Source organism: Nostoc sp. (genome assembly GCF_036917355.1).
In the GTDB taxonomy this organism is placed as follows: Bacteria; Cyanobacteriota; Cyanobacteriia; order Cyanobacteriales; family Nostocaceae; genus Nostoc.
The window spans coordinates 1-87,364 of record NZ_JBALDP010000039.1; the positions used below are offsets into that span (position 1 = coordinate 1).

At 41.6% G+C, this 87,364-nt stretch carries 61 protein-coding genes and 8 pseudogenes; 47 read left to right on the top strand and 22 right to left on the bottom strand.

Going from position 1 to position 87,364, the window contains the following annotated elements; translation table 11 throughout:
- The 16 genes and pseudogenes from V7K53_RS11385 to V7K53_RS11460 all read left to right on the top strand — a co-directional run.
- Positions 1 to 76, top strand: a pseudogene (locus V7K53_RS11385) (photosystem II protein D1); the annotation flags it as partial.
- 285 nt (positions 77 to 361) lie between these two features.
- Positions 362 to 1,450 (top strand): chorismate synthase, encoded by a 1,089-nt coding sequence (aroC, locus tag V7K53_RS11390; protein WP_335197619.1) that lies wholly within the window; start codon positions 362 to 364, stop codon positions 1,448 to 1,450.
- Positions 1,451 to 1,578: 128 nt separating this feature from the next.
- Positions 1,579 to 3,441, top strand: a complete 1,863-nt coding sequence (locus V7K53_RS11395) for a hypothetical protein (RefSeq protein WP_335197620.1) — start codon at positions 1,579 to 1,581, stop codon at positions 3,439 to 3,441.
- Positions 3,442 to 3,555: 114 nt separating this feature from the next.
- Positions 3,556 to 3,810, top strand: a complete 255-nt coding sequence (locus tag V7K53_RS11400; protein WP_104905670.1) for a SemiSWEET transporter — start codon at positions 3,556 to 3,558, stop codon at positions 3,808 to 3,810.
- Positions 3,811 to 3,831: 21 nt separating this feature from the next.
- Entirely contained in the window at positions 3,832 to 5,478 is a 1,647-nt protein-coding gene (locus V7K53_RS11405) for a B12-binding domain-containing radical SAM protein (RefSeq protein ID WP_335197621.1), read from the top strand.
- An 11-nt stretch (positions 5,479 to 5,489) separates the two neighbouring features.
- A complete protein-coding gene (locus V7K53_RS11410) occupies positions 5,490 to 5,678 on the top strand; it encodes a CPXCG motif-containing cysteine-rich protein (RefSeq protein WP_012411100.1) in 189 nt (62 codons plus the stop codon).
- 19 nt (positions 5,679 to 5,697) lie between these two features.
- On the top strand, positions 5,698 to 6,141 hold the full coding sequence (locus V7K53_RS11415; protein WP_335197622.1) for an SRPBCC family protein: 444 nt from the start codon (positions 5,698 to 5,700) through the stop codon (positions 6,139 to 6,141).
- 822 nt (positions 6,142 to 6,963) lie between these two features.
- On the top strand, positions 6,964 to 7,725 hold the full coding sequence (gene crtW, locus V7K53_RS11420; protein ID WP_335197623.1) for a beta-carotene ketolase CrtW: 762 nt from the start codon (positions 6,964 to 6,966) through the stop codon (positions 7,723 to 7,725).
- Between the two features lie 113 nt (positions 7,726 to 7,838).
- Positions 7,839 to 8,822: a 7,8-didemethyl-8-hydroxy-5-deazariboflavin synthase subunit CofG gene (cofG, locus tag V7K53_RS11425; protein ID WP_335197624.1), complete on the top strand. Its 984-nt coding sequence runs from the start codon at positions 7,839 to 7,841 to the stop codon at positions 8,820 to 8,822.
- 191 nt (positions 8,823 to 9,013) lie between these two features.
- Positions 9,014 to 9,322, top strand: a complete 309-nt coding sequence (locus tag V7K53_RS11430) for a hypothetical protein (RefSeq protein ID WP_335197625.1) — start codon at positions 9,014 to 9,016, stop codon at positions 9,320 to 9,322.
- Positions 9,323 to 9,371: 49 nt separating this feature from the next.
- A complete protein-coding gene (locus V7K53_RS11435; RefSeq protein ID WP_335197626.1) occupies positions 9,372 to 10,700 on the top strand; it encodes an ATP-binding protein in 1,329 nt (442 codons plus the stop codon).
- Positions 10,697 to 12,463 carry a tetratricopeptide repeat protein gene (locus tag V7K53_RS11440; protein ID WP_335197627.1) on the top strand — a complete coding sequence of 589 codons (1,767 nt, stop codon included), beginning with the start codon at positions 10,697 to 10,699 and terminating at the stop codon, positions 12,461 to 12,463. Before V7K53_RS11435 ends, V7K53_RS11440 begins: the two co-directional genes overlap by 4 nt.
- Before the next feature lie 113 nt (positions 12,464 to 12,576).
- Positions 12,577 to 12,798 (top strand): hypothetical protein, encoded by a 222-nt coding sequence (locus V7K53_RS11445; RefSeq protein WP_335197629.1) that lies wholly within the window; start codon positions 12,577 to 12,579, stop codon positions 12,796 to 12,798.
- Positions 12,776 to 13,105 carry a type II toxin-antitoxin system PemK/MazF family toxin gene (locus tag V7K53_RS11450; RefSeq protein WP_335197630.1) on the top strand — a complete coding sequence of 110 codons (330 nt, stop codon included), beginning with the start codon at positions 12,776 to 12,778 and terminating at the stop codon, positions 13,103 to 13,105. Before V7K53_RS11445 ends, V7K53_RS11450 begins: the two co-directional genes overlap by 23 nt.
- Positions 13,106 to 13,264: 159 nt before the next feature.
- A complete protein-coding gene (gene hflX / locus V7K53_RS11455) occupies positions 13,265 to 15,010 on the top strand; it encodes a GTPase HflX (RefSeq protein ID WP_335197677.1) in 1,746 nt (581 codons plus the stop codon).
- A gap of 434 nt (positions 15,011 to 15,444) precedes the next feature.
- On the top strand, positions 15,445 to 16,326 hold the full coding sequence (locus V7K53_RS11460; protein ID WP_335197631.1) for a 2OG-Fe(II) oxygenase: 882 nt from the start codon (positions 15,445 to 15,447) through the stop codon (positions 16,324 to 16,326).
- 503 nt (positions 16,327 to 16,829) lie between these two features.
- Here the strand turns inward: V7K53_RS11460 and V7K53_RS11465 are convergent.
- Complete coding sequence (locus tag V7K53_RS11465; RefSeq protein ID WP_335197683.1) at positions 16,830 to 17,024, bottom strand: hypothetical protein; 195 nt, start codon at positions 17,022 to 17,024, stop codon at positions 16,830 to 16,832.
- Positions 17,025 to 17,038: 14 nt separating this feature from the next.
- On the opposite strand from V7K53_RS11465, the pseudogene V7K53_RS11470 reads away from it, so the two are divergent.
- Positions 17,039 to 17,548 (top strand): annotated as a pseudogene (locus V7K53_RS11470) (XDD4 family exosortase-dependent surface protein); the annotation flags it as partial.
- A gap of 61 nt (positions 17,549 to 17,609) precedes the next feature.
- On the opposite strand, the gene V7K53_RS11475 reads toward V7K53_RS11470, so the two are convergent.
- Positions 17,610 to 18,122, bottom strand: a complete 513-nt coding sequence (locus V7K53_RS11475) for a hypothetical protein (RefSeq protein WP_335197684.1) — start codon at positions 18,120 to 18,122, stop codon at positions 17,610 to 17,612.
- Positions 18,123 to 18,127: 5 nt separating this feature from the next.
- On the opposite strand from V7K53_RS11475, the pseudogene V7K53_RS34035 reads away from it, so the two are divergent.
- The 3 genes and pseudogenes from V7K53_RS34035 to gshB all read left to right on the top strand — a co-directional run.
- Positions 18,128 to 18,190 (top strand): annotated as a pseudogene (locus tag V7K53_RS34035) (hypothetical protein); the annotation flags it as partial.
- Positions 18,191 to 18,706: 516 nt separating this feature from the next.
- Positions 18,707 to 18,979: a glutaredoxin 3 gene (gene grxC / locus V7K53_RS11485; protein ID WP_190893995.1), complete on the top strand. Its 273-nt coding sequence runs from the start codon at positions 18,707 to 18,709 to the stop codon at positions 18,977 to 18,979.
- 240 nt (positions 18,980 to 19,219) lie between these two features.
- Entirely contained in the window at positions 19,220 to 20,194 is a 975-nt protein-coding gene (gene gshB / locus V7K53_RS11490; RefSeq protein WP_335197632.1) for a glutathione synthase, read from the top strand.
- 502 nt (positions 20,195 to 20,696) lie between these two features.
- Here the strand turns inward: gshB and ftsZ are convergent.
- The 3 genes from ftsZ to V7K53_RS11505 form a co-directional block, all read right to left on the bottom strand.
- Entirely contained in the window at positions 20,697 to 22,013 is a 1,317-nt protein-coding gene (ftsZ, locus tag V7K53_RS11495; RefSeq protein WP_099101867.1) for a cell division protein FtsZ, read from the bottom strand.
- 60 nt (positions 22,014 to 22,073) lie between these two features.
- Positions 22,074 to 22,361: a hypothetical protein gene (locus V7K53_RS11500; RefSeq protein WP_335197633.1), complete on the bottom strand. Its 288-nt coding sequence runs from the start codon at positions 22,359 to 22,361 to the stop codon at positions 22,074 to 22,076.
- 730 nt (positions 22,362 to 23,091) lie between these two features.
- On the bottom strand, positions 23,092 to 23,925 hold the full coding sequence (locus tag V7K53_RS11505) for a cell division protein FtsQ/DivIB (protein ID WP_335197634.1): 834 nt from the start codon (positions 23,923 to 23,925) through the stop codon (positions 23,092 to 23,094).
- 886 nt (positions 23,926 to 24,811) lie between these two features.
- Between V7K53_RS11505 and V7K53_RS11510 the strand changes: the two genes are divergently transcribed.
- Both V7K53_RS11510 and V7K53_RS11515 read left to right on the top strand, forming a co-directional pair.
- A complete protein-coding gene (locus V7K53_RS11510) occupies positions 24,812 to 26,143 on the top strand; it encodes a P-loop NTPase fold protein (protein ID WP_335197635.1) in 1,332 nt (443 codons plus the stop codon).
- A gap of 63 nt (positions 26,144 to 26,206) precedes the next feature.
- Complete coding sequence (locus V7K53_RS11515) at positions 26,207 to 31,276, top strand: nSTAND1 domain-containing NTPase (RefSeq protein WP_442940481.1); 5,070 nt, start codon at positions 26,207 to 26,209, stop codon at positions 31,274 to 31,276.
- 110 nt (positions 31,277 to 31,386) lie between these two features.
- Here the strand turns inward: V7K53_RS11515 and V7K53_RS11520 are convergent, their stop codons facing one another.
- A complete protein-coding gene (locus V7K53_RS11520; RefSeq protein ID WP_335197636.1) occupies positions 31,387 to 31,734 on the bottom strand; it encodes a hypothetical protein in 348 nt (115 codons plus the stop codon).
- 787 nt (positions 31,735 to 32,521) lie between these two features.
- Here V7K53_RS11520 and V7K53_RS11525 point away from each other — a divergent pair.
- The 4 genes from V7K53_RS11525 (at position 32,522) to V7K53_RS11540 (ending at position 36,169) form a co-directional block, all read left to right on the top strand.
- A complete protein-coding gene (locus V7K53_RS11525) occupies positions 32,522 to 33,358 on the top strand; it encodes a photosystem II manganese-stabilizing polypeptide (protein ID WP_335197637.1) in 837 nt (278 codons plus the stop codon).
- A 766-nt stretch (positions 33,359 to 34,124) separates the two neighbouring features.
- Complete coding sequence (locus tag V7K53_RS11530) at positions 34,125 to 34,901, top strand: RNA polymerase sigma factor SigF (protein ID WP_322713663.1); 777 nt, start codon at positions 34,125 to 34,127, stop codon at positions 34,899 to 34,901.
- A 162-nt stretch (positions 34,902 to 35,063) separates the two neighbouring features.
- Positions 35,064 to 35,915 (top strand): hypothetical protein, encoded by an 852-nt coding sequence (locus tag V7K53_RS11535; protein WP_335197638.1) that lies wholly within the window; start codon positions 35,064 to 35,066, stop codon positions 35,913 to 35,915.
- Positions 35,916 to 35,917: 2 nt separating this feature from the next.
- Positions 35,918 to 36,169, top strand: coding sequence for a hypothetical protein (locus V7K53_RS11540; protein WP_335197640.1), 252 nt, complete (start codon positions 35,918 to 35,920; stop codon positions 36,167 to 36,169).
- A gap of 75 nt (positions 36,170 to 36,244) precedes the next feature.
- On the opposite strand, the gene V7K53_RS11545 is transcribed toward V7K53_RS11540, so the two are convergent.
- The gene (locus tag V7K53_RS11545; protein ID WP_335197641.1) at positions 36,245 to 36,421 is read right to left on the bottom strand and encodes a hypothetical protein; all 177 of its coding nucleotides are present in this window, start codon (positions 36,419 to 36,421) and stop codon (positions 36,245 to 36,247) included.
- Positions 36,422 to 36,556: 135 nt separating this feature from the next.
- On the opposite strand from V7K53_RS11545, the gene glyA reads away from it, so the two are divergent.
- Together glyA and V7K53_RS11555 are read left to right on the top strand one after the other, a co-directional pair.
- A complete protein-coding gene (gene glyA / locus V7K53_RS11550; protein ID WP_335197642.1) occupies positions 36,557 to 37,840 on the top strand; it encodes a serine hydroxymethyltransferase in 1,284 nt (427 codons plus the stop codon).
- A gap of 168 nt (positions 37,841 to 38,008) precedes the next feature.
- Positions 38,009 to 39,259, top strand: coding sequence for a competence/damage-inducible protein A (locus tag V7K53_RS11555; protein ID WP_335197643.1), 1,251 nt, complete (start codon positions 38,009 to 38,011; stop codon positions 39,257 to 39,259).
- 32 nt (positions 39,260 to 39,291) lie between these two features.
- Here the strand turns inward: V7K53_RS11555 and V7K53_RS11560 are convergent, their stop codons facing one another.
- Positions 39,292 to 39,441, bottom strand: coding sequence for a hypothetical protein (locus tag V7K53_RS11560; protein ID WP_335197644.1), 150 nt, complete (start codon positions 39,439 to 39,441; stop codon positions 39,292 to 39,294).
- Positions 39,442 to 39,704: 263 nt separating this feature from the next.
- On the opposite strand from V7K53_RS11560, the gene V7K53_RS11565 reads away from it, so the two are divergent.
- From V7K53_RS11565 to V7K53_RS11610, 10 genes and pseudogenes are all read left to right on the top strand, one after another.
- A complete protein-coding gene (locus V7K53_RS11565) occupies positions 39,705 to 40,151 on the top strand; it encodes a hypothetical protein (protein WP_335197646.1) in 447 nt (148 codons plus the stop codon).
- 848 nt (positions 40,152 to 40,999) lie between these two features.
- Positions 41,000 to 42,907: a 1-deoxy-D-xylulose-5-phosphate synthase gene (dxs, locus tag V7K53_RS11570; RefSeq protein ID WP_335197647.1), complete on the top strand. Its 1,908-nt coding sequence runs from the start codon at positions 41,000 to 41,002 to the stop codon at positions 42,905 to 42,907.
- 413 nt (positions 42,908 to 43,320) lie between these two features.
- Positions 43,321 to 45,768: pseudogene (locus V7K53_RS11575) on the top strand (phospholipase D-like domain-containing protein); the annotation flags it as partial.
- A gap of 807 nt (positions 45,769 to 46,575) precedes the next feature.
- Entirely contained in the window at positions 46,576 to 47,247 is a 672-nt protein-coding gene (locus tag V7K53_RS11580; protein ID WP_335197650.1) for a hypothetical protein, read from the top strand.
- 499 nt (positions 47,248 to 47,746) lie between these two features.
- On the top strand, positions 47,747 to 48,283 hold the full coding sequence (locus V7K53_RS11585; protein ID WP_335197651.1) for a GAF domain-containing protein: 537 nt from the start codon (positions 47,747 to 47,749) through the stop codon (positions 48,281 to 48,283).
- A gap of 148 nt (positions 48,284 to 48,431) precedes the next feature.
- Positions 48,432 to 48,821 carry a VOC family protein gene (locus tag V7K53_RS11590; RefSeq protein ID WP_335197652.1) on the top strand — a complete coding sequence of 130 codons (390 nt, stop codon included), beginning with the start codon at positions 48,432 to 48,434 and terminating at the stop codon, positions 48,819 to 48,821.
- Between the two features lie 398 nt (positions 48,822 to 49,219).
- Positions 49,220 to 50,017 (top strand): OST-HTH/LOTUS domain-containing protein, encoded by a 798-nt coding sequence (locus V7K53_RS11595; RefSeq protein WP_335197653.1) that lies wholly within the window; start codon positions 49,220 to 49,222, stop codon positions 50,015 to 50,017.
- A gap of 359 nt (positions 50,018 to 50,376) precedes the next feature.
- Complete coding sequence (locus V7K53_RS11600) at positions 50,377 to 52,116, top strand: Dyp-type peroxidase (RefSeq protein ID WP_335197655.1); 1,740 nt, start codon at positions 50,377 to 50,379, stop codon at positions 52,114 to 52,116.
- 218 nt (positions 52,117 to 52,334) lie between these two features.
- Positions 52,335 to 53,513 (top strand): class I SAM-dependent methyltransferase, encoded by a 1,179-nt coding sequence (locus tag V7K53_RS11605; RefSeq protein ID WP_335197657.1) that lies wholly within the window; start codon positions 52,335 to 52,337, stop codon positions 53,511 to 53,513.
- 424 nt (positions 53,514 to 53,937) lie between these two features.
- Positions 53,938 to 54,816 (top strand): NAD(P)-dependent oxidoreductase, encoded by an 879-nt coding sequence (locus V7K53_RS11610; protein ID WP_335197658.1) that lies wholly within the window; start codon positions 53,938 to 53,940, stop codon positions 54,814 to 54,816.
- A 295-nt stretch (positions 54,817 to 55,111) separates the two neighbouring features.
- On the opposite strand, the gene V7K53_RS11615 is transcribed toward V7K53_RS11610, so the two are convergent.
- Positions 55,112 to 57,172: a chromosome segregation ATPase gene (locus V7K53_RS11615; protein ID WP_335197659.1), complete on the bottom strand. Its 2,061-nt coding sequence runs from the start codon at positions 57,170 to 57,172 to the stop codon at positions 55,112 to 55,114.
- Between the two features lie 160 nt (positions 57,173 to 57,332).
- A complete protein-coding gene (gene hslO / locus V7K53_RS11620) occupies positions 57,333 to 58,232 on the bottom strand; it encodes an Hsp33 family molecular chaperone HslO (protein ID WP_335197660.1) in 900 nt (299 codons plus the stop codon).
- 213 nt (positions 58,233 to 58,445) lie between these two features.
- On the opposite strand from hslO, the gene V7K53_RS11625 reads away from it, so the two are divergent.
- Positions 58,446 to 58,841 carry a hypothetical protein gene (locus tag V7K53_RS11625; RefSeq protein ID WP_335197679.1) on the top strand — a complete coding sequence of 132 codons (396 nt, stop codon included), beginning with the start codon at positions 58,446 to 58,448 and terminating at the stop codon, positions 58,839 to 58,841.
- Between the two features lie 367 nt (positions 58,842 to 59,208).
- On the opposite strand, the gene V7K53_RS11630 is transcribed toward V7K53_RS11625, so the two are convergent.
- Together V7K53_RS11630 and hisD are read right to left on the bottom strand one after the other, a co-directional pair.
- Positions 59,209 to 59,634, bottom strand: coding sequence for a universal stress protein (locus V7K53_RS11630; RefSeq protein ID WP_335197661.1), 426 nt, complete (start codon positions 59,632 to 59,634; stop codon positions 59,209 to 59,211).
- A gap of 360 nt (positions 59,635 to 59,994) precedes the next feature.
- Entirely contained in the window at positions 59,995 to 61,293 is a 1,299-nt protein-coding gene (gene hisD, locus V7K53_RS11635; protein ID WP_335197662.1) for a histidinol dehydrogenase, read from the bottom strand.
- 745 nt (positions 61,294 to 62,038) lie between these two features.
- Between hisD and rpsT the strand changes: the two genes are divergently transcribed.
- The 5 genes from rpsT (at position 62,039) to V7K53_RS11660 (ending at position 73,615) form a co-directional block, all read left to right on the top strand.
- Positions 62,039 to 62,335: a 30S ribosomal protein S20 gene (rpsT, locus tag V7K53_RS11640; protein ID WP_335054742.1), complete on the top strand. Its 297-nt coding sequence runs from the start codon at positions 62,039 to 62,041 to the stop codon at positions 62,333 to 62,335.
- 77 nt (positions 62,336 to 62,412) lie between these two features.
- Positions 62,413 to 63,210: a TatD family hydrolase gene (locus tag V7K53_RS11645; RefSeq protein WP_335197663.1), complete on the top strand. Its 798-nt coding sequence runs from the start codon at positions 62,413 to 62,415 to the stop codon at positions 63,208 to 63,210.
- Between the two features lie 892 nt (positions 63,211 to 64,102).
- The gene (gene rpoB, locus V7K53_RS11650) at positions 64,103 to 67,402 is read left to right on the top strand and encodes a DNA-directed RNA polymerase subunit beta (protein WP_334769387.1); all 3,300 of its coding nucleotides are present in this window, start codon (positions 64,103 to 64,105) and stop codon (positions 67,400 to 67,402) included.
- Between the two features lie 131 nt (positions 67,403 to 67,533).
- On the top strand, positions 67,534 to 69,411 hold the full coding sequence (locus V7K53_RS11655; protein ID WP_335197664.1) for a DNA-directed RNA polymerase subunit gamma: 1,878 nt from the start codon (positions 67,534 to 67,536) through the stop codon (positions 69,409 to 69,411).
- A gap of 157 nt (positions 69,412 to 69,568) precedes the next feature.
- Positions 69,569 to 73,615: a DNA-directed RNA polymerase subunit beta'' gene (locus V7K53_RS11660; RefSeq protein ID WP_335197665.1), complete on the top strand. Its 4,047-nt coding sequence runs from the start codon at positions 69,569 to 69,571 to the stop codon at positions 73,613 to 73,615.
- Between the two features lie 180 nt (positions 73,616 to 73,795).
- On the opposite strand, the pseudogene V7K53_RS11665 reads toward V7K53_RS11660, so the two are convergent.
- Positions 73,796 to 73,980: pseudogene (locus V7K53_RS11665) on the bottom strand (IS982 family transposase); the annotation flags it as partial.
- 193 nt (positions 73,981 to 74,173) lie between these two features.
- Here V7K53_RS11665 and V7K53_RS34040 point away from each other — a divergent pair.
- A pseudogene (locus V7K53_RS34040) lies at positions 74,174 to 74,936 on the top strand (IS982 family transposase); the annotation flags it as partial.
- A gap of 115 nt (positions 74,937 to 75,051) precedes the next feature.
- Here the strand turns inward: V7K53_RS34040 and V7K53_RS11680 are convergent.
- Both V7K53_RS11680 and V7K53_RS11685 read right to left on the bottom strand, forming a co-directional pair.
- Positions 75,052 to 75,435: pseudogene (locus tag V7K53_RS11680) on the bottom strand (hypothetical protein); the annotation flags it as partial.
- A gap of 76 nt (positions 75,436 to 75,511) precedes the next feature.
- Positions 75,512 to 75,697: pseudogene (locus tag V7K53_RS11685) on the bottom strand (transposase); the annotation flags it as partial.
- A 475-nt stretch (positions 75,698 to 76,172) separates the two neighbouring features.
- Here V7K53_RS11685 and V7K53_RS11690 point away from each other — a divergent pair.
- Positions 76,173 to 78,602: a LuxR C-terminal-related transcriptional regulator gene (locus V7K53_RS11690; RefSeq protein ID WP_335197669.1), complete on the top strand. Its 2,430-nt coding sequence runs from the start codon at positions 76,173 to 76,175 to the stop codon at positions 78,600 to 78,602.
- Between the two features lie 333 nt (positions 78,603 to 78,935).
- Here the strand turns inward: V7K53_RS11690 and V7K53_RS11695 are convergent, their stop codons facing one another.
- The gene (locus tag V7K53_RS11695) at positions 78,936 to 79,616 is read right to left on the bottom strand and encodes a uracil-DNA glycosylase (protein ID WP_335197670.1); all 681 of its coding nucleotides are present in this window, start codon (positions 79,614 to 79,616) and stop codon (positions 78,936 to 78,938) included.
- A 191-nt stretch (positions 79,617 to 79,807) separates the two neighbouring features.
- On the opposite strand from V7K53_RS11695, the gene V7K53_RS11700 reads away from it, so the two are divergent.
- The gene (locus tag V7K53_RS11700; RefSeq protein ID WP_335197671.1) at positions 79,808 to 80,506 is read left to right on the top strand and encodes a phosphoribosyltransferase; all 699 of its coding nucleotides are present in this window, start codon (positions 79,808 to 79,810) and stop codon (positions 80,504 to 80,506) included.
- 27 nt (positions 80,507 to 80,533) lie between these two features.
- Here the strand turns inward: V7K53_RS11700 and V7K53_RS11705 are convergent, their stop codons facing one another.
- The 6 genes from V7K53_RS11705 to glyQ all read right to left on the bottom strand — a co-directional run bounded on the left by V7K53_RS11705 (position 80,534) and on the right by glyQ (position 87,188).
- Positions 80,534 to 81,559, bottom strand: a complete 1,026-nt coding sequence (locus tag V7K53_RS11705) for a tetratricopeptide repeat protein (RefSeq protein WP_442940482.1) — start codon at positions 81,557 to 81,559, stop codon at positions 80,534 to 80,536.
- Positions 81,560 to 81,906: 347 nt separating this feature from the next.
- Entirely contained in the window at positions 81,907 to 82,377 is a 471-nt protein-coding gene (locus tag V7K53_RS11710; protein WP_335197672.1) for an NADAR family protein, read from the bottom strand.
- A 46-nt stretch (positions 82,378 to 82,423) separates the two neighbouring features.
- The gene (locus tag V7K53_RS11715; protein ID WP_335197673.1) at positions 82,424 to 84,778 is read right to left on the bottom strand and encodes a ComEC/Rec2 family competence protein; all 2,355 of its coding nucleotides are present in this window, start codon (positions 84,776 to 84,778) and stop codon (positions 82,424 to 82,426) included.
- A gap of 146 nt (positions 84,779 to 84,924) precedes the next feature.
- Entirely contained in the window at positions 84,925 to 85,413 is a 489-nt protein-coding gene (locus V7K53_RS11720) for a transposase (RefSeq protein WP_335197682.1), read from the bottom strand.
- A 61-nt stretch (positions 85,414 to 85,474) separates the two neighbouring features.
- Positions 85,475 to 85,840, bottom strand: coding sequence for a helix-turn-helix domain-containing protein (locus tag V7K53_RS11725; protein ID WP_335197674.1), 366 nt, complete (start codon positions 85,838 to 85,840; stop codon positions 85,475 to 85,477).
- 448 nt (positions 85,841 to 86,288) lie between these two features.
- A complete protein-coding gene (gene glyQ, locus V7K53_RS11730; protein WP_335197676.1) occupies positions 86,289 to 87,188 on the bottom strand; it encodes a glycine--tRNA ligase subunit alpha in 900 nt (299 codons plus the stop codon).
- Positions 87,189 to 87,364: the final 176 nt, after the last annotated feature.

The following is an 87,364-nucleotide window of genomic DNA, read 5'->3' on the forward strand; positions in this document are numbered from 1 at the left end:
TCACAACTTCCCTCTCGATTTGGCTGCTGGCGATTCTGCTCCTGTAGCTCTAACTGCTCCTGCTATCAACGGTTAATTCTGAAGTTTAGCTAAATAAGAAAGCGCCCTCTGGTAACGGAGGGCGCTTTCTTATTTGTATAGGTAAAAGATAGGTTAGATAGTAATCCTAAATGAGTTGTGAAAAATAGTTTTCTAATCGAACCACAGAGGCGCAGAGAACACGGAGAGATAAGAAATAGAGGTTTTAACAAATAATTTAGGAATGCTATACGTCAAAAATTCTCAGTGCTAAAGCATAAAAATTAACTTTTGCACAAACTCTAGGTAAAATACATAAGCCTCATCCTTTTTCTTTAAGATCATGGGCAACACTTTTGGTCATCTATTTCGCATAACTACTTTTGGTGAATCTCACGGCGGCGGTGTGGGGGTTGTGATTGATGGTTGTCCTCCACAATTAGAAATTTCGGCAGAAGAAATTCAAGTGGAATTAGATAGAAGGCGTCCAGGACAAAGTAAAATTACGACACCTCGCAAAGAAGCGGATACCTGCGAGATTTTATCGGGTGTATTTGAAGGCAAAACACTAGGAACGCCTATAGGAATTTTGGTACGGAACAAAGATGCTCGTTCGCAAGACTATGACGAGATGGCCGAGAAGTATCGCCCTTCTCATGCAGATGCAACTTATGACGCGAAATATGGCATTCGCAACTGGCAAGGCGGGGGTAGATCGTCAGCACGTGAGACAATTGGCAGAGTAGCAGCAGGTGCGATCGCTAAAAAAATTCTCCGTCAAGTTGCCAATGTTGAAGTTATCGCTTACGTCAAGCGCATCAAGGACTTGGAAGGTGTAGTCGATCCAAATACAGTCACCTTAGAACAAGTGGAAAGCAACATCGTTCGCTGTCCCGATGCTGAATGTAGCGATCGCATGATTGAATTAATTGAACAAGTTGGTAGACAAGGTGATTCTATCGGCGGTGTCGTAGAATGTGTAGCGCGTAATGTGCCGAAAGGTTTGGGCGAACCAGTATTTGACAAATTGGAAGCTGATATTGCTAAGGGTGTGATGTCTCTCCCTGCTAGCAAAGGCTTTGAAATTGGTTCCGGTTTTGGCGGAACGCTGTTAACCGGAATTGAGCATAACGACGAATATTATATTGATGAAAATGGTGAAATTCGCACTGTAACTAACCGTTCTGGTGGTATTCAGGGGGGAATTTCCAACGGAGAAAATATCATTTTACGAGTTGCATTTAAGCCGACGGCGACAATTAGAAAAGAGCAAAAGACAGTAACTCGTGAAGGTGAAGAAACCTTATTAGCAGCGAAAGGACGGCACGATCCTTGTGTGTTACCGCGTGCAGTTCCAATGGTGGAGGCAATGGTGGCACTGGTGTTGTGTGACCATTTGTTACGGCATCATGGACAGTGTAAGGTGTTGTAGGGATTGTACGTGGACTTTCATAAAATATTTATGCTTCGAGGGTGAGTGTCTGACTCGCCCTTTTTTATCTGTATTGCTATAGTAGCGGATAACACATTTAACTACGTGCGATCGCATCTGTTAGCAATATGGGTAAAGAGTCTCAAAATCGCTTAGAACACTTTGCTGCTTTAAAGTCCAAATACCAAGTAACTCAATATGGAGATTCATTACCCGCTAGTTTGCTGTATCTCATACTACGAAAACTTGACTTAGGAATTGAACTCCTTGACTTAGAATCTAATTGGTTGGGAGAGTCTCGGCTTGAGGAGACTTTAGAAGCTATCAAGCAAGAGCAGAAATATAAAGTACAAGAATTCGGAAATTTAGAATTTGAATTCTCCAAATTGAAATCTAAGTACAAAGCTACAAGTTATAACGGTTCCTGGGAATCTAGTCATCTCTATTTCATTCTTTTGAAACTGGAGTCAGGAAATTTCCTTACTGATTTAGAGGTTAAATGGCTAAGAGCAAATGGTTTATATGAAACCAATAAAATTGCTCAAGAGGTAAAACTATTTAGTCAACTTAAATCTAAATATAAAGCTACTCAATATCAAGACTCATATCCTGATAGTCTACTTTATCAAATACTTAAAAAATTAGAGTTAACAGAAAGTTTAAGTAATTCTGAATATAATTGGCTGATCAATAACGAACTCTTTGAAACAGCAGAATTTTTTCAACAACAAGAGTCCGTAAAAGAAGCTGACTTTGCTCAGTTAAGAGATAAATACCAAGCGAATCGAAACTCTGATTTATCATTATCCAGTCCACTGTATCTAATACTACAAAATATTGATGCAAACAAAAATCTGGGTGAGTCAGAAATTAAATGGTTGGAACAGCAAGGACTTAGCGAAACTATTTTTATTGCTCAAGAACTGAAAGAAACACGAGAGTTTGCTGCCTTGAGAGTTAAGTATAAAGTAACTCATTATGAAGATGTATCCCCTAAAAATCACCTGTATAAAGTTCTCAAAAGACTTGATTTATCCAATCAGTTAGGTGAACAGGATATTAACTTCTTGAAAAAACGTAAGCTGAGTAAGACAATAGAAATTGCTAACAATAAATATGCTAATAGTCTCAAGTTGAATATAGAATCAGGAGAAAATCTAAACGAAATAGAAATTGAGTGGCTAAAAAATAATGGGCGAGAAGATATAATTGCTCTTGCACAACAAAAGCATTTTGCAGCTTTGAAATCAAAATATGATGTTTTACACTATCAAGATAAATCACACACCAGTCTTTTATACACAATTTTGCAAAAGCTGGAGTTAAAAGAGCGACTTGAAGCAACAGATGTTGCTTGGCTTCAAGAGACTAAAATTGAAGAGCCTCAAGCAACATATAGTTATTATAGATGGCAACAAGAGCCTCAGTACCAAGGTAATAAATTATTCTCTGGTAAGATTCGGATTACTTACCACACAATTGAAGCAAATTTTTATCAGCAGGAGTTTCAGCGCACTGATAACAAATGGAACTTAGCAAATGCCAGCAGTCATTGGCGCAAAGCAGATGAACCAAAACAGGCATTGCAACTGACAAATAATTTACAATTCGACAAAATTAAAGAAAATAAACTCAAATCAGCGTTGCTAACTACCAGAGGCGGGGCTTTTCGAGATGTTGGGAAATTAGATGAAGCAGAAAATTGCGCCCGTAAAGCTATTGAGTATCAACCAAAAAGCCATCACCCTTACACTTTGATGGGAGCCATTTGTTTTGAACGACATCAATATTCAGATGGTGAATATTGGTTTCAAGAAGCAATCAAACGTGGTGCTAATCCTAGAGATATGGATTCTGAAATCAAGCGAGTAGTGAAAAATACCAAGGATGAAAATAAGCGTCGACAAGTGATAAACTACTTACTAAATAAAGATCCACAGCGGTATGCTTGGGCGAAGTCTTATATCAAAAATTCAAATAATAAAATCTGAATCAGAAAATAAAATTACATCAAAAAAGCAAAAGATAAACTAAGTAAAATTTAATGTAATCTGCAAGTGTTAGTCTAGCGTTAAACTACAAATGAATTGATCTGGTTGCATCGCATGGATTTTATAACAATTTTAGGATTAGCTGCCGCCACAATAACCACAATCTCTTTTTTGCCGCAGATGTTTAAAACTTGGCAAACAAAATCAGCCAAAGATGTTTCTTTAGTTACCCTGATTACATTTATAAGTGGTGTTTTTTTGTGGCTAATCTATGGAATTTATTTACAATCCTTGCCAATTATTCTTGCTAACGCCATAACATTGATTTTTAACTTAATTATTCTATGGCTTAAAATTAAATATAGATAAACTTGCCTCTAACAAACACCTGTGACATCATCTGTATTTGACTCTGAACGCCTTCTCTTTATACCTACCACCCCAGACACCAACGCTATCCCCATAATTTTCGCCTTTCCCAACGAGTACAGCGTAGGTATCACTAGCCTTGGCTATCAGGTGGTGTGGGCAACTTTGGCAATGCGTGATGATGTGCAGGTGAGTCGCCTGTTTACAGATACTCACGAACAACTCCCCAGAACACCGGAAATTGTGGGATTTTCTATTTCGTGGGAACTGGATTATGTAAATATTTTAAATTTGCTGGAATCTTTAGAAATTCCCATTCGAGGAACCTCTCGTGATGATTCTCATCCGATAATTTTTGGTGGTGGCCCAGTTCTCACTGCTAACCCCGAACCTTTTGCAGATTTTTTTGATGTCGTTTTACTGGGAGATGGCGAAACCCTGTTAGGGAATTTTATTGAGGCTTACAAAGAAGTAAGAAATGCCTCAAGACAAACTCAACTAAAAAGACTTGCACAAATACCAGGAATTTATGTACCCAGTTTGTATGAGGTTGAATATCATACAAGTGATGGTGAAGTAAAGTCAATTCAACCAATTTCTCCGGAAATTCCCGCAGTGGTGCAAAAGCAAACTTACCGGGGAAATACTTTATCGGCATCCACTGTAGTCACTGAAAAAGCGGCATGGGAAAATATCTACATGGTGGAAGTGGTGAGAAGTTGTCCAGAAATGTGCCGCTTTTGTTTGGCGAGTTATCTCACACTGCCTTTTAGAACAGCCAGTCTGGAAGATTCGTTAATTCCAGCGATCGCCAAAGGTTTAGAAGTCACAAATCGGCTAGGATTATTAGGGGCTTCAGTTACTCAACATCCAGAATTTGAGGCTTTGCTAGATTATATTAGTCAACCAAAGTATGATGATGTCCGTCTCAGTATTGCCTCAGTGCGAACCAATACTGTAACAGTCCAGTTAGCAGAAACTTTGACGAAACGAGACACGCGATCGCTTACCATTGCAGTAGAGAGTGGTTCTGAGAAAATCCGCCAAATCGTCAACAAAAAGCTGCATAACGATGAAATTATTCAAGCAGCCATAAATGCCAAAACTGGCGGATTAAAAAGCTTGAAACTCTACGGAATGGCAGGAATTCCTGGTGAAGAAGCAGAAGATTTAGAGCAAACCGTGGCGATGATGCGTAATATCAAAAAAGCTGCACCGGGATTGCGCTTAACATACGGTTGCAGCACCTTTGTACCCAAAGCACACACACCGTTTCAATGGTTTGGGGTGAATCGGCAAGCAGAAAAGCGGTTACAGTTTTTGCAAAAACAGCTAAAACCACAGGGCATAGAATTTCGCCCAGAAAGCTATAATTGGTCGATTATACAGGCTTTATTGTCGAGAGGCGATCGCAGACTCTCCCAACTTCTCGAACTTACTCGTGACTTTGGCGATTCCTTGGGTAGCTACAAACGTGCTTTTAAGCAACTCAAAGGACAAATCCCCGATTTAGATTTCTACGTCCACGCCGAATGGTCGACAGAACAAGTATTACCCTGGAGCCACTTGCAAGGGCCTCTGCCACAGTCTACACTACTAAAGCATTTGGCTGATGCTAAAAGTTATATCAATCCATCCCCAAAAGAATTACAGCCATTGACTTCATAGCTGAAAACTTGATGCAAAACACAGCTGAGTATTACTGCGCCTATTGTGGCGAACCGAACTTAACTTTTATTGATTTGAGTGCTGGAGGACAGCAATCTTACGTTGAAGATTGTCAAGTTTGTTGTAACCCAAATATTTTGTATGTGCGGGTTGATGAAGATACCCTAGATATCGAAATTGATACCGAATCCGAAAGTTGAATTTTAGGTTTTTCTTTCCATGCTGCACTTTAAACATTCCTCAATCATTAATGCCTCACCAGAAGTAGTTTGGAAATTTCACGAAAGGCCAGATATTTTGCAACTGTTGAATCCACCTTGGCAGCCAGTTCAAGTGGTTCGTCGTGAAGGAGGGCTGAACGTGAACGCTATCACCGAATTTCGCTTGTTTCTCGGTCCATTACCCTTAACTTGGTTAGCCCGTCATACTGAATGTGAAAAATATCGCCTGTTTACTGATGAACAGATATCTGGACCCTTTGAATCTTGGGTACATCGACATGAATTTGAACCGGAAAATGGCAAAACCAGATTAACTGACGCTATTTCCTTTTCTATGCCTGGTGGAGGAGGTGTTGAATTTCTCAGTGGTTGGCTAGTGCAAGCGCAATTGGAAGCAATGTTTCGCTACCGCCACTATGTGACAAAACGAGAATGCGAATAATTTTAAGCTATTCGTGGTGTAGTTTTCTAGGATGATTCTCTTGTAGTGAATGGCTCCAAATTTCTAGCATACTAGGAGCCACACTTATCATTTTATCTTTCTTAATTTTGACGATGAAAATCAGTAAATTTTTTAATTTAGATTAGATTTATTTGAAATTATAAATACTATTTTGCTAACTTTAGAATGTTTTCTGAAAATATTGAAAACCTCCTACTTTAGACTTATTCGCATTTTAGTACTAAAGACAGATAGCCCTAATTCATGGGTTAAATATGATTAAGTAATGTAATTTAATTCTTCAGTAAAATATGCAATGAAAAATTACCAAAGCAATGTAGTAAAAAATACATACAATAGCATAGGCCGTAATGCTTGAGAGTTGAGATTTAATCCTCAGTCTGAACTTTAGAGCGATCGCTTTCTAGCTTACATTAGTTTAGGATATCAACGGCTAGAGCGTTTGCACCAATGACTCCACTGCATTCTCTACTCTTGCCACTAAATTATGTTACTGTCTTTTCCGAGGTTTCGGCTGTTTAGAAAGTACCATATTAAAAACATTAGTTTCTATAACTACTAAATATAGCAGTACTATTACTTATACGATCCAACCTCTAAATCAAAAACAGTTTTTGATATAGCGGTTGTATGTGTAATACTAGTTAAAGTATCTTAATATTTCTAAACATCTTAAAGTGCTGGCACTATCCAATGCAAACACTTATCACTAATAGAGTTTTCTGGCTCGTGGTTAGTGCTTTTTGTGTTGACTATATTTATTTTAGGAATTTTCACCTGAATACTAGGCGGAGTAAAAGCATGATTCAATTAGAACAACCACCCAGTCATCAAATAAAATTGACTTCATTAGTGAAAAGTAAATCTCAATTTAAAGCACTTTTCATTGCTATTGTAATTGTTAGTGTATGGGTCATTAGTCTGAGTTTATTACTTACCCTTGATATTTCCAAGTTAAAACTTTGGATTTTATTGCCAAGCATAGCTTGGCAAACATTTTTATATACAGGATTATTTATTACATCTCATGATGCTATGCATGGGGTAGTATTTCCCCAAAACAACAAAATTAATCATCTTATTGGGGCATTAACACTATCTCTTTATGGTCTTTTACCATATAAACAATTATTAAAAAAGCATTGGTTACACCACCAAAATCCAGCAACTCAAATAGACCCAGATTTCCATAATGGTAAACACAAAAACTTCTTTGCTTGGTATTTCCATTTTATGAAGGGTTACTGGAGTTGGAGGCAAGTTATTGCCCTAACTTTTATTTATCAATTTGCTAATCACATCTTTCATATACCTCATGCTAATCTAATAGGGTTTTGGGTGCTTCCTTCGCTTTTAAGTTCATTTCAATTATTTTATTTTGGTACTTTCCTCCCACATAGTGAACCAAGCGAAGGCTATATTCAGCCTCATTGTGCCCAAACGATTAGCCGTCCAATTTGGTGGTCATTTATCACGTGCTATCATTTCGGCTACCACGAAGAACACCACGAGTATCCTCATGTTCCTTGGTGGCAGTTACCAGAAATTTACAAAGCAAAATAGTTCTTATTTTTCTAATAAATAAGTGGGCGTGAATAATTAAAGGTTTGTAGTCAGCGTCTCTAGCCCTTAAAATAAGTCTGGGGCTGCTTACTAAGAGCAAATTTATTCTGCTTATGCCAATTAATAATAATTATCGTCTTGTAACCTATAGCCCTGCTTATACAATCGTTCCCACTTACGAGTGCTTTAATCGGTGTAGCTACTGCAACTTTCGCAGCGAACCGGGTAAAAGTCCTTGGATGAGTCTTTCAGATGCAGATAGTATTTTAAAACCACTTCAAAGCGAAAAAATCTGCGAAATCCTTATACTGAGTGGTGAAGTACATCCCCATTCACCAAAGCGTCAGGCATGGTTTAGGCGGATTTATGATTTGTGTGAATTAGCGCTTTCAATGGGGTTTTTACCTCACACTAATGCGGGGCCACTGAGTTTTGAAGAAATGCAAAAGCTCAAGCGTGTGAATGTTTCGATGGGGCTGATGTTGGAACAGTTAACGCCAACATTGTTAAATAGTGTACATCGGCACGCACCGAGTAAATTACCAGAAGTCCGTTTACAACAATTGCAATGGGCGGGAGAGTTGCAGATTCCCTTTACAACTGGGTTACTGTTGGGAATTGGGGAAACTGTAGATGATTGCTGGGAAACGTTAACAGCTATATCTCAACTGCATCAACGTTATCACCATATTCAAGAAGTTATCCTGCAACCTCATAGTCCAGGATATCAGCAAACTTTTGATGCACCACCTTTTGACCCTCATCAATTACCAGAAGTAATTGCTAAAGCACGTCAGATTTTACCGTCAGATATTACTATTCAAATTCCGCCGAATTTAGTTAAAGATGACCGATGGTTACTCGCTTGTATCGAAGCTGGTGCGCGAGATTTAGGTGGAATAGGGCCAAAAGATGAGGTGAATCCCGATTATCCTCATGTTCAGGAACAGGCATTGAGAGAAATTTTACAGCCTGCGGGGTGGGAATTGGTAGCCCGTTTGCCAGTTTATCCGCAATTTGATAGTTGGTTGTCGAGAGAATTACAAACAGTGGTGAAATGCTGGCGCAAGACTCTAACTCCAGTTTCTCTTTTGTAAGAATAGGGAAGTAGAGATTTTCCCATCTCGTAGTAGTTTTATTTGCTGACGAGTGTTTGAGGTGCGTTCATCCATCTTTGAACCCCGTTAAGGAGTATTTGAACTGGATAAATCCACCTCTGAACTCCGTTAAGGAGTATTTGAACTGGATAAATCCACCTCTGAACTCTGTTAAGGAGTATTTGAACTGGATGAATCCATCTCTGAACTCCGTTAACGAGTATTTGAACTGGATGAATCCACCTTTTATCTCCGTTGACGAGTGTTTGAACTGGATGAATCCACCTTTTATCTCCGTTAACGAGTATTTGAACTGGATGAATCCATCTCTGAACTCCGTTAACGAGTATTTGAACTGGATGAATCCACCTTTTATCTCCGTTAACGAGTATTTGAACTGGATGAATCCACCTTTTATCTCCGTTAACGAGTATTTGAACTGGATGAATCCATCTCTGAACTCCGTTGACGAGTCTTTGAACTGGATTCATCTACCTTAATTCTCTATAATCTCGATTATTATGAGCATCATTGCTATATTTTTTACCTATGCTTAATAGTACTGACTTACTCGCAAACCTCTACAACGCGTTTAACCCCTTTGAACCCTTACCCGCAGGCGATCCAAAATATGTAGATTGTCAGGATGTGCGGGGAGATGCCGATATTTTGCAAGAGTTGGGAAATCGGATGCAATTGGCAAATACAAATACTTGCCAATTGTATTCTGGTCATCGGGGTGCAGGGAAGTCTACAGAATTACTCAGGTTAAAGAAGTATTTAGAAAATCGGAAATTTTATGTGGTCTATTTTGCGGCTGATGAAGAGGATATCGATTCTGAAGATGCCCAATATACAGATATACTCCTTGCCTGTACCCGCCGTTTGCTCAAAGATTTAAAAGAAATTGCCAGTCCTCGCCCCATACTCAACTGGTTAAAAAGTCGTTGGGTAGATTTAAAAGATTTGGCGCTGACTCCCCTAGAGTTTGAGAGTCTGGAAGTAGAAGCCCAAGTTGCTCAATTCGCCAAGTTGACCGCAAATTTAAGAGCTGTTCCTGAATTACGCCAGAAGATTCGCCAAAAAATTGATCCTTACACTGTCACTTTAATTGAGGTGTTAAATGAGTTTCTAGCGGATGCAAAAAAGAACTTACCTACGGGTAAAAGTCAACTGGCGGTAATTATCGATAATTTAGACCGGATGGTGTTAGTCAAAGACGGCGATGGCCGCACCAACTATGAAGAAGTCTTTTTAGACCGCAGCGAACAACTCCAAGCTTTAGATTGCCATTTGATTTACACTGTCCCCATTTCAATGGTGTATTCTACCAGGGCAACAGACCTCAGAGATATCTACGGCGACCCCCAAATTTTGCCGATGATTATGGTAAATACTCTCAAGGGTGAAGTTTACCAGCCAGGACTTAACAAAGTTAAAGAAGTAATTAACAAGCGAGTTCGGCAAATTGCACCCGAACTATCACTAGAGAAGGAAATTTTTGACGGTTCCCAAACCTTAGACAGACTTTGTTTAATGAGTGGAGGTCATGTGAGGAATTTGCTATTGTTAACTCAAGACGCTATTGGACGCACTGAAGAATTACCTGTTTCAGAAAAGGCGGTGCGACGAGCAATTACTCAAGCCAGAGATACTTATCGCCGCGCTGTGGAAAATCATCAATGGTGTCTGTTAGCAGAAGTGTCTTGTTCTAAGCGCATTATTAATGATGACTTGTATCGCAGTTTGATGTATAACCGTTGTCTTTTAGAATACCGCTATTTAGATGATGAGGGAGAGATGCAGCGTTGGTATGATATTCATCCATTGATTCAAGGAATTCCAGAATTTAAGGAAGCTGTAGGGAAACTTTCATGAACCCAAATTTAAGTGATTGGGATGATGATTTACCCCCAGAACCAGAAGAAGTTTATCAAGATTTGCTTCGCGCACTGAAGCGAAAGTCAGGATTTGGTTTGTTTTTTGTGCAATGTACACCTGGCGAAGCAGACAAGTTCATTGTCAAACTTCCCCATGAGATTCCGCAGAAAAAGATTGCAGTTTTGCGGTTGGTTGAGGCAATAGATAATTTATATCAACCAGTAGCAGAGTTTGTTAAAGACAAGCAAATTGATGTTTTATTGATTAAAGGTCTGGAATATTCTTTATATAAATATGAAAAAAGAAGTTTTGGGGAAATTACAGAAGGACAATTTAGCAATTTAACCAGTGTTCCGCATATTTTAAATCACTTAAACCAACAGCGAGAACGCTTTAGAGATGATTTCCCCATTAGCTTTGTTTTTCTTTTGCGTTCATTTTCGATAAACTATTTTATTCATCGCGCCCCAGATTTTTTTGATTGGCGTTCTGGTGTATTTGAATTACCAACTACACCAGAAGTAGTAGATGAAGAATCATCTCGCCTACTGGACGAAGCAGATTATGAAGCATATTTAAAACTTAGCCATGAAAAAAAAATAGAAAAACTTCTGGAAATTAAAGATGTGCTAGCAGAAAAATTCCAGACAGAAAGCCGGAAGCCGAGTTTACTATGTGAGTTGGGAAAGTTATTAGTTACTGCTAACGAAAATGAACTGGCAATCGCATCGTATGATGAGGCGTTGGAAATTCAACCTGATGATCGCGAGGCTTGGTACAATCGGGGCATTGCACTAGGAAATTTAGGATGTTATGAACCAGCAATTTCATCCTACGATGAGGCGGTGAAAATTAAGCCTAACTATGACTATGCCTGGTATAATCGGGGGATTATGCTAGTGAATCTAGGACGTTATGAAGAAGCAATTGCATCTTACGAAGAGGCCCTAAAGTTTAAACATGATTATCATGAGGCTTGGAATAATAAAGGCAATTTACTATTAAATTTAGGTCATTATCAAGCAGCGATCGCATCTTATGATGAGGCACTAAAATTTAAACCCGATTACTACTTAATTTGGAATAATCGAGGCATTGCACTAGTAAAGCTGGGACGTTATAAAGCAGCGATCGCATCGTATGAAGAAGCACTGAAACTTAAATCTGATTATCATTTAGCTTGGTACGGTAAAGGTAATGCATTAGCTAATTCTGGAGATAGTGAAGCAGCGATTGCTTTTTATCAAGAGGCAGTGAAAATTCAACCTGATTACCACTTAGCTTGGTATAGTCAGGGAAATGCACTAGAGAGTTTGGGACGCTATGAAGAAGCGATTGGATGCTACGAAGAGGCGCTGACAATTAAACCAGATGACTATTTAGCTTGGTATGATCGAGGTATTGTACTAGAAAATTTAGGAAACTACGAGATAGCAATTACTTCCTACGACAAAGCATTAAGCATTAAACCAGATGACTATTTATCTTGGTACGCTAAGGGTTATGCTTCTAAGAATTTAGAACGTTACGAAGCAGCAATTATATCCTTTGATCAAGCACTGCAATTCCAACCAGATAATCATGAAGCTTGGTACAACAAAGCGTGTTGTTATGCTCTCAAAGGTAATATTGATCAGGCACTAGAAAACTTACAAAAAGCAATTAATCTGCATGGTGATGAATATCGTGTAATAGCAAAAACTGACTCTTGTTTTGATGCTATCCGGAAAGGTGAGTGTTTTCAATATTTAATTCAATAACCGCTATAAAGACTAAACTAATCTAGCGATAGCCTTTACACTTACACTGAAATTAAAAGCGATCGCCCCTAAATGGAATTACACTAAAATTCTGAAAATTCTAACTAACAGTTATGCAAAATGAGTTGACTACTCTGACTTATGAAATTGAACTAAAACCAGGGGAAAAATTGAATCTACCTGAATCAATACTAGAAAATATAACTACAGGACGCTGGGTAATCACCATCCAACAAAAAGCGGAAGAAACTGAAAGCACCCGCAGCCATGATGCTTTTTTGAACGGCTACGCACCAGAAGACGAAGGACTTTATGACAACTATCCAAGCAGGTGAGTTTTGGGTAGCAGATATTCCATTCACTAGCGGTGGCGGTTCCAAAAAGCGCCCCTTACTTGTATTGTGGATAGATGCAAATGATGTTGTAGTAGCAGTAGTTACATCTGCCAAACCACGTACACAAACTGATGTATCTCTAAACGATTGGGCTGCAAGTGGCTTGCGTGTTGCTTCAACCGTGCGTCTGTCTCGATTGGATAGCCTAGAACAGTTTTTATTGCTGGCTAAAATAGGGCAAATTTCCGAATCAGACGCAAAGCGTTTAAAAGAAGTATGGGATTTGCATATCAAACCTCAATTTTAAGCAACTTGAATCAAAAGCGATCGCGCATACGTTTAAATAAATACTCACCGCGAACTAATTCACAATGCATCCCTCAAAGGAGATATATAGGAGCCTAAACCCTGTTGTAAAATAGACATATAAGGATTCGGGGGGCCATTTAACTGGTCATAAACGCCTATAGAAACTATTTTTGGAAATCTCCAAGGTCTGAAGTCCAGCCAGCTGAAGCAACTACAGCGGCTGTATCACCAGCGCATACCAGGCGATCGCATCACCACGCCTGAGTTTTCCCAGCGTCTGGCAGCAATTAGCACAGAAGTCAATCAGCCTGTGTGCGCCTACATCAACCGTCGCGGACAAGTGATTCGCGTCGGGGTAGGCACACCGCGCCAAACGCAAATACCACCGATGGAATTGCCCCGTTACGGTGCAGAACGACTCAGTGGTATTCGTTGTATTGCCACCCATCTCAAGCCAGAACCGCCAAATGAAGCGGCGCTCACGGCTATGGCACTGCAACGCTTAGATGCCCTAGTTGTCCTAAATATTACCGGAACCGGATTTACACGGCGGGGAGGCGGTGCGACTGGGTATGTCAAAGAAGCTTATCTAGCTCATCTGACACCCCAAGAGTCTCGCACCCTGATTACTAGTCCTGCTGCTCCCAAGATAGGGGAAAGCCAAATCCAAACCCCAAGTTGGAATATATCGCCACCTCTGGACTTGGACGATCTGGCAGACCAGGATTTAGTAGACTTGGTAGAAAATCTCGAAGCGGAATTCCAGCGCGAATTTATCGCCCAGGAAGTTGATGCTGACCACGATCGCGTTCTGATTGTGGGGCTGATGACCAGTGAGATGACTCCCCTACAATTCCAAGACACCCTAGTGGAATTGGCACGTTTAGTTGATACTGCTGGGGGAGATGTATTACAGACAATACAACAAAAGCGATCGCGCGTTCATCCCCAAACCGTAGTTGGCGAAGGTAAGGTGCAAGAAATTGCTCTAACTGCCCAAACACTAGGAGTAAACCTCGTTGTCTTCGACCGCGACCTCTCACCCTCCCAAGTCCGCAACTTAGAAATGCAAATTGGCATCCGGGTGGTTGACCGCACCGAAGTAATTTTAGATATCTTTGCCCAACGCGCTCAATCTCGTGCCGGTAAGTTGCAAGTAGAACTAGCACAGTTAGAATACATGCAACCGCGACTGGCTGGTAGAGGTCGCACCATGTCCCGATTAGGTGGTGGTATTGGGACTCGTGGGCCTGGTGAAACGAAACTGGAAACTGAACGCCGTGCCATTGGGCAGCGCATTTCCCGACTGCAAAAAGAAGTAACTCAGTTGCAAGCGCATCGTTCGCGGTTACGGCAGCGACGGCAGCATCGAGAAGTTCCTTCAGTTGCTTTAGTTGGATATACCAATGCTGGCAAGTCCACTTTGCTGAATGCTCTCACTAATGCAGAAGTTTATACAGCCGACCAGTTATTTGCCACTCTCGATCCGACTACCCGCCGTTTGGCGATTCCTTATGGCGAAACCAGTGAACATCAGGAAATTCTGATTACAGATACAGTAGGGTTTATACACGAACTGCCTGCATCGTTAATGGATGCCTTCCGCGCCACCTTGGAGGAAGTCACAGAAGCCGATGCCCTATTACACTTGGTGGACTTATCTCATCCTGCTTGGTTGCGTCATATTCGCTCAGTCAGAGAAATTTTGGCACAAATGCCAATAACTCCTGGCCCGGCGCTAGTGATTTTTAACAAGATCGATCAAGCCAATAGTGAGACGCTAGCTCTAGCTAGAGAAGAATTCCCCCTCGCAGTATTTATTTCTGCAAGCCAGCGCTTGGGGTTAGAAACCCTACGTCAGCGGCTTGCCAAGCTGATTGAATACGCAGTTGATTCCCAGTAAATACTGAAATAAATTTTTAATTTCTAGTTGAAAATGCCGTAGTTAATAGTAACTATGGCATTTTTTATTGAAAATAATAGATACTTCTACTTTACTAAAGCTTTATCGGGTTATGTGGAATTTGCTGAATGACAATATTAGAAAAGACGTGCTAGAACAATTGATTAATGGTATTTTTCTGTTTCTAGGTGATACAGTAATTGAATTTATTCACTAAATAAATTCAATTACGTATAAGATTTAAGCCTTGAACTTGTTCTTAATTAATTTTATACAGCAAAATTTAGAATTTAGGAGTAAAACACGCTTTATATCTGGGTAATAGATTTGGCTTGTGTACCTCCCAACTTTAAATCTGCTGTAAGTACTCTATTAACCTTTCAGTATGACTTTTAGAGTTATCTCATTTATCAACATTATAGAAAGAAAAGTATATGCAATTAGCTTCACAGCAATTTGAGTCAAAAGATGTCAAAGTACAGCTTCTTTTAACTGGAGGACATCAATACACCGTTTATTTAAAATCAGATGCAACTTTACTGCATAGCCTTTTAACAACAGTTGTGGCTAGCGCCTACAAACAAGAATCTGAGTTACAGAATTTATTCCAAATTCCCATCAATGAAGGTCGCTCGGTTTTGTGTTTTCCTAGCGAACATCTTATAGGTGTGGTTACAGAACCCCCAATCTTTGTACAGCAATCAGAGAAAGTAGAATTGCAAGATGATTATATTTTGGCTTCTGATTATATCCAAATAGATAATTTTCTGAAACCAGAAGAACACAAAAACTTAGTCAAATATGTCCTGGAGAAAGAGTCAGATTTTTTGCCAAGCAATACTTCTACCAACGATATTAACTATCGCCAATCAATGGTTGTCTACTCATTTCCTGAATTTTCCGAACTGATATTAAAGAGAATTCAAGCAATGATTCCTGATATCTTAAGCAAATTAAACTTACCATCATTTTCTATATCACAAATTGAAAGCCAACTAACTGCACACAATGATGGTAACTATTACAAACTTCATAATGATAATGGCAGTCCAGATACTGCTACCAGAGAACTAACATACGTTTATTACTTTTATCAAGAACCAAAATCATTTTCTGGCGGTGAGTTGCTGATATACGACAGCAAAATTGAAAATAACGTATATGTAAATACTGAGACATTCAAAACAGTTGAACCTCGCAACAACAGCATTGTATTCTTCCCCAGCCGTTATATGCACGAAGTACTGCCTGTGAAATGTCCCTCTCAAGCTTTTGGAGATAGTCGATTTACTATCAATGGCTGGGTGCGTAGATAAGCGAATTCAGTATAATCACTGTACACTAACACAATGAATATTTAACTTTAGGGAAGGCGATGCCTTCCCTAATTTATTGCAAACTTATAGCCAATAGACTTTCTGAGTAATATCTTTCAATTGCATTCTAAATAGTCTATCAATATTACTTAAGTAATTTAGTTAGTAAGTTAAAAATAAAGTTTAATTCGCAAATCAAAATTAAATTTTACGTAATTAAATAAAAATATATTGTAGTACAAACACTTAAATGTCGTAACTTAATTGCGTAAACATTCATTTATTTATGCTCTATTAAATTTTAGATGAAGCTTGAAAAAAACAGTAGTAGATATTATTTTTTTGTGCCATTTTGGATCAGTGAATGATATCAATGACGCTCGTATAAGCATCATTATTAAGAAGCTTTTCCATATCTTGTTTAAGACAAAGAGGTTTGATTTTCATGTCTCAAGCATATTCAAAAAAAGTAGTTGGTTATATCACCTGTGGTCTATTCTCTTTCACCTTAGCTTTAGGATCACAAATTCCTCAAGCACAGGCGAAGAAGTCAGATCCACCAGTATCAGCACCTGCACCAGCGCCAGCGCCAGCACCTGCACCTGCACCTGCGCCTGCACCTGCGCCAGCGCCAGCACCTGCACCAGCGCCAGCACCAGCGCCAGCACCAGTACCAGCACCAGTACCTGCGCCAGCACCTGCACCTAAGAGTTTGGGGTCTATAAGTTTTTCAGCTACAGGAACTAATACCTACGACAAATCTAATGATCCTCTGGCAGCGTCAGTCCTCTTTAATTACCTAGACAATGGTTTATTGTCACTGACCCTGACTAACAAATCTTCTGTAGGAATCTCAAATCCTTCTGATGTTCTGACCTCAGTCTTCTGGGACTATGCTGGTTCTCCTCTAAAGAACTTATCGCTGGTTTCGGCTCTAGCTCCAACAGTAACCTCAAGTGGAGGTTCCACCACTAAAAATAATGTTGATCTTCTAGCTCTAAATGAATGGAAATTGCCAAACACTAGTAATACTGGAGGACTTCCTGGCATTGACCAACACTACGGTCTGGGTACAGCTGGCTTAGGCATTTTCCAAGGTGGCGGTGGACAGCAATTCAATTACGGCATCATCAGTGGTTACGCTAATGATGCAAATCCAGCCGTGAGTTCAGGGACTTTTATTCAAGGTTCAGCTACTTTTCTGCTATCAGGGCTAGCATCCGACTTTGACATCACTAAGATTGGCAATATCCGTTTTCAGTACGGTACATCACTAGACGAAACTAGTATAAAACCTGCCACTGCGCCAGCGCCAGCACCTGCGCCAGCGCCAGCACCTGCACCAGCACCAGCACCTGCGCCAGCACCTGCGCCAGCACCTGCACCAGCACCAGCGCCAGCGCCAGCACCAGCACCTGCGCCAGCACCTGCACCTGCACCTGCACCAGCGCCAGCGCCAGCACCAGCACCAGCGCCAGCACCAGCACCAGCGCCAGCACCAGCACCAGCGCCAGCACCAGCACCTGCACCTGCGCCAGCGCCAGCACCAGCACCTGCGCCTGCGCCAGCACCAGCACCAGCACCTGCACCAGCACCTGCACCTGCGCCAGCGCCAGCACCTGCGCCAGCACCAGCACCTGCACCAGCACCTGCGCCAGCGCCAGCACCTGCGCCAGCACCAGCGCCTGCGCCAGCACCTGCGCCAGCACCTGCACCTGCGCCATCATTACCGCCTTACTATCAACCCCCTGCACCTCAACCGAAAAAAGTACCTGAACCCAGTACAACCGCAGCATTAGGATTATTTGCCTTGGGTGTTTTCGGTCTCAAGAAGAAAAACAAAAAAAATATTTCCCAAAATTAAATCACACTGCTGAGTTTTAGTAAGAGGGAGCTTAAAAATGGGTTTAGAAAAGCATAAGCATTTCTAAACCCATTTTTGTTAGGGTAAGAAACGCTAAACTAGAACTTACCTCAATAATTCCTGCTTTTTAACTAGCGCTTAGTAGCGAAAAAATTTAAGCGACAGAAACAATCTAAATATAATTACTGCTATTGCTAGCATTTAAACTGAAATATTATTAGCTTGTTAGGTCAGATGCAAAATAAAAATAATCTACATAATATTTGGCTGGCTTAACCTTGGAGTCTAAATAAAGCTGCGTAAATAATTAAAAGTTTGTAGACGCTACGCGTAGCTTGCTTTTCTAAAGTGGTACACTACAAACTAATATCAATATTTTTACATTATTTAACATTACTTTTATTTTTGCCTACTTACATCAGCGCCTTCTGTAAATTAGGTTATGAAGGGATAAAGCAGCCACAGTCAGTGGCAAAGCTCTAAAATTAAAAAGTATTAAATCAAGTTGAGGACATCATGGCTGCAAAAGTAGAAATTTACACTTGGAGGACTTGCCCGTTTTGCATTCGTGCCAAAAGTTTGTTGAAGAACAAAGGTGTTGAATTTATCGAATACAGTATTGATGGAGATGAAGCAGCCAGAAATAAAATGGCTCAAAGAGCAAATGGACGCCGTTCTTTACCGCAAATTTTCATCAATGACGATCATATTGGTGGTTGTGATGATATCCACGCGTTAGATAGTCAGGGCAAGCTGGATGAGCTACTAACTTCTAGCAATAGCGTATAGATTTAGAAGGTATTGCCCTAGCGACAAACAAGCCGCTGCAAATTACACGGCAGTCGCTACAACTCTAGAAAACAAAATGCTACCTTGTCTACGGGCTTTTTCCTTACAAAACTGATATCTGTCCACAAGACTTTACCCTCCAGGTTCCACTCAGCAGTACATATGTACGTCAATTGGTGAGAGCATCAAGAGATAATAATTGAATAACCATTTAATTTCTTGGTGATTGAGGTATAAAGGGTGAAACTGGCTTTTATCATTGATTCCATCCATCTACTTGACCCGTGTCATGATACCAGTGTTGCCCTAATTGAAGCAGCACAAATTATGGGACATGAAGTTTGGGTGACTCAGGCAAATCTGCTGAGTGTGGTGGAGGGCAAAGCTTGGGCTGTCCTACAGCAAGTCGAACTTGTCCCAGTGCAGTTGGTGGAGGGACGCTGGGTAGCGCTAAATCCTTGGTATAAGTTGAGCGATTCCTCCTTAACTTCTTTAGAGACAATGGACGCCGTATTTATGCGGACAGATCCACCTGTCAATGATTCCTACCTATATGCCACATACATTCTTGATTACATTGACCAAAATAAAACCTTGGTGATTAACAGTCCCAGTGGCATCCGAGGGGCAAATGAAAAAATGTACGCCCTTCAGTTTACCAAGGCAATTCCTGAAACGATTGTCAGTGCTGATAAGCAATTTATCCAGCAATTTGTGGAAGCAAAGGGGGCAGCAGTTCTCAAACCGTTGGGTAACAAAGCTGGCGAAGGAATTTTGTTTTTGCAATCAGGCGATCGCAATTTTAACTCTATTGTTGAACTCAGTACCCTCCAAGGTAAAGTGCCAGTAATGGTGCAAACCTATTTACCGGAGGCAAAAGAAGGAGATAAACGAATCATCTTGCTCAATGGTGAACCAATTGGTGCGCTCAATCGCCTCTCTAGTGGAACTGATTTTCGCAACAATATGGCAACTGGTGGTACAGTCGCTCAAACCGAAATTACCCCAAGAGAGTATGAAATTTGTAGCCAAGTAGCCGAACGCTTACGCCAAGACGGCTTAATTTTTGTGGGTATTGACGTTATCGGTGGCTACCTAACTGAAGTCAACGTCACTAGTCCTACCGGCATTCGTGAGATTGATCGCCTAGATGGTACTCGCCTTGGTCATCAGGTTATTCAATGGATTGAACAAACACTAAAAATCAAAAAATAATTTACATTTTTTGTTTGATGTTCTATTCCTCAACAAACAGACTTATTTCGCACACTTGCGTGGGCTGGTTTCCTACGCTACTTTTTTAAGTAAATATATTTACTTATACGGAATATGAGTTTACTAGATCGCGAGGGGTAGATGCATTGTCTATGATTGGCTGTAACGCTCGATGACTCGCTAACGCCCTCGCCCTTGGTGTCTGCCTCTGGGAGAAGACTCGTTAATACTGCACTATTGGTGATGCATCCATAGTTGGGCAGGTATTCCTATTGTTTTGTTCTGAAAGCATAGCTGGACATGCAAGCCAGTAGACCCCTGCCCAAATTAATTCTATAAAGTAGCGTTGACAAGTTTTTTTACCAATTGGCAAAATTGGGGATGGCAAAAAATTGCTTATCCCTGCCCCTGGTAAAACCCTGGTGGAAGTAGCAGATTTTATACAGCCTTTAGCCTGACCTGAGACTGCTAAGTTAATCTAAAATCCCAAGCTCCAAATCTTTTAATTCCTTGGTGTACGTCGGTTTCTCAGAAAATCAGGGATATCTAATCCAGGTTTTTCCTTTGGTTCTGGAATTGGAGTTGGGGTTGGAGTTGAACTTGGAGTTGAGGTTGGGGGATTAACTGCGGGTTGCTGTGTTGTTGGACGCTTCGAGGTATTCGGTGCGACTCTAACATTAGCCACGCTTTGTTGTACCGCAGCTTGCACTTCACCTGTAAATCCGGTGGCAATTACAGTAATTCTTACCTCACCTTGGAGCCTATCATCAATTACAGCCCCAAAAATAATATTGGCGTTGGGATCGACTACCTCATAGATTGCTTCTGCGGCTGCATTCACTTCATGCAAAGTCAGGTCAGTACCACCTGTAATATTAAAGACAACCCCTCTAGCGCCTTCAATAGAACACTCTAGTAATGGTGAAGAAATAGCTGCGATCGCAGCTTCTCTAGCTCTGGATTTTCCAGAGCTAACGCCTATTCCCATCAAAGCCGAACCTGCATCTGCCATCACAGCTCGGACATCAGCAAAGTCAACGTTTACTAAACCGGGGATCGTGATGATATCAGAAATACCTTGCACCCCTTGACGCAGTACATCATCTGCATAGCGAAAAGCTTCTTGCACAGGCGTTTGTTCGGGGATCACTTCCAGCAGTTTATTGTTGGGGATAATGATCAGTGTATCTACTCTACTTTTTAGTCCTTCAATACCTTGTTCCGCTTGGCTGGTGCGGCGGCGTCCCTCAAAAACAAATGGACGTGTTACTACACCAACAGTTAGAGCGCCCATTTCTTTGGCCACTTCTGCCACGATTGGTGCTGCACCTGTCCCAGTACCACCCCCCATACCAGCAGTGATAAATACTAAATCTGCACCCTCTAAAGCCGTAGCAATTTCATCCCGTGATTCCTCAGCTGCCTTTTGACCGATCGCAGGATTACCACCTGCTCCTAAACCCCTCGTTAGCTTCTGCCCAATTTGCAATCGACTTGGAGCGCCAGCTAAGGTAAGAGCTTGGGCATCAGTGTTAATTGACCAAAACTCTACCCCGGAGACATCAGACTCGATCATGCGGTTAACAGCATTGCCACCACCACCACCGACACCAATCACTTTGATGTTGGCGACCCGACCAGGAACAATCTCGCCAATTCGGCTATTTTCCGGAGAAATTTTCTTATTATCGTGATTTTGCCCGAAGTTCAGCCCAGAATTATTAAAAGGATTGGTCGAGTTAACTGCCAGAGAGAACCCCGGCTGTCCCGTAGATTGGGAATTTTTATAGTTAAGTCCTTGGTTATTATCAAGTGTCATTGGATTTGTGAAAGGGTAGATAAACGACTTTTTCAGGTGTTATTCACCTAAGAGTCAACTTTAGTTTGACAATGCCACAATATTATGGCGTTGTTCTTTATTGTTTTCACTACTGCCAAGCCTAACAGAATTGGCAGTGCGAAAATTTGCTATGGGATAAGCTTTTAACACAGCCGATCGCACAGCCAATTCTAGAGAAGTATACCTATATTTATCTAAAACTGACCTGTATAACTTCAACCAGACATTGATCTCTTCATTATTCTCAGCAGCGGGCATAACTTGTGAAGACACACTACAGCGTATCTTCTCTGCCTCAATAATAATATTGTTAATAGGTTTCACCATTGGGAATGATTGCAACTTTAGACACAAAATTTACCTTCTACTTACTTATTCTTAAGGTTAAACTAAGCAAGAATTTACTTGTCAGACTATACCTGATTAATTTGTTGTTTGGGTGGTCTCAATGGACACTTTGTTGGAGCAATAGTCTATCCTACAAGAACCCTCACTAGTGCAGCCAACAAATCAAGATTTCCTAAGAGATTTCGTTACCTAATAGGAATTACAGCACAGAACAGTCCAAACTTATTGCCCAGAAGCAGTGCTTACACAACTTTGGCTGGGATTTTTCGTTACAGATTGAAACTTCGGTAAACTGTCTTTGGAAGTGTCCTCAACAGACCAAAGCCAGAGCCTTTTTGCCTCTGCACTTAGATGGCGGCATAAACCGTTCTCATCAGTGACCTCTGTTCGGGAGTCTGAATCTGAATAAAAAGCTCAAGCAACTTTCTCTTTTTTGCACTGGGTTTAGTCAAAGAATGTATGGGCAGAAGGCGTTTTGTACGCTATAGACCATCATTAGACTGTCTGACATCTTGCACCCTACTATTAGATGTTAGGGTAACAATTGAGAGTCTGTTACTCGCAATAGAGATTTTATGATTGATCTTCTCATTTTAATTAGAAGTTAATGCCGATTTTCAGGCGATTTGCGGGAAAACTGAAAATAATAAATATATTTATCAGCATAAAGCTTCTTAATTTACTAGGAGCTATCAAAATAATAAACACGCTAGATGTTTTTAGGGATTTTGGGAGTTAATTTTTGGTCTTTTTGGTTCATTTGTACCAATGGAAATTCGGGATTTTTCAGATCAATATACTCTATTTGACCAGAATTAAATTTTGTTGCTAAATGACGCATTTGGGCGAGTACCTTAATTTGTTCAGATAACTGGGAACCTGGAACACCAAGATGCACATTTCCTAATTCTGTTTTCAAAATTAAATTTGTTGGATTTTGGCAATCAATTTCCATCACTTTTACAGGACTTTGACTCACAGCTTCATGGAGTTGAGTCCAGTAGAGGCAGTATTGATTTGGCGAACCAATTACTCTGAGATTGGGTAATTTTCTAGTGGGATTCAGTGATGTATATTTTTCTAAAGGCATCCAGGCCCCACTTGCATCTAGCAAGCCGATTATTACTTTTTTGTTGCGACGTGTTTGAGTTACCGCGACAGGTACTCGTTCTTGGATTTCAATGATTAATCCAGGAGGAAATAGGCGGCGTCTGACGATCGCTTGGGCAATAGTTGGTTGTTTCTTCAAAGAGTTAGCGATCGCTGACGGTTCAATCCGCCACAAAGACTGAGGGTAAGACAGCACCAACAATGATTGAGTTGTTTGAGCCGACAGCAATTGATTGCCTGATTTCATCACTATTTGTTTGGGAGCCTTTAGCATCCACACCGGTTGGACTGCCACCCACAACAATCCACCCGCCAAACCAGTAATGGCAAAGGTTCGCCAAATAGCTTGAATAATTCTCATCTGCCGCTGCCGACGCAATTTCTGACGACGCTGGGCTAGATGCGTGCGGGAAACTGATATTATGCCAGCCATTCACACCCCTTTGTGATTGCAATCTAAATTCCTTGACAAACTCGTATCATTATTAATTTCAGTAAACACTGTTGGCATCTTTGAGCCGCTCTCCTCAAGACTTTTTTTATTTTTAGTAACACTTTACAGTAACTACACAATGATAATGGCGTTAGTCATTATTCCTATTAAAGTTTCCGGTGTCCATTTTTAACTGACTGTAGTCTTTTTGACAAGTTATTTTTGAAGATTTTTCCTTAAAGATTACAAAATATTAATTGAGATGTGTGGGATTTTGCTTTCTTGACAAATAGAATGTGAAATGATACACAAGTATTCCTGGATCTCTGTATACCTTGCTATAATTCATACCAGTTAGACTCATCAGCTATCTAAACGAAGAACAATGAAAAATTGTAGCTTTTTTTACTTACTCCCTCAGCCATATGATTTTGTGGCAGGTCAAACAGAAGGGATAGATTGTCAAAACCTCAATAGCAAGTGTAAAAAGGACAGATATGCTTAATATCTGACGGGTCGAATGGCACGAATAAAAGATGAAACCCTTGCCAGGTAGGGATATAGGGGATAGGGTGTAGGTTCGGAAAAAATCAAGAAAAGTAAAAATAAGTGCGAACATAAATAAAGTTATTCGTCACTATACCCCACACCCTACACCCCACACCCAAAAGCTTTGTAGATAATGGGTTTGCATTATCTTAGTGCCATTCGCTATTAGGATCAATTAAATCTCTACCATACTACTGACAGTAATCTGGCGACAAGTACTGTCTTTTGCAAGACACTACCACCTTGCGAGTCAATCCTGTATCTACATCCTAGATAGATAGGGATTAATTGTATAAAGAATTCAAATTAAACTGCATCTACATAAACCTCTACATACATGAAAACGACATTAAATTTGTCACGTTTTTATAAAGCATGTAACCCTAGCTACACGCTAAATATAAGTAACGTACTAGATCGGCAGTATTACATAGATTTTGCTGATGTACGTGGTTGCAAGATTGTCGAAGAATTGCAACGAACTATCATTCGGATTTCTCCTGATGAGCCAACCTGTCAGTTATTTACGGGTCATATTGGCTGCGGTAAGTCAACGGAATTGCAGCGCCTCAAGACAGAATTAGAATTGGCAGGATTTCATGTGGTTTATTTTGAGTCCAGCCAAGACTTAGACATGGCGGATATTGATATCAGCGATATTTTGCTGAGTGTAGCCCGTCAAGTCAGTGCCAGTTTAGAAAGTATTAGCATCAAACTCAAACCTGGTTACTTTACTAATTTGTTTAAAGAAGTAGGCGATTTTTTGCAAAGCCCCATAGAGCTTTCTGGGCAAGCAGAGTTGTCCTTGGGGATTGCCAAAATTACCGCCAAAACAAAAGATAGTACCCAGATGCGGAATCAACTAAGACAATATCTGGAACCGCGAACCAATAGCATTTTGCAAGCGATTAATGAAGAGATTTTAGAAAAGGCCGTTGAACAGCTAAAGCTAAGGGGTCAAAAAGGACTGGTAGTGATTGTAGATAATTTGGATCGAGTGGATATGCGTCCCTTAGCATCCGGGCGATCGCAACCAGAATATCTCTTCATTGACCGAGGCGAACAGTTACGCCGACTTAAATGCCACCTAGTTTACACAATTCCCCTAACATTAATTTTCTCCAATGAATATGAGACACTGAAAAATCGTCTGGGGGGAGGGATTGCACCAAAAGTACTGCCGATGGTATTAGTGAGGCAAAGAGATGGCAGTGACTACGAACCAGGAATGTCACTAGTACGCCAGTTAGTTCTAGCTAGAGCTTTTCCAGAAGTTCCTTTGAATAGCAGACTTTTATTAATTACAGAATTATTCGATCACTTCCAAACTTTGGATCGTCTATGTCGAGTTAGTGGTGGTCACATTCGTAACTTACTAGGCTTACTTTATAGCTGCCTGCAACGACAAGATCCGCCTTTTTCTAGGGACTGCTTAGAAGCCGTGATTAAGGACTACCGTGACGATCTGCTATTAGCTATTGATGAGTCACAGTGGGAATTATTGTTTGAAGTAGTACAGCAGCAGAGAGTTAAAGGTGAGTCTGACTATCAGAGCTTACTAAGAAGTATGTATTTGTTTGAATATCGCGATCCTGTGGGGCGCTGGTTTGGCATCAGTCCAGCCTTGGCAGAAACAGAAAAAGTTTTGGCTTGGCAACAAAACAAGTAATAGTCAATTGTCATTTGTCATTGGTCATTTGTTAGTGAACTAATGATTAATGCCCCATATTCAATGCCTAATACCCCATATCCAATGAGTAATGACAAACAGCTACGTGTCTACACTAAAGAAAATCAGCATACTTTGCAAAGACTAATTAGAGCGATCGCACTTTCAGAAGGTCAATTTGCTCTGATTTTAGTTCGATGTAACTATAGGCGATTACGCGAGCAAATGTTAGAGAATATTCGCTCGAACACCAAAGAAATTAATATCAGAGAAATCATTCTCAATCCATCAACTACTTCTTTACACAGCACAATAATCTCAGAACTATCTTTAGATAATCCTGCCGTCCTTACAGACTCTTTACCGTCTGCTGTAATGATTTTCGGTATTGAGTCAACTACCAACCTAGAAAACTTACTTACAGGTATCAACCAAGCACGAGATATCTATGCTGCTACTTTTCCATTTCCAGTGGTGTTGTGGCTACAGGATGAAGTAGCATCATTGCTTTCAAGATTAGCGCCTGATTTCAAAAGCTGGGCTGCAACCACTATTAAATTTGAAATGGCCAAGGCAGATTTAATTGCTTTGATCTCTCAAGAGGAAGAATCTCTATTTGCCAAAGTTTTAGAAGCAGGTGCTGAAACATTTTTATCTAACGCCTTTCTAGATTTAGATCCTAAGTCGCAACACCGCCACGAAATAGAATCAGCGCGTAATGATTTACTACGCCTGTATAGCGTTAAACTAACACCAGGATTAGAAGCTAGTTTAGAGTTTGTATTGGGGCGAGATAAATACGCCAACGATCAAATTAATGGTGCTTTAGCTAATTATCAAAGAAGCCTAGCATTATGGCAGCAGGAAGCAAGGAGAGTAGCAGAGTGGGAGAGTAATTCTTCTTTGCCTCTTTCATGTCCTCAACCTATGTCCCCCTCATCTTTACTCAAGCAAGCAATAGTACTATTCCACCTGGGGCTTTGTTATCACCGAATGGCAGACTTATACCAGAATACTAGTAGCTATTGCGAACATGCTCTGTCGTGGTTTAAACAATGCTTGGAGCTATTGGAGGAGGTACAAAGAGAAGACTTAGTTGCTAAATTCATTTTGCCTGCTTGTGAAATGCTGCAACGCTTACAAGCCTGGGATGACTTAAAAGAATTAGCTCAAAAGTCATTACACCTACATAAAACTTATGGAACTCCCGCACAAGTTGCTCAAAATTATGGTTTTTTGGCAAATGTGGCGGCTTCAGAATCGAATTGGGTACTGGCTCATGAATTAGCAAATACAGCGCTTTCTATCTCCGAAGAAGTAACACAAGTTTCTTTGCGAGACGCTTTGCGAAGACGACGACAAGAAAGTTGGTATCTTCTCTTGCTAGCACGCACACAACGGCATTTGGGTGAGTGCGAGGAAGCTATCAATAACTTGGAATGGGCGAGGGTAGTTTGTGAGCTACAACATCAGCCATTACTGTACTTAGAGATTTTAGAGGAACTGCGATCGCTTTACTTTTTTGAGTGTCATAACTATACAGAAGCCTTTAAGCTGAAACAAGAAAAAATTAAAATAGAACATCAGTATGGCTTTCGTGCCTTTATTGGAGCAAGTCAATTACAGCCACAACGCCCCAGAATTAACCCAGTACTAGAACCTCACAAAATACCGTTTATTCCTGAAGAAATTGCTCAAGAAATCTCTGCTTCTGGACGGCAACAAGATGTCAATCGCTTAATTGAAAGAATTGCCCGCGCTGACTACAAACTCACAGTTATTTATGGGCCATCTGGTGTAGGTAAAAGCTCAATTCTCAAAGCTGGTTTAGTCCCAGCACTCAAGGGGAAAGTTATCGGTGAACGTATTCCTATACCGATTTTTTTGTCTGTTTATACTGATTGGATAACAATCTTAAGCAGCAGTATTAATCAAGCACTAGCATACACAGGAATATCCGTTAATATTGACTCTACACCCACCATAATACTAGAAAGAATTCGATTGGCATGTGAGCGCAATTATACAATAGTTATCATATTAGACCAGTTTGAAGAATTTTTCTTTGTTAGTAACCCTCCTACACAAAGAATAGAATTTTATAAATTTTTTAGCGAATGTTTAAATATTTCTTATGTAAAAATTATTCTTTCGTTACGAGAAGATTACTTACATCATTTATTAGAGTTTGAACGTTTGAGTCAGAAAAATAGTACTGGCTTTTATGATTTAGGAGTAATTAATAAAAATATTCTTGATAAGGACATTCGCTACTATTTGGGAAAATTCTCTAGCCGAGATGCCAAAGCCATAATTCACAGTCTTACTCAACGTTCACATTATGAACTAAGTGAGGAATTAATTAACCGATTAGTCCAGGATTTGACAGGAGAACTAGACGAAGTACATCCAATTGAATTACAAATAGTCGGTGCTCAACTACAAATAGAAAACATTACGACACTTGCAGAATATAAGCTTTGTGGTGGCTCGGCCAAATTGGTGGAACGCTGGTTAGGGCAAGTTATCAAAGACTGCGGTCAAGAGAATGAAGAGTTAAGTTGGAAATTATTATTTGAGTTAACAGATGAAAAGGGGACGCGACCTTTAAAAACTAAAGCCGATTTAGCGGCTGCATTAGTTAATAATTATGATATAGATACAATATCAAGCTTTGACAAAGTTGGAGAACTGATCTTAGAAATCTTGGTGGGTTCAGGCTTAGTATTGCGAGTCAGAGAAGAGTTAGGCGATCGCTACCAGTTGGTTCACGATTATTTAGTTGAACCAATTCGCCAAAAGAACAACTATGGTATGCTCGCCGAATTAGAAAAAATCAAACTTGAAAAAACTAGAGCCGAAGCAGCCCAACAACTTAGTCAAAAGCAACTAAATTTAGTATTGCAACGACGACTGCGAGAAGCACGGATAGCAGGTGCAATCCTAGCAATTATGGGGGGAACAATAGCAGCGTTATGGTGGCAAGCCGACTTACAAAAAAGAGCAGCAGTCCGTCAAACTCTACGAGCTGAACGTAGTGAAACCAACTTGCAAATTAGTGCGATCGCTGCTGCTAGTGAAGCTCTGTTTGCATCTAATAAAGAATTTGATGCCCTCTTAGAAAGTTTGCGGGCTTGGAGAGGACTTAAACAAGCAGATGGAGTTCAGCCAGATACCCGAATGCGGGTGGTAACAGCCTTGCAACAAGCAGTTTATGGGGTAACTGAGGTTAACCGCCTGGAAGGGCACACTGATATCGTCTGGGGAGTGACTTTCAGCCCAGATGGTCAGTTGATAGCATCAGGTAGCCGAGATCAGACAGTGAAACTTTGGCATCCTGACGGTACTTTACTCCAAACCCTCAAAGGTCACACTGATGCTGTTACCTGTGTAAGTTTCAGCTCTGATGGTCAAACCCTAGCCTCCGCTAGCCTCGACAAAACAGTGAGAATCTGGCGCAAAAACTCGGTTACAGGTAAATTTGACCCCAAACCATATAAAACTCTCAAAGGACATAAAGATTGGGTTTACAGCGTTAACTTTAGTCCTGATGGCGAGTTATTAGTTACTGGCAGTAAAGATAAAACCATACAACTCTGGCGCCAAGACGGTAGCTTAGTAAAAATACTGAGAGGACATCAAGGGTGGGTTAATTGGGTAAACTTCAGTCCTGATGGTCAATTCATCGCCTCAGCTAGCGACGACAAAACAGTAAAAATCTGGCGGCGGGACGGTAGCCTGGTTACAACTTTGCAGGGACATAAGCAAGGTGTGATTGTGTCTATTTTCAGCCCAGACAGTAAATTCCTGGCATCAGCAGGTCGAGATAAGACAGTGAAACTTTGGCGGCGGGAGAGTGGCAACACTAAAGACGGTTTTGACTTTTTTCCTTACAAAACTTTACGGCAGCATAACGGTACGGTGTGGAGTTTGAGCTTTAGTTCGGATAGTAAAAAGTTAGCTTCCGCAGGCGAAGACAATACCATAAACCTCTGGAGTATCACTGGTAATTTACTCAAAACCTTCAAAGGTCACAGTGATGCTGTCGTTAGCATCGCTTTCAGTCCAAAAAACAAACTGTTAGCTTCAGGAAGTTTCGACAAAAGCGTGAAACTATGGAGTTTAGATGCTCCAAGACCGTCTATTCTTCAAGGGCATCGAGATCGGGTTTTGAGCGTTGCTTGGAGTCCCGACGGTCAGATGCTAGCTTCTGGTAGTAGCGATCGCACTGTCAAACTTTGGCGACGATACACCAGTAATGGCGAGATCAAAACTCGACTTTACAAAACTTTAGTGGGACACACAAATAAAGTTCCCAGTGTCAGTTTTGATCCAAAAGGTCAAATGCTGGCTTCAGGAAGTTATGACAAAACTGTGAAACTTTGGCGGCTTGACGGTACTTTAATCATGACTCTCCACGGACATAGCGATAGTGTCATGAGCGTCAATTTCAGCCCTGATGGTCAGTTTTTAGCATCAGCTAGTAAAGATAAAACAGTGAAACTTTGGAACCGTGAGGGCAAGTTGCTCAAAACCTTAGTGGGACATCAGGGTTGGGTAAATAGCGTCAATTTCAGCCCTGATGGTCAGGTTTTAGCCTCTGCTAGTGACGATCAAACTGTGAAACTTTGGCGGCGGGATGGTACTTTGCTCAAAACTTTCTCGCCTCATGATAGCTGGGTATTAGGTGTCAGCTTTAGTCCTACTGACGAGTTGCTGGCTTCTGCTAGCTGGGATAACACCGTGAAACTGTGGCGACGGGATGGGACGTTGTTAAAAACTTTATTAAAGGGGTACAGTGATAGCGTCAATGCCGTGACTTTCAGCCCCAATGGTGAATTACTCGCCGCCGCCAGTTGGGACAGTACAGTGAAACTCTGGAGCCGTGATGGCAAATTAATTAAAAGTCTCAATGGGCATCGTGCTCCGGTATTAAGTGTCAGTTTTAGCCCAGATGGTCAAACACTAGCATCAGCTAGTGATGACAACACGATAATTTTGTGGAATTTACATCTTGAGGATCTGCTTGTTCGTGGTTGCGATTGGCTAGGTGATTACCTTAAGCACAACCACAATCTTGAAGAGCGCGATCGCCTTCTTTGTGATGGGATAACCCGTACAAACCCTTTTTAATTACGAATTATAAATTAGGTTGAAGTCTCAATGAGCAACCGCTCTTGGTTTAGCGGTTGATGAGGCGATCGGAGTTATTAATTCAGAGCTAGAAATAAATTTCGAGCTAATCAGCCAAAAGAGCGATCGCTCTCCAAAAGTTCATGGCTATTTTCTTCAGGAGCCTCTTGTGGCAAATTTGCTAAAAAGGCTTGTAGCCTCATACGCTCAATATAGGGCCAGCCTCCCTCAGACTCAATATCTTTCAGCAGTGAGTAAAGTTGGCGACGGTTAACAGGCAAACTCTCTTGAAAGACCCCATCCCGGATCTCTCGGTGTAACTGCTCTAATTGCCGGAGCAAAGCCAAAAGAGCTACAGTATCGCCTTCACAAGCTGTAGCGGCATCATACACTACAGTTGCGATCGCTTGCAGTTTAGCAGACAACTTCTCTGATTCAATATTTTTGAGATCGTTCATGCCACCTTTTCCGTATAAATGAGGTCAACTCAAATTTACCGGAGATTTTTAATTTTCCCTAGTTTGTCAGTTATCTCCCTGTCACCGCATCTCCTCACTTGCCCTAGTTAGCGGTGAATATAACTAGATTTGTATCTTTATCAAAAGCAATTGCGATCGCTCCAAAAAGAGCGTAGTAACCTTTAGCATAGGCTTTACAAAAGCTAGATGCGATCGGTACGAGACTTTCTTGGATTTTGAGAACTTTGATTTTGAGTTAAAAAAAATCGTATGATCTGGCTGATTTACCCATCCAACAATGGGCTGTATGTAGTGGCGTCACATACATGATACAAAAAGACTTGGGCGACGCCGCTTTTGCGATCAGCAAAAGCAAAGTGCGAAGTAGACATCCCTGTTCGCACTTTTCAAGGCACAAGCATTTATGCTTCTCTGTGTGAGGCTTACTCATACACTCGCCCAACTCTAAACAAATGCCACCAACAGTAAAACTGCTGGTTTTTTGCTCCCCTAGTGACACACATCCAAAATGGATGCAGTGTGCTACTTAGTCTGGGGTCTACACCCCAAGCTCAAGATAGCGACACGTTTAACTACGTTTAGCAGAGAAAAGTTTGAGCAGCGTCTGACAACTAGACACCCGAACACTTGCTTCAACTCTCTTAATCAGAGCAAAGCCGTGTCCGAACAAAGGTAGCTTTTTGCAGAGTAGCGGCTTCTCATCAGAGATCAAAGCTTCGATGCAGTTTTACAACTTAGATATTAATTTTTGAGATTGAGGTTGACCATGAGGTATCGCGCTTTAATTGTTGCATTCTTGGCTTTGTGCCTGGGGCTAATAACCGCTTGTAGTGATGCTCCTACTACCAGTAGTGGTAGAGATGTACTCACTTACGATCAAATTCGCGGCACTGGCTTGGCGAACAAATGCCCCCAACTAGCAGAAACAAGCCGTGGTTCCATTCCCATTGATTCTAGCCAGTCTTATACCATCAAAGAACTTTGCTTGGAACCAACTAGCTTCTTCATCAAAGAAGAACCTGCTAATAAACGCCAAGAAGCAGAATTTGTTGCTGGCAAATTGTTGACCAGATACACTTCCACCATTGACCAGGTGCAAGGTAATCTAAAAGTTAACGCAGATAATAGCCTGACTTTTACGGAAACTGATGGTCTTGACTTTCAAGCCATCACTGTGCAACTTCCTGGTGGTGAGCGAGTACCTTTCCTCTTCACCATCAAAAATTTGGTTGCTCAAAGCCAACCCAGCTTGACCAGTATTAACACCTCTACGGACTTTGAAGGCAGCTTTAAAGTTCCTTCCTATCGTGGTGCTGCCTTCCTAGATCCCAAAGGTCGTGGTGTCGTCAGTGGCTATGATAATGCCGTAGCTCTACCTGCCCAAGCAGATGATGAAGAACTTACCCGCACTAACGTCAAGCGTGCTGAAAATCTCAATGGCAAGATTTCTCTGCAAATCGCCAAAATAGACAGTTCTAGCGGTGAAATTGCTGGCACTTTCGAGAGCGAACAGCCATCTGATACAGATTTAGGTGCTGGCGAACCTAAAGAAGTCAAGATTCGTGGTCTATTTTATGGACGGGTTGAATCGGCTCGTGGCTAAATCCTTGAAAGTAAGGCAACTGACTAGCACTCAAAACGACAATTCTGTAAGTATCAGACTTGATCGCAAAAGTTAAACTATCCACCCTCTTTAAAAAAGAGGGTGGATAGATTTTTTGCAAAAATGGGGAAAAGTTAAATGTGAGTAAAATTGGGGCAAAATAGCCCTGACAATTGGGAAAATTATTATCCCTCAGTCTTATGGGTGACTTGATTCATCTCTTTAACTTTTTACCTTTCACTAAAACACTATAGACTTAAGTACAAAAAAGGGTGAGACGCCCTTTTTTTATTCGCTTGCGTAAATATACATAAGATTTTTTTTAATTATTAGTAATTTTTAACTATTGGATAAATTTCAGTAGAAGGAGCACGTAATTTTACTGTAAATCGAACTTTTGCTGGTGAAACAAAAGCTCGACTACTGTTGTTTCGTTTCTCTAAATTAACTTCATCATTAATTAATTCAAGTTAAGTACAATCTCGGTTTGATATTTAGTGATTAATTTTATATTTTATTTCTATGTGGTTCTAAAAAAGCTACAAGTCACACCAAAGATAAATAACCAACTAAATAATGATTTCGCCCATTTAAATTTTGCTCGATTGTCAAGTAACCTATGGAATTTTAATAGAAAGTCTTTATTATCTACCATAGTATTTGCTAAGAAATATATCGCAATATTTCATTTGATATTATGCGATCGCAGCTGAATTTAAAAAGCGAATAATAATTGATTCTTTATTTGCTCAATAAACCCGGTGCTATGCCTACCACAGTCACCAATGAACTAAAGCACGAAATTTGGCAGTTGTTGCGAGAATATCAGCAATCTCCGTCAGAAAACATCCGCAATCAACTGGTAAAACTCAATTTTGGACTTGTGAGAAAAGAAGCTCACTATTGGACAAATCAATGTCATGAAACTTACGATGATTTGCTCCAGGTTGGATGTTTGGGTTTAATCAGAGCTATTGAAAGATTTGAAATTTCCAAGGGACATGCCTTCAGTTCCTACGCTCTTCCCTATATTCGAGGTGAAATTCAACACTATCTCCGAGATAAAGGTGTCACCGTGCGAATTCCTCGGAAATGGTTAGCGCTCCAACAGCAAGCAATAGGAGTATCGCGTTCTTGGCGTGAAAAACACAATCGTCAACCAACCGACTCGGAATTAGCAGCAGCACTGGAAATTTCTCCAAACGAATGGCAAGAAATTAAATTAGCATGGGTCAATCGCGCTCCCTTGAGTCTTGATGTGCCAATCCAAGATGGAGAAGAAGGTTCTACCTGCTTGGGAGAATTGGTTCCAGATCCTCACTATCGCAGCTTTCAACTGGCACAAGAAGACCAACTTCGCTTACAACAAGCGTTGGTTCAGCTAGAAAAACGCACCCGCGATGTGTTGGAATGTGTGTTTTTGCAAGATTTGACCCAAAAACAAGTCGCAGAACATCTGGGCATCAGTGTAGTAACGGTTTCCCGTCGAGTCAAGAAAGGACTGGATTTGATGAAAGAGCTTATGGGTGTAGCAGAAGATTGACTGCAAAAAACAAACCGCAGTTATACTGGGTATGCAGTGCTAAAAATAACCCTTGAAATGTAAAAAATTAGGTTATAAAGGGAACATACTTTGCCTTTGATCCAAATTTTAGGCATGTTGATTTCCACTTTTCAATTTTCCAATGGCTTTTGAGAAAGGCTCATGGGCATAACTTCAAAAATTACAATTGCAGCTATTCTAACTTTGGCGCTCGCCGGATGTGCTTCTGAAGATACACCACAAGCCATCAATCCTGTGCCAGTTCCCAAAATAGCAAAAAAGTCGCCACCAGCGGCTCAATCCTTTAAGAATCCAGTGATACCGGCCAAACAGGTCTCACAAGTTAATCTTGCATCTGTTAACTTGATTCAATCCACGAATGCTACAGAGCGGACACGAGAACTTGTGGTATCAAAAGCTCGAAGCGATCCTTTTGCACAACTTTTCGGGCAGACTGTTCCGGGAATGTCTAAAACATCTGGAAGACCAGTTCCCGTGGTGCCTAAGCTACCTACTGCATCACTAGCAGTACGAAAACTTCCAACACGCAGCATCGCTTTAAATCCAAAGAAAAATAACGTTTCTTCTCTCCCAAAAAAAGTCAATCCTACCTTGACTTCAGTGTTGCCTAAAGTTTTGCCTCAAGTTGTCCCCAACCCCGCTTTAGTCTCTGTATTGCCACCGCCAGCACAGCCTGAGTTAGCAAGGGCAGTGGTTGTGACTGGTGTAGTTCTAATTAGTAAAGAACCACAAGCAATTATCAAAGTACCGGATGAGCCGACAAGTCGGTATGTACAGGCGGGACAGCGATTAGCAAATGGCGTACTGATTAAACGTATTGAAATGAATCAGGGCTACAACCCCATCGTGATTTTGGAACAATATGGTATTGAAGTTGCCAAAATGGTAGGGGAAGGGACTGTCAAATCAACGTCGTCAGCTGCATCAGCTAGCGGCAATGTTATTTCAGTGACAACGCCCCCCCAAAATACCTTTAATGTGGGAGCTTCATAAAGATGGAGACTAAGGAAAAAGTTGAATTCGCGGGTTTACCTTTAGCTGTTTATAGAGAAATAGCAGCTCATTTACGTCAAGTCGAAGGGGTGGAAGTGGATTTAATTCCCCAGTCATCCCAACAGTTTGATTACAATCAAAGTCAAATTGCTGGCTTGAACCTCTCATGGACACCAAACTCTAGCTTAGAAAATCGGCAACGAGTTAACCAGATTTTGGCTTACTATCAAAATCGCTATATGAATCCTATTTGATTTTTTGATTTGTGAGAATTGTAACCCACAGAACCCCGACTTCTTTAATAAGTCGGGGTTCTTGTTGTTCGCGAATCATTCTGAAGTTGATTCCACAGAGCAGCGATCGCAGTAAGCATTATTTAACATAGTTTCATAAAGAATACTGTATAACGACCTCACAACACCCAGCAAGGTGAGGATTTCAAAAAGCAACGTTATGATAATTAATGCATTAATTGAGCTTGGGTCTAATAATAAATAAGTTAGCACAAATAAACCTCCAGAGTACGGAGACGATTAATCACCTCTGTACAGCAGTCAAAAACCATTGCTCTTGAGTGTATATTTAGGTGCTACGTCCAATCAAAATCAGCCGTTGTACAAATTTCCATAAGGATAATTCAAGTGACTAGGACTAATTCAGACTTTCTTTCTTCCAGCGATCCGGCGATCGCAGGGTTAATCAACGACGAACTACAGCGTCAACGAGATCACTTGGAGTTGATTGCTAGTGAAAACTTTACGTCTGCTGCTGTACTGGCGGCTCAAGGTTCGGTACTGACAAATAAATATGCTGAGGGTTTACCTGGTAAACGCTACTATGGTGGTTGTGAGTTTATCGACAAAATCGAGCAACTAGCGATCAATCGCGCTAAACAGATATTTGGGGCTGCTCATGCGAATGTGCAACCCCATTCTGGCGCACAAGCCAATTTTGCTGTGTTCCTGTCGCTGTTGGAACCAGGGGACAAAATTATGGGGATGGATTTGTCTCATGGGGGACATCTTACCCACGGTTCCCCTGTCAATTTCTCAGGTAAGTGGTTCCAAGTTAGCCACTACGGTGTCAGTCAACGAACAGAACAACTTGACTACGATCAAATTCGCGAGCTGGCGCTGAGGGAGCGTCCTAAGCTCTTGATTTGTGGTTATTCGGCTTATCCCCGTGTAATTGACTTTGAAAAGTTCCGTAGTATTGCTGACGAAATCGGCGCTTATTTACTTGCCGATATTGCTCACATTGCTGGTTTAGTTGCTACTGGTCTTCATCCCGATCCCATTCCTCACTGTCACGTAGTCACAACAACTACCCATAAAACTCTACGCGGCCCTAGAGGTGGTTTAATCTTGACTAGCGATGCAGAACTAGGTAAAAAGCTAGATAAATCTGTTTTTCCTGGCAGTCAAGGCGGGCCATTGGAACACGTTATTGCTGGTAAGGCAGTAGCTTTTGGAGAAGCCCTCAAGCCTGAGTTTAAAACTTATTCTGCCCAAGTAATTGAAAATGCTCGTGCTTTGGCCGAACAACTGCAAAATCGTGGTTTAAAGTTAGTATCTAACGGCACTGATAATCATTTAATCTTAGTAGATTTACGCTCTGTAAGCCTAACTGGTAAGCAGGCAGATCATTTAGTCAGTACTGTGAATATTACTGCTAACAAGAATACTATTCCCTTTGATCCGCAGTCACCATTTGTTACCAGCGGTCTGAGGTTAGGTTCGCCAGCAATGACCACACGGGGCTTAGGAGTAGCAGAATTTACTGAGATTGCCAATATTATTAGCGATCGCCTGCTTTCTCCAGATTCCGACGTAGTAACCCAAGATTGTCGGCAACGGGTAGCAGCATTGTGCGATCGCTTCCCCTTATATCCTCACCTGGAAATTCCTGTACCAGCATTAGCCTGACATGATAGTTAAGAGTTAGGAGTGATGAGTTTTAAGTTTTAAACTCCTAACTCTTGCCAGGCTTAGGCTGAGATGATAGTTAAGAGGGATAAGTTTTAAGTTTTGAACTCTTAGCTGCTAACTCTTAACTTCTAACTCCTAACTCCTAACTCCTAACTATTCCTTCCAATGAGTGCAGAAATTATTTGTGTTGGTACTGAGCTATTGCTAGGAGATATCCTCAACGGCAATGCTCAATTTTTGGCGCAACAATTAGCGCAACTAGGTATTCCCCACTACTATCAAACAGTGGTTGGAGATAATCCAGAACGGTTGAAGCAAGTTATAGAAATTGCTATTTCCAGAGCGCAAATTCTCATTTTCACTGGTGGACTCGGCCCCACACCAGACGATCTAACTTGCGAAACCATCGCCGATTTTTTTAAAGTTCCGTTGGTAGAACGTTCTGACATCATCGAAGACATAACCCAGAAATTCGCCCAACGTGGTCGGGTTATGTCACCAAGTAACCGCAAGCAGGCTTTGATTCCCCAAGGTGCAGAAATTCTCCCCAACCCCACTGGAACAGCACCCGGAATCATTTGGCAACCTCGTCCTGAAATCACGATTTTTACCTTTCCCGGTGTTCCCAGTGAAATGCATGCGATGTGGGAAGAAACCGCTGTGCCATTTCTCAAAAGTCAAGGTTGGGGTAAAGAAATTATTTACAGTCGGAGTTTAAAGTTTTGGGGTATTGGTGAATCTGCTTTAGCGGAAAAGGTTGCTTCCTATTTAAAGTTGCCAAATCCTACAGTGGCCCCTTATGCAGGTAAAGGGGAAGTAAGACTGCGAGTTTCTGCAAAAGCAAATTCAGAAGCAGCCGCAGAAGCCCTAATTGCGCCCATTGAAAAACAACTTAAAGAAATTGCCGGACTGGATTTTTATGGCGTTAATAATGATACTCTTGCTACCGTAGTTGGTCAGTTGTTGCGGGCATCAAAAGAAACGCTTTCGGTGGCAGAATCTTGCACGGGTGGCGGTTTAGGGCAAATGTTGACCGAGATTTCTGGGAGTTCCGATTACTTTTGGGGTGGAGTAATTTCTTATGACAATTCGGTGAAGGTTAGGCTGTTGGGGGTTAATCAGGAAGATTTAGATAAATTTGGGGCAGTAAGTGCTACTGTTGCAGAGCAAATGGCTGTTGGAGTCAAAACCCGCCTTGCAACAACTTGGGGACTGAGTATTACTGGAATTGCTGGGCCAACTGGAGGGACAGATACGAAGCCAGTGGGTTTAGTTTACATTGGTTTAGCCGGACCAAAGGATGAAGTGACAAGTTTTGAGTATCAGTTTGGTACTGTGCGAGGTCGAGCTTTAATTCGTCATGTGAGTGCGAATGCAGCGTTGGATAATCTGCGCCGGAAGTTGTTGACGAGGTAGCAAGTATACTATGTGATTTCTGCACCCCTCTTCTAAGGGATTTCTAATTGAAACTCAGCATTGACTTTGTAGTAGGTGTAACACTCATCAGATGTTGAACTGAAGAAAAAATCAGAACGCAAACGCCCCAATCGTAAAAAGTCAATTGCGATGGCGTAACTGGCTGCTGGAAGCGATCGCAAGTTGATTAACTGAAAAGCGATCGCTAACTTTTATCTAGGTGCGTTAGCGTAGCTCACCGTAGGTATTGCTCATTTCCAAAGTCTGTAAACTGTTTAATTGCACTTTTGAAAATCAGAAAATAATCTTTACTTAAAATTCAATCTATCAAAATAGTGAATTCGTTTCATAACTATTGATGCCAGAACTTCTATCTAGGGATCGATATGGCTAATAAGCTAAATGAAGTAGAAATAGTATACTAAATCACATGAGATTGTATTGTATGAAATCCAATTATGTTGCAAAACAGCTTTCCACCGTAAAACGCTGGATGGCCACAGCGCTGTTTTGTATGTTAGCGATCGCTTTCGTTTGGCAAGGTGCATTTTTCTCGAACACCTCAGCAATGGCCGATCCTGCTGCAACTTTGATTGCATCCTCAGACGCAGGCGATCGCGCTCAAGATAAAGCTAGTAGAGATGCTGGACGAACCAAAAATTTCATTGATGATACAGCAGATAAAGTTAAGGATGCTGCCAAGAGCAATGCCAGTAAAGTTGACCAAGCAACAGACAATGGTAGCTTCGTTGAGCGCAAAGCAAAGAAAGATGCCGCTACAATTCAGAGAAGAGCAAATGAAGATGCATCTCGGACTAAAGAAGCAGTAGACAACACCAAGAATGTTGTTGAACGTACTGTTGAAAACATTAAAGATGCTTTTGGTAAATAGAGATATAGATATAACAATCCTGTTGGATTTGTAAAAATCGAAAGCTTTAAATTTCCGATTTCTTAAAGAAGTCGGAAATTTTGTTGTTTACGAATAATTTTGAAAATTCTCAGGTTATGTCAATATCATTACAGCAATTTACCGGTAGTTAACCATTATGGTAGGGTAACACAGCTAGCTCTGCTTCACTACAGGGAATTATAGTTAAAATCTACTAATTACCAAAATATGATATTAGATAAAATAATTAGACTTCTTGCAAAAGTCGGGGTAAAGGGGAAAGGGAAAAGGGTAAAAAAACTCAAAATCCTTTCCCTTTAACCTTTTACCTTTTCCCTAAGAGTGCAAAAATATATTTTTGCAAGAGGTCTATTGAGTAGCTTTAGATACATATTTTCCTAGCTATAGGAACTTGCGATCGCAGATAAAATTAGCTATTGTCACCGTACAAGAAAAGAAACTATTGTTAAATATTTACCAGCAATTATGCTAAATATATAGTTATAAATAAAATATTTGACTTTCTTTTGTACTAACTTAAGATAGCAAAATTGAGTAATCTGCTTAGGGAAATCCCGCAAACTACTCCTAGAAAAATTGTTTTTCTATACGGACGAAAAGCAATTTTTAAGTAGCATTACTTATTGCCAAATGTGTTATAACATTAACTGATTGCAATTTAATTTGACGAATTGTTAATGGTTAACAAATTTTTCCCCATTATCAATTAAGAAGTTATACTTTCCACTACAACTTAGTAACAATGTAAGGGTTTGATTCTGTGGACAACCCGACCGTGGGAAAATCAAAATACCGAGACTCGAAGTTAGAGAGGAAAACCTTATAATATGCATCTGAGCGAAATCACCCATCCTAATCAGTTGCACGGTTTATCTGTTCGCCAACTGCAACAGATTGCCCGTCAGATTCGAGATAAGCATCTTCAAACAGTAGCAGTTAATGGTGGACACTTAGGGCCAGGGTTGGGTGTTGTCGAATTAACACTAGGACTTTACCAAACACTGGACTTAGATCGGGATAAAGTGATTTGGGATGTAGGACACCAGGCTTATCCCCACAAACTACTTACAGGACGTTACGATCGCTTCCACACCCTCAGACAAAAGGACGGAGTTGCGGGCTATTTGAAACGGGGTGAAAACAAGTTCGATCACTTTGGGGCTGGACACGCTTCTACAAGTATTTCAGCAGCTTTGGGCATGGCTTTAGCGCGAGACTTGAAAGGGGAAAAATTTAAAGCCGTTGCTGTGATTGGGGATGGGGCACTGACTGGGGGCATGGCTTTAGAAGCGATCAACCATGCCGGACACATGCCAAAAACGAACTTGTTGGTTGTTCTCAATGACAACGACATGTCTATATCTCGCAACGTCGGCGCGATTCCTCGCTATCTCAACAAAATGCGCCTCAGCCAACCGGTGCAATTTATTAAAGATAATCTTGAGGAACAGTTTAAGCAAATTCCCTTCGTGGGTGAATCCCTCTCACCCGAACTCGGACGCATCAAAGAAGGTATGAAGCGTTTGGCTGTTCCGAAGGTAGGTGCAGTTTTTGAAGAACTCGGCTTTACCTACATTGGGCCAGTGGATGGGCATAATCTTGAAGAATTGATTGCTACCTTCCAACAAGCACATCAGATACCAGGTCCAGTTTTGGTACATGTAGCAACAGTAAAAGGCAAAGGTTATGAAATTGCCGAACTAGATCAAGTTGGCTACCACGCTCAAAGCCCCTTCAACGTCGCAACTGGCAAAGCCATTCCTTCTAATAAACCCAAACCCCCGGCTTATGCCAAAGTCTTTTCTCACACTCTGGTAAAACTTGCCGAACAAAACCCGAAAATCGTCGGCATTACTGCGGCTATGGCAACGGGGACAGGTTTAGATAAACTTCAAGCAAAACTGCCGAATCAATATATAGATGTCGGCATTGCGGAACAACACGCAATTACCTTAGCAGCAGGACTTGCAAGCGAAGGGATGCGCCCCGTTGCGGCTATTTATTCCACTTTCTTGCAACGCGCCTACGACCAGATAATTCATGATGTCTGCATCCAAAACCTGCCAGTATTCTTCTGCTTGGATCGGGCGGGAATCGTCGGCTCTGATGGCCCCACCCATCAAGGTATGTATGACATTGCCTATCTGCGTTGCATTCCCAACATGGTAATCATGGCCCCCAAAGACGAGGCAGAACTGCAAAGCATGGTAGTAACTGGTGTTGAGCATACCAGTGGCCCGATCGCAATGCGCTACCCTCGTGGCAATGGTTACGGCGTTCCCTTGATGGAGGAAGGTTGGGAACCTTTGGAAATCGGCAAAGGCGAGATTCTGCGTACAGGCGATGATGTGTTAATTGTTGCTTATGGCACAATGGTCTATCCAGGAATGCAAGCTGCTGAAATTCTCAGCGAACATGGCATTGAAGCAACTGTAATTAATGCCCGTTTCGTTAAGCCTTTGGATACCGAGTTGATTTTACCTTTAGCGAAGAAAATCGGCCGTGTTGTCACCTTAGAAGAAGGCTGTGTAATGGGTGGCTTTGGTTCTGCGATCGCCGAGGCTTTACTAGATGCAGATATTCTTGTTCCTGTCAAGCGATTCGGTGTGCCAGATGTATTGGTAGATCATGCTGAACCCAACGAATCTAAGACAGAACTAGGTTTAACTAGTCATCAAATAGCGGAGAGAGTATTGCAAGCTTTCTTTAAGCAGCAAGTATCTGCTGTGGTTTAGTTTACTTATCAACAGTATTATCTAAAAATAACCCCTGTAACAGGGGTTATTTTTGTGAGAATATTAGCGATCGCTATTTATACTCACTCTTCACCAATTGCAATAAAATTAAAGCCAACTTTTCTTTCGTGACTGCTAGTTCTGGAGATCCTGAGCCTGATTGTTGTTTAATTCCCAAATCCCAGATGGCGACTTGAGCTTTGTTGGCAGTTATATCCTTAACGATAATTTGATAATTACATCGTTTCCTGTGTCTGGGGATTGAACATCAAATCTTTCCCCGCCTTGTTTTGTTCCAGATGCAAACAATAGCTGATTTTACGGTAGGGGCAATTCATGAATTGCCTCTATCTAGCTGGAAAAATTTTTTACTTATATAACAGATGTACGAAATATTTATAGAGTTTTAAATAATGCCCCGGATTTTTGACAACATTGATTTACAATTACTACCGATTTTACGAGAAACCCTCAAAATCTCCTATCGGGCAGATTTTTGCGTTGGCTACTTCAACCTCAGAGGTTGGCGAAGAATTGATGACTTGATTGAACAGTATGTTGGTAGTGAAAATGCTTGTTGTCGTTTGCTAATAGGGATGCAAAGCTTGCCTAGTGATGAAGTTCATGCGGCATTTTCTCTTAGTAATGGTGATGGACGAATTGATAACAGTAGCATTGTGCGGTTGAAAAAACGCATGGCGGCGGAATTTCGTCAGCAGTTGACTATCGGTGCGCCGACTAATCAAGATGAAGCGGGGTTACGGCGGTTAAGTCATCAGCTAAAAACTCAGAAACTAGTTATTAAACTGTTTCTCCGTCATTCTCTCCACGCCAAATTATATCTCGTGCATCGCCATGACCCTAACACTCCCACAGTGGGATTCTTGGGTAGTAGTAATTTAACCCTTCCGGGACTGGCGAAACAAGGAGAGTTGAATGTTGATATTTTAGACCACGATGCTTGTAATAAACTGCAAAAGTGGTTTAGCGATCGCTGGCAAGATTACGGTTGTGTAGATATTTCCCAAGAATTAGCTGAAATTATCGACCAGAGTTGGGCGAAAGATGAGTTAGTCTCACCTTACTACATCTACCTGAAGATAGCTTACCACTTATCCCATGAAGCGATCGCCGGACTTTCAGAATTCCGCATCCCCCGCGAATTTAACAGCTTATTTGATTTCCAAAAAGCCGCCGTACAGCTAGCAGCCCGTCATGTAACTAGGCGTGGTGGCGTATTAGTGGGCGATGTAGTTGGTTTGGGTAAAACTTTAGTTGGAACTGTCCTTGCGAAGATATTACAAGAAGATTGTTTTTTAGAAACACTGATTATTTGCCCGAAAAATTTGGTGTCAATGTGGCAAGAATATGTAAATAACTATCGGCGACTTGCCGAAGTTATGCCAATTAGTCAAGTACAAAATAAGTTACCAAAACTCCGCCGTTATCGAGTTGTGTTGATTGATGAAAGTCACAACTTGCGGAATCGCGAAGGCAAACGTTATCGAGCAATTACAGAATATATTGCTACTAACGAAAGTAAATGTATTTTATTATCTGCTACTCCTTACAATAAAAGTTATCTTGACCTTTCCGCCCAACTGCGGCTATTTGTGCCAGAAGACCAAGATTTAGGATTAAGACCAGAAGCTTTAATTAATGAACTTGGTGGTAGTTCTCTAGGAGAATTGGAGTTTATTAGAAAGCACCAATGTTCTGTCCGTTCTTTAGCTGCTTTTGAGAAAAGCGAACACCCTGATGACTGGCGAGAATTGATGAAGCGTTACATGGTGCGACGCACTCGCTCTTTTATTAAAGATAATTATGCCCACACAGATGAAACCGGACGGAAATATTTAGAATTTTCTGATGGGAGACGTTCTTATTTTCCCCAGCGTCTACCTCGCAGTCTCAAGTTTCCTTTACAAGGTTCTAACAATGACTTTTATGCTCGTCTTTACTCAGAGTTAGTAGTAGAAGTAATTAATCAACTTAATTTACCTCGCTATGGGCTAGGGAATTACGTTATTGCTAAACCCAAACAGCCACCCACAGACATCGAGCAGCGCTTTATCAATAGCTTATTTCGTAGTGGTAGGAGGTTAATGGGTTTTTCCCGCACTAATTTATTTAAACGTTTAGAAAGTAGTGGTGTTGCTTTTATCCAATCAATTGAACGCCATATTTTACGGAATTTTATTTATTTATACGCTCTAGATAAGGCGCTTGATATTCCCATTGGAACTCAGGAAGCTGAATTGTTAGATACAAGTAATAATGATGAAGATGCCGATTCTGTGGCAGCAGCTTTGTTTGACACTGAAACGGAAGAAGATGATTCCAATGCTTTGCTGCAAATAGAGAGAGAAAAAGTAACTTCTTTTTCTCACGAGGATAAGAAAGCATCTAAAACAGAAAAAGCTTTCCGTCAAAGAGCAGAATCAATTTATCAAGAATATACAACTCGATATCAACGAAGATTTAAGTGGTTGCGGTCTACACTTTTTGATGTTAAAAAATTGAAACGAGATTTGTTAGAAGATGCCAAAGCACTGATTAATGTGTTGCAAGACTGTGGTGAATGGAATCCTCAAAAAGATGAAAAACTTGCAGCTTTAATTAAACTGCTTACAAAAACTCACCCCAAGGATAAAGTACTAATTTTCACCCAATTTGCTGATACAGTCCGCTATCTTGCAGACAATTTGCAATCGAGTCTTATAACTAATGTCGCTGGGGTGACAGGTCAATCTAAAGACCCGACAGTAATGACCGGAAGATTTAGCCCGGTGAGTAATGGAAAACGCGAGCAAATTTCATCATCAGATGAGTTGCGTATTTTAATCGCCACAGATTTTGTATTAATCATGGCACAAAATTAGGTTGATTTATTGACTCTAATGATAAATCTGTGATGATATTTCAACCTAATAAATTACCAGAAGTTAAATATAATAATGAGAAATTGACTGTTCTTGATGTATTAGCAGATTGGCAAATTACCCCAACAGATATATTTAGTTGGTTAAAGGTTAAATAGTTAAAAGGGCGGTTATAAACCGCGTCTACATAAGCAAAACCTACGGAGTGGGTTTCAAACCCTCAATTTTTACCTCATTACCTTGTTCCCAGAATAGTAGGTTGGATTTTGTTCTTCAAGCCAAGCTATGCCTTGCGAAAAACACTTAAATGAGAAAGCAAACTGGGGTTTGAGTAAGTCAAAGCAGCTTTTGCTTGCGGAAAACACCAAAATGAGAAAGCAAACTGGGGTTTGAGTAAGTTAAAGCAGCTTTTGTTTGCGGAAAACACCAAAATGAGAAAGCAAACTGGGGTTTGAGTAAGTTAAAGCAGCTTTTGCTTGCGGAAAACACCAAAATGAGAAAGTAAAAGCTTCTTTTGAATAAGTCAAAGCTCATTTTGAGAAAGCATTTCGGTATATTGAGCAAGCAAACGGGCATTTTTATAAAGCAATTAGGCTTTTTGATAAAGTAATCAGCAAATTTACCTGACAATTAAAAATTACGGCTGTACAAATCAAGCCAACATTTAGAGAAATTGATAACTTTTCCGTATAATTTCTCAGCCTAATTAAATGTAAAGGATTTATAAAGTATAAAAAGCATGAGTAAAAATTTAACTCGTATAAAGAGGGTTTCTTAAAGTCCGCGTTGGCGGACTTAATTTTTATAGCTAAATTATCTGATGGTGTACAAATATCTCTTGATTATAAATCTTATAGGCTAGCTTTTCGTGACGTAACTGCTAGCACCAATGAGCGTTCTATGATTATGACTATATTGCCAAAAAATGTTTTTTGTCCGCATACAGTTTCTCTAGAGCAAGTTTATGATGTTCGTGTCGAAGACGGAAAACTTAACCCTAATTACCAATTAATCAGCAATGCTGAAAAACTTTATATTTGTACAGTAATGAATTCGTTTATTATAGATGCCTATTTAAGACGAAGTATTACTAATCATCTTTTATTCTTTTTTATATATGCAACACCCGTGCCCCGTTTAACAAAAAACGATCGCAACTTCAACGATATTGTACAACGCGCCGCCAAACTCATCTGCACGACACCAGAATTTGACAAACTCGCGCAAGAAGTCAGTCTAGGTTCCCATCAACAAGGCGTTACCGACGAAACAGAACGCGCTAAACTCCGCGCAGAACTCGATGGAATGGTAGCACATCTTTACGGTTTAACTGAAGATGAGTTTAGCTACATCCTCACTACCTTTCCCATTGTGAATGCGATCGTTAAAGAAGCAGCATTAGAAGCTTACCGTAACTTTGTCCCAGTGTTTAAAAACTTAGAAATACTCTCTCGTTAATCTCTCGTTCCCGTCCTCTGTATGGCAACAAGGAATACTAACAGTATGACAAATATCTGTAACAATGAATACAAACTGATTTTTCAGACTAATTCTGTATAAAAATACGCCTATAGTGCAGTGCAAGAAATAAATAACGAACCGTCAAAAACGCCAAGTACCCCAAGAAATAAGAAATTAAGCGATTTGGCGCAGCTTCGTAAAAAAATAGTATTACATTAAAGTTTGAAGTGTATTTATTGTCTTAAACTATAAAAAAGCAAGCATGTTTTTTGTAGAATTTAAAATCCTTAACTTTAAATTTATATTTTTGATTTTATCTAGTTCAGATAAAACAAGAATTTCTTAATAATTTATTTTCAATTCACCGCAGAGCTTGAATAGTATTATGTTTCGTTAAAATAGAATTGCTGCTATAAATAGAACAATGTATCTACATAAAGTCTAATAAATTACTGTAAAAATCCAGCAGCATTTACTTACTCGTAATTTTAGAACCGTGCAAATTCATCCTCACTCCAAATTTAACCAAAACCGCGATCGCCGCGAACAGGGGTTGCAAAAATTGCTCGATCGCCTTGTCAGGTCAATAGAGCAAAATGAGTTAGTTCGGCAAACAACAAATCAACTCAGAGAATCGCTTCAGGTTGATCGGGTGGTATTGTATTATTTTTACGGGCAGTGGGAAGGACAGGTGACTTTTGAATCTTTGAGTTCTCAAGAATTCTCAATACTTGGTTCCACTGGGCCAGATGATTGTTTTAATAACGAGTATGCTGCTTTATACTTAGCAGGACGGGTAAAGGCGATCGCTGATATTGAATTAGAGCCAATCGAGGCTTGTCACCGAGATTTTCTCCGCAGTATGCAGGTTCGCGCCACCTTGGTTGCACCAATTGTCATCCCTAGAGGATTATGGGGATTACTAGTAGCACACCACTGTCAAGAGCCTCATGATTGGTCGCCATCAGATATAGAAATGATGCAAACAGGGGCACAAACCCTAGCAACAGATCGAAATATTCTAGAGAGTTAAGGGACTTGCAAAAAATAAATTATCCCAAATTATTTCTAGATTTGTAGGAACGTATGGCCTTGCGCCCCTACTGTATATTCAAATCGTATACAGTTAAGTAGCAGAGATTCTCGCCAGCACTGATTTTTCTAGATAAGGAGAAAAAACTGTGAAATTTGGTCATACGATCATTTGGGTAGACGATGTAGTTAAAACAGTTGAGTTTTACGAAAAAGCCTTTGGTCTGGTTCGTCGCACTCTCCAGGATAAAGGACAATCTATCTGGGCGGAAATCGAAACTGGAAACACTACACTAGCTTTCTCCTCTAGTAGCGAAGCACAGAAGTTATTTCCTGGTGGCTTCCATCCGAACGATCCCACACAACCACCGCCATTAATCCAGATATCATTTATCACTCCCGATGTTGGTAGCGCTTACATGAGAGCGATCGGGGCTGGTGCAAAAACACTAGATGCTCCTAAAACCCAGCCTGGGGGAAAAACTATTGCTCGTGTCCGCGATCCCAATGGTGTGCTGGTGTCGTTGGTGAGTGCCTAAGTAGCAAATTACCTTAAACGTGATTAATTGGGTTGAGGATTGCGATCGCAGGAGTGAAAATCAACACCTAAAATACTATTTATAAAATAAATCTTCAGTAGGGTGTGTTACGGCTTTAGCCTAATACACCGCTTTCTATAGCGGTGTATTAGGCATTTTAATTATGTTTTTGGTGACAAATCATATTGAAATATATGCCTAACACAACTTACAGTATTTTTATTTTTACTTGCTAAATAACCTCTGATTTTCTTACAGAGTCAAGCTTTTTATCAAAACTTAATGTATAGAACTTGACATATAAACTTTTTATCCAGTAGCTTGTAATTAATTTAAGTATCTTATACCACAAGTAGAAGAAAATCGCTTAGTTATTACTCGTAAATTTCTCCTTGATAATGAACAGTGAGTATCGTGAGTTAGTCAATGAAGTCCTAAGAAAAATAGGGCGAAATATGTTGATGTTTCAGCAAATTGAGAAATGTTTGAAAGAGCTTGTTCCATTTATACATTCAGATGCTAGTACAAGGGATGCTGATAGCTTTTGGGAGTACAGAGAAAAAGCTAAGTCAAAGACTCTAGGGAATCTAATAAATACTTTTCTTGAGTCTGCGAATTATAACAATGATTACTTTGTCGAAAAATTAAGAGAGATGGTTTTCGAGCGGAACAATCTCGTTCATCACTTTGGTGGGTCGGAAGGTTTAAATATATTAAGCACTGAAGAAGGATGTAGAACTTGTATTAATTACCTAGAGTCGCAGTACCAAGAGACAGTTTACTTTTATAAGAGCATAAAACTATTTGTATTTAGTGTGGTTATTTTCCTTCGAGAAAATTACGCCGAATCTAACCCAAAAACCGAACTTTTATACCAGCAATTAAAGGCAGAGGTTATTTCTTCTGGCGTTGAGTATATAAATTTGAACAATCCCTCTGAAACAACATGGGAGAATACAAAAATTGTAAAATTGCTGCGTTTAGCCGAAACAAACACAGACAAAATAGGTGAGATGACTTCACTGGCAAGAGCGGGAGTATTTATTAAGAATAAAGATCCTGAGTGTACACCTAAAAAGTATGGGATTAATACACTAAAAGGTGTTTTGAAGGTGTCTGGCTTATTTGAAATTACTGAAAGTCAAGATACCCAAAAAAACAGCACATTTATTTTATATAAAAGTAAAATTACGTAATAATAAATCGCTAAATTCACAAGCGAGAGCCAATTACTGTGAATTAATAATTGTTATATTATTGAACTTACTATTAAAATTAAAATTATTTTTCTTTAATTTTGCGTGTAACAGAGTTGAGGAAGAAATACAAAATTACCGCTATATCTTGCTCAATACTATAATTTATGACCTTATTTAAAATATGTATAGTTTATTTACACAACGCAATCTTCCAAACGATGAAATATGGGTAGCATTGCTGCATAAATCTTTTACTTACCTCCGATAAGTTAACACAGGTTCCCATTAGAGATACCTGGTTTGATATTTCCATTCTGGAATAGCCAATAGGCTTTACCATAAACAGGACTTTAATCATGACACAACAAATAATTCGTGAAGCGCCTGCTCCTGAACCGTTAGAAGGTCAACAGACAAACTCATTCTTCTACGTCCCTGCGCCTAATGAGCCTATTCTCAATGTCAACAATATTCAAGGCAACATTCTAGGTGGGTTCAATAAAGACTACCAAGCCCTCTTGTTCCTTGAAATTGAAAATCCAAATGCCTTTAAGCACTGGCTGAAGTCACAAATTAATTTTATTGCCACCGCTTCAGAAGTTATTGCCTTTAACCGCCTATTTAAGTCCGCAAGACAACGACGAGGCCGCGAAGGTACTGTTAAGGCAACCTGGGTGAATGTAGCTTTCTCCTTTGAGGGGCTGAAGAAACTAACTAATGATGCCGACTCATTTAAGGATGAATCCTTTAAAGCTGGACTAGCAGCACGCGCAGCCGATCTGAACGACCCAGTAGACAAAAATGGTAAGCCTATTGGCTGGGTTGTGGGTGGGCCGGATAATGGCAAAGTTGATGTGGTTTTCATTATTGCCAGCGACGAACGCGCAGACTTGTTAGCAGAAATCTCGCGGATTTTAGAAAGTATTGTGGCATTTACAGATGGGAAAGGCAACGCTAAGAGCAGCGGAGCCAGAATTACCTTCTTGGAAGAAGGAGCCAACTTACCCGCACCCCTGTCTGGACATGAGCATTTCGGCAACCTGGATGGAATATCACAACCTGGTATTCGTGGCCGGGTTGCTGATAATCCTAAAGACCTTCTGACTCCTCGGCAGAATCCAGAGAATAAAAACCAGGGCAAACCAGGACAGGATCTTCTGTGGCCAGGAGAATTCGTTTTTGGCTATGAGGGTCAGAAGGATGATGCTGAAACGTTGGAACATAGCAAAGGTCAGGTTGTGTCGGCAGGACTACACTGGGCGAATGATGGCTCTTACCTTGTATTCCGGCGATTGCGTCAAGATGTGTATAAGTTCCACAAGTTCTTAAACGATATTGCTGCTGACTTAGACACCGACGCTCGAAAGGTGAGCGCAAAGCTGATTGGTCGCTGGCCCAGTGGCGCTCCCACTGTCCGCACGCCGGAGGAAGATGCCCCAAGTTTGGGTAATGATGACAATGCCAACAATGATTTTGAATTCAACGGTGACGACCCACCAGATGGAAAATTCTTCAAAAACGACGTAGTTCCTCCTTCCAAAGATGCAACGGGTCTGCGCTGCCCGTTTATTGCCCATACCCGTAAGACTTATCCACGCAATGATAAAACACCAGGAGGTGGAGGACCAGGGCCACAAGAGATTGACCGCAGTGAAGTGACTACTCAAACACACCGCTTGCTCCGTCGCGGTATTCCCTATGGCCCGGTGTCTCCTTCAACGCCGAACAATCCGCTACAAGACGCGAACTTTGTCGATCGCGGTCTCCACTTTTTGGCTTATCAGACTTCGATTGTAGAGCAGTTTGAGTTTGTTACCAGGTTCTGGGCTAACAATCCAGACTTTAGTGAGGAGGCTGCTAAAGGCCACGAGTTTGAAGGTAAATTAACTCTTGGTCACGATCCAATTATTGGTCAAAGTGAAAATAATAAACCAAATGGCGATCGCACACGTAAGTTCTTTATCCACCTTGAGGATGACCAAAATCAACCTCAAACTAAGGAGTTGACTGCACCTGAAGACTGGGTAATCCCTACTGGTGGCGGCTACTTCTTTGCACCGTCGATTTCTGCTTTGAAAGATGTATTGACAAAATAAGGATTTTAGGTAAATAGGGTAGAACCATTTGGTGGCGATCGCATACGAACTGCAAACTTCCCAAGTTTTGTCTGTCAATAAATGCCAGCACTTATACTACAGTGGTCGATATCATGGGGTTTGTAGACCATTAGAGAAATAATGAATTATGAATTTTGTTTTGCATCATTCATAATTCATTTATTTTTCTCTATTCCCCAATCTCAAACCTCAAATTTATGGATTCAAATCCAGCATTGTGTGCAGCGATCGCCAATCACATTACCACCAGTCCTCAACAACGAATTACTTTCGCCCAATTCATGGATTTGGCACTATACCACCCTGAATACGGCTACTATTCCAGCGATGCAGTCAAAATAGGTTTTAAAGATAGTGATTTTTTTACCTCTCCCAACCTCTGTTCTGACTTTGGTGAGTTACTAGCAGAACAATTTTTGCAAATGTGGGAGATTTTAGGAAAACCTGTACCCTTTTCTCTGGTAGAAATGGGAGCAGGTCAAGGATTGCTAGCTTTGCATATCCTTAAATATCATCAACAGCACTACCCAGATTTTTTTACCGCCCTGGAGTACATCATTGTTGAAAAGTCGCCAACTTTAAGACAAGAACAGCAGCAACGCTTACAAGATTTCCCTGTACGTTGGTGTAATTTAGAGGAGATACCACCAAATGCGATCGCTGGTTGCTTTTTCTCTAACGAGTTAGTAGATGCGTTCCCCGTGCATCAATTCATCCTAGAAACGGGACAACTCCGAGAAATTTATGTAACCACAGATGGTAATGAGAAAGAAACCTGCTCATCATTTGTGGAAGTCACAGGGGAACCTTCAACGCCTCAATTAGCTGAATATTTAGACTTAGTGGAAATGAACTTTACCCAAAGTGCATATCCAGATGGCTACCGTAGTGAAATTAATTTATCTGCTCTAGACTGGTTGAGTATAGTAGCAGACCGCTTGCAGCGCGGCTATGTGTTAACAATTGATTATGGCTATCCCGCCAGCCGTTACTACAATCCCAGGCGATCGCAAGGAACGTTACAGTGCTATTATCACCATCGTTTCCATGACAACCCTTATATTAATATTGGGCAACAAGATATAACTGCCCATGTTGACTTTACAGCTTTGGAACGCTGGGGTGAGAAATGTAACTTAAAGAATGTTGGTTTTATCCAGCAGGGATTATTTTTGATGGCATTGGGGTTAGGCGATCGTATTGCAGCCCTTTCCCAGCAAAAGCAACCTCTCTCGCAGTTACTACAGCATCGGGATGCACTACACCAACTTCTAGATCCCACAGGACTCGGCGGCTTTGGAATCTTAATTCAGAGCAAAGGTCTGGACAAAACAGAAATCTCTCAAGCATTAAAAGGATTGATCCTGCCAGAGTAAGCGTAAAGTTGAAAAGTTAAAACTCTATTTAAGAATGCAGTATCAGTCTTATTTGGACTAGCATAACAGTGATTACAGTAAAGTTAAACACACTACCAAAGTAATAATTATGTCCACTCATGACCTGTTAATGCTAGTAACACTACTTACCCCTGGTATATTACTTTCAGTGATAATTATGTTAACTTTTGCTGCCGGTGGTTGATTGCCAGAGTTAGGAAGTAAGAAAACTGGGATTTAGGACTGTATTTTAAATTTCAAATAACTACTTCCCAACTAAATTTGAATCAAACAATGCGCTGTTCGCGATAGGCTATAACGCTCAATGACTCGCTCTAAGCGTTGGCGTAGCCTTTCGTAGAGAAGCTATGTAAAAAGCCTTACGCAACGCTTACGGTGATGCTGTACTAAAGGAACGTAAAAAATGAAGGTGGCATTTCTGGGAATTGGACTGATGGGACTACCAATGGCTCAAAGGTTATTAGCCGCAGATATACAGCTAGTTGTCTACAATCGTACCCCAGAAAAATTAGCACCACTACAAGCAGCTGGGGCTGAAATTGCTACACATCCCCGCCATGCCATTCGTGCTGCTGAGTGTGTAATTCTCATGCTGACTAATGCCCCAGCCATTTATAATGTGTTGCTTTCAGATACTGCTTGGCAAACTTTGAAAGGGCGCACAATCATCCAAATGGGAACAATTACGCCGACAGAAAGCCAGGAAATTAGAGATGCAGTTGTTGGGGGTGGTGGTGAGTATTTAGAAGCGCCCGTATTAGGGGGTATCCCAGAAGCAAAAGCTGGCAAATTGAGTGTTATGGTAGGGGCCGAGCCAGAACAATACGAACATCACTTGAAGTTACTCCAAAATTTTGGGACAGAACCTTTACTTATCGGGCCAGTGGGATCTGCGGCGGCGCTTAAATTGGCACTAAATCAACTAATAGCTTCTCTAACAACTAGCTTTGCTCTGAGTCTAGCTTTTGTCCAGCGTCAAGGTGTAGATGTGGATGTGTTTATGCAAATCTTGCGCAACAGTCCTTTCTACGCACCTATCTTTGACAAAAAGCTACAACTGATGTTAGATGGCAATTATGCCGATCCCAATTTCCCTACAAAATACTTACTTAAAGATACGGAATTATTTATCTCAGAAGCAAAATCTCAAAGTTTGGATCTCAGCAGTATTAAAGGAGTGCGGCAAATCTTGCAAACAGCTGTAAAAATGTCATTTGCTGATGATGATTACTCATCACTATTTTCAGTCATTAAGGAATGGGGAGAAGCGATCGGGGAATAAAGACTTTAAGCTTCATCTCACGCCTGAAGGTAGTGGTAAACTAGACGTTAACAGCCACGTATCAAGGGTTTTTACTGAAGCTTGAAGCATTCATTTTTGCATTTACTGTTCGACAAGCATTTATTGAATGAGCAAATTATGATACTCTAAACTGGTTCAGTAATTGTCTTTTTGATTCAGTCATCGAAGTTGGGGCTGTGCGTAGTGCAACCCCAACTTGAGGTGCGCGATCGCATAAATCGACAGATGCAAAAAACCTAGAATTTGATAACCCGCAAATTGGATTAATAGACGATCACTGACCATTAATAGTAGTTGAGCGAGGAAATGGTAGAGATTCAGTCGCAGATGAAGGCTGAGGTTCAGGTTGAGGATTGAGAAAATCCTGCCAAGTCTTAATTTGTTCTTGCGCTGCACTGTAAGCAGCACTACCGCGTGGAACCGATTTGGCAATGTCAATGCCTCTAGCAATATCAGATTGACCTTGAGTGCGTGCTATTTCTAACAATTGCTGACTCCATTGGTCAATAGCCTGATTTGCATCCATACGTAAGATACTATTGTTTGAAACTCGATCCGCCAGTCGTATTGCCTCAACTAAGGCTTCTGGAGTGCCAGCTGCCCCTACTTCCTGGGCTTTTTTCCAGTTTTCTCTAGTGCGGATTTGCCCTTCCCAGTCATCGATCGCAGCTTGTGCTTCTTGTGAAAGCGCCCTTCCCGATGAGGCTATTTGTTGAGCTGTGCTAATGGCGGCGGTGAGATTTCCACTCTGGGCCAGTTCTTGTGCTTGATCTAAGTAAGGTTGGTCTTGAATTCGCTCAATCTTTCCTACCCAAGTACGAATTTTTTTCCGTGCTTCTGGATATAATGCACGACCTCTACGAATTTCGCTGGCCTGGGCGATCGCAGCTTGCAAGGAGTTAATATCCTCGAATATTGCGATCTGTTCGGCACGGTCTAAGTAAGGTTGGTCTTCAATTGTCTCCACTTGGGCATTCCAGCGACCTATCTCTTGTCTAGCTTCTGCGCCTCTAGGGTTGCTAGCAGGAATCAGTTGTACTTGGGCGATCGCTGCTGTTAAATTCGGGACTGTTCCCTGGCTAGCCAATATTCTTGCTTTTTCCAGATGGGCAACATCTTCAATTTCCAACTGCCAACGAGCAATTAGTTGCTGTGCTTCGTTATACACTGGTCTGGAGGGATCGATTTGTTGTGCTTGAGCGATCGCTGCCTCTAAACCAGAAACATTACCAATCCAAGCACTCCTTTTCGCGTCAGCTATGGCAATAAAGTCATCAGTTTCGCCTTGTAGTTTCGTACTTTCCGGTATTTGCCTAGCAATATTCAGCGCTTCATCCGCATCCTGCTTGTCTAGTTTCGCCTGTGCCAATTCCAGCATTTTGCGTCCAAATGCCGGAACTGCTTCCTGAGCTTTTTGGTAAAGGTAACTTTCCTGCCCAATGGACTCGGCTAACTTGATCGCTTCTAGGATATTATCGACTACTTTGCTATTTGCTAAACTTTCGGCTTTTCCTAACTTATCGCCATCTTCGCGTGCTGTGGCAATTAGACGATTCAATTGGTCGTATTTAGTACCCGCCCAGTATTGATTGTCTACGCGCAGCATTTTAGCGGATAACATGAACGCCGATTGCCAGCGCCGTTCCTTTACTTCGGCGATCGCACCGTTGTATGTGGCTTCTGCCTTCGACCAAATTGACTGCCATTTGTCAACTTGTTCATCGACTAATTTATAAGCTGCTACATCTTCGGGTATCTTACGAGCAGTCGCTATCGCTTCCTCTAAATTACCAGTTTGAAAACTTTGATCGGCTAGTTTCAAAATATCCCGCGACCATTCTTCGATGAAACGATCGATTTCTCCATGCAACGGGTGATTTTGTGGTAATTGCTTCACCAGAGCGATCGCTTGTAATAGGTCGCTCACTGTTTGCTTAGAAGCCGCTAACTGAGCGCAATGTAGCCGTACAGAAGCACTAGCTAGCGGCCAGAAAATCGAGGGGCAATTAGGGGCAGATGGCAACTTTAGCAGCATTGCCATTGCCAAGAATCCGACACTGCTGGGAATCAACATTAGTAGTACTAGCCACAATGTCCAGCTTTTCAGCCAGCGTGGCCATTTCCCAGAAGTACTGCTGAGTTGGGCAGTTTCTTCTGAATTACTATTCGTATGGTTTTTTTTTCGCCGCTTCACTGACTTGGAAGTAGAACCAGTAGCTGGGACATCAAATGGCTGAGTTTCACCGAATTGTTCTGTTCGGGATAATCTTTTGTTTTGATCTGGCTTTCTTCCACTGGCTGAAGACCAACTGTCTGGAATATCCCGCTCTGTCATCTCTCACACCAAAATAATTGAATAGCGCTCTGTTTTAGGTTGATAATTCCATTGTTGACATAGTAACTTTCTCATCATTAAAAAGCTACTTTTTTGATTATCTCTCTCCACAGAGTACCATTATCAATCTCAAAAATCAGTGCTATTTTATACTTTATCCTCAAACAGCAGATTCGGCTTGCAAATCGGAAATTAGTTGAGCTAACTGATCGCTACTTGCCTGGTAGACATTGCCGCAAAAGTCGCAAGTTGCTTCAGCACCATCATCTTTAAGAATCATATCTTGCAGTTCAGCTTCTCCCAAAATCTTCAGTGCCCCCAAAACGCGATCGAAAGAGCAACCACAGTGGAAGCGCAACATTTGGCGTTCGGAAAAAATTTCCAACCCCATATCTCCCAATAAGTCACCAAAGATTTCAGGTAACGTCTTGCCAGCTTGCAACAATGGCGTAAATCCTGCTAGACTAGCAACCCGTGATTCCAACGTTTCTACTAAGGCTTCGTCTCTGGCGGCTTTGGGCAATACTTGTATCAGTAATCCTCCAGCAGCAGTTACTCCGCCTGCTCCCACGAACACACCTAAAACTAAAGCCGAAGGTGTTTGTTCGGAATTCACCAGATAATGAGCGACATCATCACCAATTTCGCCAGAAACTAGTTCTACCGTACTAGAGTAAGGATAACCGCGACCAATATCTCGCACAACGTAGAGGTAGCCGCCACCCACAGCACCACCAACATCTAATTTACCTTTGGCATTAGGAGGCAATTCTACAGATGGATTCCCGACATATCCGCGTACTGTACCATCTAAGCCTGCGTCTACTAATATGCCACCCAAAGGGCCATCGCCCTTCACTCGAACATTCACCCTCGATCCAGTCCGCTTCATACTAGAAGCCATTAACAAGCCTGCCGTCATAGTCCGACCCAGTGCTGCCGTTGCCACATAAGAAAGCTTGTGGCGCTGCCGTGCTTCTTCTGTTAAACGTGTGGCGATCGCACCTACGGCACGAATTCCACCTTCGGCTGCTGTTGCACGAATTAACTGATCCGCCATGAATAACCTTACATTTCTTAACAAGTTCACTTTTTCTATTCTAAGTTCTCTGCTGCAAGAAAAGTAACGTAGTCAGGTGTTACGCAAATAAACGGCTGTCATTGGTCATTAGTCATTAGTTATTTGCAAAGGACAAAGAACTGATGACTAATGACAAACACTATTTGCAATATTAGAAATAGCGATGTCTTATCTTTAGGTAATCCGAGAAAAATGCTGGGTAATTTTCAACAAAGCCAACTACGGATTGAAATCGAAGCATCAACAGATGCAATTCGTGACAGTCTGCTGCATCCCGTGCAACTAAAAAAATGGCTTTTAGGGCAACGTTTTGCGTCAGGAATGCCAGAAGAATTGCTTCCCGGACTCCAGTTTACAACCTGGACTGGGCCAGTCGCGATTCATCATCAAGTAAATGTTGTCAAATCCAACTGCCTTCGCTTAGTACTCAGCGGAGGCATTGACGGGTTCCACGAATGGTACTGGGGAGAAGGTTGGGTACAGTCACGCTTGGAAGGAGTTTCAATTTTGCCCTTGAATTTGGGTCAAACACTCAGCTTGTTGAGCTTGCGTCAGTTTTTAACAACTCAAGAACGTTTAATTGACTGAACGTAGAAAAGGGATTTTCCTTGTCTCTATGGCTAGCCTTTTCAAAGCGACTCGAAAAATCTCTTTTTTCTCTCTTTGCCACGGACACTTTGCTCAAGTAGGGAAACCCGCTTATGCAAGTGTCCTCCTATGTGGCTGTGCGGTTTAAAAGTAATTTATCTAAGGACTCTAGACGTAGAGAACATAAAATTGCATAGATTAAAATTTTTAAACTCTTTATGCACCATATTGTCCACTTTTTAAACTTGTGGTAATTAGTTTTGCCTTGACCAATTTCTAGCGGCTATCAGTGCCATTATCATATTTCAGGTATTCTTCAAAGGCTAGTTTTGGGCTGGTTATAGCCATTGCTTCCCTTTTTAAATTTTTACCTTGGTTTTACAACTAACACTGAACAATTAGCCTCTTCTACAACTTGACTGCTAACTGAACCCTGAACAATTCGTTTCATCCCCATCAAGCCCCGACTGCCAATTACGATCAAGTCAGTTTTATAAATATTGGCAAGACGAATAATCTCTTCAGCGGGATCGCCAGTTACTAACTCTAACTCACTTCCGGCTGATAACTTTTCCTGATATAATTGCAGTTGCTTTTCAATATGAAAATAAGAAAAAGTTGGGGACTCTGGCTGAGGGCGATCGGCAGGTAGTTCCATTTCTGACTCTGGTGTGAGAAACACATGACAGAGAATAACCTTGGCGTCTTTTGAAAACACCAAACTATCTAAAGCTTGAATTACTCGTTCTGAAATATCCGAACCGTCCAGAGCTACCAAAACACTATTTAGCACTGCTCTCGTCTCCTAAAGAGTAGACCCCTTACATAAATAAGTATCTAGCAAAATTAGTCGGCAGTGACACTAAACTAATTTTTTATGTGACGCTTAGTTTATATATTTAAGGCTACGCCATAAGTCAGCTAGTTTCATACCACTTTCATGCGAACGGGTTGTAGCAACTTTTCTGGAGAAGCTTTTCACGAATTTCTAAGAAAGGAAAACCCTGTCTCAGAAACTACTGTTGGCAATGCCCAACTCGTGCTTAAAGGCTAACTGAAGGCAGCATAGCAAATGGCGTACATTAGCATAGCTTACCGTAGGTATCGCAATCCAAACTTTGAGTTATCAGAAAAAATTAAGCATTCCAAATCACTATTCTTGCTGAATTCGGCGTCGGACTGAATCAGCATGAGAAGGTAAACCTTCTGCTGTTGCTAGCACATCTATGGCACCAGCCACATTTTGCAGTGCAATTTGAGAGTATTGAATAATACTGGAGTGTTTAAGGAAAGTTTCAACACCCAATGCCGAAGCATAGCGGGCAGCACCAGAAGTTGGCAAGGTATGATTAGGACCTGCCAAATAGTCTCCTACAGCTTCTGGTGTTGAGTAACCCAAAAAGATTGCCCCAGCGTGGCGAATCTGTGATAGGAGTGCCCAAGGGTCTTTGACTTCTAATTCCAGGTGTTCGGGAGCAAATTCATTCGAGAGTTCTGCTGCGGCCTGGAGCGATTCCACAACGATAATCAAGCCATAGTGAGCGATCGCTTTTTCTGTGTCTATTCGCCGTGGATGATCGACTAGCTGTCTTTCCAAGGCTAATTGTACGTTTTTCGCCAAAGCAGCATCTGTCGTCAGCAAAATCGCTGCCGCCATTGGATCGTGTTCGGCTTGGGCTAGCAAGTCAGCAGCTACATGCACCGGATTTGCGCTTTCATCGGCAATCACCAGCACTTCGCTGGGGCCTGCCAAAGAATCAATGCCAACGGTGCCATATACAAGTTTTTTCGCTAGGGTGACATAAATATTACCAGGGCCAGTAATCACATCCACTTTCGGAATTGTTTCTGTGCCATAGGCTAAAGCAGCGATCGCTTGTGCGCCCCCAATACGATAAATTTCTTGCACCCCTGCTTCTTGGGCAGCTACCAAGACTGCTGGGTTAATAGCACCCCCTGGGCCTGGTGGTGTTACCATCACCACGTGCGGTACAGCAGCAACATGAGCCGGAATTGCATTCATTAGCACTGTACTGGGATAGGCGGCACGACCACCAGGCACATACAACCCGGCTCGGTCTACAGGTGTGTAGCGTTTGCCCAGTACTACTTCATCATCACCAAAGTGTACCCAGCTTTTTGGTACTCGCTGACGATGAAACGCTTCAATTTGGCGGCAAGCTAGCCGAACTGCACTCAACAACTCTTTTGATACCTGTTGATAGGCTGCATCAAGTTCCGATCCTGTAACTCGGAGTTCTTCTGCTTTCAGGGTTTGTTTGTCAAATTCGTCCGTGTAATGCAATACAGCTTTGTCGCCTTGGCGCTTCACTGCTTGCAAAATTTCCCGCACCGTTGCTTCTTTGTGAAGTACCTGTTCGTCATGGGTGCGATCGCAGATCCGTTGTAGTTCTGCTCTAACGTCTGCCTGCTGAGTAATAATTCGCAGCATGGAGTAAGGACAATGCCAAAATTATAATATTCCCACCTGAGATTTAGTATTGCTCTTGACCCACTGGGGTGTGCAAGCTGACTCTAATTCTCTTCTCTAGCTTAACCTGGATTTTTTTGATACTCTCAAGGCCACCAGCGCATAGTTTGCTTGAGAACACGACTTAATTGCTCAATCCGACAAGCCTTGACTGGCTACCGATAGGAAGCAGGTGTGCCATTTCCCGCTACCCTTACACCCTTTACCTCAATTTTTATGGGGTGCAGATGGTGTGTTTACACATCCAATTCCCTGAATTTACAGGGGCTAGGGTCTGAGTATAATTTTTACTTATTTCCCTAACTTTTAGTAGTTAATGTCTGTACAGGCACGATATATCGGTTCTATACTTGAGAATTCCTGAAATTTAGCTCTTTACAGTTTCTGCCTCTAAATAATACATCTGGTTTACGGACAAATTATATTTATTGGCAATCACATTGCTTAATCAGGTTGTGATGAGTTAGGGTGACAGTTATTTATTAGATGTATTTTATTTTAACGCATTTCCTCAATTGACGAAATACTGGATTGGCGAGTAGAGACTATGGAACTAATACCAATATTGAAATATTAATCTTCATTCATGCCCAAGACCTAATACCATAATTTTTTTAGGAAATTATAACATTGGCAATTTGGATGCTATATTAGTAAGTCTAGTAGTGTGTGTACATAATTAATAATCGTATTTTTGGAATTGACTGTGGCGAATACAAAGTCTGCTCTTAAGCGTGCCCAAATCGCAGAACGTAACCGACTGCGTAATAAATCTTACAAATCAGCAGTCAAGACGCTGATGAAGAAATACCTCAATGCTGTAGCTGCTTATACAGCTAATCCTAGCCCAGAATTAAAACAAGAAGCACAGGCTCGGTTATCCGAGGCTTACGGCAAAATTGATAAGGCGATCAAACGAGGTGTTCTTCACCCAAATAATGGGGCAAGGAAAAAATCAAGATTGGCTCACAGATTAAAACCCCTCACACAAACAGCTGAGTAGTCATTGGTAATTTGTCCTTAGTCATTGGTAACAAAACAAACGACAAATGACGAAGGACAAACAGCAAAGGACAAAAGATGCAACTGATAGACACGCACGTACATCTCAACTTTGATAGTTTTCAGCCGGATTTAGCAACAGTGCGATCGCGGTGGCAAAAAGCAGGTGTAGTGCGTTTAGTGCATTCCTGTGTTCACCCGGAGGAGTTTTCTAGTATTCAATCCATAGCCCAAGATTTTCCCGAAATTAGTTTTGCTGTAGGATTACATCCTTTAGATGCTGATAAATGGAATAGCGAGACAGCCGAGAAAATCAAAACTTTAGCGAGTTCTGACTCGAATGTGGTAGCAATTGGGGAAATGGGGCTGGATTTTTACAAAGCTGATAACTATGATCAACAGTATCTGGTGTTTGAATCCCAGTTGGCGATCGCATCTGAACTAAACTTACCGGTGATTATCCACTGCCGTGATGCTGCCGTGGCAACCAAAGAAGTGTTGCAAAAATGGCGGCAACTCAAAGGAGAAAGAGTGCGGGGTGTGATGCATTGCTGGGGAGGAACACCTGAAGAAACTCAATGGTTTCTCGATTTAGGCTTCTATATCAGCTTTAGCGGTACGGTAACGTTTAAAAATTCCAAAGCAATCCAATCCTCCGCTGCAATGGTAAGTAGCGATCGCCTCCTGATTGAAACAGACTGTCCATTTCTCGCTCCAGTTCCAAAACGGGGCGAGAGGCGCAACGAGCCTGCCTACGTACTTTATGTAGCCGAGCAAGTAGCTAAACTGCGTCAGGAAACGGTAGAGGCGATCGCCCATCAAACCACCCAAAACGCCTGTGAATTATTCGGGTTGTCAATATCAAATGTGTTCTAGTATCTTTTGTTAAGTTGTGTAAAAAAAATAAACCTATAGAGGGACAAAAATATGCTAATATTATCCCCTCAAAAACATTTTGCTTGCGCCATAATGATAAAAGAAGGAGCATAAAACTTCTCATCTGAATCTTCCATGCTGTTATGGCTTGGCCATCCTCAAAATCTCTACAAGCGGATGCTCTCCACACATGACTAACTGTGCCAACCTGAATTGAGCTAGACTTTTACACAACATCAGTTTACTTTGTATTGAACCTATTCAAAATCGTTAAACAAAAATTGCCTTGTGAGTACAATCCAGCAAAATGAAGTGATTCTGATTCAAAACGGACAAGGTGCGGATCATTCCCTCAGTCTTAGGATATCTCAAATATCACTGAGAGTATAAACCAGCGGGGTGGATTTAAAACACACTGTGTGGAGCTGCGTCAGCAAATTAACGCGCTTTTTGGAGGGGAAGTGAAGAAAGTAAATCAAATTCAGGAATATTTTAACTGGATATTCTATTTGAAATGGGCATTGGGGAGCCAGGGTGTTGGGCGGCTCTGCCGACTTTTCTCGCTGCTCTTAAGCAAGCTACGCGCAGCATCTGCTGTCGGAGAAGTTAATGGCTCCATTGGGCATGAGATGCAAAGGGAAAAGACTTTCAGTAACTTTTCCTATACTTTCATAGTACCCATTACCCATTACTTAGTCCCTTATTAAGGGCAATTTCTTCCTTGTGAAAATTGTTTGTTCCAGCCAAATTTAATGGCTACTTTTGCCCACAGATGTAAATCACAAGTGTGTAAGAAAAAGTTCCCAAACAGCTAAGGGCACTGGCTAGCAGTGGGAAGCGTCAAATAGCAGTGTCCAAGGGAAAATTTAACCAGGTTGACAAAGGTAGAGGCATGACTAAAGAAACATATATGGAACCCGCCTTTCTGTTACCCGACTTGATTGAAATCCAGCGATCGAGCTTTCGCTGGTTTTTGGAAGAAGGGCTGATAGAAGAACTTAACTCCTTTAGTCCTATTACAGATTATACGGGCAAATTAGAATTGCACTTTTTGGGTCATAACTACAAACTCAAGGAGCCAAAGTACAGCGTCGAAGAAGCCAAACGTCGGGATAGTACTTATGCCGTCCAAATGTATGTCCCCACACGCCTGATTAACAAAGAAACCGGGGAAATCAAAGAACAAGAGGTATTTATTGGCGACTTGCCTTTGATGACCGATCGCGGCACGTTTATTATTAACGGAGCCGAACGGGTAATTGTCAACCAAATAGTGCGATCGCCAGGTGTCTATTACAAATCAGAAATCGACAAAAATGGGCGACGTACTTATTCAGCTAGCTTAATTCCCAACCGGGGAGCATGGCTGAAATTTGAAACAGACCGTAACGATTTGGTGTGGGTACGCATCGACAAAACCCGCAAACTCTCAGCGCAGGTACTCCTAAAAGCTTTAGGTTTGTCGGACAACGAAATCTTTGACGCCTTACGCCACCCCGAATATTTCCAAAAAACTATCGAAAAAGAAGGGCAATTCTCAGAAGAAGAAGCCCTGATGGAGTTATATCGCAAACTGCGCCCTGGTGAACCACCCACAGTGTTAGGTGGACAACAACTCCTAGACTCTCGTTTCTTTGATCCGAAACGTTATGACCTTGGTCGCGTCGGACGCTATAAGCTCAACAAAAAATTGCGTCTTTCTGTCCCAGACACAATGCGCGTGTTGACTGCTGGCGATATTTTAGCAGCGGTAGATTACTTAATTAACCTAGAATATGACATCGGTAACATCGATGACATTGACCACTTAGGCAACCGTCGGGTGAGAAGCGTTGGTGAATTGTTGCAAAACCAAGTGCGGGTAGGCTTAAATCGCCTAGAGAGAATTATTCGGGAACGGATGACCGTATCTGATGCCGAAGTGCTAACTCCCGCTTCCTTGGTAAACCCCAAACCATTAGTAGCAGCAATTAAAGAATTCTTTGGTTCCAGCCAGTTAAGTCAGTTTATGGATCAAACCAATCCTCTGGCAGAACTGACCCACAAACGCCGACTGAGTGCCCTTGGCCCTGGTGGTTTAACCCGCGAACGCGCTGGGTTTGCTGTGCGAGATATTCATCCTAGTCACTATGGACGCATTTGCCCCATTGAGACACCAGAAGGCCCTAACGCCGGATTGATTGGCTCCTTGGCAACCCATGCGCGGGTAAACCTTTACGGCTTCCTAGAAACACCATTTAGACCTGTAGAAAATGGTCGGGTCAGATTTGACCTACCTCCAGCCTACATGACAGCCGATGAAGAAGACGACCTACGGGTTGCTCCTGGAGACATTCCTGTAGATGAAACTGGGCACATTATTGGGCCACAAGTGCCAGTCCGGTATCGCCAAGAATTTTCCACCACAACACCAGAACAGGTTGACTACGTAGCAGTATCTCCTGTACAGATTGTGTCGGTAGCAACCAGCATGATTCCCTTTTTGGAGCATGATGACGCTAACCGAGCATTGATGGGATCGAACATGCAACGGCAAGCTGTACCCCTGCTCAAGCCAGAGCGTCCTTTGGTGGGTACTGGTTTGGAAGCGCAAGGAGCAAGAGACTCCGGGATGGTGATTGTATCGCGTACCGATGGTGATGTCACTTATGTGGACGCTACAGAAATTCGCGTCCGTCCGAAACCTAATACCCCAGAAATTAAGTACACCCTTTCCAAGTACCAACGCTCAAACCAAGACACTTGTTTAAATCAGAAACCTCTCGTCCGTATTGGTGAGCGGGTTGTTGCTGGTCAGGTATTGGCTGATGGCTCCTCCACCGAAGGCGGTGAATTAGCGCTAGGACAAAATATCGTCGTTGCCTATATGCCTTGGGAAGGCTACAACTACGAAGACGCAATTTTAATCTCTGAAAGACTGGTGCAGGATGATGTCTACACCTCAATTCACATTGAAAAATATGAAATTGAAGCTAGACAGACGAAACTGGGACCAGAAGAAATCACCAGAGAAATTCCTAACGTCGGGGAAGATGCCTTGCGTCAGTTGGATGAACAGGGAATCATTCGCATTGGGGCATGGGTAGAAGCTGGTGATATCTTGGTAGGAAAAGTCACACCAAAAGGTGAATCTGACCAACCACCAGAAGAAAAACTATTGCGTGCCATATTCGGGGAAAAAGCGCGAGATGTACGGGACAATTCCTTGCGAGTGCCAAACGGTGAAAAAGGTCGCGTAGTTGATGTGCGCTTGTTTACTCGCGAACAAGGCGATGAACTACCACCAGGAGCCAACATGGTAGTTCGGGTGTATGTTGCCCAAAAACGCAAAATCCAAGTTGGCGACAAAATGGCAGGACGCCACGGTAACAAAGGGATTATTTCTCGGATATTACCAGCGGAAGATATGCCTTATTTGCCCGATGGTTCACCAGTGGACATTGTACTCAACCCCTTGGGCGTACCCAGCCGGATGAACGTCGGACAAGTATTTGAGTGCCTCTTGGGTTGGGCTGGTCAAACTTTGGGAGTGCGATTTAAGATTACTCCCTTTGACGAAATGTACGGGGAAGAGTCATCTCGCCGAATTGTGCATGGCAAATTGCAAGAAGCACGAGACGAAACAGGGAAAGACTGGGTATATAACCCAGATAACCCAGGCAAAATCATGGTATATGACGGTCGTACAGGTGAACCTTTTGACCGAGCAATTACCATCGGTGTGGCTTACATGCTGAAGCTGGTGCATTTGGTGGATGATAAGATCCACGCCCGTTCTACAGGGCCATACTCACTGGTGACTCAGCAACCCTTGGGTGGTAAAGCACAACAAGGTGGTCAGCGGTTTGGGGAAATGGAAGTGTGGGCATTGGAAGCCTTTGGTGCAGCTTACACCTTACAGGAATTGCTCACAGTTAAATCTGACGATATGCAAGGACGGAATGAAGCGTTAAATGCGATCGTTAAAGGTAAGGCAATTCCTAGACCTGGAACTCCAGAATCCTTTAAGGTGCTAATGCGCGAGTTGCAATCATTGGGGTTAGATATTGCTGTACACAAGGTAGAAACCCAAGCAGACGGCAGTTCCCTAGATGTTGAAGTCGATTTGATGGCAGACCAATCAGCCCGTCGCACACCTCCTCGACCAACTTATGAATCTCTTTCCCGCGAATCGCTGGAAGATGACGAATAAGGAGTGCTGAGTGCTGAATGCTAAATGCTGAGTCTAAAAAAACTCAGTAATTTGCATTTAGCACTTAGAAATCTCTTAATTCAAACCTTAAAACTAAAATATACTCAAAACTCGGAACTCAGCACTTAAGTATGAGACCTGCCCAAACTAATCAGTTTGACTACGTAAAAATCGGCTTGGCTTCCCCCGAACGCATTCGGCAGTGGGGCGAGAGAACATTGCCCAACGGTCAAGTAGTCGGTGAAGTTACCAAGCCAGAGACAATTAACTACCGAACTCTCAAGCCAGAGATGGATGGCTTATTTTGTGAACGCATCTTTGGCCCCGCAAAAGATTGGGAATGCCATTGTGGCAAGTATAAAAGAGTCCGTCATAGAGGTATTGTCTGTGAGCGCTGTGGTGTAGAAGTCACCGAGTCACGGGTGCGTCGCCACCGTATGGGCTATATTAAACTCGCCGCACCAGTAGCTCACGTCTGGTATCTCAAAGGCATTCCTAGCTATATTTCCATTCTGTTGGATATGCCCTTGCGGGATGTCGAGCAGATTGTCTATTTCAACTCTTATGTTGTCCTGAGTCCTGGTAATGCTGAAACTTTAACTTACAAACAACTACTCAGTGAAGATCAGTGGTTGGAAATAGAAGACCAAATTTATAGCGAAGATTCTCTGCTGCAAGGCGTAGAGGTAGGTATTGGCGCTGAAGCGCTATTGCGTTTGCTTGCCGATATCAATTTGGAACAAGAAGCGGAAAGCCTACGGGAAGAAATTGGCAACGCCAAGGGACAAAAGCGAGCCAAGCTAATTAAGCGACTGCGGGTAATTGACAACTTCATTGCTACTGGTTCCAAACCAGAGTGGATGGTAATGGCAGTTATTCCGGTGATTCCCCCCGACTTGCGCCCAATGGTGCAGCTAGATGGTGGACGTTTTGCCACCAGCGATTTGAATGATTTGTATCGACGGGTAATTAACCGCAACAATCGTTTGGCACGCTTGCAAGAAATTTTAGCACCAGAAATTATTGTGCGGAACGAAAAGCGGATGCTGCAAGAAGCAGTGGATGCTTTGATTGACAATGGTCGTCGGGGACGCACTGTGGTAGGGGCAAATAACCGACCACTGAAATCTTTGTCCGACATTATTGAGGGTAAGCAAGGACGTTTCCGACAAAACTTGTTAGGCAAACGGGTTGACTACTCTGGACGTTCGGTTATTGTAGTCGGGCCAAAGCTGAAAATTCACCAGTGTGGTTTGCCTAGAGAAATGGCAATTGAGCTATTTCAACCATTTGTGATTAACCGCCTGATTCGTAGCGGTATGGTAAATAACATCAAAGCTGCGAAAAAGCTGATATCCCGCAATGATCCCAGTGTTTGGGATGTGCTGGAAGAGGTGATTGAAGGACACCCAGTGATGCTAAACAGGGCGCCAACATTACACCGCTTAGGGATTCAGTCTTTTGAACCAATTTTAGTGGAAGGTAGAGCGATTCAACTTCATCCTCTCGTGTGTCCAGCATTTAACGCCGATTTTGACGGCGACCAAATGGCGGTACACGTCCCTCTGTCATTAGAAAGTCAGGCTGAAGCGCGGTTGTTGATGTTGGCTTCTAACAATATTTTGTCACCAGCCACCGGTAAACCGATCATCACGCCTAGCCAAGATATGGTGTTGGGAGCCTATTACTTAACAGCAGAAAATCCCGGTGCGACAAAAGGCGCAGGAAAGTACTTTTCTTCGCTAGAGGATGTAATTATGGCTTTCCAGCAAGAGCAAATTGACTTGCACGCCTATATTTACGTGCGGTTTGACGGTGAAATAGAATCAGACCAACCGGATACGGAACCCGTGAAAGTCACGGAAAACGAGGATGGTACCCGGACATTACTCTATAAGTTCCGTCGAGTCAGACAAGACGCTAAAGGTAATGTACTTTCCCAGTATATATACACAACTCCCGGTCGCGTTATTTACAATAATGCTATTCAGGAAGCACTAGCAAGTTAATTCGTAATTTCTAATGACGCTTGCGGACTCGCTCTAAGCGAAGCCATGCCGAAGGCTTTACGCTGCGCTAACGTAATTCGTAATTGAAGAATTAATTACGAATTACAAACTACGAATTACGACTTATTAATTATTGATGACTCAGGACTAATGACTAATGACTAACGAAAAAATGATTTTTCGCAATCGGGTGGTTGATAAAGGTCAACTGAGAAATTTAATTTCTTGGGCCTTTACCTATTATGGTACGGCGCGAACCGCAGTAATGGCGGACAAACTGAAAGATTTGGGATTTCGCTACGCTACCAAAGCAGGGGTTTCCATCAGTGTAGATGACTTGATGGTGCCACCAACTAAGCGATTGCTCTTAGAAGCAGCCGAAGAAGAAATTCGGGCTACTGAAACCCGTTACCAACGAGGAGAAATCACGGAAGTAGAACGCTTCCAAAAGGTAATAGATACCTGGAACGGTACTAGTGAAGCTTTGAAAGATGAAGTAGTCGTTCACTTCAAAAAGACTAATCCCCTAAACTCCGTATATATGATGGCATTCTCCGGTGCACGGGGTAACATCTCTCAAGTGCGGCAATTGGTGGGGATGCGGGGACTGATGGCCGATCCTCAAGGGGAAATTATTGATTTGCCCATCAAAACCAATTTCCGTGAAGGATTAACTGTAACGGAATACATTATTTCGTCTTACGGTGCCAGAAAAGGATTGGTAGATACAGCCTTACGGACGGCTGACTCTGGTTATCTCACCCGCCGATTGGTGGATGTATCCCAGGATGTAATTATTCGGGAATTTGACTGCGGCACGACCAGAGGTCTTAGCATTCGACCAATGACAGAAGGGGCCAAAACCTTGATTCCTCTAGCAACTCGCTTGATGGGACGGGTAATTGGCGAAGATGTGCTGCATCCGGTAACAAAAGAAGTCATTGCAGCACGCAATTCCCCAATTTCTGAGGATTTGGCGAAGAAAATTGAAAAATCTGGGGTGGGAGAAGTTGTGGTGCGATCGCCACTAACTTGTGAAGCCGCACGTTCTGTCTGTCAGCACTGCTATGGCTGGAGTTTGGCACACGCCAAGATGGTAGATTTGGGTGAAGCTGTGGGAATTATTGCCGCCCAAAGTATCGGCGAACCTGGTACCCAACTAACCATGCGGACATTCCACACAGGTGGGGTGTTTACTGGAGAAGTGGCACAACAAGTTCGTTCTAAAATTGATGGAACTGTTAAGCTTCCCCGCAAACTGAAAACTAGAACATATCGTACCCGCCACGGGGAAGATGCCCTCTATGTTGAGGCTAATGGCATCATGCTTTTGGAGCCAACAAAAGTAGGTGATGTTACCCCAGAAAACCAAGAGGTTCATCTTACCCAAGGTTCAACACTATATGTATTTGATGGAAATAAGGTAAAACAAGGTCAGTTGTTGGCAGAGGTTGCCCTCGGTGGACGGACAACTCGGACTAATACAGAAAAAGCAGTTAAAGATGTTGCCTCTGACTTAGCAGGGGAAGTGCAATTTGCCGAAGTTGTTCCAGAACAAAAAACTGACCGTCAAGGCAATACCACAACCACAGCCGCACGCGGTGGCTTGATTTGGATTTTGTCTGGGGAAGTTTACAACTTGCCGCCTGGTGCAGAATTGGTGGTGAAAAATGGTGATGCGATCGCTTCTAATGGAGTTTTAGCAGAAACCAAGTTAACTAGTTTGCACGGTGGTGTAGTGCGCTTGCCAGAAGCTACCCCAGGTAAGAGTACCAGGGAAATTGAGATTATCACCGCTTCTGTGGTCTTAGATCAAGCAACGGTGACAGTCCAAAGTTCCCAAGGTCGCAATAACTACTTAGTTTCTACTGGCAACAACCAAGTATTTAACCTCCGAGCTACACCGGGCACAAAAGTGCAAAATGGTCAAGTGGTAGCTGAGTTAATTGATGACCGCTATCGCACAACCACTGGTGGATTCCTGAAATTTGCAGGTGTTGAAGTCCAGAAAAAAGGCAAAGCCAAGCTGGGTTATGAGGTCGTGCAGGGCGGTACCCTGTTGTGGATTCCTGAAGAAAGCCACGAAGTTAATAAAGATATCTCCTTGCTGTTGGTGGAAGACGGTCAGTTTGTCGAAGCTGGCACTGAAGTGGTCAAGGATATATTCTGCCAAAACAGCGGTGTGGTAGAAGTGACCCAGAAAAACGACATCCTACGGGAAGTAGTGGTGAAGCCAGGGGAACTGCTGATGGTGGACGATCCCGAATCAGTTATCGGGCGAGATAACACCTTTATCCAACCAGGTGAGGAATTCCAAGGCAATGTCGCCACGGAATTGCGTTATATCCAGTATGTAGAGACGCCAGAAGGACCCGCCCTGTTGAGCCGTCCAGTAGTTGAGTTTGCCGTCCCTGATAATCCAGATGTGCCATCAACGACATCGGTAAGTCAACAAACCGGGCGATCGATTCAGTTGCGGGCTGTGCAGCGACTACCTTACAAAGATTCAGAACGCGTCAAATCTGTTGAAGGTGTGGAACTGCTGCGAACCCAGTTAGTGCTGGAAATTGAGCAAGAAGGGGAACAAGACCATAATGCTTCACCCCTGGCAGCAGATATTGAATTAGTAGAGGATACCGAAGACCCAGAAGTTCAACGTTTACAACTGGTGATTTTGGAATCTTTGGTAATTCGTCGAGACATTACCGCCGATGCCACACAAGGTAGTACCCAGACTACACTTGAGGTACACGATGGGCTAACCATCGCCCCAGGGTCTGTAGTCGCACGTACCCAAATCTTGTGTAAAGAAGGCGGGGAAGTACGAGGTGTTCAAAAAGGAACCGAAAACGTGCGTCGCTGTTTGGTGTTGCGTGACGTTGACAGGCTCACCATCAATACTAGTACCCAACCCAAAGTAAAAGTGGGTGACTTGCTAGTAGAAGGTACAGAAGTTGCTCCTGGAGTTTTTGCCCCAGAATCAGGGCAAGTAGTGGATGTTAAAAATGTCGCTGCTGCATCTGGTGGGGAATCAGCTTTAAGTACTAAAAACTACGTTATTACTACCCGTATTGGTCGCCCTTATCGAGTCAGCCCTGGTGCTGTGTTACAGATAGAAGACGGCGATTTGGTACAACGGGGTGATAACTTGGTGTTGCTGGTGTTTGAACGCGCCAAAACCGGAGATATTATTCAAGGTTTGCCCCGGATTGAGGAACTACTTGAAGCTCGTAAACCGAAAGAAGCGTGCATCTTATGTCGGCGGGGCGGAGAAGTTAAGGTAGTTTACGGTGATGGTGATGAAGCGATCGCTATCAAGGTCGTAGAATCAAATGGTGTGGTGACAGATTATCCTCTGGGACCAGGACAAAACTTGATTGTGCCAGATGGCTCAATGGTATTAGCGGGACAACCGTTAACTGATGGCCCATCTAATCCCCACGAAATTTTGGAAATCTTCTTTAGCTTGGGTTCCGAAGATGGAATTTATGCTTGTGCTAGCCTTGCTTTACAGAAGGTACAGACTTTCTTGGTGAATGAAGTGCAAATGGTGTACCAGTCTCAAGGGATTGATATTTCCGATAAGCACATTGAAGTGATTGTTCGCCAGATGACCAACAAAGTCAGGATTGATGATGGTGGTGACACCACAATGCTTCCTGGTGAATTGGTGGAACTGCGCCAAGTTGAGCAGGTGAACGAAGCTATGGCAATTACAGGCGGTGCTAGAGCACAGTATACGCCAGTATTGTTGGGGATCACTAAAGCATCGTTGAATACCGACAGCTTTATTTCCGCCGCGTCCTTCCAAGAAACAACACGGGTACTCACCGAAGCAGCTATCGAAGGTAAATCTGACTGGCTGCGCGGATTAAAGGAAAACGTGATTATCGGGCGATTGATTCCGGCTGGTACTGGGTACAATACCTATGAAGAACCAGGAGCGATCGATGACTATGCTGCTGAAATTACCAGTAGTGTATTAGATGAAGTTGACGATCCCCTAGATATGGTATTAGACGATCGCACAGCTCGCACCTATAATTTAGATTCTCCTACTCTTGGGGAATCTGGCTTTGGCAGCAGACGTGCAGAAAGGTCAATTCTAGATGAAGAAGATGAATTAATTGCTGATGAAGTAGCAGATGATGATGATTACGAGGAAGAAGAGGAAGACGACGAAGATGATTTCGACGACGAATAGAGACTTGAAATTTCGCGTCTAAAAAGTAAAAGGTAATACCGAGTCTGCTCAATTACCAATAACCAAAGTACCTCACCCGTGCTAGCGTGCCCCCTTGGCAAGGGGTACGCTAGCTTCAGTTTTACCCCTAGCGACGAGCAAGTCGTCATATTCAATTAAAATAACGTGAGTTCGACAGAACTAAAAAATGGCAGGAGGTAGTGCAGGCAAATCTTTTGGGTAAATATCAATCGACGGTTTTTTGGGCAAGTACGTGTAAGCAGCCAAACCAGCCATCAAATTGACCAAAAAGTTAAACACACGTTGCGTTGCCGAGAGTGTTCTATTTGACACATATTTTTGAGATGGTCATTGACAGACTCAATTAACGTGAGTTCGACGGATAGAACAGCCCAAAAAGCTTGCTAGATAAGAATTTGCTTAACTGGATAGACGAAGTGCGATGCCTGCGGCGGGCTACGCCTACGCTAAGATTAATTGAGAATGAGTAAAAAAGGCACAAAAAAACGCCGAGACTAAAAATATCTAAGAAAAATCAGGGTCAGGGCTTAGTCTACCATTGTATCTCGCCTGGATATAGAACAAATCTTCTGTGACGTAGATGATTTTTGTAACCAGTGGGAGAACTTGTGGCAACAAGTACCACAGTTACCATCCACCAAAGGAGAGCGCCGCAGTTACTCAAGAATGCATTTATCAGAAGTGATGATAATCGTAATTGCATTTCATGGTAGTGGTTATAAGACTTTTAAGGAGTTCTACACGTTGCACGTACTACAAAGCTGGCGTGGAGCGTTTCCAAATTTGGTCAGTTACACAAGATTTGTAGAACTCATGCCCTGGTGTTTAATGTTATTGTGTTGTTTTTTGCATACACGTTATTGAGAAATTACAGGGATTAGTTTTATTGATTCCACGCCGATAGATGTGTGTCACAATTGTCGCTCTCATGCCCATAAAGTTTTTAAAGGGTTAGTGAAATGGGGGAAAAATTCACCTTCGTTGGCACTTTGGGTTTAAACTTCATTTGATTATAAACGACAAAGGAGAATTGCTGGCATTCAAACTAACTCTGGCAAATGTTGATGACCGTAAACCAGTCCCAGATATGACTCGTGACTTAATTGGTAAACTTTTTGGAGATAGAGGATATATCTCGCAAAAACTATTTGAAGAGTTATACAAACGAGGTTTAGAGTTAGTTACTAAATCTAAAAAGAAGATGAAAAACCGTTTGGTAAAACTGATTGATAAAATTCTTTTACGCAAACGGGCGGTAATTGAACGTGAGTTCGACGGAACTAAAAAATGGCAGGAGGTAGTGCAGGCAAATCTTTTGGGTAAATGTCAATCGAAGGTTTTTTGGGCAGATAGGTGTAAGCAGCCAAACCAGTCATCAAGTTGACTAAAAAGTTAAATACACTACGACGCCCTTACAACAACATCAAACACCTTCGCGTAGCGTCTCGAAGAGAAGGCATCAGTTCCACAAATCTGGTATAGCTCACCAAGTTGGGAAACGCTCCACACCAACTTGATAGTACGTGCAACGTGTAAAACTCCTTGAAAGTCTTATAACCACTACCATGAAATGCGATTGCAATTGTCATCACCTCTGATAAATGCATTTCTAATAAATGCATTTTTGATTTGCTGCGGCGCTCTCCTTTTATGGATGGTAACTGTCGTACTTGCTGCCATAGATTTTCCCATTGGTTACAGAAATCATCTACATCGCAGAAAATTTGCGCGGCATTTTTTTGTGACTTTTTTGCTGATTCTAAATCAATCGTAGCGTAGGCGTAGCCCGCCGCAGGCATCGCACTTCACCTGCCCAGTTAAGCAAATTCTATACATAGCAAGCTTTTTGGGCTTTTCTATCCGTCGAACTCACGTTATTTTACCACGGGTCAAAATCACATTTAGAATTTCACCGAGTTCGTTAACTACAATGTGCAACTTAAACCCAAAGAACCAATCGACGGAAGTCTTACCTCTAGCAGCAAAATCCTTAAACACCTTATTCCTTGAAATTCGACGATTATGGCAGACCTTCAAGCTGGTTGAGTCTGCCAAACCGATATCCCGAACTCAGGTTAATTAATAAAGTCAGATTTAATCAGGGTTTCAAGGTTTGAATCTGTTGTCTTGTTTTGGAAAATAAGCCTCTCTGAACCAAAAGCTGATTCTTGAGGGGATCGCTTTTAGCTTATCTGGCTTCGCGTTTAGCTAGTAATATACGTATATGTGTTGTTACTGATTCCCTTTCCGACGATTGACACAACTCGTTGGGCTGAATATAGAAATGAGCTAATTCTAGGCAAAGACCTATGATGGCTATGATTAGAGAAATTTTCTCAAAACGACTCATTACTTCATACCTCGATGATTTTGAGTAACTTAACTGAATTTTTTGTTAAGTAATTACTTTGTTTATACTCTGCTAAGTAATTTCATCTTTGCACTATTTTCATAAACACCGATTGCACAAGTGTGAGTCTTTACTAAATTGCTTTTCATAAACACTTGTGAAGATGTTTTTAACTAGCATATAAATATGACTAGAGGGGAATTTGACAAAGGGTTTCAACAATTAACTCCAAGACGGCAAGAAGTCTTGAAGAGGTTTTTAGCTGGCGAAACAGATGAAGATATTGCCCTATCCTTGAGTATTACTGAAGAAACAGTAAGGCAACACATTTCAACCATTTGTAAAGCGTTTAACTTGAAAAATCAGTTCCCAGATGAACGCCGCTCAAAACGTAGTGATTTGATGGCTCTGTTTGCTCAATATATGCCTGAGTGGATTAGGAGTAATGCTTCTGCAAATACTACAAAACCAGAACTGACACTCCCAAAAACTGATGCAAGTAGTATAAAACCAGAACTGACACTCCCAAAAACTGAGTCAGATCCAAATTTTGTTGGACGAGAAGAAGCGATCGCTGACCTGGACGAACTAGTAAGTGCAGGTAAAAAGGTCATTGTCATCCAAAGTCCTGGTGGTGTTGGTAAGACAACTTTGGCTAAGAAGTATCTCAAGAAAAAATTTGACTTTTTGATTGAATTTCCAATTGCTAAAGAAATCCAAGATATTGCTACCGTCGAGAGTTTGGTTGAAGAGCGACTGCGGCAGCTAGGCGAGGAGCCTGGACGCGAGTTTATGGTATCACTAGAGCGGCTGAAGCATAAGCTTAGAACTCAGGCAATGGGTGTATTAATTGATAATCTAGAACCTGCACTTGATAAGGCGGGCAGATTTATACAACATCACCGCCATTATGTAGAATTGCTGCGAGTCTTGGCTGACTCTGAAGTTCAGTCAGTAACGCTCATTACCAGTCGCGAACCTTTGCATGAAAATGTAGAATTTTTTAACTATCCGCTACCAAGTTTAAGCGAACACGCATGGCGAGAGTATTTTAACAACCGTGGTATCAATACAAATACTGACGCTTTTGCTCAAATGCACAAAGCGTTTGGTGGAAATGCCTTAGTGATGAAAATTCTCTGCTATCCGATTCAGAGATACTTTAAAGGGAATTTAGCTACTTATTGGCAGCAAAATAAGAGTGTACTAGTCGAACCGGATGTAGAAAACCTAATCAAGGAGCAGTTCGACCGTCTCCAAAAAACTTATCCTGAAGCTTATAACCTTTTATGCCGCTTGGGATGCTATCGTTATCAAGTTGTTCCATCAGTATGTACTATTGGGCTTTTAGATTTATTGTGGGACGTACCTGAGTCACAACATTTGCGGGTAGTCAATGATTTGCGCGATCGCTCTTTAGTCGAGTTTCAGCAGCGTCCCTCGGTTAAATTCTGCAATAAAATTGAATACTGTAATGGTGAATACTGGCTGCACCCTTTTATCAGAGCAGAAGCAATTAGTCGGCTAAAGCTAAGTCAAGACTGGCGAAAAGCAAACTATCAGTCCGCTAAGTTTTTTACAAAAAGAGTAAAAATAGTTCAAGACACAAAAGAAGCATTAACTGCTTTAGAAGCTCACTATCATTGGGTAACAATTGAAGACTTTGAAAAGGCCGCAGATGTCATCATAGAACAGAGAAATAATATGTGGGGAACTAATGAGTCTCTGGGGCGATCATTTTACAAACGAGGTCTTTTGCAACCGATGACTGATGCCATAACTAGTATATCAGGTAAGCTTCGATCAGATTATCGACTAGCCAAACTTATTCATACTTTAGGGGCTATAAGTTGGCTGTCCGGTGATATTCACCAAGCTATCACATATTGTGAACAATCCCAAAAAATAGCGCTTCAATCCTTAACTTCCGATTTTAATCAAATTGATAAAGAAACTCAAAAAAAACTCAAATTAATTGAAATAAACTCCTTATTAACTAAAGGTATTTGTCAAATAGGTCTTTGGGAATTAGAAGAAGCCGTCAATACTTTCGCTCAAATGAAAAAGCTTTGTCACGGATTAGATTATAACAAGTATGCGCCATCTGCCTTATTTTATCTTGCATTTTTAAATTACTGTTTAGGTCATTCTCAAGATGCGAGAGCTATAGCTGACCAACTATACAATAAACTACCAGAAAATGAGTTTCCTTCATGGATAAATGAAGGAAGACTCATTTACTTAGCTCTTACATACAAAAACTTAGGAGAAATTGAAAAATCCGACATCATTTACCGTAAAGTCATTTCATATTCTGAAGAAAATCAATTTGCCCAGGATAAAAGTAAAGCGCTAAGTGGTTTAGCAGAGCTATATAGAAAACAAGGAGATTTTAAAACAGCTCTCAATTATCATAAAGAAGCAGTAAATACCCTAAAGCAAATTGGTGCTAAATATGATCTTGCTGAAACTTCTTATCAATTAGGGTTGACTTATCAAAAGATGGGTGAAATCTATGAAAGTCAAGAAAGCTTTGATAAAGCAATTCAACTGTTTGATCAGATACAAGCACCTAAGCAAGTAGAAAAAGTACAAAAGGCAATGAATAATAGTTAAAAGTATTAAATATAGGTAAATTAAAATATAGGTTTTATCGTTCCACTACTAAAGAAGACATAATTTTATACTACAACAATAATACAAAATTGACAGTATGATAAAACTTACATTTTAAATAAATTGGTCAATAGGTTTTCTTGGTATTACTTTGCCTATGTCTTTGGGAATCTTTAATTACTTATGAAATTCCAAAAAATAAATTCTTTAGCCAGATTTAGTAAAGTTAGCGTTGAACACAAATGCGATCGCTTCCACCTGAATTAAAATAAAGCGATCGCAATTAGTTAAATCCGATATGCATTGCTATATATTTTGAGCAAATTTATCACATTAGCTGTCATTTTGAATTTCGTCTAACTTGGCACGTACTGCCTGGATATCCTGCCACATCAACCATTTTGGCGCACCTCTTTCTTTAGAAGGGTTACGCAGCAAGTAAGAAGGATGAAAAATTGGCATACATAAACGCCCTTCCCACTCCAGCCACTGTCCGCGAATTTTCGTAATTCCTCGCTTATCGCCAGTGATCCCTTTGACAGCAGTTGCACCCGTTAACAAAATTATTTTGGGATCAACTAAGCGAATTTGTTCTAGTAGGTAGGGTAGACAAGCCGCCACTTCTACAGGAGTGGGAACTCTATTATCTGGTGGGCGACATTTATTGATATTGGCAATATATACATCATGCTCAGTAGTCAGATTTACTGATGCCAAAATTTTCTCCAGCAATTGTCCCGATCTGCCTACAAATGGTAAACCCGTTTCATCTTCATTTTGACCTGGCGCTTCTCCCACAACCATAATTGGTGCTTTGAGATTGCCACGTCCGACAACAGCATGAGTGCGAGTGTCTCCCAATGCACAACGGTGGCAGCGATCGCAATGCTGTGTCAACTCTGTTATGTCAGAATAAGTTCCGGGAGCGATCGGAATTTTCGCGTCTGTAGGAATCAGTTCTCGTTGGTTAAAAGTTGAGTCGTCGAAGAGGCTGAGTTGGGTTTCGCTGCTCATGAAAATCAGGATTTTGGCATCAGCGCCAGCTGTTATATCTGAGTTAAATAGCCGTTTGGGCGGATATTTATCAGAACAATAAACTTTTGCTGAATACTTAATTATTTATACAAATCTTATTGTATCAGCTAATTTGAGACAAAATTCAGTCATGATAAAAGCAGTGCCGTCCTAAGATGCTGGGGGAAACCATGTCACAGACCCCACTTTTCGCCGATCGTACCCATGCAGGTGAGTTATTGGCGCGAGTAATTCATGATGTTTTGACTCAGCAAACTATTAATTCTGGGGTAAAGCCTGTACCAATTGTTTATGCTTTGCCAAGAGGGGGTATACCAGTAGCAGTACCAATAGCACGTCTTTTAGATTGTCCGTTGACAATTGTTGTGGCAAAAAAGATTAGCCATCCAGAAAACCCAGAGTTAGCAATTGGTGCAGTGACTACTTCTGGAAATGTTCTTTGGGTCGATCAAAAGCTATTTCGCTCTAAACATGATGCGCGGTGGCGAGAAATAGCTTTAAATAAAGCGATAAACCTTGCTAAGTCTCTTGAGGCTCGATTAATTCCTGCTTGTCCGCAAGTGAATGCAGAGAATGCTACGCTCATCTTAGTTGATGATGGCATTGCTACAGGCATGACAATAGCAGTAGCAGCAACTGCCATGAGAGCGCTTTCTCCAGCAGCAGTTTGGCTATGTACTCCAGTAGCGCCACAAAAATTGCTACCTTGGCTAGAACAGTGGGGCGATCGCACAATAGTCTTGGAAACACCCGAACCCTTCTGGAGTGTGAGTAATTTTTACGCAGAATTTCCCCAAGTAGATATATTAGAAGTTCTCGTATATCTTCAACAACAAAAAACAATCGGGAGAATTGATCTGTGCGAGTAATTTTAAATTGTTTTCCAATCTTACTTTTTAACTATTTGAAGATGTTCCCTGCTGATATTGCATAGCTTTGGCATAATCACCCAAGGCGTAGCAAGCGACTTTCAGACTGGCAAGAGCTTGTTCTTCACTGCGACGATCTTTGATATTTCTAGCTAACAGCAAACGTTCTTCATAATATGTAATTGCTTTGTTATAGTCACCCAAAGCTTCACAAGCAACTCCTAAACTACTTAAAGACTGTTCCTCACTACGCTTGTCTTGAATTTCTTTGGCTAATTGCAACCGATCTTCATAATACTTAATCGCTTTGGTATAATCACCTAAAGCATAACAAGCATTGCCCAGATTCTTTAGCACCTGAGAAGCACTGCGAACATTTTTTAAAGAGCGTGATAGTACTACACATTGCTCATAATAGGCGATCGCTTTTGGGTAATTGTTCAAAGCATACCAAGCATTACCCAAATTCTTGAGTACCTGTTCCTCGCCCCAATTATCTTTGAGTTCCCGCACAATCTCTAGACTTTGCTGTTGATACTCAATAGCCTGTGTAAAGTTACCTAAAGCTTTATACACCAATCCCAAATTATTGAGTGCTGCGACTTGACTACGTTTGTCTTGCAACTGTTGCGTTATTTTCAAACATTTTTCTAGAAACTCAATAGCCTTTTTATGGTCATTCAGATGACGGTATGCATTCCCTAAATGGGAAAGAGCTTGCATTTGCAATGCTAAATCTGAGGTGTTATTGAGCAAAGACAGACACTGTTGGGAGTAAGATATAGCACCTTTGTAGTCTCCAGCGCTGTAAGTTACCAATCCTAAAAAAGAAAGTACCTGTGCCTGTTTTTCTAAATCGCCAACTGCCTGAAACAGCCCCAAGGATTGTTGTAAAGATTTCATAGCCGTTATTAATTCGCCGGCTTGCTGCTGTTGAATTCCTTGCCGTAGTAGCTTGGACGCTTCTGACAAGTGGTCATCACTTTCTTGTGGAGGTATTATTTCTGCTTGTGAACCAGAGTCAAATTCATGGGTAATTGTATTACGCTTCACTGGTTTTAGGTATGTTATGGGTAATTGCAAGGGAACTGTATTTTCGATCTGGTTATTCTATTCGCCTTTAGACATCAACTCCTTCTTGTGAAGTCTAGTGCTAAATTTAGTGTTCCCAAAACCAGGATGCATCTTTCACCAGTCTGGTTTACCACAGCATAAGTTTAGGAAATGTGAGAGTTTATATAGCGATCGCTATATAATTTTAATCGAGGTTTTTAGATTGCCACCGATCAAGAATAATCACTCTATAGTAGTTTTAGATTATTTGCAATTGTGTATATTCCTTATCTATTCATATTTTTTACATCTAGATTAGTTCGATTAAAAAATAATTTTTGACAAGCTTATTTAATAGTTTTATTACCAATATTCGTTCTGTATGTATGGTGCAGAATATCCCGCACCTCCATTAAAATTTTTCCTAGCATATTTTTACCACTCCCATCGGCTCCGCAACCCCAGTAAAAATCGATAGGTGAATTTTCAACAATTTCTACATTATTTGTAGAAAGTAAAATATCTCTAATATCTGTATGAGTTTGAAATTTGCACAGCACAGCTTGCCGCATGATGTCATCTTTAACCTGTTCCCAATCTTGACGTAAGGGACGCGTTCTCTCACGCCCCATTTTTGCTGCATCTTTAGGTGTTTTAACTAGACGGATTTGTTCTACATGAGGTGTACCCACAAACTTTTGAGCCTGAAAGTAGTGTTCGCTAGTTGACCAATACAATCCATCTAATTCAAAGCCGTGGGACGAAAAGTTAGAGAAACAGCCATACTCTTCACGAGTACTATAAAAATAAATTGTCATAAAATTTGATTCAACTTTTTTTGAATTTACTGAATTTATAAGTATTTTATAAAACAGATGATTTATTTTCTGTTGATTCAATAAACGCCTCAAACTGACCATTAGGAGTCCATTGGATAGCCCCATCTCGTCCTGTAAAGAACAGTTTAGTTTGATTTTGATTCAGTTCAGATAAAGTTTTTGGATCAAAGTTGGCAGAAGAAGCGATCGCTACTTGTGGTTGTAGAGCAATAACTAAATCTTTCAATGACTCAGGGGCACACCAAAGCACTTGCGGGCGAGGCAAACTTCCATTTTTAACTAGTTGCTGTACCTCTTTAGATTTAACATTACCTACTAATAACCAATTTTGATCTAAAATTCGCAATTGTAAAATTGGTAATTGGTCGTTGATTAACTGCGCTACTATCGAACCAGCTTTCACAGATTGACCAACTCCCAAAGGTTGATAAATTCCTTGATGTTTTTGTAGTTCCTGTTGAATAGCCTGAGTTGTAATAAAATTATCTGTTTGGGGTGAATATTCATAAAAATTATTGATTGGTAAACGTTGCATTAATTCAAACCAAGCATTGCTTTGATTACCTTGAAAATCAGTTGCGATCGCCCAATTTATTTGATTTACACCCTGCTGTTGTAAAAACGGTAAAATTGTAAAACGTCCTGTACCTTCATCACCACTGTTAATGACAGTTACAGTGTCTCGATCTTGAACGACTACAATTGGTTCTGTCCCCGATTCTAAGACTGTTATCCTAAACAATGTATTTTTAGAATGCCAAAGTGGGATGAATACTAAACCAATCGCAATCATATTAGCAAACCACCACCGTCTTTGCCACCAACGCACTAACCAGACCAATATAATTAGTATATAAATCGCCAAAAGCTGCCAAGTAGATATGCTGCCCACAGCAACAGAATTTCCAGGTAACTTGCTAAAAAATTCCACTAGCTTAATTAGCCAATCAGTAGGATAATGTAACACCCCAGCTAGGAAGCTTCCTGCTTCAGTCCACACTAAACCTACTAACGCACTGATAATTCCACCTATACTAATGATCGAAATTAATGGAGTACTAACTACATTCAACAACAGACTATAAGATGGTACAACTCCAAAGACAAAAAGTTGCACAGGTAAAGTCCAAATAGTTGCAGCTAGGGGAACAGCAATCAAAGCAGCGATCGCAGGTGGTAGCCATGCTAGGCGATTGACCAATGCAGGTACTGTTACAATTAATCCTAATGTTGCTAAAAAACTCAATTGAAAACCTAAATCCCAAATCCATAAAGGATTGAACACTAATAGCATAGTTGCTGCCAATAGTAACGATCCGAACTGTTTTACCTTCCTTTTTAAGAGCAGACCAACTAATGCCGCAAAACCCATAATTACGGCTCTGAGAACCGCAGGTTGAAACCCTGTTAAACTCAGAAAAATGATTAAAGCCAAAAAGCCAAGAGTAAATTGCGTTCCTTTTCTTGCTCGCCTCGTTAACTGTAAAATTACACTCAAAATCAAAGAAGTTTGGAACCCAGAAGCCGCTAAAGCATGAGCTAATCCGGCTTGTACAAATAAGTCGCGGATATCGTAAGGTAAATCAACAGCTTTGCTGCCTAAAACCATTGCGCTGACAAGAGGCCCTTCAGGAATACCCAACCAACGAACTTGCGATCGCACAATTCGCTCCCGAATTTGCCACCATCCCCATTTACGTTCCGGCTCCAAAACATTTATTTGTCGCCCAATCAAACCAGCAAACGTTCCTTCCTGCTTGAGAAACTTCTGAAAATCGAAACCACCAGGGTTGGAAGCCGCCTTTGGTTTGTACAAAATCCCAGTTACGGCAATTTGTTGACTAGGGTATAACCCAGTAGCCTGAAGTATAGGGACTGTCACATACAATTTGCCTGTAACCCCTTGTGGAACACCTGCTGAACCTTTATCATTTTTAACTTCATCTAACTGAGTCGTTTCCAGCCAAAATTGTCCTCGCTGACTGCGAGTTAAGCGGGGATTACTCGCCACTTCGCCGCGTACAATCACAAGTTGTTCTTGATTGCTGTTATTTCCAGGCGGGACAAACTGACTAATATCTTTTGCACCCGGTTGTGGCATTCGCCATTGAAAATATAAAGTTGCTAATAATCCCACCAAGCCAGCAGCTAGCCATATTCGAGGATGGGGAATAGTTTGCCAAATATTAGGCACTGCCTTATTTTTGCTTCCAGTATTTTCTGGTTTCTGAGCAAATTGCTGTAGTGTGGTGCGTCTTCTAAAAACAATTGCTCCCACTATCCCCACAACCAAAATCCCCATACCACCCCAAGGAATTGCTGTAAACAGCAACCCAAAAATGTAGCCAAGACAAATAATTACACCACTGGTTTGAATCATAAGATTTTTGTAAAAGCACCTGGCAACCCGAATTTGTTGATGGTTTAATTAAATATAGATAGGGCAGCAATAAAGAAAAATCGGCGTTACTGAATTTGGTTATTACAGCAATTTTCAGGTAAATAGACCACAGTGATTGAACCAACCTAAGGCATCATCTTCGTTAATATAATTGACAGCAAGAGCCATTGCTTGGTCGAGTGATTCGATGGTGCGTGCCTCACAGGAACGGAGAAATTGCTTAGTTTCGACCAACACAGTTCTATGGGAGATAAATCTGGAGAGTAGGGAGGCAAAAACTTGACTTTTGCACCAACAGATTCAATTGCAACTCTTACACGTTCAGCATGATGAACTCGGAGATTATCCATGGCCACGATCGCTCCTTTCCATAACTGAGGTACTAAGACCTCAGTTACATAAGTGAGAAAAACATCAGTATTTGTACTACCGGGTACAGTCATTGCTGCAACCAGCCCATCAAGGTTTAAAGCTCCAATCAAAGAAACGTTCCCACCTTTACTTCCTGGTATATTTCCAACTGCTCTTTCGCCATTGACTGCTCTGGCAAACAAGCGCGACATTGATAAATTCAATCCCGCTTCATCGACAAATATCAGATTTCTGACATCAATTTTATCTAACCACCGACGATAGTCATGTCTTAGCTCTTGTACTCTTGGGGTATCTTGCTCACTAGTATAAAGACTTTTTTTTTACACGTAAGCCTAATTTTTCTATCGCACGATGCATTGTTGTGATACTCACACTAATCCCTGTGCGTTCTGCATAGCGATCGCATAATTCTCTCAGTAACAAATCATTTTTTTCCTCAACCAAAGACTGGATCAGTGATAAATGCTCGTTTATTATTATTGGCTTTTGGTATCCTCCACGTTGTTTCGCCTCGACTTGGCCATTTGTCCGATACTGGCGCAGTAGGTTTCGCACAAATGACAAACTGACCTTAAATCTTTGCGCCAACTGACGTTGAGACCCTTCTTTTGCTTCCCAAGCCATAATCACACGCTCACGCAAATCCTTTGAGTAAGATACTGGCATCTATTCAAACAATGCTATCTCTTCAGTTTACCTGAGTCTGTAGTTCAATTACCTGAAAATTGCTGTAAATTCAAAAATAAAATATTCCAAACTCTTATTATCTGTGCTTGGAGCACCTCTGCGTGAGCTTTTTATCTCTTTAATCAACAGCAGCGAAAAATTTTTATGCTTGTGGTGAGTATAGTCCATCAAGTTTATATAAACAAAGCCCGCACAGGCGGGCCTTATTCTTGTAGCTTGAATGTTCTACACTCAATATTTAACCGTATTTCTGTCCTTTAGCAAAAGCTGCATCAAAAAGATATACCTAGCTTAAACCTCAGCGCCACAAGAATAAACAGAACATAAAATCGTAGTAAATGAAATTTGGCACGACTCTGGGTACCTTTGCAGTTTAAAATGCTATTATTTTACACTAAACTGTACTTAGTTCGTCTAGACGCACCCTTTAGGATGTTGGGCTTCCTGTTGAACTCACAGCATCTTTGAGCAACGGAAAACCTAACTTCTCCCTTTGCTCAACATATAAATGAGCTACCTTCCTAGCCAAATGCCGAATCCTAGCAATATAGCGAGTTCTCTCCGTCACCGAAATCACACCTCTAGCATCCAGCAGATTGAATGTGTGCGAACACTTCATTACATAATCTAAGCTAGGCAATACCAATCCTCGCTCCGTCAATTGGGTAGCTTCCTGCTCATATAAATTAAATAATGTCAGTAGCAACTCAGGATTTGACGCTTCAAAGTTGTATGTGCACTGCTCAATCTCACTTTGCAGGAAAACATCGCCATAAGTAATGTTGTCTGTCCACTGGATCTTAGTAAATGCTTCTACTTGCTGGAGATACATTGTCAGCCGCTCTAACCCGTATGTAATTTCAATCGACACCGGACGGCAATCAATTCCTCCACACTGTTGGAAGTAGGTAAATTGAGTAACTTCCATCCCATCTAACCAGACTTCCCACCCAGTGCCCCAAGCTCCCACAGTTGCATCTTCCCAGTTATCCTCTACAAACCGAATATCGTGGTCTTGAGGACGAATACCTAAAGCTCTTAACGAATCAAGATAAATCTCCTGAATATTATCTGGTGATGGCTTAATCAGAACTTGGTACTGATAATAGTGTTGAAAACGGTTAGGGTTTTCGCCATAGCGTCCATCAGTAGGACGACGACAAGGCTCAACGTAAGCAACAGACCAAGGTTCCGGCCCCAATGCTCTTAAAAAAGTCTGGGGATTCTTAGTACCAGCCCCCTTTTCAATATCGTAGGGCTGGGCAATAAGACAACCGCGATCGCCCCAAAAATTATGCAATAAACTTATTACCGACTGAAAATTCACGCTTGTTCTATCCTTACTTAACACAGTGCATAAACCATTGTTGCCTAGAACCCGGCACTGTGGGCAATTTCAGGAGATGCGGAAGCGGTCCAAAAGTATTTTGGGAAAAATAGTTGACACAATGAATTGGGTTCGCTATATTGAATAAGTGCTTGAAGCGGAGCGCGAAAGAGCGA

Excerpts from the sequence above, each read along its gene's own strand:
- V7K53_RS11660 (WP_335197665.1), top strand. The coding sequence starts at position 69,569 with ATGACTAACGAAAAAATGATTTTTCGCAATCGGGTGGTTGATAAAGGT.
- V7K53_RS11690 (WP_335197669.1), top strand. The coding sequence starts at position 76,173 with ATGACTAGAGGGGAATTTGACAAAGGGTTTCAACAATTAACTCCAAGA.
- V7K53_RS11540 (WP_335197640.1), top strand. The coding sequence starts at position 35,918 with ATGGAGACTAAGGAAAAAGTTGAATTCGCGGGTTTACCTTTAGCTGTT.
- V7K53_RS11435 (WP_335197626.1), top strand. The coding sequence starts at position 9,372 with ATGCTTAATAGTACTGACTTACTCGCAAACCTCTACAACGCGTTTAAC.
- V7K53_RS11715 (WP_335197673.1), bottom strand. The coding sequence starts at position 84,778 with ATGATTCAAACCAGTGGTGTAATTATTTGTCTTGGCTACATTTTTGGG.
- V7K53_RS11410 (WP_012411100.1), top strand. The coding sequence starts at position 5,490 with ATGCAAAACACAGCTGAGTATTACTGCGCCTATTGTGGCGAACCGAAC.
- V7K53_RS11610 (WP_335197658.1), top strand. The coding sequence starts at position 53,938 with ATGAAGGTGGCATTTCTGGGAATTGGACTGATGGGACTACCAATGGCT.
- V7K53_RS11530 (WP_322713663.1), top strand. The coding sequence starts at position 34,125 with ATGCCTACCACAGTCACCAATGAACTAAAGCACGAAATTTGGCAGTTG.
- hisD (WP_335197662.1), bottom strand. The coding sequence starts at position 61,293 with ATGCTGCGAATTATTACTCAGCAGGCAGACGTTAGAGCAGAACTACAA.
- V7K53_RS11520 (WP_335197636.1), bottom strand. The coding sequence starts at position 31,734 with ATGAACGATCTCAAAAATATTGAATCAGAGAAGTTGTCTGCTAAACTG.
- V7K53_RS11605 (WP_335197657.1), top strand. The coding sequence starts at position 52,335 with ATGGATTCAAATCCAGCATTGTGTGCAGCGATCGCCAATCACATTACC.
- V7K53_RS11515 (WP_442940481.1), top strand. The coding sequence starts at position 26,207 with ATGCCTAATACCCCATATCCAATGAGTAATGACAAACAGCTACGTGTC.
- grxC (WP_190893995.1), top strand. The coding sequence starts at position 18,707 with ATGGCTGCAAAAGTAGAAATTTACACTTGGAGGACTTGCCCGTTTTGC.
- V7K53_RS11505 (WP_335197634.1), bottom strand. The coding sequence starts at position 23,925 with ATGGCTGGCATAATATCAGTTTCCCGCACGCATCTAGCCCAGCGTCGT.
- hslO (WP_335197660.1), bottom strand. The coding sequence starts at position 58,232 with ATGGCGGATCAGTTAATTCGTGCAACAGCAGCCGAAGGTGGAATTCGT.
- dxs (WP_335197647.1), top strand. The coding sequence starts at position 41,000 with ATGCATCTGAGCGAAATCACCCATCCTAATCAGTTGCACGGTTTATCT.
- V7K53_RS11430 (WP_335197625.1), top strand. The coding sequence starts at position 9,014 with ATGAATCCATCTCTGAACTCCGTTAACGAGTATTTGAACTGGATGAAT.
- V7K53_RS11440 (WP_335197627.1), top strand. The coding sequence starts at position 10,697 with ATGAACCCAAATTTAAGTGATTGGGATGATGATTTACCCCCAGAACCA.
- V7K53_RS11600 (WP_335197655.1), top strand. The coding sequence starts at position 50,377 with ATGACACAACAAATAATTCGTGAAGCGCCTGCTCCTGAACCGTTAGAA.
- V7K53_RS11655 (WP_335197664.1), top strand. The coding sequence starts at position 67,534 with ATGAGACCTGCCCAAACTAATCAGTTTGACTACGTAAAAATCGGCTTG.
- V7K53_RS11500 (WP_335197633.1), bottom strand. The coding sequence starts at position 22,361 with ATGGTGAAACCTATTAACAATATTATTATTGAGGCAGAGAAGATACGC.
- V7K53_RS11625 (WP_335197679.1), top strand. The coding sequence starts at position 58,446 with ATGCTGGGTAATTTTCAACAAAGCCAACTACGGATTGAAATCGAAGCA.
- aroC (WP_335197619.1), top strand. The coding sequence starts at position 362 with ATGGGCAACACTTTTGGTCATCTATTTCGCATAACTACTTTTGGTGAA.
- V7K53_RS11445 (WP_335197629.1), top strand. The coding sequence starts at position 12,577 with ATGCAAAATGAGTTGACTACTCTGACTTATGAAATTGAACTAAAACCA.
- V7K53_RS11615 (WP_335197659.1), bottom strand. The coding sequence starts at position 57,172 with ATGACAGAGCGGGATATTCCAGACAGTTGGTCTTCAGCCAGTGGAAGA.
- V7K53_RS11395 (WP_335197620.1), top strand. The coding sequence starts at position 1,579 with ATGGGTAAAGAGTCTCAAAATCGCTTAGAACACTTTGCTGCTTTAAAG.
- ftsZ (WP_099101867.1), bottom strand. The coding sequence starts at position 22,013 with ATGACACTTGATAATAACCAAGGACTTAACTATAAAAATTCCCAATCT.
- V7K53_RS11535 (WP_335197638.1), top strand. The coding sequence starts at position 35,064 with ATGGGCATAACTTCAAAAATTACAATTGCAGCTATTCTAACTTTGGCG.
- rpoB (WP_334769387.1), top strand. The coding sequence starts at position 64,103 with ATGACTAAAGAAACATATATGGAACCCGCCTTTCTGTTACCCGACTTG.
- V7K53_RS11475 (WP_335197684.1), bottom strand. The coding sequence starts at position 18,122 with ATGCTGCGGTTGTACTGGGTTCAGGTACTTTTTTCGGTTGAGGTGCAG.
- V7K53_RS11595 (WP_335197653.1), top strand. The coding sequence starts at position 49,220 with ATGAACAGTGAGTATCGTGAGTTAGTCAATGAAGTCCTAAGAAAAATA.
- V7K53_RS11700 (WP_335197671.1), top strand. The coding sequence starts at position 79,808 with ATGTCACAGACCCCACTTTTCGCCGATCGTACCCATGCAGGTGAGTTA.
- V7K53_RS11725 (WP_335197674.1), bottom strand. The coding sequence starts at position 85,840 with ATGCCAGTATCTTACTCAAAGGATTTGCGTGAGCGTGTGATTATGGCT.
- crtW (WP_335197623.1), top strand. The coding sequence starts at position 6,964 with ATGATTCAATTAGAACAACCACCCAGTCATCAAATAAAATTGACTTCA.
- V7K53_RS11525 (WP_335197637.1), top strand. The coding sequence starts at position 32,522 with ATGAGGTATCGCGCTTTAATTGTTGCATTCTTGGCTTTGTGCCTGGGG.
- V7K53_RS11695 (WP_335197670.1), bottom strand. The coding sequence starts at position 79,616 with ATGAGCAGCGAAACCCAACTCAGCCTCTTCGACGACTCAACTTTTAAC.
- V7K53_RS11510 (WP_335197635.1), top strand. The coding sequence starts at position 24,812 with ATGAAAACGACATTAAATTTGTCACGTTTTTATAAAGCATGTAACCCT.
- V7K53_RS11565 (WP_335197646.1), top strand. The coding sequence starts at position 39,705 with ATGAAATCCAATTATGTTGCAAAACAGCTTTCCACCGTAAAACGCTGG.
- V7K53_RS11415 (WP_335197622.1), top strand. The coding sequence starts at position 5,698 with ATGCTGCACTTTAAACATTCCTCAATCATTAATGCCTCACCAGAAGTA.
- V7K53_RS11460 (WP_335197631.1), top strand. The coding sequence starts at position 15,445 with ATGCAATTAGCTTCACAGCAATTTGAGTCAAAAGATGTCAAAGTACAG.
- V7K53_RS11710 (WP_335197672.1), bottom strand. The coding sequence starts at position 82,377 with ATGACAATTTATTTTTATAGTACTCGTGAAGAGTATGGCTGTTTCTCT.
- V7K53_RS11555 (WP_335197643.1), top strand. The coding sequence starts at position 38,009 with ATGAGTGCAGAAATTATTTGTGTTGGTACTGAGCTATTGCTAGGAGAT.
- V7K53_RS11400 (WP_104905670.1), top strand. The coding sequence starts at position 3,556 with ATGGATTTTATAACAATTTTAGGATTAGCTGCCGCCACAATAACCACA.
- V7K53_RS11450 (WP_335197630.1), top strand. The coding sequence starts at position 12,776 with ATGACAACTATCCAAGCAGGTGAGTTTTGGGTAGCAGATATTCCATTC.
- cofG (WP_335197624.1), top strand. The coding sequence starts at position 7,839 with ATGCCAATTAATAATAATTATCGTCTTGTAACCTATAGCCCTGCTTAT.
- V7K53_RS11645 (WP_335197663.1), top strand. The coding sequence starts at position 62,413 with ATGCAACTGATAGACACGCACGTACATCTCAACTTTGATAGTTTTCAG.